111 protein-coding genes, 1 other RNA gene, 1 pseudogene and 2 riboswitches (2 of these 115 cut by a window edge) are annotated in these 111,554 nt (G+C 63.6%); of the genes and pseudogenes, 69 read left to right on the top strand and 44 right to left on the bottom strand.

From position 1 onward, the window contains the following. The 9 genes from tolQ to KI611_RS21355 form a co-directional block, all read left to right on the top strand. Positions 1-487 carry the 3' portion of a protein TolQ gene (gene tolQ / locus KI611_RS21395; RefSeq protein ID WP_226417669.1) on the top strand. It extends 191 nt beyond the left edge of the window, so only the last 487 of its 678 coding nucleotides appear in the window; its start codon lies off the left edge, out of view; the stop codon is at positions 485-487. A gap of 3 nt (positions 488-490) precedes the next feature. After that, entirely contained in the window at positions 491-892 is a 402-nt protein-coding gene (locus KI611_RS21390) for an ExbD/TolR family protein (protein WP_226417668.1), read from the top strand. 6 nt (positions 893-898) lie between these two features. Continuing rightward, positions 899-1,729: an energy transducer TonB gene (locus KI611_RS21385; RefSeq protein ID WP_226417667.1), complete on the top strand. Its 831-nt coding sequence runs from the start codon at positions 899-901 to the stop codon at positions 1,727-1,729. 31 nt (positions 1,730-1,760) lie between these two features. Beyond that, positions 1,761-3,035, top strand: a complete 1,275-nt coding sequence (tolB, locus tag KI611_RS21380) for a Tol-Pal system beta propeller repeat protein TolB (RefSeq protein WP_226417666.1) — start codon at positions 1,761-1,763, stop codon at positions 3,033-3,035. A gap of 18 nt (positions 3,036-3,053) precedes the next feature. Further along, a complete protein-coding gene (gene pal / locus KI611_RS21375) occupies positions 3,054-3,596 on the top strand; it encodes a peptidoglycan-associated lipoprotein Pal (protein ID WP_226417665.1) in 543 nt (180 codons plus the stop codon). 2 nt (positions 3,597-3,598) lie between these two features. Further along, entirely contained in the window at positions 3,599-4,339 is a 741-nt protein-coding gene (gene ybgF / locus KI611_RS21370; RefSeq protein ID WP_226417664.1) for a tol-pal system protein YbgF, read from the top strand. Continuing rightward, positions 4,340-4,978, top strand: a complete 639-nt coding sequence (gene queE, locus KI611_RS21365; protein WP_226417663.1) for a 7-carboxy-7-deazaguanine synthase QueE — start codon at positions 4,340-4,342, stop codon at positions 4,976-4,978. A gap of 14 nt (positions 4,979-4,992) precedes the next feature. Further along, on the top strand, positions 4,993-5,355 hold the full coding sequence (locus KI611_RS21360; protein ID WP_226417662.1) for a PilZ domain-containing protein: 363 nt from the start codon (positions 4,993-4,995) through the stop codon (positions 5,353-5,355). A 225-nt stretch (positions 5,356-5,580) separates the two neighbouring features. Further along, positions 5,581-7,764 carry an EAL domain-containing protein gene (locus KI611_RS21355; RefSeq protein ID WP_226417661.1) on the top strand — a complete coding sequence of 728 codons (2,184 nt, stop codon included), beginning with the start codon at positions 5,581-5,583 and terminating at the stop codon, positions 7,762-7,764. Here the strand turns inward: KI611_RS21355 and KI611_RS21350 are convergent. Genes KI611_RS21350 through KI611_RS21330 form a run of 5 tightly spaced genes read right to left on the bottom strand, consistent with a single transcriptional unit; the run spans position 7,761 to position 12,267 of the window. Beyond that, positions 7,761-8,471 (bottom strand): ABC transporter ATP-binding protein, encoded by a 711-nt coding sequence (locus KI611_RS21350; RefSeq protein ID WP_226417660.1) that lies wholly within the window; start codon positions 8,469-8,471, stop codon positions 7,761-7,763. The two genes, KI611_RS21355 and KI611_RS21350, sit on opposite strands and share 4 nt — an antisense overlap. Continuing rightward, complete coding sequence (locus KI611_RS21345) at positions 8,468-9,223, bottom strand: ABC transporter ATP-binding protein (RefSeq protein ID WP_226417659.1); 756 nt, start codon at positions 9,221-9,223, stop codon at positions 8,468-8,470. The genes KI611_RS21350 and KI611_RS21345 overlap by 4 nt, the downstream gene beginning before the upstream one ends. Further along, on the bottom strand, positions 9,216-10,163 hold the full coding sequence (locus KI611_RS21340; protein ID WP_226417658.1) for a branched-chain amino acid ABC transporter permease: 948 nt from the start codon (positions 10,161-10,163) through the stop codon (positions 9,216-9,218). Before KI611_RS21340 ends, KI611_RS21345 begins: the two co-directional genes overlap by 8 nt. After that, a complete protein-coding gene (locus KI611_RS21335; protein WP_226417657.1) occupies positions 10,163-11,077 on the bottom strand; it encodes a branched-chain amino acid ABC transporter permease in 915 nt (304 codons plus the stop codon). The genes KI611_RS21340 and KI611_RS21335 overlap by 1 nt, the downstream gene beginning before the upstream one ends. Next, the gene (locus KI611_RS21330; protein WP_226417656.1) at positions 11,074-12,267 is read right to left on the bottom strand and encodes an ABC transporter substrate-binding protein; all 1,194 of its coding nucleotides are present in this window, start codon (positions 12,265-12,267) and stop codon (positions 11,074-11,076) included. Before KI611_RS21330 ends, KI611_RS21335 begins: the two co-directional genes overlap by 4 nt. Before the next feature lie 96 nt (positions 12,268-12,363). Between KI611_RS21330 and queC the strand changes: the two genes are divergently transcribed. Then, on the top strand, positions 12,364-13,047 hold the full coding sequence (queC, locus tag KI611_RS21325) for a 7-cyano-7-deazaguanine synthase QueC (protein WP_226417655.1): 684 nt from the start codon (positions 12,364-12,366) through the stop codon (positions 13,045-13,047). Between the two features lie 2 nt (positions 13,048-13,049). Then, positions 13,050-14,153, top strand: a complete 1,104-nt coding sequence (locus tag KI611_RS21320) for a YeeE/YedE family protein (RefSeq protein ID WP_226417654.1) — start codon at positions 13,050-13,052, stop codon at positions 14,151-14,153. Here KI611_RS21320 and KI611_RS21315 read toward each other — a convergent pair. Next, the gene (locus KI611_RS21315; protein WP_226417653.1) at positions 14,150-14,368 is read right to left on the bottom strand and encodes a hypothetical protein; all 219 of its coding nucleotides are present in this window, start codon (positions 14,366-14,368) and stop codon (positions 14,150-14,152) included. The genes KI611_RS21320 and KI611_RS21315 overlap by 4 nt on opposite strands. A gap of 139 nt (positions 14,369-14,507) precedes the next feature. Between KI611_RS21315 and KI611_RS21310 the strand changes: the two genes are divergently transcribed. Next, on the top strand, positions 14,508-16,007 hold the full coding sequence (locus tag KI611_RS21310) for a protein adenylyltransferase SelO (RefSeq protein WP_226417652.1): 1,500 nt from the start codon (positions 14,508-14,510) through the stop codon (positions 16,005-16,007). Here the strand turns inward: KI611_RS21310 and KI611_RS21305 are convergent. The 8 genes from KI611_RS21305 to KI611_RS21270 form a co-directional block, all read right to left on the bottom strand. Beyond that, a complete protein-coding gene (locus KI611_RS21305; protein WP_226417651.1) occupies positions 15,991-16,644 on the bottom strand; it encodes an esterase/lipase family protein in 654 nt (217 codons plus the stop codon). The two genes, KI611_RS21310 and KI611_RS21305, sit on opposite strands and share 17 nt — an antisense overlap. A 90-nt stretch (positions 16,645-16,734) precedes the next feature. Continuing rightward, the gene (locus KI611_RS21300; RefSeq protein ID WP_226417650.1) at positions 16,735-17,607 is read right to left on the bottom strand and encodes a Tim44 domain-containing protein; all 873 of its coding nucleotides are present in this window, start codon (positions 17,605-17,607) and stop codon (positions 16,735-16,737) included. Between the two features lie 106 nt (positions 17,608-17,713). Next, the gene (locus KI611_RS21295) at positions 17,714-18,994 is read right to left on the bottom strand and encodes a cobyrinate a,c-diamide synthase (RefSeq protein ID WP_226417649.1); all 1,281 of its coding nucleotides are present in this window, start codon (positions 18,992-18,994) and stop codon (positions 17,714-17,716) included. Between the two features lie 57 nt (positions 18,995-19,051). After that, positions 19,052-19,660 (bottom strand): cob(I)yrinic acid a,c-diamide adenosyltransferase, encoded by a 609-nt coding sequence (gene cobO / locus KI611_RS21290; protein WP_226417648.1) that lies wholly within the window; start codon positions 19,658-19,660, stop codon positions 19,052-19,054. Further along, positions 19,657-20,454: an ABC transporter substrate-binding protein gene (locus KI611_RS21285; protein WP_226417647.1), complete on the bottom strand. Its 798-nt coding sequence runs from the start codon at positions 20,452-20,454 to the stop codon at positions 19,657-19,659. The genes cobO and KI611_RS21285 overlap by 4 nt, the downstream gene beginning before the upstream one ends. A 25-nt stretch (positions 20,455-20,479) precedes the next feature. Further along, positions 20,480-21,256: an ABC transporter ATP-binding protein gene (locus KI611_RS21280; RefSeq protein WP_226417646.1), complete on the bottom strand. Its 777-nt coding sequence runs from the start codon at positions 21,254-21,256 to the stop codon at positions 20,480-20,482. Continuing rightward, the gene (locus KI611_RS21275) at positions 21,253-22,230 is read right to left on the bottom strand and encodes a FecCD family ABC transporter permease (RefSeq protein ID WP_226417645.1); all 978 of its coding nucleotides are present in this window, start codon (positions 22,228-22,230) and stop codon (positions 21,253-21,255) included. Before KI611_RS21275 ends, KI611_RS21280 begins: the two co-directional genes overlap by 4 nt. Positions 22,231-22,236: 6 nt before the next feature. Continuing rightward, positions 22,237-24,063 (bottom strand): TonB-dependent receptor domain-containing protein, encoded by a 1,827-nt coding sequence (locus KI611_RS21270; RefSeq protein WP_226417644.1) that lies wholly within the window; start codon positions 24,061-24,063, stop codon positions 22,237-22,239. 105 nt (positions 24,064-24,168) lie between these two features. Further along, positions 24,169-24,376, bottom strand: a riboswitch (cobalamin riboswitch). Positions 24,377-24,491: 115 nt separating this feature from the next. On the opposite strand from KI611_RS21270, the gene KI611_RS21265 reads away from it, so the two are divergent. The 5 genes from KI611_RS21265 to KI611_RS21245 all read left to right on the top strand — a co-directional run bounded on the left by KI611_RS21265 (position 24,492) and on the right by KI611_RS21245 (position 26,614). After that, entirely contained in the window at positions 24,492-24,689 is a 198-nt protein-coding gene (locus KI611_RS21265; protein WP_226417643.1) for a hypothetical protein, read from the top strand. A 1-nt stretch (position 24,690) separates the two neighbouring features. Continuing rightward, positions 24,691-25,026 carry a cell division protein ZapA gene (locus tag KI611_RS21260; protein WP_226417642.1) on the top strand — a complete coding sequence of 112 codons (336 nt, stop codon included), beginning with the start codon at positions 24,691-24,693 and terminating at the stop codon, positions 25,024-25,026. Positions 25,027-25,060: 34 nt separating this feature from the next. Further along, positions 25,061-25,241: non-coding RNA, 6S RNA (ssrS, locus tag KI611_RS21255), on the top strand. 69 nt (positions 25,242-25,310) lie between these two features. Next, positions 25,311-25,805, top strand: coding sequence for an EVE domain-containing protein (locus tag KI611_RS21250; RefSeq protein ID WP_264180082.1), 495 nt, complete (start codon positions 25,311-25,313; stop codon positions 25,803-25,805). A 2-nt stretch (positions 25,806-25,807) separates the two neighbouring features. Further along, positions 25,808-26,614: a sulfite exporter TauE/SafE family protein gene (locus KI611_RS21245; RefSeq protein ID WP_226417640.1), complete on the top strand. Its 807-nt coding sequence runs from the start codon at positions 25,808-25,810 to the stop codon at positions 26,612-26,614. Here KI611_RS21245 and KI611_RS21240 read toward each other — a convergent pair whose 3' ends face one another. Beyond that, the gene (locus tag KI611_RS21240; protein WP_226417639.1) at positions 26,615-27,391 is read right to left on the bottom strand and encodes an enoyl-CoA hydratase/isomerase family protein; all 777 of its coding nucleotides are present in this window, start codon (positions 27,389-27,391) and stop codon (positions 26,615-26,617) included. It abuts the gene before it with no gap. Positions 27,392-27,518: 127 nt separating this feature from the next. On the opposite strand from KI611_RS21240, the gene KI611_RS21235 reads away from it, so the two are divergent. Genes KI611_RS21235 through KI611_RS21220 form a run of 4 tightly spaced genes read left to right on the top strand, consistent with a single transcriptional unit; the run spans position 27,519 to position 31,424 of the window. Further along, on the top strand, positions 27,519-27,839 hold the full coding sequence (locus KI611_RS21235) for a DUF485 domain-containing protein (protein WP_226417638.1): 321 nt from the start codon (positions 27,519-27,521) through the stop codon (positions 27,837-27,839). Continuing rightward, a complete protein-coding gene (locus KI611_RS21230) occupies positions 27,839-29,512 on the top strand; it encodes a cation acetate symporter (protein ID WP_226417637.1) in 1,674 nt (557 codons plus the stop codon). The genes KI611_RS21235 and KI611_RS21230 overlap by 1 nt, the downstream gene beginning before the upstream one ends. Positions 29,513-29,542: 30 nt before the next feature. Next, positions 29,543-30,166 (top strand): PAS domain-containing protein, encoded by a 624-nt coding sequence (locus KI611_RS21225; RefSeq protein ID WP_226417636.1) that lies wholly within the window; start codon positions 29,543-29,545, stop codon positions 30,164-30,166. Continuing rightward, positions 30,141-31,424: a methyl-accepting chemotaxis protein gene (locus KI611_RS21220; RefSeq protein WP_226417635.1), complete on the top strand. Its 1,284-nt coding sequence runs from the start codon at positions 30,141-30,143 to the stop codon at positions 31,422-31,424. Before KI611_RS21225 ends, KI611_RS21220 begins: the two co-directional genes overlap by 26 nt. 25 nt (positions 31,425-31,449) lie before the next feature. Here the strand turns inward: KI611_RS21220 and KI611_RS21215 are convergent, their stop codons facing one another. Next, positions 31,450-32,118: a GntR family transcriptional regulator gene (locus KI611_RS21215; protein WP_226417634.1), complete on the bottom strand. Its 669-nt coding sequence runs from the start codon at positions 32,116-32,118 to the stop codon at positions 31,450-31,452. A gap of 165 nt (positions 32,119-32,283) precedes the next feature. Here KI611_RS21215 and scpA point away from each other — a divergent pair, with 165 nt between their 5' ends. The 4 genes from scpA to accC (KI611_RS21195) are packed head-to-tail and all read left to right on the top strand — an operon-like array spanning position 32,284 to position 39,052. Beyond that, complete coding sequence (gene scpA, locus KI611_RS21210; protein ID WP_226417633.1) at positions 32,284-34,434, top strand: methylmalonyl-CoA mutase; 2,151 nt, start codon at positions 32,284-32,286, stop codon at positions 34,432-34,434. Between the two features lie 7 nt (positions 34,435-34,441). Continuing rightward, positions 34,442-35,452 carry a methylmalonyl Co-A mutase-associated GTPase MeaB gene (gene meaB, locus KI611_RS21205; protein ID WP_226417632.1) on the top strand — a complete coding sequence of 337 codons (1,011 nt, stop codon included), beginning with the start codon at positions 34,442-34,444 and terminating at the stop codon, positions 35,450-35,452. 39 nt (positions 35,453-35,491) lie between these two features. Beyond that, a complete protein-coding gene (locus KI611_RS21200; protein WP_226417631.1) occupies positions 35,492-37,027 on the top strand; it encodes an acyl-CoA carboxylase subunit beta in 1,536 nt (511 codons plus the stop codon). Positions 37,028-37,048: 21 nt separating this feature from the next. Continuing rightward, entirely contained in the window at positions 37,049-39,052 is a 2,004-nt protein-coding gene (gene accC / locus KI611_RS21195; protein WP_226417630.1) for an acetyl-CoA carboxylase biotin carboxylase subunit, read from the top strand. A gap of 93 nt (positions 39,053-39,145) precedes the next feature. Here accC (KI611_RS21195) and KI611_RS21190 read toward each other — a convergent pair whose 3' ends face one another. Further along, complete coding sequence (locus tag KI611_RS21190; RefSeq protein WP_226417629.1) at positions 39,146-40,681, bottom strand: hypothetical protein; 1,536 nt, start codon at positions 40,679-40,681, stop codon at positions 39,146-39,148. A 29-nt stretch (positions 40,682-40,710) separates the two neighbouring features. On the opposite strand from KI611_RS21190, the gene KI611_RS21185 reads away from it, so the two are divergent. Next, positions 40,711-40,974, top strand: coding sequence for a hypothetical protein (locus KI611_RS21185; protein ID WP_226417628.1), 264 nt, complete (start codon positions 40,711-40,713; stop codon positions 40,972-40,974). On the opposite strand, the gene KI611_RS21180 is transcribed toward KI611_RS21185, so the two are convergent. The 12 genes from KI611_RS21180 to KI611_RS21125 form a co-directional block, all read right to left on the bottom strand. Next, entirely contained in the window at positions 40,975-41,907 is a 933-nt protein-coding gene (locus KI611_RS21180) for an exopolyphosphatase (RefSeq protein ID WP_226417627.1), read from the bottom strand. A gap of 81 nt (positions 41,908-41,988) precedes the next feature. After that, positions 41,989-42,465: a ferredoxin-type protein NapF gene (gene napF, locus KI611_RS21175; protein WP_226417626.1), complete on the bottom strand. Its 477-nt coding sequence runs from the start codon at positions 42,463-42,465 to the stop codon at positions 41,989-41,991. 10 nt (positions 42,466-42,475) lie between these two features. Next, complete coding sequence (gene ccmI / locus KI611_RS21170) at positions 42,476-43,318, bottom strand: c-type cytochrome biogenesis protein CcmI (protein ID WP_226417625.1); 843 nt, start codon at positions 43,316-43,318, stop codon at positions 42,476-42,478. After that, positions 43,315-43,788: a cytochrome c-type biogenesis protein gene (locus KI611_RS21165; protein ID WP_226417624.1), complete on the bottom strand. Its 474-nt coding sequence runs from the start codon at positions 43,786-43,788 to the stop codon at positions 43,315-43,317. Before KI611_RS21165 ends, ccmI begins: the two co-directional genes overlap by 4 nt. Continuing rightward, positions 43,785-44,369 (bottom strand): DsbE family thiol:disulfide interchange protein, encoded by a 585-nt coding sequence (locus KI611_RS21160; protein ID WP_226417623.1) that lies wholly within the window; start codon positions 44,367-44,369, stop codon positions 43,785-43,787. Before KI611_RS21160 ends, KI611_RS21165 begins: the two co-directional genes overlap by 4 nt. Continuing rightward, positions 44,366-46,360 (bottom strand): heme lyase CcmF/NrfE family subunit, encoded by a 1,995-nt coding sequence (locus KI611_RS21155; protein ID WP_226417622.1) that lies wholly within the window; start codon positions 46,358-46,360, stop codon positions 44,366-44,368. Before KI611_RS21155 ends, KI611_RS21160 begins: the two co-directional genes overlap by 4 nt. Before the next feature lie 2 nt (positions 46,361-46,362). After that, positions 46,363-46,848, bottom strand: coding sequence for a cytochrome c maturation protein CcmE (gene ccmE / locus KI611_RS21150; protein WP_226417621.1), 486 nt, complete (start codon positions 46,846-46,848; stop codon positions 46,363-46,365). Next, positions 46,845-47,045 carry a heme exporter protein CcmD gene (gene ccmD / locus KI611_RS21145; RefSeq protein WP_226417620.1) on the bottom strand — a complete coding sequence of 67 codons (201 nt, stop codon included), beginning with the start codon at positions 47,043-47,045 and terminating at the stop codon, positions 46,845-46,847. Before ccmD ends, ccmE begins: the two co-directional genes overlap by 4 nt. Continuing rightward, positions 47,045-47,791, bottom strand: a complete 747-nt coding sequence (gene ccmC / locus KI611_RS21140; protein WP_226417619.1) for a heme ABC transporter permease CcmC — start codon at positions 47,789-47,791, stop codon at positions 47,045-47,047. The genes ccmD and ccmC overlap by 1 nt, the downstream gene beginning before the upstream one ends. Continuing rightward, entirely contained in the window at positions 47,788-48,456 is a 669-nt protein-coding gene (gene ccmB / locus KI611_RS21135; RefSeq protein ID WP_226417618.1) for a heme exporter protein CcmB, read from the bottom strand. The genes ccmC and ccmB overlap by 4 nt, the downstream gene beginning before the upstream one ends. Beyond that, positions 48,456-49,070 carry a cytochrome c biogenesis heme-transporting ATPase CcmA gene (gene ccmA / locus KI611_RS21130; RefSeq protein WP_226417617.1) on the bottom strand — a complete coding sequence of 205 codons (615 nt, stop codon included), beginning with the start codon at positions 49,068-49,070 and terminating at the stop codon, positions 48,456-48,458. Before ccmA ends, ccmB begins: the two co-directional genes overlap by 1 nt. Positions 49,071-49,200: 130 nt before the next feature. Beyond that, complete coding sequence (locus KI611_RS21125) at positions 49,201-50,202, bottom strand: cytochrome-c peroxidase (RefSeq protein WP_226417616.1); 1,002 nt, start codon at positions 50,200-50,202, stop codon at positions 49,201-49,203. A 169-nt stretch (positions 50,203-50,371) separates the two neighbouring features. On the opposite strand from KI611_RS21125, the gene KI611_RS21120 reads away from it, so the two are divergent. Next, positions 50,372-51,277 (top strand): hydrogen peroxide-inducible genes activator, encoded by a 906-nt coding sequence (locus KI611_RS21120; protein ID WP_226417615.1) that lies wholly within the window; start codon positions 50,372-50,374, stop codon positions 51,275-51,277. Here KI611_RS21120 and KI611_RS21115 read toward each other — a convergent pair. Next, the gene (locus KI611_RS21115; RefSeq protein WP_226417614.1) at positions 51,259-56,271 is read right to left on the bottom strand and encodes an EAL domain-containing protein; all 5,013 of its coding nucleotides are present in this window, start codon (positions 56,269-56,271) and stop codon (positions 51,259-51,261) included. The genes KI611_RS21120 and KI611_RS21115 overlap by 19 nt on opposite strands. Before the next feature lie 257 nt (positions 56,272-56,528). Here KI611_RS21115 and KI611_RS21110 point away from each other — a divergent pair, with 257 nt between their 5' ends. From KI611_RS21110 to hypE, 18 genes are all read left to right on the top strand, one after another. Then, positions 56,529-57,620: a hydrogenase small subunit gene (locus KI611_RS21110; protein WP_319002316.1), complete on the top strand. Its 1,092-nt coding sequence runs from the start codon at positions 56,529-56,531 to the stop codon at positions 57,618-57,620. Between the two features lies 1 nt (position 57,621). Beyond that, the gene (locus tag KI611_RS21105) at positions 57,622-59,412 is read left to right on the top strand and encodes a nickel-dependent hydrogenase large subunit (protein ID WP_226417612.1); all 1,791 of its coding nucleotides are present in this window, start codon (positions 57,622-57,624) and stop codon (positions 59,410-59,412) included. Between the two features lie 12 nt (positions 59,413-59,424). Next, the gene (gene cybH, locus KI611_RS21100; RefSeq protein ID WP_226417611.1) at positions 59,425-60,129 is read left to right on the top strand and encodes a Ni/Fe-hydrogenase, b-type cytochrome subunit; all 705 of its coding nucleotides are present in this window, start codon (positions 59,425-59,427) and stop codon (positions 60,127-60,129) included. A gap of 68 nt (positions 60,130-60,197) precedes the next feature. After that, entirely contained in the window at positions 60,198-60,812 is a 615-nt protein-coding gene (locus KI611_RS21095; protein WP_226417610.1) for a HyaD/HybD family hydrogenase maturation endopeptidase, read from the top strand. Beyond that, positions 60,812-61,114 (top strand): HypC/HybG/HupF family hydrogenase formation chaperone, encoded by a 303-nt coding sequence (locus KI611_RS21090; RefSeq protein WP_226417609.1) that lies wholly within the window; start codon positions 60,812-60,814, stop codon positions 61,112-61,114. Before KI611_RS21095 ends, KI611_RS21090 begins: the two co-directional genes overlap by 1 nt. Beyond that, positions 61,111-61,578: a hypothetical protein gene (locus KI611_RS21085; RefSeq protein ID WP_226417608.1), complete on the top strand. Its 468-nt coding sequence runs from the start codon at positions 61,111-61,113 to the stop codon at positions 61,576-61,578. Before KI611_RS21090 ends, KI611_RS21085 begins: the two co-directional genes overlap by 4 nt. Further along, complete coding sequence (locus tag KI611_RS21080) at positions 61,575-62,435, top strand: hydrogenase expression/formation protein (RefSeq protein ID WP_226417607.1); 861 nt, start codon at positions 61,575-61,577, stop codon at positions 62,433-62,435. The genes KI611_RS21085 and KI611_RS21080 overlap by 4 nt, the downstream gene beginning before the upstream one ends. Positions 62,436-62,444: 9 nt before the next feature. Next, a complete protein-coding gene (locus tag KI611_RS21075) occupies positions 62,445-62,645 on the top strand; it encodes a rubredoxin (RefSeq protein WP_226417606.1) in 201 nt (66 codons plus the stop codon). Next, positions 62,642-63,109 (top strand): [NiFe]-hydrogenase assembly chaperone HybE, encoded by a 468-nt coding sequence (gene hybE / locus KI611_RS21070; protein WP_226417605.1) that lies wholly within the window; start codon positions 62,642-62,644, stop codon positions 63,107-63,109. The genes KI611_RS21075 and hybE (KI611_RS21070) overlap by 4 nt, the downstream gene beginning before the upstream one ends. Further along, entirely contained in the window at positions 63,106-64,014 is a 909-nt protein-coding gene (locus KI611_RS21065) for a hypothetical protein (protein WP_226417604.1), read from the top strand. Before hybE (KI611_RS21070) ends, KI611_RS21065 begins: the two co-directional genes overlap by 4 nt. Further along, positions 64,007-64,348, top strand: a complete 342-nt coding sequence (gene hypA, locus KI611_RS21060; RefSeq protein WP_226417603.1) for a hydrogenase maturation nickel metallochaperone HypA — start codon at positions 64,007-64,009, stop codon at positions 64,346-64,348. Before KI611_RS21065 ends, hypA begins: the two co-directional genes overlap by 8 nt. A gap of 20 nt (positions 64,349-64,368) precedes the next feature. Beyond that, complete coding sequence (gene hypB, locus KI611_RS21055; RefSeq protein WP_226417602.1) at positions 64,369-65,361, top strand: hydrogenase nickel incorporation protein HypB; 993 nt, start codon at positions 64,369-64,371, stop codon at positions 65,359-65,361. Beyond that, a complete protein-coding gene (hypF, locus tag KI611_RS21050) occupies positions 65,358-67,691 on the top strand; it encodes a carbamoyltransferase HypF (RefSeq protein WP_226417601.1) in 2,334 nt (777 codons plus the stop codon). The genes hypB and hypF overlap by 4 nt, the downstream gene beginning before the upstream one ends. Positions 67,692-67,761: 70 nt before the next feature. Further along, positions 67,762-68,010: a hypothetical protein gene (locus KI611_RS21045; protein ID WP_226417600.1), complete on the top strand. Its 249-nt coding sequence runs from the start codon at positions 67,762-67,764 to the stop codon at positions 68,008-68,010. After that, positions 68,007-68,537, top strand: coding sequence for a [NiFe]-hydrogenase assembly chaperone HybE (hybE, locus tag KI611_RS21040; protein ID WP_226417599.1), 531 nt, complete (start codon positions 68,007-68,009; stop codon positions 68,535-68,537). Before KI611_RS21045 ends, hybE (KI611_RS21040) begins: the two co-directional genes overlap by 4 nt. Positions 68,538-68,568: 31 nt before the next feature. Continuing rightward, on the top strand, positions 68,569-68,808 hold the full coding sequence (locus KI611_RS21035) for a HypC/HybG/HupF family hydrogenase formation chaperone (protein ID WP_226417598.1): 240 nt from the start codon (positions 68,569-68,571) through the stop codon (positions 68,806-68,808). Further along, the gene (hypD, locus tag KI611_RS21030; protein WP_226417597.1) at positions 68,808-69,932 is read left to right on the top strand and encodes a hydrogenase formation protein HypD; all 1,125 of its coding nucleotides are present in this window, start codon (positions 68,808-68,810) and stop codon (positions 69,930-69,932) included. The genes KI611_RS21035 and hypD overlap by 1 nt, the downstream gene beginning before the upstream one ends. Continuing rightward, a complete protein-coding gene (gene hypE / locus KI611_RS21025; protein ID WP_319002315.1) occupies positions 69,925-71,004 on the top strand; it encodes a hydrogenase expression/formation protein HypE in 1,080 nt (359 codons plus the stop codon). The genes hypD and hypE overlap by 8 nt, the downstream gene beginning before the upstream one ends. A gap of 5 nt (positions 71,005-71,009) precedes the next feature. Here the strand turns inward: hypE and KI611_RS21020 are convergent, their stop codons facing one another. Next, positions 71,010-71,219 carry a hypothetical protein gene (locus tag KI611_RS21020; RefSeq protein ID WP_226417596.1) on the bottom strand — a complete coding sequence of 70 codons (210 nt, stop codon included), beginning with the start codon at positions 71,217-71,219 and terminating at the stop codon, positions 71,010-71,012. Positions 71,220-71,417: 198 nt separating this feature from the next. Here KI611_RS21020 and KI611_RS21015 point away from each other — a divergent pair, with 198 nt between their 5' ends. From KI611_RS21015 to KI611_RS20995, 5 genes are all read left to right on the top strand, one after another. Next, positions 71,418-73,079, top strand: a complete 1,662-nt coding sequence (locus tag KI611_RS21015) for a hydrogenase maturation protein (protein WP_226417595.1) — start codon at positions 71,418-71,420, stop codon at positions 73,077-73,079. Further along, positions 73,076-74,554 (top strand): sigma-54-dependent transcriptional regulator, encoded by a 1,479-nt coding sequence (locus tag KI611_RS21010; RefSeq protein WP_226417594.1) that lies wholly within the window; start codon positions 73,076-73,078, stop codon positions 74,552-74,554. The genes KI611_RS21015 and KI611_RS21010 overlap by 4 nt, the downstream gene beginning before the upstream one ends. Next, the gene (locus tag KI611_RS21005; protein WP_226417593.1) at positions 74,551-75,546 is read left to right on the top strand and encodes a HupU protein; all 996 of its coding nucleotides are present in this window, start codon (positions 74,551-74,553) and stop codon (positions 75,544-75,546) included. The genes KI611_RS21010 and KI611_RS21005 overlap by 4 nt, the downstream gene beginning before the upstream one ends. Then, a complete protein-coding gene (locus tag KI611_RS21000; protein WP_226417592.1) occupies positions 75,543-76,979 on the top strand; it encodes a nickel-dependent hydrogenase large subunit in 1,437 nt (478 codons plus the stop codon). Before KI611_RS21005 ends, KI611_RS21000 begins: the two co-directional genes overlap by 4 nt. A gap of 133 nt (positions 76,980-77,112) precedes the next feature. Beyond that, positions 77,113-77,364, top strand: a complete 252-nt coding sequence (locus KI611_RS20995) for a hypothetical protein (RefSeq protein ID WP_226417591.1) — start codon at positions 77,113-77,115, stop codon at positions 77,362-77,364. A 37-nt stretch (positions 77,365-77,401) separates the two neighbouring features. Here KI611_RS20995 and KI611_RS20990 read toward each other — a convergent pair whose 3' ends face one another. From KI611_RS20990 to ccoG, 3 genes are all read right to left on the bottom strand, one after another. Then, positions 77,402-78,610, bottom strand: a complete 1,209-nt coding sequence (locus KI611_RS20990; protein ID WP_226417590.1) for an MFS transporter — start codon at positions 78,608-78,610, stop codon at positions 77,402-77,404. A gap of 72 nt (positions 78,611-78,682) precedes the next feature. Continuing rightward, positions 78,683-79,648: an AAA family ATPase gene (locus KI611_RS20985; RefSeq protein WP_226417589.1), complete on the bottom strand. Its 966-nt coding sequence runs from the start codon at positions 79,646-79,648 to the stop codon at positions 78,683-78,685. Between the two features lie 142 nt (positions 79,649-79,790). Continuing rightward, entirely contained in the window at positions 79,791-81,197 is a 1,407-nt protein-coding gene (gene ccoG, locus KI611_RS20980; RefSeq protein ID WP_226417588.1) for a cytochrome c oxidase accessory protein CcoG, read from the bottom strand. Positions 81,198-81,298: 101 nt separating this feature from the next. Between ccoG and KI611_RS20975 the strand changes: the two genes are divergently transcribed. The 6 genes from KI611_RS20975 to KI611_RS20950 all read left to right on the top strand — a co-directional run bounded on the left by KI611_RS20975 (position 81,299) and on the right by KI611_RS20950 (position 89,021). Then, on the top strand, positions 81,299-81,751 hold the full coding sequence (locus KI611_RS20975) for an RrF2 family transcriptional regulator (RefSeq protein WP_226417587.1): 453 nt from the start codon (positions 81,299-81,301) through the stop codon (positions 81,749-81,751). A 70-nt stretch (positions 81,752-81,821) separates the two neighbouring features. Beyond that, entirely contained in the window at positions 81,822-82,286 is a 465-nt protein-coding gene (gene nikR / locus KI611_RS20970) for a nickel-responsive transcriptional regulator NikR (protein ID WP_226417586.1), read from the top strand. Next, complete coding sequence (locus tag KI611_RS20965) at positions 82,261-83,598, top strand: sensor histidine kinase (protein WP_226417585.1); 1,338 nt, start codon at positions 82,261-82,263, stop codon at positions 83,596-83,598. Before nikR ends, KI611_RS20965 begins: the two co-directional genes overlap by 26 nt. Positions 83,599-83,714: 116 nt before the next feature. After that, complete coding sequence (locus tag KI611_RS20960; protein ID WP_226417584.1) at positions 83,715-84,524, top strand: nickel transporter; 810 nt, start codon at positions 83,715-83,717, stop codon at positions 84,522-84,524. Between the two features lie 118 nt (positions 84,525-84,642). Continuing rightward, positions 84,643-86,640: a TonB-dependent receptor gene (locus KI611_RS20955; protein ID WP_226417583.1), complete on the top strand. Its 1,998-nt coding sequence runs from the start codon at positions 84,643-84,645 to the stop codon at positions 86,638-86,640. A gap of 104 nt (positions 86,641-86,744) precedes the next feature. After that, entirely contained in the window at positions 86,745-89,021 is a 2,277-nt protein-coding gene (locus KI611_RS20950; protein ID WP_226417582.1) for an NADP-dependent malic enzyme, read from the top strand. A 96-nt stretch (positions 89,022-89,117) separates the two neighbouring features. Here KI611_RS20950 and mpl read toward each other — a convergent pair whose 3' ends face one another. Further along, positions 89,118-90,464: a UDP-N-acetylmuramate:L-alanyl-gamma-D-glutamyl-meso-diaminopimelate ligase gene (mpl, locus tag KI611_RS20945; RefSeq protein WP_226417581.1), complete on the bottom strand. Its 1,347-nt coding sequence runs from the start codon at positions 90,462-90,464 to the stop codon at positions 89,118-89,120. A 50-nt stretch (positions 90,465-90,514) separates the two neighbouring features. On the opposite strand from mpl, the gene KI611_RS20940 reads away from it, so the two are divergent. From KI611_RS20940 to KI611_RS20895, 10 genes and pseudogenes are all read left to right on the top strand, one after another. Next, on the top strand, positions 90,515-91,105 hold the full coding sequence (locus tag KI611_RS20940) for a nucleotidyltransferase domain-containing protein (protein ID WP_226417580.1): 591 nt from the start codon (positions 90,515-90,517) through the stop codon (positions 91,103-91,105). A 39-nt stretch (positions 91,106-91,144) separates the two neighbouring features. Further along, entirely contained in the window at positions 91,145-91,624 is a 480-nt protein-coding gene (gene aroQ / locus KI611_RS20935; protein ID WP_226417579.1) for a type II 3-dehydroquinate dehydratase, read from the top strand. Positions 91,625-91,680: 56 nt separating this feature from the next. Continuing rightward, on the top strand, positions 91,681-92,133 hold the full coding sequence (gene accB / locus KI611_RS20930) for an acetyl-CoA carboxylase biotin carboxyl carrier protein (protein WP_226417578.1): 453 nt from the start codon (positions 91,681-91,683) through the stop codon (positions 92,131-92,133). 7 nt (positions 92,134-92,140) lie between these two features. Then, positions 92,141-93,499 carry an acetyl-CoA carboxylase biotin carboxylase subunit gene (accC, locus tag KI611_RS20925; protein WP_226417577.1) on the top strand — a complete coding sequence of 453 codons (1,359 nt, stop codon included), beginning with the start codon at positions 92,141-92,143 and terminating at the stop codon, positions 93,497-93,499. Between the two features lie 3 nt (positions 93,500-93,502). After that, on the top strand, positions 93,503-94,393 hold the full coding sequence (gene prmA, locus KI611_RS20920; RefSeq protein ID WP_226417576.1) for a 50S ribosomal protein L11 methyltransferase: 891 nt from the start codon (positions 93,503-93,505) through the stop codon (positions 94,391-94,393). After that, positions 94,393-95,460, top strand: coding sequence for a DUF3426 domain-containing protein (locus KI611_RS20915; RefSeq protein ID WP_226417575.1), 1,068 nt, complete (start codon positions 94,393-94,395; stop codon positions 95,458-95,460). The genes prmA and KI611_RS20915 overlap by 1 nt, the downstream gene beginning before the upstream one ends. 7 nt (positions 95,461-95,467) lie before the next feature. Next, positions 95,468-96,403, top strand: coding sequence for a carbohydrate kinase family protein (locus KI611_RS20910; protein WP_226417574.1), 936 nt, complete (start codon positions 95,468-95,470; stop codon positions 96,401-96,403). A gap of 10 nt (positions 96,404-96,413) precedes the next feature. Beyond that, a complete protein-coding gene (locus KI611_RS20905; protein WP_226417573.1) occupies positions 96,414-96,863 on the top strand; it encodes a glycine zipper 2TM domain-containing protein in 450 nt (149 codons plus the stop codon). A gap of 80 nt (positions 96,864-96,943) precedes the next feature. Continuing rightward, positions 96,944-97,705: a GNAT family N-acetyltransferase gene (locus KI611_RS20900; RefSeq protein ID WP_226417572.1), complete on the top strand. Its 762-nt coding sequence runs from the start codon at positions 96,944-96,946 to the stop codon at positions 97,703-97,705. Further along, a pseudogene (locus KI611_RS20895) lies at positions 97,606-98,226 on the top strand (lysophospholipid acyltransferase family protein); the annotation flags it as partial. The gene KI611_RS20900 and the pseudogene KI611_RS20895, both read left to right, overlap by 100 nt. A 190-nt stretch (positions 98,227-98,416) precedes the next feature. On the opposite strand, the gene KI611_RS20890 reads toward KI611_RS20895, so the two are convergent. Genes KI611_RS20890 through KI611_RS20875 form a run of 4 tightly spaced genes read right to left on the bottom strand, consistent with a single transcriptional unit; the run spans position 98,417 to position 102,888 of the window. Then, positions 98,417-99,247, bottom strand: coding sequence for a symmetrical bis(5'-nucleosyl)-tetraphosphatase (locus KI611_RS20890; RefSeq protein ID WP_226417571.1), 831 nt, complete (start codon positions 99,245-99,247; stop codon positions 98,417-98,419). Further along, the gene (gene glmS, locus KI611_RS20885) at positions 99,247-101,070 is read right to left on the bottom strand and encodes a glutamine--fructose-6-phosphate transaminase (isomerizing) (RefSeq protein WP_226417570.1); all 1,824 of its coding nucleotides are present in this window, start codon (positions 101,068-101,070) and stop codon (positions 99,247-99,249) included. The genes KI611_RS20890 and glmS overlap by 1 nt, the downstream gene beginning before the upstream one ends. Before the next feature lie 9 nt (positions 101,071-101,079). Continuing rightward, the gene (locus KI611_RS20880) at positions 101,080-102,087 is read right to left on the bottom strand and encodes an NAD-dependent epimerase (RefSeq protein ID WP_226417569.1); all 1,008 of its coding nucleotides are present in this window, start codon (positions 102,085-102,087) and stop codon (positions 101,080-101,082) included. Between the two features lie 30 nt (positions 102,088-102,117). Further along, entirely contained in the window at positions 102,118-102,888 is a 771-nt protein-coding gene (locus KI611_RS20875) for a glycosyltransferase family 2 protein (RefSeq protein ID WP_226417568.1), read from the bottom strand. 55 nt (positions 102,889-102,943) lie between these two features. Between KI611_RS20875 and waaC the strand changes: the two genes are divergently transcribed. Beyond that, positions 102,944-103,882 (top strand): lipopolysaccharide heptosyltransferase I, encoded by a 939-nt coding sequence (waaC, locus tag KI611_RS20870; RefSeq protein ID WP_264180081.1) that lies wholly within the window; start codon positions 102,944-102,946, stop codon positions 103,880-103,882. Then, a complete protein-coding gene (waaA, locus tag KI611_RS20865) occupies positions 103,882-105,141 on the top strand; it encodes a lipid IV(A) 3-deoxy-D-manno-octulosonic acid transferase (RefSeq protein WP_226417567.1) in 1,260 nt (419 codons plus the stop codon). The genes waaC and waaA overlap by 1 nt, the downstream gene beginning before the upstream one ends. Here waaA and KI611_RS20860 read toward each other — a convergent pair. Genes KI611_RS20860 through KI611_RS20840 form a run of 5 tightly spaced genes read right to left on the bottom strand, consistent with a single transcriptional unit; the run spans position 105,107 to position 109,560 of the window. Beyond that, a complete protein-coding gene (locus KI611_RS20860; RefSeq protein ID WP_226417566.1) occupies positions 105,107-106,435 on the bottom strand; it encodes a TolC family outer membrane protein in 1,329 nt (442 codons plus the stop codon). The genes waaA and KI611_RS20860 overlap by 35 nt on opposite strands. A 7-nt stretch (positions 106,436-106,442) precedes the next feature. Beyond that, positions 106,443-106,766: a rhodanese-like domain-containing protein gene (locus KI611_RS20855; RefSeq protein WP_226419959.1), complete on the bottom strand. Its 324-nt coding sequence runs from the start codon at positions 106,764-106,766 to the stop codon at positions 106,443-106,445. After that, positions 106,766-107,419: a protein-L-isoaspartate O-methyltransferase family protein gene (locus tag KI611_RS20850; RefSeq protein WP_226417565.1), complete on the bottom strand. Its 654-nt coding sequence runs from the start codon at positions 107,417-107,419 to the stop codon at positions 106,766-106,768. The genes KI611_RS20855 and KI611_RS20850 overlap by 1 nt, the downstream gene beginning before the upstream one ends. 60 nt (positions 107,420-107,479) lie before the next feature. Continuing rightward, on the bottom strand, positions 107,480-108,112 hold the full coding sequence (locus KI611_RS20845; protein WP_226417564.1) for a TetR/AcrR family transcriptional regulator: 633 nt from the start codon (positions 108,110-108,112) through the stop codon (positions 107,480-107,482). A gap of 53 nt (positions 108,113-108,165) precedes the next feature. Next, on the bottom strand, positions 108,166-109,560 hold the full coding sequence (locus KI611_RS20840; protein ID WP_226417563.1) for a surface-adhesin E family protein: 1,395 nt from the start codon (positions 109,558-109,560) through the stop codon (positions 108,166-108,168). A 122-nt stretch (positions 109,561-109,682) separates the two neighbouring features. Beyond that, positions 109,683-109,779, top strand: a riboswitch (TPP riboswitch). A gap of 40 nt (positions 109,780-109,819) precedes the next feature. On the opposite strand from KI611_RS20840, the gene thiC reads away from it, so the two are divergent. Further along, on the top strand, positions 109,820-111,554 hold the 5' portion of the coding sequence (thiC, locus tag KI611_RS20835; protein ID WP_226417562.1) for a phosphomethylpyrimidine synthase ThiC. The gene runs 182 nt beyond the window's last position; only the first 1,735 of its 1,917 coding nucleotides appear in the window; the start codon lies at positions 109,820-109,822; the stop codon falls past the right edge of the window.

The raw sequence follows: 111,554 nt of genomic DNA, 5'->3' as shown, positions 1-111,554 counted from the left end.
TCTGAACAATCTGTTCAACAGCGCGGTCAATGACCGGCACCATGCCGGTTCGATGGAACGCATCTTCGAGTCGGGCTTCCGCGAATTCACCAAGCTCAAGGGCCAGAAGAATCTCGACCCGAAAGATGTGGTCGATGGCTCGCGCCGCGCCATGCGCGCCACCTATCAGCGCGAACTCGATGCGCTGGAAGCCCACCTCGCCTTTCTTGCTTCGGTCGGTTCCGTTTCGCCCTACATCGGCCTGTTCGGCACGGTCTGGGGCATCATGCACGCCTTCCGCGGCCTCTCCAACGTCGGCCAGGCAACCCTGGCGTCGGTCGCCCCCGGTATCGCCGAAGCGCTGGTGGCCACCGCCATCGGCCTGTTTGCCGCCATTCCCGCCGTGCTCGCCTACAACCGCTTCGCCCACGACATCGATCGACTGGCGACGCGCTACGAGTCGTTCATGGAAGAGTTCTCCAATATCCTGCAACGGCAGATGCGTTAAGCCATGCGCCAGCGTCGCCTGAAAAACGAAATCAACGTCGTCCCGTATATCGACGTGATGCTCGTACTGCTCGTCATCTTCATGGTGGCCACGCCGATGATGACGACCGGTTCGGTGGACTTGCCAAGTTCCAGCACGGCACCGCAGAAGCCGGACAAATACGTCAAGGTGCAGATCAAGGACGATGGCGCCCTGTCGGTTTTCGATGTCGACGGCAAGGAAAAGCAGGTCAAGGGCATCAAGGAGCTGAAAGCCGAACTGGCGATCCTCAAGGAGGCTGACGAAAAGGTGGCGATTCTCGTCGCCGGTGCCAAGGAAACCCAGTACAAGAACGTCATCGAGGTACTGGACGAGGCCAAGCGGGCCGGGTTTCAGAAGGTTGGCCTGGAAACCGGCAGCAAATAGCACTCAATGATCGACGAGATACGCGAAGAGCCGGGCAAAAAATACGCGTTGGCGTTCACCTTGCTGGTGCACGTCGGCCTGATTGCTGCGCTTTTCCTTGGCGTGCAGTGGAAGCGCAGTGCGCCGGAGGTGATGGAAGTCGAGCTGTGGTCGAGCCGGCCGATGCCGGCCCAGTTCGTGCCGCCGCCACCGCCGCCCGAGCCGGAGGTGAAGTCGGAGCCGAAACCGTTGCCCAAGGTCGAGCCGAAGGTCGAACCGCCGCCGCCCAAGAAACCGGATATCGTGGTCAAGGAAGAAAAGAAGCCGCCCAAGCCGGAACCCAAGAAACCGGAACCGCCGAAGCCCGAGCCACCAAAACCGGAACCGAAGAAACCGGAAGTCAAGCCGGAGCCGAAGAAGCCCGAGGCCAAACCGGAAGTGAAGAAACCGGACCCGCCGAAGTTCGATTTCGACAAGGAACTGGCCCGCGAGACGTCCAACCTGAAAGCCCGTCCGAGCACCCAGCATATGGCCAACGCTGCGGCGGCCGAGGCCGAGCAACGCGCCTCCTCGAACAAGCGCGGACTGGCCGATTACTCGGCCAAGATTCGCGGCAAGATTCGCGGCAATATTGCGCTGCCGCCGAGCATCCAGGGCAACCCGGAAGCGATTTTCGAAGTCGATCAGTTACCGTCCGGCGAAGTGCTGGCCGTCAAACTCAAGCGTTCGAGCGGCAATCCGGCACTGGACGGGGCCATCGAGCGCGCCATCCGCAAATCTTCGCCATTGCCCAAGCCGGACGATCCGTCCTTGTTCCAGCGCACGCTGGAAATAAAATACAAGCCCAATGAAGAGTAAAATCGCGCGAAACTTATTGAAAATGAACAACATGCATCGTATATCCCGTCGTGTTTTTCTGACCTTGGCCCTGCTGACCACAGGACTTGCCCAGGCCCAGCTTTCCATCGAAATTACCGGTGCCGGCGCCAACCGCATTCCGGTAGCGATTGCCGATTTTGTCGGCGATGGTGCCGCCTCGCGGATCGTCACCGCGACCGTCCGTTCCGACCTTGAGCGCAGCGGCCTGTTCAAGCTGGTCGATACGACCGGCGCCGCGCTCGACGAGAATTCGCCGGTCAATCACGCCGACTGGAAGAGCAAGGGAGCCGACGCGCTGGCCGCCGGCAGCATCGGGCGCAGCCCGGATGGCCGGATGGAAGCCCGCTTCCGTCTATACGACACGCAGAAAGCCGTATCGCTGGGCGGCGCCGCCTATGTCACCGGCAACGAGCAGCTACGCGCCGCCGGCCACCGGATCGCCGATTTCATCTACGAAAAGCTGACCGGCGAGAAAGGCGTGTTTTCGACCCGCATCGCCTACGTCGTCAAGACCCGTGGCCGTTTCCTGCTTCAGGTCGCCGATGCCGACGGCCAAGGGGCGGCGACCGCGCTGAGCTCGATCGAACCGATTATTTCGCCGACCTGGTCGCCGGATGGCAGCAAGCTGGCCTATGTTTCCTTCGAGAAGAAGAAGCCGATCATTTATGTTCATTCGTTGGCTACCGGGCAGCGTTACATCGTCGCCAACCAGAAAGGCTCGAATTCGGCCCCGGCCTGGGCGCCGGATGGCCGCAAGCTGGCCGTCGTCCTGTCGAAGGACGGCAATTCGCAGATCTATTCGGTCAATGCCGATGGCAGCGGCGCTCCGCAGCGCCTGACCCAGTCGGCCGGCATCGATACCGAACCGCGTTACTCGGCGGATGGTGCCAGCATCTATTTCACCTCCGACCGCGGCGGCAGCCCGCAGATTTACCGGATGGGGGCCGGCGGTGGCGATGCCCAGCGCGTCAGCTTCGAAGGCAATTACAACGTCTCGCCGCGGCCCTCGGCCGATGGCAAGACGCTGGCCTTCATCACCCGCCGCGAAGGCCGTTTTCAGCTCGCCGCCATGGATCTGGCCAACCGCCAGGTGCAGGTGCTGACCGACTCCAATAAAGACGAATCGCCCAGTTTTGCACCCAACAGCCGCATGATCCTGATCGCCACAGAAACCGGCGGGCGCGGCGTACTATCGGCTGTTTCCAGCGATGGCAGGATCAAACAACGCCTTTCGGTCGCCGCAGGTGATGTACGCGAACCGGCCTGGGGTCCATTCATCAAGTAATCCTCATACGAGAACACCATGAAAAAACTACTTATCCCCGCTCTGATCTCTGCCTTTATCCTCGGTTGCAGCTCGACCCCGATTCCTGACGAAGGCGGTGCCCCGGTTGAATCGCGCAGTGGTTCCGGTACCGGTGTCGCCTCGGTTGTCGCCGATGGCCTCGATGCCAGCGGCCTGCCGCGTGAATTGACCGATCCGAAGAGCAAGCTCTCCCAGCGCAGCATCTACTTCGATCTCGACAAGTACGACGTCAAGGACGAATACAAGGATCTGGTCGCGGCCCACGCCAAGTACCTGGTCACCAACAAGGGCTTCAAGGTGCTGCTCCAGGGCAATACCGACGAGCGCGGCAGCCGCGAATACAACCTGTCGCTCGGCCAGAAGCGCGCCGATGCGGTGAAGCGTTCGCTGGTCCTGCTCGGCGCCCGTGAAGACCAGGTCGAGTCGGTCAGCCTCGGCGAGGAAAAGCCGAAGAATCCGGGCAGCGACGAAAGCGCCTGGGCTGAAAACCGTCGTGCCGACATCCTGTACAAGGCTGCCGACGGCCGCGGCGAGTTCTAACGATGCAGCCGGTTCGAATCGCCCTTTTGCTTGCCGCGCTGGGTTCCGTATCGGCCCAGGCCGGCGTTTTTGACGACACCGAAGCACGTCGTCAGGTCACCGATCTGAGCATCAAGACGGAGGCGCGATTCGACCAGCAGGCCCGTGGCCAGCTCGAACTGTCCGGACAGATCCAGCGCCAGGCGGAGGAAATTGCCCGCCTGCGCGGCCAGGTCGAGACGCTCAATTACGAGCTGGAAACAGCCAAGAAGCGCCAGCAGGATTTTTACCTTGATCTCGACACCCGGCTACGCAAGCTGGAACCGCAGACCGGCGGCAACGCCGGGGCCGATCCGGCCGGCGCGGCGAATACCAAGCCGACCGGCGACCCGGCCCGCGAAGGCCAGGAATACGAGGCGGCGCTGAATCAATTCAAGGCTGCAAAATACAAGGAGGCCGGTGCCGCCTTCGCGACCTTTGTCCAGAAATATCCGGACAGTTCGCTGGCCCCCAACGCCCAATACTGGCTGGGTAACGCCTGGTACGCCCAGCGCAACTGCACCAAGGCGATCGAGGCGCAGAGCGTGGTCACCACCAAGTACGCCGACAGCGCCAAGGCGCCGGATGCCTGGCTGGCCATCGCCACCTGCCAGCAGGAACTCGGCAACCCGACTGGCACCAAGCGTTCGCTGGAAACCGTGATCGCCAAGTATCCCAACACCCCAGCCGCTGAATCGGCGCAGCAACGCCTGAAGAAGAAGTAAGTGCCGCTGCGCATCACCGAAATTTTCTACTCCCTGCAAGGGGAGGCTACGCGGGTCGGCCTGCCGACCGTTTTCGTCCGCCTGACCGGTTGTCCGCTCCGCTGCGTGTGGTGCGATACGACGTACAGTTTCACCGGCGGCGAGCCGGCGAGCATCGAATCGGTGCTCGCCGAAGTCGCCAAATATCCGGTTCGCCAGGTTTGCGTGACCGGCGGCGAACCGCTTTCCCAGAAGGACTGCCTGCCGCTGCTCAGCGCCTTGTCCGATGCCGGTTACGATGTTTCGCTGGAAACCTCGGGGGCGCTCGACATTGCGCCGGTCGATCCGCGCGTTTCGCGCATCATGGATCTCAAGGCGCCGGATTCCGGCGAGTCGGCGAAGAATCGTTGGGAAAATCTCGCCGTCTTGCAGCCGCGCGACGAGATCAAAATCGTCATTGCCTCGCGGGCCGATTACGAATGGGCGCGTCAGGTTCTGCGCGAGCACCGCCTCGACCAATTGTGCCCGGTGCTGCTGTCGCCGGCGCAAGGACTCGTCGAGGCGCGAGCGCTGGCCGAGTGGATTCTTGAAGACGGCCTGAATGTGCGCTTTCAGATGCAGTTGCACAAACTGCTTTGGGGTAACATCAAAGGCAAATAAGGACGGAGACAAAAATGACCCAGAACCGCCGCCAGTTTTCACGTGTTCATTTCCATAGTGATGCGCATCTCTTTCTTGCCGGCAGCGAGAGCCCGGTGGAACTGGTCGACCTGTCGTTGAAAGGAGCCTTGATTCGGCCGGCCGGCGGATTCTTCGCCACCCTCGGCAGCAAAGGCACCCTGAAGATCGGGCTCGACGAAACCGGCGCCAGCATCAGCATGGAAGTGACCATCGTTCATCACCAGGGCGATCTTTACGGACTGGCCTGCCGGGAAATCGATCTCGACAGCGTGACCCACCTGCGTCGGCTGGTTGCCCTCAATCTGGGTGACGAAGCCTTGCTCGAACGCGAGCTCTCGCTGCTTACCAGACTCTGACCGGACGCCGGCCGGTCGCAATTGCGTCCTAAGGCCGGAGATCCTTGCCTGCCGGGCTTTTCGGTTGCAAGGAGTATTCCTGATATGTCATAGTCGCTGCGTCGCCGATTGCCCAGGGGGGAAGCAGGCGATACAGGAGGGGGGCTGACTCATGCAGAATATTTACCGGATTTCAATGGTAGTGCGCGTTGAGCGGGCAAACTGGCTGACCGGCCGGGCTTGGCAATGACCAACGATCGCTTGTTCTTGCCGCAAGGCTGCCCGGCGGATATCGTCATTGCGCCGGATATTCGACTGCCCGAAATTTGTATCGTGCAGCATGCCATTCTTGAAAACGCCGCGCATGCCATCATCGCGACCGATGTGGCCGGGACCATCGTCTATTTCAACAGCGCCGCCCAGAAGATGCTTGGCTACAGTTGGGATGAGGTGGTCGGCAAAAGCAGCCCGGCCCTGTTCCACCTACCGGAAGAGGTCGTCGCCCGGGCCGAGATGCTGTCGTCCGAACTGAATCGTGCAATAGCCGGCGAATTCGAAGTGTTCACTGCCCGACTTGAAGACAGCGAGTCGGACGAAAGCGATTGGACCTATGTCCGGAAGGACGGCTCGCAATTTCCGGTCAATTTGGCGATCACCGCGTTACGCGATTCGAGCGGCAGCGTCCAAGGCTATCTCGGCATCGCCTCCGATATCAGCGAGCGCCGACACCTCGAGCAGGAATTACGCATCGCCGCGACAGCTTTCGAGTCGCAGGCGGCGATCATGGTGACCGATGCCCGGCGCCGCATCCTGCGGGTCAACCCGGCCTTCACCAAGCTGACCGGCTACGCGCCGGAAGAGGCGATTGGCCGACTGCCCAGCCTGCTCAAATCCGGTCGTCAGGATGCGAGCTTTTACCTGGAGATGTGGCGTTCGCTGGAGCAGACGCGGCACTGGCAGGGCGAAATCTGGAATCGTCGCAAAGGTGGCGAGGTCTACCCGGAATGGCTGACGATCAGCGCCGTTTACGATGATCAGGGCAAGCTGACCAATTACGTCAGCACGTTTTCCGACATCAGCAACCTCAAGGTGGCGGAATCCGAAATCCACCATCTGGCGTTCTATGACCCGCTGACCGCGTTGCCTAATCGGCGGCTCTTGCTCAATCGTCTCGACAAGGCGCGGCAGACCGGCAAGCGTAACAGTCAATATGGTGCCTTGCTGATCATCGATCTGGACCATTTCAAGACGCTCAACGACACGCTCGGCCACGAGTTCGGCGATCGTCTGTTGGTCGAAGTCGCCCAGCGCCTGAAAGCCTGCATTCGCGAAGGCGACACCGCGGCACGCCAGGGCGGTGACGAGTTCGTCGTGATGCTCGAGGAACTCGGCAGCGATCCGGGAGCGGCAGGCGTGCAGGCCGAAACGGTAGCCGAGAAAATACGCAGCGAACTGTGCCGCCCCTACATCCTGCAGGACGATACCGAATATTTCCGCTCGGCAAGCATCGGGATCAGCCTGTTCCGCGCCCAGGACAAGAGCCTGGACGTGCTGATGAAGCAGGCCGACATCGCCTTGTACAAGGCCAAGGATGCCGGACGCAACGCCATCCGCTTTTTTGACGACGCGATGCAGACGGCGCTCGACCAGCGCGCCGGGCTGGAGGGTGGCTTGCGCAATGCGCTGGCCCGCGGCGAGTTCCTGCTCTATGTCCAGCCGCAGGTCGATTCGGCCCGTCGGCTGATTGGCGGCGAAGCCCTGCTCCGCTGGCAACCGCCCGGGCAGGCGATGGTCGCGCCGAACGATTTCATCCCGCTGGCCGAGGAAACCGGGCTGATCGTGCCGATCGGCCTGTGGGTGCTCGATACGGCTTGCGCCGCGTTGCGGCGCTGGGCGGCCGACGAGCCAACCCGCGAGTTGTTCATGGCGGTCAATGTCAGTGCCCGCCAGTTCCGCCAGGCCGATTTCGTTGACCAGGTCAGCGCCGCGCTGGCCCGCCATCAGGCCAGGCCGCAGCTACTCAAGCTGGAGCTGACGGAAAGCCTGCTGCTCGACAATGTCGAGGAGGTGGTGGTCAAGATGCAGGCGCTGCGCCAGCTCGGGGTCCGTTTTTCGCTCGACGACTTCGGTACCGGCTACGCCTCGCTGGCCTATCTGAAACGCTTTCCCTTCGAGCAACTCAAGGTCGATCGTTCCTTCATCCGCGATATCACCAGCGATCCCGACGACGCGGCGATTGTCCGGGCCATCATCGCCATGGGCAACGCCTTGCGCCTGAACGTCGTGGCCGAGGGGGTCGAGGAGGACGGGCAGCATGGCTTCCTGGTCGAGCATGGCTGCCGCTTCTTCCAGGGCTACCTGTTCGGTCGGCCGATGCCTTTTGCCGAATTCGAGCAGCGGCTCGACAAACTGGCCGGACCGGCCGACTAGATGCCGAGATAGCGATGCCAGATGCCGTGATCGGCATCGAGCTCGGCTGAGGCGCCCTGCCAGACGACCTGGCCACGCTCGATGATGGTGTGTTGGTCGGCTAGGGCGATCAGCTTTTCGACGTATTTGTCGATCACCAATATGCTTTGCCCGGTCGCCCGCAGGCGAGCCAGGCAGGTCCAGATTTCTTCCCGGATCAGTGGCGCGAGGCCTTCGCTGGCCTCGTCGAGAATCATCAAGCGCGGGTTGGTGACCAGCGCCCGGCCGATCGCCAGCATCTGCTGCTCGCCGCCGGAAAGCTGGTTGCCGAGATTTTTCGCCCGCTCCCGCAGGCGCGGGAACAGCTCATAGACCCGGGCCGGCGTCCATGGCTCGGCAAGGCCCCGGCGGTTGGCGCAGAAGGCCACCAGATGTTCATCGACCGTCAGGTTAGGAAAGCACTGCCGGCCTTCCGGGACCAGCGCGATGCCGGCGCGGCCGATCCGGTCGGGGCGCCAGCCGACTATCGACTCGCCGGCAAAGCGGATGCGGCCCGCCGTGATCGGCTGCAGGCCGCAGATGGCACGCAAGGTGGTGGTCTTGCCCATGCCGTTGCGGCCGAGCAGGGTCGCCGCGGCGCCTTCCGGCAGCGTCAGGTCGAGGCCGAACAGCACCTGGCTCGGGCCATAGGCGACTTCCAGTCCGCTGACTTCGAGCAAGGCGCTCACAGATGATCTCCCAGATAGGCGCGGCGGACTTCCGGGTCGGTGCGTACCGCTTCCGGCGTGCCGGTGCAGATCAGCCGGCCGTTGACCAGGACAGAAATGCGATCGGCCAGCCGGAATACCGCGTCCATGTCGTGCTCGACGAGCAGGATGGTGACGTGGCGGGCGAGCTGTTCGATCAGGTCGACCATGCGCGCCGATTCTTCCGGGCCGGTGCCGGCCATCGGCTCGTCGAGCAGCAGCAGCTTCGGCTGGGTCGCCAGCGCCATCGCCAACTCCAAGGCCCGTTGCTCGCCATGAGCGAGGTTGCCGGCCAGGCTGGCGCAGCGTTCGTCGAGGCCGACCTGGGCGAGAAAGGCGTGGGCCTCGTCGAACAGGCGGCGGTCGTCGCCGACCGCCTTCCAGAAACGGAAGCTGCTGCCGGCATCCGCCCTGCCCTGAACGGCCAGTGCCACGTTGTCGAGCGCCGAGAGTCCGAGGAAGACGTTGCTGATCTGGTAGGAACGGGCCATGCCGGCGGCGACGCGCTGGTGCATGGCGAGTTTCGTGACATCGCGGCCGGCGAAATGAACGCTGCCCGAATCGGGCTGCAGGGCGCCGGAGACATGGTGAATGAAGGTGGTCTTGCCGGCGCCGTTGGGGCCGATCAGCGCATGCACCTCGCCGGCGTCGACGCTGAAATTGACCGCCTGCAGCGCGTCCACCGCGGCAAAGCGGCGCGACAAGCGGCGAACGTCGAGCAGTGGCTCAGCCATGACGTTTTCCGAACAGCGCAGCGACGCCGCGCGGCGCAAACAGCACGATGCCGAGCAGCAGCACGCCCAGGCCGATATGCCAGTGCACGGTCAGGCCGGACAGTCCCTCCTCGAGACTCAACAGCACCACTGCGCCGACCACGCCGCCGTACAGGTAGCCGACGCCGCCGATGATGACCATGACCAGCAGCGTGCCGGATTGCATCCACTGCAGCAGGTTGGGGCTGGCCAGGCCGGTCAGGTTGGCGAGCAGCGCCCCGGCCAGTCCGGCCAGTGCCCCGCCGAGGGCAAAGCAGATCAGGCGATAGCGGAATACCGGGTAGCCGAGCGCTTCCATTCGCGTCTCGTTTTCCCGGATGGCCTGGATCACCCGGCCGAAGCGCGCCTCGGCCAGCCGCCCGAGAAAAGCGATGACCAGCGCCAGGCAAGCCAGCGCGGCGTAATACAAGGCGCTGTCGCTGCCCAGGCTGAGCCCGCCGAGCGTCATCCGGCCGGCCAGCGGCAAGCCGTCGTCGCCGCCCCAGCTGCGTGCCGAGATGAACAGGTAATAGGCCATCTGGGCGAAGGCCAGCGTGATCATGATGAAGTAGACGCCGCGTGTGCGCAGGCTAAGGGCGCCGATGCTCAGCGCCAGCAGGCCGGCGGCGGCCATCGCCAGCGGCAAGGCGAGCAAGGCGTCGGTGATGCCGTTGCTCATGCAGATCGCCGCGGCGTAAGCGCCGGCTCCGAAAAAGGCGGCGTGGCCGAGCGAGAACATGCCGCCGAAACCGAGCACCAGGTTCAGGCTGGTCGCCGCCAGCGCGAAGATCAGCACCCGGCTGGCGAAGCCGATGTAGAACTCCTGGCCGCCGGCGGTGAGTGCCGTGGGCAGGGCGAACAAGGCGATCAGCAGCGCGATGGCGAGCGGCTTCTGGTAGGTGGCGGGACGGTAGAAGGCCATCAGGCGCGCGCCGGAAACAAGCCTTGCGGCTTGAAGAACAGGATGCCGGCCATCAGCAGGTAGATCAGGATCGAGGCCAGGGTCGGCCCGAGCGTCGCTGCGGCATCGGCCGGCAAGGCGGCGCGCAGCAGGGTCGGCAAGAGCGCCCGGCCGAGCGTGTCGACGGTGCCGACGATCAGGCTGCCGACCAGCGCGCCGCGGATCGAGCCGATGCCGCCGATGATGATGACGACGAAGGCGAGGATCAGCACGCTTTCGCCCATGCCGACCTGCACCGCGAGCAGTGGCCCGAGCAGGCCGCCGGCCAGCGCGCAGAGGGCGGCGCCAAAGACGAAGACGGCGGTGAACAGGTTCCGGACGTTGATGCCGAGGGCTTCGGTCATTTCCCGATTCGAAGCGCCGGCGCGGACCCACATGCCGACCCGGCTTTTCGCCACCAGCAGGTAAAGCAGGCCGGCGACGGCCAGACCGAAGGCAATGATGACCAGCCGGTAGGCCGGGTAGAAGAAGCCGGCGATTTCCACCGGGCCGGCCAGTGCGTCCGGCGGGTTGAGCATCACCGGCTGGGCGCCCCAGAGCATGCGCACCGCCTCGTTGGCGATCAGGATCAGGGCGAAAGTGGCAAGCACCTGCGACAGGTGGTCGCGCTTGTACAACTGGCGGAACAGCGTCAGTTCGAGCAAAAGGCCGAGCACGGCTGCCCCGGCGACGCCGGCGCCGAGGCCGATCCAGAACGAATCGGCGGCCTGGGCGGCAGCCGCAACGAAGTAAGCCCCGACCATGTAGAGCGAGCCATGCGCCAGGTTGATGCAGTCCATGATGCCGAAGACGAGCGTCAGCCCGGCGGCGAGGAGGAAAAGCATCAGGCCGAATTGCAGGCCGTTGAGGGCCTGCTCGAGAACCAGCTGGGTCACTTCATCTTGCACTGCGCCACGTAGGCGTCAGCATGATTGGTGAAGATGGTTCCCATGGTCTTGTTGGTCACCCGGCCGGTCGCATCCTTGCTGATGGCGCGCAGGTAGTAGTTCTGCACCGGGTAGTGGTTGGTGTTGAACTTGAAATCGCCGCGTACCGACTTGAAGCGCTTGGCTTCCAGGGCCTTTTGCAGCGCCGCCTTGTCGTCGACCTTGCCCTTCACGTCGCGTACCGCTGCATCCATCATCAGCGCGGCGTCGTAACCTTGCGAGGCGTAGAGCGACGGCAGGCGACCGAATTCCTTCTGGAAGTCGGCGACGAAACGCTTGTTTTCGGCGTTGTCCATGTCGTGCGCCCAGTGCGACGAGTTGAACATGCCCATCATCGGGGCGCCGACCGCCTTGATGATGTCCTCGTCGGCCGAGAAGCCGGGGGCGAACAGTTGGGTGTCGCGCGACAGGCCGGCGGCGACGAACTGCTTGACGAAGTTGATGCCCATGCCGCCCGGCAGGAAGAAGAACAGCGCGTCCGGCTTGGTGGCGCGGATCTGCGCCAGTTCGGCGGCGTAGTCGAGCTGGCCGAGCTTGGTGTAGATCTCGTCGACCACTTTGCCCTTGCCCCCGGCGGGGGCTTCCTTCGGGGCGTAGTAGCGCTTGAAGCCGGCGACCGCATCCTTGCCGCCCGGGTAGTTCGGGGTGACGATCACGACATTCTTGAAGCCCTTGTCATGGACGGTCTTGCCGACGGCTTCGTGGAGGTTGTCGTTCTGCCAGGCGACGTTGAAGAAGAAGGGATTGCACTGCTCGCCGGCGTATTGCGAAGGGCCGGCGTTGGCCGAGATGTAGAAGGTCTTGTTCTCGAAAACTGTCGGGCCGACCGCCAGCATCAGGTTGGAGAAGACGATGCCGGTCATGAAGTCGACCTTGTCCTTCTTCAGGAATTTGTCGGCCGTCTGCTTGGCGACGTCGGGATTCTGCTGGTCGTCAGCGATCAGTACCTCGGCCGGCAGGCCACCCAGTTTGCCGTTCAGGTGTTTCATCGCCAGATTGAAACCGTCGCGGATGTCGACGCCGAGTCCGGCCCCCGGGCCGGACAGTGTGGACAGCAGACCGACCTTGATCTGCTCGGCGGCATGAGCGGAGCTGGCGAGCAGCAGCGCTGCGGCAAGGGTAGTCAGGCGAAGCGACATCGAAATCTCCGGAACGGTCGAAAGCGGCAAATTGTAGCCTAGGAACAAGCAGATACCGGCTCAAAACCAGGCGATTTTCGGGTATATTCGCGCCCCATGATGAAGCCAGCCGTCGTTCTCCTTTCCGGTGGACTCGATTCCGCCACTTGCCTCGCCATTGCCCGCAGCCAGGGCTTTGCCTCCTATTGCCTGTCGTTCAACTACGGTCAGCGCCACTGCGCCGAACTGCGGGCGGCCGAACGGGTGGCACAGGCGCTTGGGGCCACCGAGCACCGCATCCTCAATCTCGGGCTCGCCCAGTTCGGCGGTTCGGCGCTCACCGACAGCACCATCGCCGTCCCGGTCGATGGCGTCCAGCCAGGCATTCCCGTCACCTACGTGCCGGCCCGCAACACCATCATGCTGTCGCTGGCGATGGCCTGGGCCGAGGTGCTGGGCAGCCGCGACATTTTCGTCGGGGTCAATGCGGTCGACTATTCCGGTTACCCGGATTGCCGGCCGGAATTCATCGCCGCCTTCGAGAAGATGGCCAATCTGGCTACCCGTGCCGGCGTCGAAGGCGAGGGCGGCAGACTGTCGATTCACGCGCCGTTGATCGATCTTTCCAAGGCCGACATTATCCGTACCGGCGCCGCGTTGGGCGTCGATTACGGCCTGACCGTCTCGTGCTATCAGGCCGATGAACTCGGCCGGGCCTGCGGCGTCTGCGATTCGTGCCGCCTGCGCGCCGAGGGCTTCGCCGCCGCCGGTCTGCCCGATCCAACCACTTACCGCCGCTGATCATGGACTCTGACGTTTCCCCGAATACCGTACTCTGGCTGAGTTTCGCGGTGTCCTTCATGTTTGGCGCGATCGCCCAGAAGACCCATTTCTGCACCATGGGCGCCGTTTCCGACATCGTCAATATGCGCGACTGGGGCCGGATGCGGATGTGGCTGCTGGCCATCGGCGTGGCGATTCTCGGTTCGGCCGCACTGCATGCCGCCGGCCTGATCGACCTCGGCAAGTCGATCTACCGGACCCCCAACTTTACCTGGCTGTCCTACATCGTCGGCGGGCTGACCTTCGGCATCGGCATGGTCCTCGCCTCCGGTTGCGGCTCGAAGACGCTGATCCGGATCGGCACCGGCAACCTCAAGTCGGTGGTCGTCTTTCTCGTCCTCGGCCTGGTCGCCTACATGACCATGCGCGGGTTTCTCGGCTACTTCCGGGTCAATGTGCTGGAAAAAGTGGCGCTCACGCTGCCGGCCGGGCAGGATCTACCGGCGCTGCTGACAGCGGCCGGCATGGCGCCGCAAACGGCCTTTCTGCTGGCCGTCATCGCCATCGGCGGCGGGCTGACGGCCTTCTCCCTGCTGAAACGCGATTTCTGGACCGTCGACAACCTGCTCGGCGGATTGGGCGTCGGGCTGGCCGTCGTCGCCGCCTGGTACGTCAGCGGCCATCTCGGCTATGTCGCCGAACATCCGGAAACGCTGGAGGAAGCCTTCCTGGCGACCAACAGCGGGCGGATGGAGTCGCTGACTTTCGTCGCCCCGCAGGCCTATGCGCTGGAACTGCTGATGCTGTGGTCGGATACCAGCCGCAAGCTGACCATCGGCATCGCCTCGGTGCTCGGCGTCATCGCCGGCTCGGGCTGCTGGGCGCTGATCACCCGCAGTTTCCGCTGGGAAGGCTTCGCCAGTGTCGAAGACACCGCCAGCCACCTGATCGGTGCGGCGCTGATGGGTTTCGGTGGCGTGATCGCCATGGGCTGCACGGTTGGGCAGGGCATTTCCGGCTTTTCGACGCTGGCCGTCGGGTCGATCATCACTTTCCTGGCCATCGTCGCCGGTGCGGCGGCGATGCTGAAGTTCCAGTACTGGCGCCTGATGCGCGAGGCTTAAGCGGCCTCATCGTCGCGCAGTTTCTCGATGACCAGCGGAAAGGCGCCGGAGCCGAGCAGGGCGATGGCGGAAACGATGAAGGCCAGACCGGCCATCGGGTCGTCGAGGATCGGGTGAAGGCTGGCGCCAAAGCCGGCGAGGCTGATCGCGCCGGGAATGGCACAGAGCACACCGAGTGTGCTCAGGACGATAAAAGACAACGGGTAGCGGCGCATGGCGCGAGCTTACGCCAGTCGGGGCCGATCCGCGAACCATCGGCAAGTTTTGTGTTCTGAACAAGGGATCGGCCGGCATGCCACTTGCTGTATGCCATCAGCGCCCGACTTTTTCGACAGAAACCAGACAAAACCGCCGATGAACGCCCCGGAATCCCTGCCCCTTGAATTTCCCGTCTTCGACAACAGCTTCGCCGCGCTGCCCGAGACCTTCTACACCCGCCTCGCGCCGCAGCCCCTGCCGGCCCCCTACGTCGTGGCCAGCAGCGCCGAAGTGGCCGGGCTGATCGGCCTGCCGGCCGGTTTGCTGGAAACCCAGGAGTTCGCCGAGATATTTGCCGGCAATCAGCCGCTGCCCGGGGCCGACCCGCTGGCGGCCGTCTATTCCGGCCACCAGTTCGGTGTCTGGGCCGGCCAGTTGGGCGATGGCCGGGCGCATCTGCTCGGCGGTCTGCGCAATCCGCAGGGCCACTGGGAAATCCAGCTCAAGGGCGCCGGCCGTACCCCCTACTCGCGCGGTGCCGACGGGCGCGCCGTGTTGCGCTCCTCGATCCGCGAGTTTCTCTGTTCCGAGGCGATGGCCGGTCTGGGCATCCCGACGACGCGGGCGCTCTGCGTCATCGGTGCCGATCAGCCGGTGCGCCGCGAGGAAATCGAGACGGCTGCGGTGGTCACCCGCGTCGCGCCCGGTTTCGTGCGCTTCGGCTCCTTCGAGCACTGGGCTTCGCGCGACCGCCATAGCGAACTGCAGCAACTGGCCGACTACGTCATCGACACCTTCCGCCCGGAATGCCGGGCTGCCGCCAACCCCTACGATGCCCTGCTGCGCGACGTCTCGCGGCGGACCGGCGAACTGATGGCGCAGTGGATGGCGGTCGGCTTCATGCACGGCGTGATGAACACCGACAACATGTCCATCCTCGGCCTGACCCTGGATTACGGCCCGTTCGGCTTCATGGAGGCATTCGACGCCGGCCATATCTGCAATCACTCCGACCATCAGGGGCGTTACACCTACCGCAACCAGCCGCACGTCGCACAATGGAACCTGTATTGCCTGGCCGATGCCTTCCTGCCACTGATCAAGCGCCCGAAACAGGCGCGCGACGCGATCGACGAAACCTATGGCGATGCCTTCGGCGCAAGCTTCGAGCGCCTGATGCGCAGCAAGCTCGGCCTGCATTCCGGGCTGGCCGACGACGAGGACTTCGTCGGCGAAACCTTCGGCCTGCTGCAACAGCATCGGCCGGACTTCACGCTGTTCTTCCGTGCGTTGGCCAAACTGCCGGCCGTGCTCGACCGGGAGAATGCGGCAAAAACCGATGCCCCGTTGCGCGATCTGTTTGTCGACCGCGCCGCCTGCGATGCCTGGTTGGCCACCTGGCGGGCCAGGCTGGCCCAGACGCCGTGGCCGGATGGCGAGCGGCAGGCAGCGATGCGCGCCGCCAACCCGAAATACGTGCTGCGCAACTGGCTGGCCGAAAAGGCCATTCGCCAGGCCAAGGACAAGGATTTCTCAGAAGTTCGGCGCCTCCTCGCCTGCCTGCGCAAGCCGTATGACGAGCAGCCCGAATTCGAAGACTACGCCGCCCTGCCGCCGGACTGGGCGAGCGGCCTGGAAGTCAGCTGTTCGAGTTGATTCCGGCAAGTCTTGCCAGGATCGCCCGGGCGACCAGCGGGCTGGCCGGCAACAGGGTGTGAACGACCGGCAGGCGGACTTCGTCGACTATCCATGCGGCGCTGATTTCCGCCACGGCGACGACTCCGTCATTGGCTTCGCCGGCGAAAGGCCCACGCGTTGCCGCAATGCCGCGCACCCCGAAGATACCGGTGGTCGGTGCGGAAATCGCCGGCACATGCTGCATCCGTTGTTCCGAAGCCAGCAATTGGCCGCAATCGCGGGTCAGTAGCCGGTAGAGCGGCTGGTCGTGCAGCAATTTCGCCAGCCGGGAGGCGCCAATCGGCGAGCCCAGCAGGAATACCCGGTGCGGTTGCCGGGTGCCGGCTGGCAGGGTGCCGAGGGCAGCACGAATCAGCACGCCGCCCAGCGAGTGGCCGATCAAAACATAGTCGCCCTGCCCGGCCAGGTGGGAAATGCGGGCGGCGAGTCGCCCGGCGATGGCCGGGAAGCTCTCGAAACTGGTCGCGTAGCCAAACGTGCCGGTCTGCATACCGGCCCGCCGCAAATGCCAGAGCATCGGCCAGCCGGAAAGCGGCGAACGTCCCATGCCGTGGACGAAAAGCGCGTGTAAGGCGGCGGGAGTCTCGATGGGCATTGCCAGTGCTCCGCTTGGCGCCGGTGAACGACGATCGTAAAAAAGGCCGGCGGGATTGCTCCCCCGGCCTTTTGCTTTTGGCAGTACGTCTTACTGGACTTGCTGGATACCGGCCAGTGTCCAGCCGCGGCTGCCGTCGCGCGGCTTGGTCATGTTCCAGATTTCGTCGAACGGGCCGGTCGGCGCGTTCTTCTCTTCGCGGATCAGGCCGTGGAAACGGATGCTGACGATATAGCGGCTGGCCTCTTCGGCGACATCGAGGACTTCGGCGTTCAACTGCACGACGTCGGTTTCCTGCGCTGCAGCACCGCGTTCGGCCATGCCCATCTTGATTTCGGCGAACATTTCCGGCGTGGTGAATTCGCGGATGTCGTCGAGATTGCCGGCATCGTTGGCAGCTTGCAGGCGGATGAAGTTGACCTTGGCGTTACGGACAAAGCCATCGACATCGAAGTCGGCCGGGATGGAGCCAGTCGTCGCTGCACTTTCGTTGGCTGCCGCGGCGGCGTAGGTCGAACCGCCGGCCGGGGTGAATTCCGGCTTGGGCGGCTGGGCGCCACCGTAGCCGGCACCGGCGTACTGCATGCCACCCGGCTGACTGGCCGCGGCCTTCTTGCGCATCACGAAGCCGATCACCATGACCACCGCCATGATCAGCAGGCCGATCATCATCATGTTGGCCAGGCCTTCACCGAAGCCGAAATGCGAGGCCAGAGCGGCCAGACCAAGACCGGCGGCGAGGCCGGCCAGCGGGCCCATCCACGAACGCTTGGGTTGCGCGGTCGGCGCGGCGGCCGGCGTGGCCGGTGCGGCTTGGGTCGGTTGCTTGGTTGCCGACGGGGCGACCGACTGGCGTTGCATGCCGGTCGAACCGCCGCCACCCAGGCGCTTGGCTTCGGCGTCGCCGATGCTCAGCGTAAAGCCGAGGATCAGGGCGGCGGCCATCAGAGCGAAATTCTTCATCGTTGTCTCCATGTGGAAAAGTTACAGCCGCTAGTCTAACCGCGTCTTGGACCCGGAAAAACTACAATAAGCCGCACTTAGTGTTCGTGAAAAATGGAGTATCGAGCTAACGGAATAGGGCGGCGACGGCGGCCGGATTGGACGGGAAATAGAAATGCACGTAGGAGGCGGTCAGCCGTTGCTGCCGGAAGATCGCTTCGCCGTCCCGGCCGTCGGCGGTTTTCGCCCGGACCAGCGGCAGCAGCGGGGTTTCGCTTTGCGAGTAATGGAAAGTGTGACCGGCCAGCCGGCCTTCCGGCAGTTCGGCAAATTGCGTGCCGAGGGCGGCCAGGCGCTGCTGCATCACCGCCCGGCCCGGCAGCAGCCCGGCAAACCGATGGCTGGCGCCGGTCTTGTCGGTGACTTCGGCGAACAGGCTCATCATGCCGCCGCATTCGGCGAGCAGCGGTTTGCCGGCTGCGACATGGGCGTGCAAGGCCGACCACAGATCGTCACGGGCGGACAGCGTTGCGCCATGCAGCTCCGGATAGCCGCCGGGCAGCCAGATGGCGTCGCAGTCAGGCAGCGGATCGCCAGCGAGCGGCGAGAAGAAGCGTAGTTCGGCGCCGAGGCTGCTCAGCGTTTCCAGGTTGGCCGGGTAGATGAAACCGTAGGCGGCATCGCGGGCGATGGCGATGCGCCGGCCGGCCAGGAGCGGCGCAATGGTCGGTGGCGGGGTGTCGGCAAAGGCGATCGGGGCGGGCAGATCGACCGTCGCGGTGGCGGCCAGCGCGTCGGCCAGGCGGTCGAGACGTCCTTCCAGATCGTCGATTTCGGCCGCCTGCAGCAGGCCGAGGTGGCGTTCGGGCAGCGCTGCCTCGGGGTTGCGCGGCAGGGCGCCGAACCAGCCCATGCCGGCCGGCCGGCTATCGCGCAGCAATTCGGTATGGTGGGCGCTGCCGACCCGGTTGGCCAGCACCCCGGCAAAGGGCAGGCCGGGGCGATAGGTGGCCAGGCCGTGGGCCACCGCGCCAAAGGTCTGGGCCATCGCCCCGGCATCGATCATCGCCATCACCGGAATGTTGAAACGGCAGGCAATATCGGCGGCCGACGGCGTGCCGTCGAACAGCCCCATGACGCCTTCGACGAGGATCAGGTCGGAGTCCCTGGCGGCCCGGCTCAGTCGCCAGCTCGCATCGCCCTCACCGCACATCCCGAGATCGAGGTTCTGGCACGGCCGACCGCTGGCCACCGCGTGAATCTGCGGGTCGAGAAAATCGGGACCGCATTTGAAGACGGTGACGCGCCGGCCCTGGCGGGCGTGCAGCCGGGCCAGCGCGGCGGTGACGGTGGTTTTGCCTTGGCCGGACGAGGCGGCGGCGATCAACAGGGCGGGACAGGCGGTCATTTGATTTGTTTCCTTGGTGGCGGCGCAGGGCGCTCCGGCGTTTTCAGCGGAGCTTGCTCAGAACTCGAGGCCGGGCATGGCCTTGATGCCGCTCTGGAAGGCGTGCTTTTCCATGCCGATGTCGCTCACGGTGTCGGCCGCATCACGCAGCGCCTGCGGCGCCGCGCGGCCGGTGATGATGACGTGCTGCATCGGCGGCCGGGCAAGCAGCTTGGCGAGCACGGCATCGAGTTCGAGCCAGCCGTACTTGAAGGCGTAGGTCATTTCGTCGAGGACGACGAGGCCGATCTGCGGGTTGGCCAGATGCTCGCAGGCGACGCTCCAGGCGTGCTGCGCCGCTTTGGCGTCGCGTTCCTTGTCCTGGGTCTCCCAGGTGAAACCTTCGCCGCCGACATGCCAGCTGACCCCGGCCTGCTGGCGGAAAAAGGCTTCCTCGCCGGTATCGGAGCGGCCTTTGACGAACTGCACGACGCCGACCTTGAGGCCGTGGCCGAGGGTCCGGGCGACTACGCCGAAGGCGGCGCTCGACTTGCCCTTGCCGTTGCCGGTGTTGATTACCAGCACGCCGCGCTCTTCCTGGGCATCGGCGATCTTGCCGTCGACCACTTCCTTTTTGCGTTGCATGCGGGCGGTGTGGCGGGATTCCTGATCCAGGGTTTCGGTCATGGCTTGAGCGCTTCCTTGAGTTCGTCCAGGCCTTCGAGCAGGCGTGGGCCGGGGTAGAAAAAATTGTCACCGGAGAGCATGACCAGCGGCACGGGCAAGGCACCGAGGGCGGCATTGCACTGGCTGGCCGAGGTGGCGATGAAGTTGATCACGAGATCCGGGCGGCTGCCGGCGACCAGGGCCGGGATGCCGTCGTTGCCTGGCCCGTCGTCGAGATGGTGGATGCCGTCGACCGGATCGGCGAGGGTCAGGCCGGCCTGTTCGGCAAGGTCGCCGAGCACGGTGTTGCGGCTGTAGGAATAAGGTTTCTCGGCGCAGGCCGAAAGCAGCAGCACGCGCCGGCCGTGGCCGGGAAAATCGGCCAGGCGCTGGCGCAGCTCGCGACTAAACTGCCGGACGCGGGCCGCACCATCAGGCGCCTCGCTCGCTTCGGCCAGGTCGCTCAGCATCCGTTCGGTTTCGGCCAGCGAGCGCGAGCCGCCGACGCGGAGCGCCTGGGTACCAGCCGGCGTGACCTGTTGCAGAACCTCGGCCTTGGTCAGCGTCGAGGTTACCAGCAGATCGGGATGCAGGGCGGCGATGGCCGCCGCGTCCGGGTCGGCCACTCCGCCGGTGCGCGGCAGATCTTTCTTGTCGTAGCGCGAAACGCCGACGATGCATTCGCCACGGCCAAGCCAGTCGAGGGCAATGCTCAGGTAAGGCGATTGACTGACGATGCGCGGACAACCGGCCTGGGCGCTCAGCGCAGCGATGCCGAGCAGGGTAAAGCAGAGAATACGGATCAGCGGAAGCATGAAAGTCCTTGCAATGGCGGCGCGGTCAGCGGGGAATGAAGCCGATCAGGCCATCGATTTCGACGGCCTGCAGCGGGTGCTGGTAGAGCGCCGAGAGGTGTTCGGCGGTCAGCATCTCGCGGACCGGGCCGAGTTCGTGGCGGCCATCGCCGTGGATCAGCAAGGCGCGGTCGCAGTAGCGCCAGGCCAGGGCCGGTTCGTGCAGCACCATGATGACGCCGGCCCCGCAGTCGCGGGCCGCCGCGGCGAACAACTCGAGCACGGCGATCTGGTGATTGAGGTCGAGATGAGCGAGCGGCTCGTCGAGCAGGTAGAGCGGGGCCGCCTGGGTGAGCAGCGTGGCGACGGCCAGACGTTGCCGTTCGCCGCCGGACAGGGTCTGCACCTCGCGTTTTTCCAGTTCGGCCAAGCCGACGGCGCGCAAGGCGGCGCGGGCGATTTCGGCGTCGCGCTCGCTTTCCCATTCCCAGCGCCCGAGATGCGGGTGGCGGCCGGTCAGTACAGTTTCCAGCACCGTCGACGCAAAGGCATCGCTATGCCGCTGTTCCAGCCAACCACGGCGGCGGGCCGCCTCGCGCGGGCCGAGTTCGGCGTAGGTCTGGCCGCCGAGCAGGACCTCGCCGGTATCGGCGGCGCGCAGGCCGGCGAGCACGGAGAGCAGCGTCGACTTGCCGGCCCCGTTGCGGCCGAGAATGGCCAGCCGCTCGCCCGGCTGCAGCGAGAAATTCAGGTCGAGACAGACCTGTTGCTGGGCGATGCTCAGGTTCAGCGTCCGGGCTTCGATCAACGGGGCGGCGTTCATCGCGGATGCCTCGACAGCAGGAACAGGAAGACCGGGACGCCGATCAGCGCGGTCAGCACGCCGACCGGCAGTTGCTGCGGGGCGATCAGGGTTCGGGCCAGCGTATCGGCCAGGACCAGCAGCGAACCGCCGGCCAGTACCGAGGCCGGCAGCAGCAGGCGCTGGTCGTTGCCGGTGGCGAGTCGCACCAGATGCGGCACGACCAGACCGACGAAGCCGATCGAGCCGGCCGTTGTCACCGAGGCGGCGGTGGCCAATGAGGCGAGCAGATAAATGGCAAAGCGCAAGCGGCCCACCGCAACGCCCAGCGCCTGGGCCTGCATCATGCCGCGCGCCAGCAGGTTGAGTTCGCGGGCGAAGGGCATGCACAGCGCCAGGGCGACCAGCAGGGCCAGCAAGGCCGGCCACCACTGGCCGGTTTGGCCAAGGTCGCCCATCAGCCAGAACAGCATGCCGCGCAACTTGTGTTCCGGGGCGATCGCCAGCATCAGGGCAACCAGCGCCCCGCAGCCGGCGGCGACGATGACGCCGGTGAGCAGCAGGCGGGTCTGCGTCCAGCTACCGTCGCCGTGCGCCAGGCCGAAAACAATGACCATGGCGCCGAGGGCGCCGAGAAATGCCAGGCCATCGATGCCGAGTACCGGCAGGCCGAGCAGGATGGCGAACATCGCCCCCACCCCGGCACCGCCGGAAATGCCCAGCACGTAAGGGTCGGCCAGCGGGTTGCGCAGGAGCACCTGCATCAGCGCCCCGGCCAGGGCCAGCAAGCCGCCGCAGGCGAAGCCGGCGAGTGCCCGCGGCAGGCGCAGTTCGCGCACGATGTCGGTGCCCGGTACGTCCTGCCCGAGCAGCGCCGCCAGGACGTCGATCGGGGGGATTTGCAAGCTGCCAACCATCAACGCCAGCCCGATGCTCAGCACGGCGAGCAGGCCGAGGCTGGTCAGGATCAGGAGGGCGCGACGGCTGGACGGCATGGATGCTTACTTGGGACTGTAGCGGACACCGACAAAGACATTGGTTCCCGGCGTGGCAAAGTCGCGGACCAGTTCGTAATCCTTGTCAAAAATATTGTTGGCGCGGGCGAATATCGTCCAGTCGGCAGCAACGCGGTAACTCGCCGAGAGGTTAACCACGGCATAGCCGGCGAGTTCCTGGGTGTTGCCGGCGTCGTTGTAGCGCCGTCCGCTGCCGAGAATTTCGCCGCCGATATTGAAGGCGCCAAAGTCCTTGCTCAAGCCCAGTTTCGCAATCTGGCGGGCCCGATAGCGCAACACTTTCTGCTGATCGGTATCTTCCGGATCCTGCAGGTCTAGGCTGGCGGAAAGTTTGTAGCTGTCCAACTGAGCGCTATAGGCCAGCGTCCAGCCGCTTAGCGTCGCCCGGGCGACATTGCTCGGCATCCACAGGCCGCTCGAATTCGGCGCCCACTCGATCAGGTTGCGTACGTCGTTGTGGTAGTAAGTCACCGAGGCGTGTTGCGAGGTCGTTTCATAGTGAATCGAGCCTTCACGGTTTTCCGAGGTTTCCGGTTTCAGGTCGGGATTGCCCGAGCCCGGCCAGTACATGTCGTTGAAGGTCGGCGCCTTGAAGCCGGTGCCGTAGGAAAGATTGCCGCGCCAGTTGGAAGAGAACTGGTAGCCATAGGCCAGCATCCCGGTGGTCTTGATGCCGAACTGGGAATTGTCGTCTTTTCTGACGTTGAGTTGCAGGCGGTGATCGGACAAATTCCCGGTCCAGCCAGCCAGGTAGGAGTTGACGCTACGTTCCTTCAACACATAGTTCACATTGCCGGAAACACTCTGCTCGACTCTTTCGGCAGCGAGCAAGGCGGTGCCGATCGGCAGTTTCAGGTCATTCTGCCATTGATACTGGATCTGCTCGGAGCGGATGTCGGAACCACGGACACCGTTGGTGAATTGCTGGCCATCGTCGGCGCTTTTGCCGATTTTGATCGTGCTGGTCCACGCTTCGGTCAGCTGGTTGCGGGTGTAGGCATTGGCCCCGTAGATGGTTTCGTTCTGCTTGTAATCCTTGGCCTTGGGGCTGGAGTCATAGCGATTCCAGCCATCGGAGAAAAGATAGCTGACGCCAAGCTCATGGCCTTTTTGCGGCGTGTAGGAAAGGCTGCCTGAACTGCTGGTCGTCTGAAACCCATCCTTGTCCGGGTTGTAGTACGAGTTTGCCGGATTGCGGACCGAGGTGTACGAGTCGCCGCGCTTGTCAGCCAGTTGGAAACTGTAGCGCCAGCCGCTGGCGCCGCCAGAAAATCCTGCGGCCAGCGCCGAGGTGTTCCAGGTGCCGTAGCCGGCTTCGGCGAACGCCTGGAAGGGGCCATCGCCGCGCTTGGTGAAAATCTGGATCACGCCGCCAATGGCGTCCGAGCCGTATAACGAGGAGCAGGAGCCGCGGATGATTTCGATGCGGTCTACCTGCTCCAGCGGGATGAAGCCCCAGGCCGGCGAACCGAGCGTCGCCGAGCCGAGACGCATGCCGTCTACCAGGACCAGGGCGTGGGAGTTGTTGCTGCCGCGAATGAAGACGCTGGAATCGGTGCCCATCCCGCCCTTCTGGTTGATTTCGATGCCGGGTTGGCGGGCCAGCAATTCGTTGATCGTTGCCGTCGGGCCGGCACTGCGGATTTCTTCCGATTCGATCACCGTGACATCGGACAGGATTTCGCTGGCGCGCTGGGCCTGACGGGTTGCGGTGACGACGATGGTATCGAGTGCCGCCAGTTGCTGGGCCTCGGCCGGTGCAACAAAGATGAGCGGCAGCAGCGCTGCCAGCGGCTTCAAACGTGGATTCATGAGTCTTCCTTTCCCGGCGGGCGTCCCCGCATGCCGGAACAGCATTGAGAAGGAAGCGCAGGGAGAACGGCGGATCGCGAGAGCCGGCGCCACACCCCCGTGGCACTTCCGTGATTTGTCTCAGGCCGGTATCCGGGCTCACAAGTCTTGACGCGTCGCCTTCCCAGGTCTTCACCCAGTGGCATTTTGACGCGCCCGCACTTGCTTACCGTTGCGGGGGCAGCAGCGGATTAGTCTCCTTGGAGACGCACCGCTTTCCCGTTTAACTGCGCTTGGAGAAACCTCGCACAGCACCTGACACGCCGCGCATTCTACATGGGCAGGGCTGGCACCGCACCAGAAAAATGTCTTTGACTTCCGATAAACCACTTTGAGAATAAAGGCTTAGTCCTTGACCACGCGGCATTTTTCCAACTATAGTGCGGTCCATGAATAGCGAACTCGAAGCGCTGGAAGCCAAGATTGAACAGGTCGTCGCCCTGGTTCACCAGTTGCGCGCCGAGAATGAGGTGCTGAAGAATCAGATCGCCGCAGCCGAAGTCGAGAGGTTGCATCTGCGGCAGACCATGACGCTGGCCCGCGAGCGTCTGGAAGGCCTCGTGGACAAGCTGCCAGAGGATGCCTGAGATGAGCACCGAGCCGAATTTCCTTGACGTCAAGATCATGGGCCGCGAATACCGCGTCGCCTGTACGCCCGAAGAGCGCGATGCGCTGCTGCTGGCGGTCGATCTGGTCGACAACAAGATGCGCGAAATCGCCCAGCGCACCAAGAGCACCATCGCCGAGCGCGTCGCCGTGATGGCGGCGCTCAACATCGCTCACGAGTACCTTTCCGGCGCCTCCACAGGGGCGGAAAATACTCTTGGCGAAGCGGTTGATACTTCCGACGCAAAGCGTAGAATCGGTGACATGGGAGCACGAATCGATACCGTGCTTGCGCCCCAGCAGCAACTGGATCTGTAGTCATTTGCTGCTGACCCCGGCGCCGCCCGCCGAGCGTCCCCTGCGGTGTTTGTTAAGGCCATATATTCCTTGAACCAATGCTAATTGGCATCGGTTGCGAACCATCGAAACCGCTGTTGTGCGCACTCTTCGTCGGGTGTGCCTGAAGCGGAAGGAACGTAGCCACTCTGGACCCAGGTTCAGGATGCCGGCCTGACGGCACTCGCGGGGGCCTATCTCCAACGGGTGGCAGATTCTCTGCCACCCGTTTCTATTTCCGAAACAGTGACATGCAATACTGGTTGATGAAATCCGAGCCCGATGAGGTTTCAATCGACGACCTCGCCGCCGCGCCCGCCCAGACCTTGCCGTGGTTTGGCGTGCGTAATTACCAGGCGCGCAATTTCATGCGCGATGCGATGCAGGTCGGCGATCTCGCCTTCTTTTATCACTCCGGCTGTGCCGAGCCGGGCATCGCCGGCATTTGCGAAGTGTGTTCGGCAGCTTATCCGGACGCCACGCAGTTCGAGTCGACCATCACAACGGGGGCTGGTCGCAGGGATAATCCGTATTTCGATGCAAAAGCAACGCCGGATAATCCACGCTGGCTGCTACGCGACGTGCGTTTCATCGCCAGGACGCGTTTCGTTTCGCTTGGCGAGTTGCGGCGTCATCCGGAGCTTGCCGGCATGCGCCTTCTGGCGCGCGGCAATCGTTTGTCGATCATGCCGGTGGCAGAAGCGGAATGGGATTTCATCGTCGAGCATCTGCTCATGCTTAACCAACTGAAAAGGTCTTGAGAATGGCTGTTGAATGGCTGATTGCCTATTTGTTGCTGGGGGCCTTGGTCGGGGTTTTTGCCGGTTTGCTGGGGGTTGGTGGGGGCGGCATCATGGTCCCTCTGCTGACCGCGATGTTTGCTGCCCAGGGCGTGGGTAGCGAGCATCTGGTCCATCTGGCGCTCGGCACATCGATGGCGGCCATTGTCCTGACCTCGATTTCCAGCCTGCGTGCGCATCATGCGCACGGCGCGGTGCGCTGGGACATCGTCAAGGCGATTGCGCCAGGCGTCCTGCTCGGCACCTTCGCCGGCACTTTCGTTGCCTCGCAAGTGCCGACGCGCCCGCTGGCGATATTCTTTGCCTGCTTCATGGCCTACGTCTCGCTGCAGATGATCCTCAACGTCAAGCCGAAACCGTCGCGCAATCTGCCCGGCCCCGTTGGCATGGCCGGAGTGGGCGGGGGCATTGGCATCATCTCGGCCTTGGTGGCGATCGGCGGCGGTTCGCTCTCGGTACCCTTCATGACCTGGTGCAACGTCAAAATGCAGAACGCCATCGGCACTTCGGCCGCGATCGGCTTGCCGATCGCGCTGGCCGGAGCGCTGGGTTACCTGATCAACGGCTGGGGGAGCGCCGGTCTGCCGGACGGGTCGTTCGGCTATGTTTACCTGCCGGCTTTTGTGCTGATCAGCAGCGTTTCCTTTTTCACGGCGCCGCTCGGCGCCCGTCTGGCGCATCGCTTGCCGGTCGCGACGCTGAAGAGGATCTTTGCCGGAGTGTTGATCCTGCTCTCGGCAAAGATGCTGCACACGGTCTTTGCCGGCTGATCAGCAGCCCTTGAAAACGGGCTTGCGCTTGGCCAGAAAGGCCGCGAGGCCTTCCTTGTAGTCCTCGGTGTCGAGGAAGGCGAAAGACGCGGCTTTTTCCTCGTCGTTGAGCGGCCGGCCGCTTTGCAGCCGGCGTATCCACTGTTTGTGCCAGCTGGCGACGAGCGGTGCGCCGGCGCAGATCCGGCGGGCGGTGGCGTAAGCCTCGTCGACGCACTGGGCATCTGGCACGACGCGGCTGACCAGTCTTTTTTCGTAGGCTTCAGTGGCGGTCAGGATGCGCCCTTCGAGCAGGATTTCCTTGATGACTGCTGGGCCGGCCAGCTTGAGCAGGCCTTCCATTTCGCCGGGGTACATCGAGAAGCCGAGTTTGTTGATTGGCGCGCCGAAGCGGGCGCTTTCGCCGCTGATGCGCAGGTCGCAGACGCCGGCGATTTCGAGGCCGCCACCGATACAGGCACCTTGAATCAAGGCGACGGTCGGGTGCGGGCAATCGGCAATCGCATTCAGCGCGGCGGCGACTTGCCCGTGATAGTGCAATGCCTGGTCGAGCGTTGTGCGTCCGGTTACGAATTCTTCCAGATCGCCGCCGGCTGCGAAGGCTTCATGGCCGGCGCCGCGCATGACGACGCAGCGAATGCTGCGGTCGCCGGTGATTTTCGCCATGTTTTCGGCCAATTGCTGCCACATGCCGAGGTCGATGGCGTTGAGTTTTCCCGGGTTGTCGAGAGTAAGGGTGGCGATTTCGCCATTGATGTCGAGGTCGACAGTACTCATGGGCTGTTTCCGTTTTTTGGTTGAAGAATTATAGGCTTGAGTCCGGCAAATCGATTTTGGTCAGTCCTATATAAGATAGAATAATGCGCGCCGATATTCGGCAATTATTAATAGGGGAGAATAAGCCATGAGCAGCGCGATGTATGAGCGGATGCGGGCCAATCCGAAGTTCCAGGATCTTGTCACCAGACGGGGACGTTTTGCCTGGACCTTGGCCTTTGTTGTTTTGACCATGTTCTACGGTTTCGTGATGGTGGTCGCCTTCAATCCGGCGGCCTTGGGGCAGCCGGTGAGCGAAGGTTCGATGTTGACTGTGGGGGTCGCCGTCGAATTTTTCATGTTCGTTTTCTTCTGGCTGCTGACGGCAGTTTATGTCCGGCGTGCCAATACGGAATTCGACGCACTGACCCAGGAAATCGTCAAAGAAGCCTGGAAGGAGAACAAATAATGCGTCGCCTGACTCAACTCAGCACGGCTCTCGGCCTCTTCGCCGTCGCCGCCATGGCATATGCCGGCGGCCCGCTCGAAGGCGTTACCGAAAAACAGGCGACCAACTGGCACGCCATCATCATGTTCTGCATCTTCGTCGCGATGACGATGGGCATTACCTATTGGGCGGCCAGCCGCACCAAGTCGACCGCCGACTTCTACACGGCCGGTGGCGGCATTACCGGCTTCCAGAACGGCATGGCGATTGCCGGCGACTATATGTCCGCCGCCACGCTGCTCGGTCTGACCGCGATGGTGTACACCCAGGGTTACGACGGCTACATCTACATGCTGGCTTTCTTCGCCGGCTGGCCGGTCATCCTGTTCCTGATGGCCGAACGCCTGCGCAATCTCGGCAAGTTCACCTTTTCCGACATTACCGCCTATCGCCTCGATCAAGGCAAGGTGCGCACCATGGCGGCGATTTCCTCGCTGACCGTGGTCTGCTTCTATCTGATCGCCCAGATGGTCGGCGCCGGTCAGTTGATCAAGCTGCTGTTCGGTCTTGACTACAACGTCGCGATCTTCGCGGTCGGTATCCTGATGATGGTCTATGTCACCTTTGGCGGCATGGTTGCCACCACCTGGGTGCAGATCATCAAGGCTGGCATGCTGCTGGTTGGCGGTACGTTGGTGATGGTCCTGGCCTTCATGCAGTTCGATTTCTCGTTCCAGAATCTGCTGGAAAAAGCGACGGCCGTCCATAAGCTCGGGCCCAAGCTGATGTATCCGGGCAGCCTGCTGGCCGATCCGATCACCGCCATCTCGCTCGGCCTCGGTCTGATGTTCGGTACCGCCGGTCTGCCGCACATCCTGATGCGCTTCTTCACCGTGACCGATGCCAAGGAAGCCCGCAAGTCGGTGCTCTACGCTTCCGGTTTCGTTGCATACTTCTTCAACGTGATCTTCATCATGGGTCTCGCCGGCATCCTGATCGTCGGTCAGAATCCGGAGTTCTTCGAAGGCGGCGCGATTGGCGGCAAGCTGATCGGCGGCGGCAACATGGTCGCCATGCATCTGGCCAAGGCGGTCGGCGGCAACATGCTGCTCGGCTTCCTGGCTGCCGTTGCCTTCGCCACCATCCTGGCCGTCGTTTCCGGTCTGGCTCTGGCCGGCGCTTCGGCGATCTCGCATGACATTTATGCCCGTGTGATCATGAAGGGTCAGGCATCCGAGGCGACGGAAATTCGTGTCTCGCGGATTGCCACGATCTGCCTCGGCTTTGTCGCCATCGTGCTCGGCATCCTGTTCGAAAAGCAGAACATCGCCTTCATGGTCGGCCTGGCCTTCGGTGTGGCGGCGGCCGCCAACTTCCCGGTGCTCATCCTGTCGATGTACTGGAAGGGGCTGACGACTCGTGGCGCGTTGTTCGGCGGCTACGGCGGCCTGCTTTCGGCGGTCATGTTCGTGGTCCTGTCGAAGTCGGTGTGGGTCGATGTGCTGCACAATGCGGCACCGCTCTTCCCCTACACCCAGCCGGCCCTGTTCGCGATGCCGATTGCCTTCCTGCTCGCCTACATCTTCTCGAAGACCGACAGCAGCGTTCGCGCCGGTAAGGAAATCGAGGCCTTCGAAGATCAGTATGTGCGTGCCCAGACTGGCTTCGGTGCTTCGGGAGCCAGCAACCACTAAGTTCTTCCGGAACCGTAAAAACCCGGCGACATGCGTCGTCGGGTTTTTTTGTCCGCAATTAATGGCGCTTCCAGCAGCGGTGGTGTAGATTCGCCCCCTTCGCTGCCCAGCCAGCGTCGTCCTCAAGGGGGTATGGTGAAACGAGGAATCGAGCCGACATCGGTCGAGCGCAAAATGCGGGAGGATGATTTCATCGTCTCGAAAACCAACGCCAAAGGCATCATTACTTACGGAAATCCGATTTTCATCGAATTTTCGGGGTATACCGAAGAAGAGCTACTTGGCTCACAGCACAATATCATTCGTCATCCGGACATGCCGCGAGCGGCATTCAAACTGGCCTGGGACACGATTGCATCGGGCAAGGAATTTTTCGGCTATGTAAAGAACATGGCCAAGGATGGCAGTTTCTACTGGGTCTTTACCCATATCACCCCGGATTTCGACTCGCGCCGCAATATTCTCGGCTATTCCTCGGTGCGTCGTTGTCCGCGGCCGGGCGCCATAGCGAAAATCGAGCCGGTCTATCGCCAGATGCTCGCGGCCGAACGCGCAGCCGGATCGCGCGAGGCAATTGCCGCCGGCACGGCGGTTTTGCTCGATTTGCTGCAACAGACAGGAATGAGTTATGAAGAACTCGTCTTTTCCCTTTAAACGCCTGCTGCTCGGCTTGCTGATCGGTCTCGGGCTGGCGGCCGGCTATTTTGCGGCGTGGGCGCCGGTCGTCTTTCTCGTGCCGGCGCTCGTTCTCGTTTTCCGCTTGGATGGTGCCGCTCAGACTCCGCTCACCGAACTGGATGGCCTGCTGCAACAGATCGGACAGGGCAAACTGACCGGCAGAATGCCGCATTCGCTCGGCGCGCCCATGCTGGAGAGCATTCGCGTCAACCTGAACTCGGTGCTTGACCAGACGGAAACGGCATTTCGGGAAATTCTCGGGGCGATGAGCGCGTCCTCTGAAAACCGCAACTGGCGGCGTCTGCAAACCACCGGCCTGCACGGCACCTTCAGCGATGTGCTCGACCAGATGCAGGTCTTGCTCGACCGCTTGGGGGCGGCCCAGGAGTCGATAGCCCGCGAGGCCTTGTTGTCGAGAATTTTTCTGCGCTCCGAACGCGGCCTCTCGATGGCCATCAATCACGTCAGTGCGGCGCTTGGCGAGGTCGATGAGAACGCCCAGCAAGCAAAATCCCTGGCCAGCGACTTCGCCAGTTCGGCCAGCGACATGGCCGAAGCTTCCGGCCGGATGGCGCTGGCTCTTGGACTGGCGCAGGAGTCCGCCGGTAACGGCGTACAGGCACTGGACGACCTGAACAGCAAGGCCAATGTAATCAGCCAGCTGACCGGCCATATCGATGCCATCGCCAAACAGACCAATCTGCTCGCCCTCAATGCGGCGATCGAGGCGGCGCGGGCCGGCGAGGCGGGACGCGGCTTCGCGGTGGTCGCCGATGAAGTGCGCAAGCTCGCCGACCAGTCGTTGCGGGCATCGGAAGAAATTGCCGCAGCCATCCGCGCCATATCCGGTTCGATGCAATGGGCCACGCAACAGATCGGCACCCTGAGTGATTCCGTCTCGGATGCCCGTACCACCGCCGATGCCTTCGGCGAAAAGCTTACCCGCTCAGCCGGTTCGGCCGATCAGGTTGGCGAGCTGACCACGGCGATTGGAGCCGGTGCCCAGTCGATGGGCGAATCGATGCGCCTGGTTGCCCTTGCTCAGAAGGCGCGGGCCGACGTGACGGCGATCCTGCATGGCGAGGAACTCGACGTCAATGCCCTGCCCGAGATCGAGCGCGAGGCCATTGCCGTCGTTCAGACCCGGAAATGGGTGACCGGCAGTGCCGATCGCGAAGCGCTGATTGGCATCTATGATCGGCTGTTCTCAAGTATCGAGAGTGAAATGCACTAAAACTGCCGCGGCAGTTGCGTCGCCGTCAGGGATTCTTGGCGGCGGCGCTTTCGTGCATCCGGGCCAGCGCATCGCGCCCGGACAGCAAGTGATCGTGCATGGTCTTTTCGGCCTTTTCCGTATCGCCCGCTTCAAACGCCGCCATGATCGTGCGATGCTCTTCGAGCGATTGCTGCAGACGACCTTCGAGCGACAGCGAGTGCAGCCGGGATAGTTTCAATACCTTGCGCAAATCCTGGATGACTGAAAGCAACCAGCGATTGTTGGCCAGTTCCTGGATGCGCCGGTGAAACTCCTGATTGGCCTCGAAAAAGGCATCGATCCGGCCTTCCTTCGCGGCCAGTTCGAGCTTTTCGTGAATGGCCCGCAGTTCGCGCGTATGCGCCGGTTTGGCGCGGCGCACCGCGTCGACCACGCAACGCCCTTCGAGCAAGGCCATCAACGGAAAAATGTCGTCCATGTCCTGGCGCGAAATCTCGGTGACGTAACAACCGCGCCGTGGACGCAGTTCAACCAGCCCTTCCGAAACCAGAACCTTGAGTGCTTCGCGGAGTGGCGTGCGCGAAATGCCGTACTCCTCGGCGAGTTTCTGCTCGTCGATCCAGGTGCCCGGCGTCAGTTCATGGGCGTAAATGCGTTGACGCAAGCGTTCGGCCACTTCCTGATAAAGCGCGGTTGGTGCAATACGGGTCATGTTTTCGGTGTGGTGTGATTGAGCAAGTCAATACGTGGCTGACTTGCGTCCATAATTATGGATAAAGTATTATGCTGGGCTTGGTATGTCAAGCTGGGCCCGGAAGCGTAGAATTTTGGATTCTGCAGCATCGGCCTGAAAAATCGAATCGGCGAAAGGTGTCTCATGTCTGAAAAATTCTTTGATTCCAATAACCTGGATGCCTGGACCAAGGCAGCCGCGAAACACTCTCCGGGTGGCGAAGTCAGGAATCTGGACTGGAATACGCCGGAAGGTCTGGCGGTCAAGGCGTTGTACACCAAAGCCGACGTCGAGTCGCTGGAATTCGCCGACACCCTGCCCGGCTTCGCACCTTATCTGCGTGGCCCGCAGCCGACGATGTACGCCGTCAAGCCGTGGACCATCCGCCAGTACGCCGGCTTCTCCACCGCCGAGGCCTCCAATGCCTTCTACCGCAAGGCACTGGCCGCCGGCGGTCAGGGCGTCTCGGTGGCTTTCGATCTGGCGACGCACCGCGGCTACGACTCCGACAATGCCCGCGTCACCGGCGACGTCGGCAAGGCCGGCGTCGCGATCGACTCGGTCGAAGACATGAAGATCCTCTTCGACAGCATTCCGCTCGACAAAGTCTCGGTGTCGATGACGATGAACGGCGCCGTGCTGCCGATTCTCGCCGGCTACATCGTTGCCGCCGAAGAACAGGGCGTGGCGCAGGACCAGTTATCCGGCACCATCCAGAACGACATCCTCAAAGAATTCATGGTGCGGAACACCTACATCTATCCGCCCAAGCCGTCGATGAAGATCATCGCCGACATTTTCGGCTACACGGCGCAGCACATGCCGAAATTCAACTCGATCTCGATTTCCGGCTATCACATCCAGGAAGCCGGCGCCAACCAGGCCATCGAGCTCGCCTTCACGCTGGCCGACGGCATGGAATACGTGCGCACCGGCGTCGCGTCCGGCATGGACGTCGATACGTTTGCCGGCCGCCTGTCCTTCTTCTGGGCGGTGGGCATGAATTTCTACCTGGAAATCGCCAAGATGCGTGCTGCCCGTTTGCTGTGGCACCGCATCATGACCAAGTTCAATGCCAAGAGCCCGAAGTCGATGATGCTGCGCACGCACAGCCAGACTTCTGGCTGGTCGCTGACCGAGCAGGACCCGTACAACAACGTCGTCCGCACCACCATCGAAGCGATGGCGGCGGTCTTCGGTGGCACCCAGTCGCTGCACACCAACGCGCTCGACGAAGCGATCGCGCTGCCGACCGAGTTCTCGTCGCGCATCGCCCGCAACACGCAGCTGATCATCCAGGAAGAAACCCACATCACCAATGTCGTCGATCCGTGGGCTGGTTCCTACATGATGGAGAAGCTGACCCAGGACATGGCCGACAAGGCCTGGGGCATCATCGAGGAAATCGAGGCGATGGGCGGCATGACCAAGGCCGTCGAATCCGGCTGGGCCAAGATGCAGGTCGAAACCTGCGCGGCCGACAAGCAGGCGCGCATCGACTCCGGCAAGGACGTCATCGTCGGCGTCAACAAGTACAAGCTGGCCAAGGAAGACGCGATCGACATTCTCGATATCGACAACCATGCCGTGCGTGACGCGCAGGTCGCCCGCCTGAAGAACATCCGCGCCAGCCGCGATAGCGCTGCCGTCAATGCGGCTCTCGAAGCCTTGACAGCGGCCGCTGAGTCCGGTCAGGGCAACCTGCTCGACCTGACCGTCAAGGCGATGCGTCTGCGCGCCACGGTCGGTGAAGTGTCCGACGCCCTGGAAAAGGTCTTCGGCCGTTTCCGCGCCAACAACCAGACCATTTCGGGAGTGTACGGAGGTGTCGTGGAAGGTCAGGAAAGCTGGGAAAGCATCAAGGCCGATATCGCCAAGTTCGCCGAAGAAGAAGGCCGCCGGCCGCGCATCATGATCGCCAAGCTCGGTCAGGACGGTCATGACCGGGGCGCTAAGGTGGTGGCCACCGCTTTCGCCGACCTCGGCTTCGACATCGACATGGGACCGCTGTTCCAGACGCCGGACGAGGCGGCCCGCCAGGCCATTGAAAACGACGTCCATGCGATCGGTGTCTCGTCGCTGGCCGCCGGCCACAAGACGCTGCTGCCGGAGCTGGTCAAGTCGCTGCAGGCGCAAGGCGCCGACGACATCATCGTGTTCGCTGGCGGGGTCATTCCGGCCCAGGATTACGACTATCTCTACCAGGCTGGCGCCAAGGCCATCTTCGGGCCGGGCACCCGGATCGAGGATTCCGCCATTCGCGTGCTGGAAGAAATTCGCAAGGCCCGCGGCTGATCACTGGATGAATTTGCGCGATAGCCACGTGCCGACTCATTCTCTTTCGTCGGCCGACCAGACGCTGATCGATGGCGTGCTGGCCGGTCAGCGGCGGGCGCTCGCCAAGGCCATCACGCTGATCGAATCGACCCGTGCCGATCATCAGCAACGGGCCCAGCAGGTGCTGAACGCCTTGCTGCCGAAAACCGGCGGTGCCATTCGGGTCGGCATTTCCGGGGTGCCGGGAGCCGGTAAATCGACTTTCATCGAGGCGCTCGGCGTCTGGCTGATCGAGCAGGGCAAGAAGCTGGCTGTGCTCGCCGTCGACCCCTCGTCGTCGGTGTCCGGTGGCTCCATCCTCGGCGACAAGACGCGCATGGAGCAGTTGTGCCAGCGCGAGGAAGCCTTCATCCGGCCTAGTCCGTCGGCCGGTTCGCTGGGCGGCGTGGCCGAGAAGACGCGCGAAGCGATGTTGTTGTGCGAGGCGGCCGGCTTCGACGTGATCATCGTCGAAACGGTCGGGGTCGGTCAGTCGGAAACGACGGTGGCCGGCATGGTCGATATCTTCTGTCTGCTGCAGTTGCCGAATGCCGGCGACGATTTGCAGGCGATCAAGAAGGGCATCGTCGAGATCGCCGATCTGGTGGTCATCAACAAGGCCGATATCGACCCGCGCGCCAGCGCAGTGGTCCGCGCCCAATGGAAGAACGCGCTGCACATGCTGCGCCCGGCCTCAAAGAACTGGTCGCCACCGGTCCTGACCGCCAGTGCCTTGCACAAGGAAGGCATCGTCGAGTTCTGGGAAGCGATCGAGAAATACCGCACGGCGCTGACGCCGACCGGCGAATTCGCCGCCAAGCGCCAGCATCAATCCTTGAGCTGGATGTGGCAACTGATCGATTCCGGTTTGCGCCAGCATTTCCGGCATCACCCGCGCGTCCGGGAAAATCTGCCGGCGCTGACTTTATCCGTCGAACAGGGCAATACGACTCCGGCTGCCGCCGCGTATGCGCTGCTCGATTATCTGAAACACTGATTTCTTTGAATTACCCGCACCATTTAGGGAGATTCCTCTATGCATGACATCATTCGACAGCTGGAAGAAAAGCGTGAATTGGCCCGCCTCGGCGGTGGCCAGAAGCGCATCAACAGCCAGCACAAGAAGGGCAAGCTGACCGCCCGCGAACGTATCGAGCTACTGCTCGATCCGGAATCCTTCGAAGAGTGGGATTTGTTCAAGGAGCACCGCTGTACCGATTTCGGTATGGATCAGGCTGAAAAGATCCCCGGCGACGGCGTGGTCGTCGGCTACGGTACGGTCAACGGCCGTCTGGTCTTCGTTTTCTCGCAGGACTTCACTGTATTCGGCGGTTCGCTGTCGGAAACCCACGCCGAGAAGATCTGCAAGGTGATGGACCATGCAATGAAGGTCGGCGCCCCGGTGATCGGCCTCAATGACTCGGGCGGCGCCCGCATCCAGGAAGGCGTTGCCTCCCTCGGCGGCTATGCCGACGTGTTCCAGCGCAATGTGATGGCCTCCGGCGTCGTGCCGCAGATCTCGATGATCATGGGCCCCTGTGCCGGTGGCGCGGTGTACTCGCCGTCGATGACCGATTTCATCTTCATGGTGAAAGATTCGTCCTACATGTTCGTGACCGGTCCGGAAGTCGTCAAGACCGTGACCCACGAAGACGTTACCGCCGAAGAACTGGGTGGTGCCGTGACCCACACCAGCAAATCCGGTGTCGCCGACCTGGCCTTCGAGAACGACGTCGAAGCGCTCGGCATGCTGCGCCGCTTCATGAATTTCCTGCCGGCCAACAACCGCGAAAAGCCGCCGGTCACGCCGACCAACGATCCGGTCGACCGCTTCGACTATTCGCTCGACACGCTGGTGCCGGACAATACGAACAAGCCGTACGACATGAAGGAACTGCTCGTCAAAGTGGTCGACGACAATGACTTCTTCGAATTGCAGGCTGATTACGCCAAGAACATCATCATCGGCTTCGGCCGCATCGACGGCCATCCGGTCGGCATCGTCGCCAACCAGCCGCTGGTGCTGGCCGGCTGTCTGGACATCAAGTCCTCGATCAAGGCCGCCCGTTTCGTCCGTTTCTGCGACGCCTTCAACATTCCGGTCGTCACCTTTGTCGATGTGCCGGGCTTCATGCCGGGCACCCAGCAGGAATACGGCGGCATCATCAAGCACGGCGCCAAGCTGCTTTACGCCTATGCCGAATGTACCGTGCCGAAGGTTACCGTGATCACCCGCAAAGCCTACGGCGGCGCTTACGACGTGATGTCGTCCAAGCACCTGCGCGGCGACGTCAACCTCGCCTGGCCGTCGGCTGAAATCGCCGTGATGGGGCCGAAGGGTGCCGTCGAGATCATCTTCCGCGAAGAGAAGAGCAATCCGGAGAAGCTGGCCGAGCGCGAAGCCGAGTACAAGGAAAAATTCGCCAACCCGTTTGTCGCCGGCGCCCGTGGCTTCATCGACGACGTCATCATGCCGCACGCTACCCGCAAGCGCATCGCTCGCTCGCTGGCCATGCTGCGCGACAAGAAACTCGACAATCCGTGGCGCAAGCACGGCAACATTCCTCTGTAAGCGTCAGGGAGAAACAGGAATATGTTCAAGAAAATTCTGATCGCCAACCGCGGTGAAATTGCCTGCCGCGTCATCAAGACCGCCCGCAAGATGGGCATTCTGACGGTTGCCGTCTATTCCGAAGCCGACAAGGATGCGTTGCACGTCGACCTGGCCGACGAAGCCGTCTGTATCGGCCCGGCCGCCTCGAAAGAATCGTATCTGGTCATGGACAAGATCATCGCCGCCTGCAAGCAGACCGGCGCCGAGGCTGTCCACCCGGGTTACGGCTTCCTGTCCGAGAACGCCACGTTCTCGCGCCGCCTGGAAGAAGAAGGCATCAAGTTCATCGGCCCGAAGCACTATTCAGTGGCCAAGATGGGCGACAAGATCGAGTCCAAGAAGCTGGCCATCGCCGCTCAGGTCAACACCATCCCGGGTTACAACGATGCCATCGCCGGTCCGGACGAAGCCGTCAAGATCGCCCAGGGCATCGGTTACCCGGTGATGATCAAGGCTTCCGCCGGCGGCGGCGGCAAGGGTCTGCGCGTTGCCTTCAACGATGCCGAAGCCCACGAAGGCTTCTCGTCCTGCGTCAATGAAGCCCGCAATTCCTTCGGTGACGACCGCGTCTTCATCGAAAAGTACGTGCTCGAGCCGCGTCACATCGAAATCCAGGTGCTCGGCGACAGCCACGGCAACTACGTGTACCTGAATGAGCGTGACTGCTCGATCCAGCGTCGTCACCAGAAGGTCATCGAAGAGGCGCCGAGCCCCTTCGTCGATCCCGAAATGCGCAAGGCGATGGGCGAACAGGCTGTCGCCCTGGCCCGTGCCGTGAATTACGAATCGGCCGGGACGGTCGAGTTCGTCGTTTCCGGTGCGACCAAGGAGTTCTACTTCCTGGAAATGAACACCCGTCTGCAGGTGGAACACCCGGTCACCGAACTGATCACCGGCCTCGACCTGGTCGAACAGATGATCCGTGTCGCCTACGGTGAAAAGCTGCCGCTCAGCCAGGCCGATGTCACCATCAACGGGTGGGCCATGGAATGCCGGATCAATGCCGAAGACCCGTTCCGCGGCTTCCTGCCCTCCACCGGTCGTCTGGTCAAGTTCCAGCCGCCGAAGGAAATCGATGGCCAGGTGCGTGTCGATACCGGGGTTTACGACGGTGGCGAAATCTCGATGTTCTACGACTCGATGATTGCCAAGCTGATCGTGCACGGCGCGACCCGCGAGCAGGCGATTTCCCGCATGCGCGATGCGCTGAACGGCTTCGTGATCCGCGGCATCTCATCGAACATCCCGTTCCAGGCCGCGCTGATGCAGCACCCGCGCTTCCAGTCCGGCAACTTCAATACCGGTTTCATCGCCGACGAATACCCGAAGGGCTTCGATGCCTCGATGGTGCCGCACGACGATCCGGCGCTGCTGGTTTCGGTCGCTGCCTACGTGTACCGTGCCTTCACCGACCGCTCCGCTTCGATCACCGGCCAGCTGCAGGGTCATGAGCGCATCGTCGGCGACAAGTGGATGGTCATCCGCCTGAACAAGGACGGCAACGAGCATCACCCGGTGACGGCGCGCATCATTCCCGGCGGCTATCACATCGAGTACAAGGGCGAGAACTACGAGATCCTGTCCGACTGGAAGCTCGGCGAATCGCTGTTCAACGGCACCTGCAACGGCGAGGAATTCACGCTGCAGGTCGAGCGGCACAAGATCAAGTACAGCCTGTTCCACTGGGGCACCCGCGCCGACTTCATGGTGATGAGCGCCCGGGCCGCCGAACTGCTGGCGCTGATGCCGGAAAAGATGCCGCCTGATCTGTCGAAGTTCCTGCTTTCCCCGATGCCGGGCCTGCTCCGCGAAGTTGCGGTAACGGTCGGTCAGGACGTGAAGGCCGGCGAAAAGCTGGCCGTCATCGAAGCCATGAAGATGGAAAACATCCTCAAGGCCGACCAGGACTGCAAGGTCAAGAAGATCTCCGCGGCGGCCGGCGAAAGCCTGTCGGTGGATCAGATCATCATCGAGTTTGAATGATCGCAAGCGACCGTTTCTGACGGTCGCTTGCACCCCGCAGCACAGCGCGGGGTGAGGCATGCAAGGCCCGTCTCCGGACGGGCCTTTTTTCTGTCAGGCCAACCGGCAGCCGTACCGAACGTAATCGACGCCGCGCTCCAAGACATCGGTCGGCACCAGGTGTTCCAGCGAAGCGCCGTCAAGCGCCAGGCCGACATCGAGACGGGCGCCGGCGTTGGCCGGCAGGATCAGCGACACGGCATCGGCGCTACGCAGCAGGAAGGCGGGGATGCGCGGTGCGCGCTGGGCGTGGCTGGCCGGCCGTTTCAAGCTGCAGGCCTCGACTTTTTCCTCATACCAGTGCAGGCCGCCGGTCAGTGCCTCGGCGGCTGTCGTCTGCAGGCCGAAGAGTACGCCGAGACGGGGCTTGCCCTGGCTGGTCGAGGCGATCAGGCAGGGGGCCAGGCGGCGTGTGACCTGCAGATCCGGTGGCCGAACCGCCATGCCATCGACCATCGTCCAGACTTCGCCCGGCACGTTGAGTTTCTTCACCGCGGTCGGCATCTGCGAGACGCGATCGAAGCCGAACATTGCCAGTCGGTCGTGGGCCAGGGCGGTGCTGCTGGCCTCCAGATTGCCTACGGGATTGAGGAAGTCACCGGCAAAAATGGCATAGGCATTTTCGGCGCCAAAGGCGATCTCGATTTCACCGATCTCGGTTGATGCGGCCCGTTGCGGCGACTTCAGGCTGGCAGCGAGTTCAGTGAGCAGGCGGATGCTGGCTGCTGGCGAGAGTTCGCGGCCGAGCTTCAGCGATTCCGGTGACTGACCGGCCTGGAGCGCCTCAAGGCGGTGGCGAATCTTGCGCGCCACCGGGCGGACATCAAGCCAGCGCGGGATGCCTTCTGGCAATTGGCCGCCAAAGAGTGGCAGCAGATCGATCGTCTGGCTCTTCGGCGTGTCGTCGGGGGTCGCCTGAAAAGTGCACAATTCCCGCCAGCGACTGAGCGCCCGGTTGGCGACGACGAGCTGCGGCGAGGTCAGGCGATACGGATCGATCAACCGGAGCAGGAAGGCCCAGGCCAGATGGCCGGCGATATTGGCTTCGCCGAGATGGCGAAAGTCCGGGTCGGCCAGCGGCTGGCGCAACACCCCGTTGCTTTCCGCCTGGGCAAGAACGCCAAAGAGCAGGCGGTCGAGCAATTCGGGGCATTGCCGGGCGGCCTGGAAGTGGCAGTATTCGGCCATCCGGAAGGCGCAGGCGGCGCGGTTCAGCGGCAGGCCTTTCTCGGCCGGCGGAAATTGCGGGGCGAGACGCAAGTAGGCGACGCCCAGCCGGGTCCATAAGCCATGTGCGTGCTCGAAGCAGCGTTGGTCATCTTCCGGCATCGGCAAGGCTTTGCGGAAATAGCGCGCTTCCAGGTTCTCCTGGGCCGGCACCGCTGCCGCGCGCAGCAGGTTGAGCAGTTCGAGGGCCTCGGCGGGGGGCAGGGCCGAGCCGTCGATCGCCTCGATCTGCAGGCGCAGGGCGGCCACCATGTGCAGTGCCTGGGCTTGCGGTTGGGCGGCAAGCCAGGCGCGGGCCGAAGCGCCGTCGTGAAAGGCGAGGGTGATGTTCCGGCGCGGTTCGGGCAGAGCTAGCCAGTGCATGTGGGCTCCTTTCGGCGTATCCTGAAGCCATGAGTGGATTTGAACATTATGAACGCGAACTGGCCGATCTCGATCACGAGATTCGTCGCTACGCGGCCATTTGCCGGGTCGACCTGGGCAATCGCCATGAAATCGATGCCTGTCTGCGCGACCATCACGATACCTGGGCGGCGGACAAGGCGCGCTCCAGCCTGCAGGGCTTGCTGGTCTTGCGCATCAAGCTGGAGGCGGAGATGCTCGAACTGGGCTTTTCACCGCCGCCGCTCATTCCGCCTGCCCCGCCCGAAGTCTGATCAACCGTCGGCGTTGATCCGCGCGATCAGCGCGCTCAGCGTGGCTTCCGCCTGGTCGTTGGCGACCTGGCAGGTACCGGCCGCCTGGTGGCCGCCGCCGCCGTATTGCAGCATCAATTCGCCGACGTTGGTCTTGCTCCCCCGGTCGAGAATCGATTTGCCGGTGGCCAGCACGGTGTTCTGCTTCTGGACGCCCCACAGGACATGGACGGAAATATTGGTCTGCGGGAACAGCGCGTAGATCATGAAGCGATTGGTCGCCCAGATCGTTTCCTCATGGCGCAGGTCGAGGACCACCAGATTCTTGTACACCGTGCTGCAGCGCAGGATCTGATCCTTGGCTTTTTCCGACTGTTCGAAATACAGCTCGACCCGCTCCTTGACGTCCGGTAGCGCCAGGATCTCGTCGATGCCGTGATTGCGGCAGTATTTGATCAGATCCATCATCAGCGTGTAGTTGCTGATCCGGAACTCGCGGAAGCGGCCCAGCCCGGTGCGGGCATCCATCAGATAATTGAGCAGAACCCAGCCGGTCGGCTTGAGGATTTCATCGCGGCTGAATTGCGCCGAGTCGCTTTTGTCGACCGCCGCCATCATGTCGTCGGCGACCGCCGGGAAGGCCTTTTTGCCACCGTAGTAGTTATAGACGACCCGCGCCGCCGACGGGGCATCCGCTTCGATGATGTGATTCTTGCGCTCGCCGCTATTGCGAATGGTTTCCGACAGGTGATGGTCGAAAGCCAGATGGGCGTTGGCAACATAGGGCAGATTGGTGGTGATGTCGCGCGCCGTGATGTCGATCTTGCCATCCTGCATGTCTTTCGGATGGACAAACTTGATGTCGTCGATCAGGTCCAGTTCATTGAGCAGCACGGCACAAACCAGGCCGTCGAAATCGCTGCGGGTGACGAGGCGGAATTTTTGTTGGGTCATCTTCTGTGGTCTCCGGTGAGCGGGGGAATCAGGGCAATTTAAGCACAACACGCATACCGATGTTGTGAAAGGAACCGTGATTTAACGGATGGCGATGGCCTGGCTCGGGCAAGGTGCCAGACAGGCACCGCAGCCGGTGCATTGCTCGGTCGCGATCTCCGGCAGCGGGCTGCCGCCGAGGCGGGGCGTGAAACGGATCGCCCGGACGTCGCAGAAATCGCCGCAGACCCGGCATTCGACACCCCGGCGGGCCAGGCAAAGGTCGCTGATGAGCGCCTTGATGGTCCATGGCACCCGGCTGTCGTCGCGGAGCAGCGCCTGCGGTCGGCAGACCTTGACGCATTCGCCGCAGAAGGTGCATTCGGCGCGGCTGAAATCGACCGTCGGGTAGCCGCCGTCGCCGGCGATCAGAATCGCCTGCGGGCAGGCCGGCAGGCAGTCGTTGCAGCGCGTGCAGCGGTCGATGAAAGCCGCCTCGGCGAGCGCCCAGGGGGGCCGGATTTCGGCCTTGGGGCGTGGCCGGCCACGGAGGAAACCGCGGCGGCTGACGTCGACCATCGAATCCGCCCTATTTCGCCTGTTTCATCTTGTCGATGCCGCTGCGCAGCATCTGGTCGATCTCAGAGCCCGGTTCGACCTGCGGCAGCAGGGCTTCCCAGTAGGCGATGCCTTGCTTGCTGTCGCCCGCTTCCATGGCGGCGGCACCGGCCAGGAAGAGCGCGTGGCCATTGTTCGGGTCGAGTTTCAGGGCCCGGTTGACCAGTTGTTGCGGTTTGCCGGTCAGGCCTTTGCCGGCTGCCATGGCGAGTGTTTCGGCATAGCTGGCGAGCAGTTCCGGGTCGTCGTTGATGGCCTTCTCGGCCTTGCCGTAAGCCGCCGCAGCTTCTTCGTAGCGGCCCATGGTCTTGTACGAACGGGCCAGCATCAGCCAGCCCTGCATGTCGTCCGGATTGGCCTGCATGCGCTCGGCCAGCTTGGCCACCATGGCGTTGATTTTTTCCGGCGTCATCTGGGCCGGGCTGGCGGTCTGCGCCGGGTCGAGGGCTTTCGGGTTACCGAGAATGCCGTAGGCGAGCAGAGCCAGGATCGGCATCAGCAGCAACACGGCGATGGCGGTTTTGCGGCTCGGCCCCTGGACGGCGAGCGGCGTGGCGGCGTTGCCTTCGCTCGGCACCTCTTCGACCAGCCGCCGCTGCAATTCGCTCCGTGCCTGATCGAAATCGGCAGCGGCCAGCGTGCCGTCGGATTTTTCGCGGTCGAGGTCGGCCAACTGGTCGCGGAAGATGGCGAGGTTGGCTTCCTGGCGGTCGATTTTCTTGTTGTTCGGGCGCAGGCCCAGCCAGAGCGGCGGCAACACGAAAGCGGCGACGACCACGATGAGCAGGGTGGCGTAGATGGCGAACTGGGTCATTTGGTATCGGGTTCCTTGAGCAGCGCTTCGGCGCGGCTGGCTTCATCGGCGGACAGCGGACGTTCATCGGCCAGACGGCCGGCTCGCCGGCGCAGGTAGCGCTGCAGCATGAAGAGGCCGAACAGCATCAGGGCCAGCGGGCCGCCCCAGAGGAGCAGCGTGATGCCCTTGAGCGGCGGCCGGTAGAGGACGAAGTCGCCGTAGCGGACGACCATGAAGTCGATGATCTCGGTATTGCTCTTGCCTTCCTTGATCATGCCGCGAATCTCGCGGCGCAGATCCTGGGCCAGCTCGGCATTGGAGTCGGCGATGGTCTGGTTCTGGCAGACCAGGCAGCGCAGCTCGGCGGACATTTCCTGCAGGCGTTTTTCGGCCACCGGATCGGCGGCCAGGGCCGCTTCCGTGGCGCTCGAGGCGATGGCGGCGGTCGAGCCGAACAGCAGGGCAAAAATCAGGGCGCGGACGATCATTTATTCAGCTCTGCCAGCAAGGGCATGATTTTTTTACCCAGCACATCCGGCGTGATCGGGCCGGTATGCTTCATGCGGATGACCCCGGCCTTGTCGATGACGTAGGTTTCCGGCACGCCATAGACGCCGTAATCGATGCCGACGCGGCCATCGAGATCCATCGCGGTCAGCGTGTACGGGTCGCCGTGTTCGGCCAGCCACTTGTTGGCCCGCTGGTCGGCGAGCTTCTTTTCGTCGTCGGCCGGCATCTTGCTCATGTCGAACGCGCCGTCGCCGCGCACTTCCTTGTAGTTCAGCCCGATCAGCGGCACGGCTTTCTGCTTCGAGAATTCGACCAGTACCGGATGCTCGGCCCGGCAGGAGACGCACCACGAAGCCCAGACATTGATCAGCCAGACCTTGCCGCGCAGGTCCTGCGGGCTGAAGGTCTTGTCCGGTGTGCCGAGAACCTTCAGTGTGAAGGCCGGTGCCGGCTTGCCGACGAGCGGCGAAGGCACGTCGCGCGGATTCAGGCCGAGGCCGACGGCGAGCAGGGCGACGAGGGCGGCGAAGGCACCCAGGATCCAGTAATAACGATTCATGCGGGTTGAGTTCCAGCCGGAGTTTTGACCGCCGAGGCGGCGCGGGATTTGACGCGATAGCGCCGGTCGAGCATGGCCAGCAGGCCGCCCAGCGCCATCAGGATGCAACCGGCCCAGATCCAGTCGACGAAGGGCTTGTAATAGACGCGCACGGCCCATTCGCCTTCCGGCTTGTCGCGCTCGATCGGTTCGCCGAGCGAGACATAAACGTCGCGCAGGAAACCGGCGTCGATCGCCGCCTCGGTCATCGGCATGGCCGACGAATGATAGTTGCGCTTCTCCGGGTTCATCTTGCGCTGCACCTTGCCGTTGATGGCCAGATCGAAATCGCCCTGGGCGGCCACGTAGTTCGGTCCCTCGACGGTCTTGACGCCATTGAAGGTGAAACTGTAACCGGCGACCTCGACGGTATCGCCCTGCGCCATCTTGATGTCCTTTTCCTGCTCGAAGCTCATCACCATGGTGACGCCGACGACGAAGACGGCGATGCCGATATGGGCTAGATGCATGCCGAAGAAGCTGCGCGGCTGTTTCAGGGCAGCCCGCAGGAAGGACTGGCCGGCCCGGGTACGCTGCACCCGTTCGACGAAATTGAGCACGGCGCCGAGGGTGATCCAGGTGGCGAGCAGGATGCCGAGGCCGGTCAGCGCCGACCAGTGGCCGTAGAGCAGCGGCACGGCAATGGCGACGAGCAGCGCGGCGAGCATGGCCCAGCGCAAGGTGCGCAAAATCTCGCGGATCGATGCCGCTTTCCAGCGGGCGAAGGGGGCGACGGCCATCAGGAACAGGATCGGCGTCATCACCGGGACGAAGACGGCGTTGAAGTACGGCGGCCCGACCGAAATCTTGCCGACGCCGAGCGCATCGATGAGCAGCGGGTAGAGCGTGCCGAGCAGCACGGTGGCGCAGGCGACGACCAGCAGCACGTTGTTGGTGAGCAGCAGGGATTCCCGCGAGACCAGCCCGAAACGCCCGCCCAGCCCGACTTTCGGGGCGCGCCAGGCGAACAGTGCGAGCGAGGAGCCGATGACGGCAACCAGGAAGACGAGGATGAAGATGCCGCGCGTCGGATCGGTGGCGAAGGCGTGCACCGAGGTCAGCACGCCGGAACGGACCAGGAAGGTGCCGAGCAGGGACAGCGAGAAGGCGGAAATGGCCAGCAGCACCGTCCAGTTCTTGAAGCTGCCGCGCTTTTCGGTAACCGCCAGGCTGTGGATCAACGCCGTGCCGACCAGCCAGGGCATGAACGAGGCGTTTTCGACCGGATCCCAGAACCACCAGCCGCCCCAGCCGAGTTCGTAATAGGCCCACCATGAGCCCATGGCGATGCCCAGCGTCAGGAAAATCCAGGCGGCCGTCGTCCATGGCCGCGACCAGCGCGCCCAGGCGGCGTCAAGCTGTCCGGAGAGCAGCGCGGCGATGGCGAAGGCGAAGGCCACCGAGAAGCCGACGTAGCCCATGTAGAGCAGCGGCGGATGGATGATCAGCCCAGGATCCTGAAGCAGCGGGTTGAGGTCGCGCCCTTCGGCGGCGCCAGGCAGCAGGCGGTCGAAGGGGTTGGAAGTGAACAGGATGAAGAGCAGGAAGCCGAAGGCGACCAGGCCGAGCGTGCCGAGCACACGGGCAATCATCGCTTCCGGCAGGTCGCCGGAAAAGACGCGGACGGCGAAGGCCCACCAGGAGAGCATCAGCATCCACAGCAGCAGCGAGCCTTCATGGCCGCCCCAGACAGCGGCCATCCGGTATTCGACCGGGAGCAGCGAATTGGAGTGCTGGGCGACGTAAACCACCGAGAAGTCGTTGGCGACGAAGGCCTGGACCAGGCAGGCGAAGGAGAAGGTGATGAGCAGCGCCATCGCGGTCGCCGCCGGACGGGCGACGGCGATCCAGGCGCCGCGGTTCTGGTGGGCGCCGATCAGCGGCAGCGTACCGAGCAGCAGCGCGACCAGCGTGGCGAGAATGAGGGCGAAATGGCCGATTTCCGGGATCATGCTCAGTAGCTCGCTTTCGGCTGGTCGCCAGAGGTAGAGGGGGAAACATGCTTGCCGGCAGCGCGGGCCTGGGCATCGTCGACCGCTTTGGCGGCTTCCGGCGGCATGTAGTTTTCATCGTGCTTGGCCAGCACTTCGGTCGCCGTAAACGTGCCGGCGGCAGTCAGCTTGCCTTGGGCCACGGCGCCCTTGCCTTCCTTGAAGAGGTCGGGAAGGATGCCCTTGTAATCGACCACGATGTCCTTTTCGGTATCGGTAATGACGAAGCGCAGCGTCACGCCGTCCGCCTGGCGCTGGATGCTGCCTTCCTTGACTAGGCCGCCGATGCGGAACAGCTTGTTCTGGGGCGCCTTGCCGGCCGCCACTTCGGTCGGCGTGATGTAGAGGGCGATGTTGCTGTTCAGGGCATTGAGGACCAGCGCCGCGATGATGCCGATGACGGCGAGGGCGCCGCCGATCAGGGCGAGTTTCTTGTGACGCGATTTCATTGTGCGGTGTTCCTGTTTTCAGCGCGGTTTTCAGCGCGCAGTTGGCGCTGCAAGCGTGCGATGGTGGTCCTTCGATTGCGGACGACGACAATCGGTTCAATCGCCATGATCAAGGCGGTGGCGCCGAACGAGCCCCAGACGTAAAAACCGTAGCCGCCCATGGCGATGAAGTCGGCAAAACTGTTCCAGTGGATCATCACTTTTCACCTCCGGTCAGCACGGCCTTGACCCAGTCGGTATGGCGCTCGCGTTCGAGCATGATGGTGCGGGCGCGCATCAGCGCGACGGCGATCGAATACATCCAGAAGCACATGGCCATCAGCAGCATGCCCCAGAGCATCGTTTCGGCCATCGACGACTTGGTCAGGTTGACGCTCGAGCCCTGGTGCAGCGTGTTCCACCACTTCACCGAGAAATAGATGATCGGCACATTGACCACGCCGACCAGCAGCAGCAGGCCGCCGGCCTTGTCGGCCCGGCGGGCGTCGTCGATCGCGGCGGTCAGGGCCATGTAGCCGATATAGAGGAAGAGCAGGATCAGTTCGGAGGTCAGCCGGGCATCCCAGACCCACCAGGCGCCCCACATCGGCTTGCCCCACAGGGCGCCGGTCCATAGCGAGAGGAAGGCCATCAGCGCACCGGTCGGCGCCAGCGCCTGGGCCATCATGCCTGACAGCCGGGTGTTGAAGGCTAGGCCGATGGCGGCCCAGCCGGCCATCACCAGATAGATGAACATCGACATCCAGGAGGCCGGGACGTGGATGAAGATGATCCGGTAGCCCTCGCCCTGCTGGAAGTCGGTCGGCGCGACGAGCATGCCGAGATACAGGCCGGCCAGTCCGAAGACCACCGCAACAGCGAAAAAGTAGGGAATCAGCGCGCCGGCCAGCGGGTAAAAGGTCGCCGGCGAGGCGAAGCGGTAGAGATTGAAGCGGTCTTTCATTCGAGGGCAATCTTCAAGGCAGCGGCCGATGCCCAGGGGGCGAAGCCAACAGAAGCAAAAGTAATGGCGGCGAGCAGGGAAAGGTGACCTTCCCCCCCGAGACCGGTCACCGTCGCATCCACTGCGCCAGCGCCGAATATTAGCACCGGTATGTAGAGCGGCAGCACGAGCAGCGAAAGCAGCACGCCGCCGCCGCGCAGGCCCAGCGTCAGCGCCGCGCCGATGGCGCCGATGCCGGACAGCGCCGGGGTGCCGAGCAGGATGGCGCCGGTCAGCACGAGCAGCGCATCGGCCGAGAGATCGAACTGGATGCCGAGCACCGGGGCGATCAGCGCCAGCGGCAGGCCGGAGACCAGCCAGTGAGCGATCACTTTGCCGGTAACCACCAGACCAAGCGGGTGTGGGGCGAGCGCCAGCTGTTCCAGCGTGCCGTCGCGATGATCATCGGCAAACAGCCGGGGCAGCGACAGCATGGTCGCCAGCAGCGCGGCGACCCACAGCACGCCGGGGGCCAGCTTGCGCAACAGGTCGGGTTCCGGGCCGATGCCGAGCGGAAACAGGCTGACCACGATGACGAAGAAGAACAGCGCTGAGACGATATCGGCCTGTCGCCGCATGGCCAGCTTGAGATCGCGGCCGATCACCGCCATGACAATCTTCAACATCAGGAGAGCCGCAATTCGCGGACCTGGCCGGCCGGGATGGTGACCAGCTGGTGGGTGGTCATCACCGCCATGCCGCCGCGCTGGAGGTGGCCGGAAATGATGCCGGCCAGCCAGTCGACGGCCGCCACATCGAGGGCAACGAAAGGTTCATCGAGGATCCATAGCGGGCGTTTTTCAGTGACCAGCCGGGCCAGCGCGACGCGCCGCTTCTGGCCTTGCGACAGATATTTGCAGGCCAGATCTTCGCGCCCGGCCAGGCCGACCTGCTCCAGCGCATCGATCGCTTCGTCCTCGCTGAGCGTTTCCTCGGCCAGACGGGCGGCGGCCAGCAGGTTTTCGAGCGGCGTCAATTCTTCCTTGATGGCGTTCAGATGACCGAGATAGCACAGCTCGGCCCGATATTCTTCCGACAGTTTGCGGATGTCTTGGCCCTGCCAGCGGATTTCGCCGTTTTCCGGCGGCAACAGGCCGATCAGCATGCGCAACAGGCTGGTCTTGCCGGAGCCGTTCTTGCCCTGCAGATACAGCAGTTCCCCCGCTTCCAGCCGAAAGCCGAGGCCTGCGAACAGGCGGCGCTCGCCGCGCACGCATTCCAGATTGTCAGCTTCAAGCATCAGGGGAAAACCGAAATAAATCAGTGGCAAATTATGAACGCGCAAGTGTACCGGCAGATTGACGGGAATCAAACAAACGCAGCCAATAAAAACGGGGGCCGCAGCCCCCGTTCCAGCGCGCTCGGGCGGCTTATTTGGCGAACGGCGTCGGGCGCGGCGTCGTGTCGGAAGACGGCGGCAGGATCGGCAGCGTGAAGCTCGGCTGGTCGCCGGTCAGGGTTTTCAGGAAGGCGACGACCTTGGCGTTTTCATCCTTGGTGAATTTCTTGCCGAGTTGCAGGCGCCCCATGGTGTCGACCGCTTCCGCCAACGTATTGGCGGCGCCGTCGTGGAAGTACGGATAGGTCATTTCGACGTTGCGCAGCGTCGGCACCTTGAAGTTGAAGCGGTCGGCATCCTTGCCGGTCACATCGGCCCGCCCGCCGGCCGTTGCCTTGGTCTTGTACGGCTCGACGACGCCCATCTTCTGGAAGGAATTGCCGCCGACGGCTTCGCCGTTGTGACAGGCGACGCAGCCGCTGTCCTTGAACAGTGCGTAGCCGGCCAGTTCGTCCTTGGTCAGCGCATCCTTCTTGCCGAGCAGCCACTGGTCGAAGCGGGAGTTCGGGGTCACCAGCGTCTTTTCGAACTCGGCGATGGCCAGCGTCACCTGGTCGATGTCGATCTTGGCCTTGCCGAAGACCTGTTTGAAGTCGCGCACGTAGGCCGGAATCGATTCGAGAACCCCGATGGCCAGCGTGTGCGTGAAGCCCATTTCGCCCGGATTGGCGATCGGACCGCCGGCCTGCGCCTTGAGGTCGGCGGCGCGACCGTCCCAGAACTGGGCGAGGTTCAGGCTGGAGTTCAGTACCGTCGGGGCGTTGATCGGCCCCTGCTGCCACTTGTCGCCGATCGAGGTCGGGATGTTGTCGGTGCCACCCATCGATAGGTTGTGGCAGGAGTTACAGGAGATGAAGCCCGACTTCGACAGACGCGGGTCGAAATAGAGCTTCTTGCCCAGTTCGACCATGCCCAGATTGATGTTGGCGGCCGGCTTGATCGGCTGGATCGGTTCGTCGGCAGCCTGGGCGGCGGTGTGAATGGCAAAGCTGGAAATCAGGGCAATGGCGGTCGCTAGAACGGTACGTTGCATGGTTTTGGTCCCCTCGGTTAAAAAGCTCGGTTGCCGCATTTTCCCCGTGTCGACCATGCTAAGATTGATCCAAGTCAATGAATATTATCGGTTTTTAATATGGCACCTATAGGATTTCCCTATAGTGCCTAGGGATATTAGATCCCCCGATGTCGAGCGGAGTCCCGGTATGACCCTAACTGAATTGCGTTACATCGTTGCCCTGGCGCAGGAGGGAAACTTCAGCCGGGCGGCCGAACGATGTTCCGTCAGTCAGCCCACCTTGAGTGTGGCCATCGCCCGCCTCGAGGATGAGTTGAGCGTGCAGTTGTTCGAGCGCGGCAAGGGCTTCGTCAGTCCCAGCCAGGTCGGGGTGAAAGTCGTCGAGCAGGCGCAACGGGCCTTGCAGGAAGCCGAAAAAGTGCGCCAGATCGCGATGTGCGGCCGCGATCAGCTGGCGGGGCCGTTGCGCCTCGGGGTCATTCACACCATCGGCCCTTACCTGTTGCCGCAGTTGATCCAGTCGCTGAACCGGGTGGCGCCGGGCATGCCGCTGGCCATCGAGGAAACGATGACGGCAAGCCTGGCCGAGATGCTGCGCGACAACGCGGTCGATGTGGCGATCATCGCGCTGCCTTTCGACATTCCCGGCGTCTTGACCCGGCCGCTCTACGACGAGGCGTTCAAGGTCGTCGTGCCGCGCGGCCATGCCTGGGAGGGCAAGGCGTGCATCAGTCCGGAGGAAGTCGAGGGCACCGAGGTGCTGCTGCTGAAAGCCGGCAACTGTTTTCGCGATCAGGTGCTCGATGCCTGTCCGCAGGTGAGCAGCCCGGAAACCGATGTCCGGCTCGGCCATTCGATCGGCACGATACGCTGCATGGTGGCCTCCGGGCTCGGCGTGTCGGTGTTGCCGGAAGGGGCGCTCGGGCAACCGTACAGCAGCGAACTGATCAGCATCATTCCGTTCCGTCCGCCCGAGCCGTCGCGCCGGGTCGCCCTCGCCTGGCGGGCCGGCTTCGTCCGGCCGAAGGCGATCGACGCGCTGCTGGCCGCCGTGCGCGCCCTCAATGCGCCGGCTTACCGCCTGCTGGTCTGAGCCGAGATCAGCAATTCGGCCTGGATCGAATGCAGGCATTCGCTCAGGCTGAGGCTGGCCGCCTCCAGTTCCTGCCTTAACTGCCCGCTGTCCGCCGGGTGGTCGCCGCGGCGGGCCTTGAGCAGCTGATTGCCGATTTCGTGGATGCGGACGTGGATCTGTTCCAGGGCGATGAAACCGTCGATTCCGGCATACACCTGGCTGCCCGTGCTGTGGTACCAGCGGCCGAAGCGGCAACTGTCGTGGTCGCTGTTCGGGGCCGGGGTGGTGCCGCTCGGGTCGTCGAGGCAGGCAAAGAGATTTTTCTTCCAGCGGCCGTGTTCGACCTCGGCGATCAGCATCGGCAGATCCTCGCGCGACCAGCGGAAGGCGGTGGCCGAACTCCACAGCTCGTCCGGGCGGAACCTGCTCACCCAGGCCGGCAACTGGGCGGCCGGCATTGGCCGGGCGATGCCGTAGCCCTGGGCCAGGTCGCAGCCGAGCAGCAACAGCACCAGGCCGTGTTCGACGGTTTCCACCCCTTCGGCGATCACCTTGCGCTGGAAGGCGTGCGTCAGGCCGATGACGCCTTCGACGATGGCCAGGTCGTCCGGATCGTCGAGCATGTTGCGGGTGAAGGATTGGTCGATCTTCAGCACGTCGGCCGGCAGCCGGCGGAAATAGGTCAGCGACGAGTAACCGGTACCGAAATCGTCGAGCGCGAAGCTGACGCCGAGTTTTCGGCACTCGGCGAAAATGTCGGCGGCCAGCGCGATGTCTTCGAGCGCCGCGGTTTCGAGAATTTCGAGTTCGAGCAAGGCCGGTGAAACGCTCGGGCAGGCCGCCAGCAACTCGGCCAGACGCTGGGTAAAGCCCGGGTGTTGCAGGTGGTTGCCGGCAATGTTGATGCTGACCGTCAGGTTGATCCCCTGGCTGCTCCATTGTTCGAGCTGGTGCAGCGCTTCCCGGATCACCCAGTCGCCGAGTTCGATGGACAGTTCGCTGCCCTCGATGGCGGGCAGGAACTCGGCCGGCAGCAACAGGCCGAGTTCCGGGTGTTGCCAGCGGATCAGCGCTTCGCTGCCGATCACCGTGCCGACCCGCATATTGACCTTGGGCTGGTAGTGCAGCATGAATTCGCCATCGTTCAGCCCCTGGCGGATGCGGCTGATCTCGTCGCGGCGGGCCCGGGCACGGCGGTCGTTTTCCGGGTCGAAGAGATGGAAGCGGTTGCGCCCCGCCTGCTTGGCGGCATACATCGCCTGGTCGGCATGGCGCAGCAGCGTGTCGGAGTCGGAGCCGTCCTGCGGGAAAAGGGTGACGCCGATACTGGCTGAAATCTGGATCGTGTGGCCACCGATCTGGAACGGGTGGGTCAGCGTCGAGATGACGCGGGCGATGGCGTGATCGCACTCATGGACACTGTCGAGTTCGGAGAAGAGCAGCACGAATTCGTCGCCGCCCAGCCGCGACACGGTATCGCCGCCGCGGATGCAGGTTTTCAGGCGCTGCGCCACTTCGACCAGCAGGCGGTCGCCGGTCGAATGGCCATAGAGGTCGTTGACCGGCTTGAAGCCATCGAGATCGAGGTAGCCGACGGCCAGCACCTTGTTGTTGCGCTTGGCCTGCGCCATCGCCAGTTGCATCCGGTCGCCGAGCAGCATGCGGTTGGGCAACTGGGTCAGCGCGTCGAAATGGGCCAGATGCTCGAGGCGTTCCTGATGCTGCTTGAGTAGCGTGATGTCGGAAAAGATGCCGACGAAGTGGGAGATGTCGCCGTGGCGGTTGCGCACCGTCGAGATGGTCAGCAATTCGACGAAAATCTCGCCCGATTTCTTGCGGTTCCAGACTTCGCCGCGCCAGTAGCCGGCGTCGCGGATGGTCAGCCACATCTGCCGGTAGAAATTGTCTTCGTGATGGCCGGATTTGAGCAGGTCGGCCGTCTGGCCGACGGCCTCGGCCCGGGTGTAGCCGGTCAGTTCGCTGAAGGTGGTGTTCACCTCGACGATGCGGCCCTGCGGATCGGTGATCATGATCCCCTCGTGGGCGTTGTCGAAGACGCTGGCTGCCAGTTTCTGGCGCTCCTCGGCGATCAGCCGCTCGCTGATGTCCTGGGCGACACCGAAGATGGCCGGTTGCCCGTTCCAGCGGCCGCTGACGGTGCGGGTCTCGACCATCACCGTGTCGCCGTTGCTGCGCAGGATCGGCAGGGCATACGAGGAACGCGTGCCGGCGACGATCTCGGCGACCGCCTGGCCGGCCATGGCCCGGCAATCTTCCGGGTGCACCGCGGTAATCGGCCGCCCCTTGAGGGTTTCCGGGCCGTAGCCGAGTTTTCCGGTAACCGCCTGGTTGTAATGAACGATCTTGCCGTCGTGGTCGATGACGAACAGGAAATCGGTCAGCGCATCGAACAGGCCACTGAGGTTCTGCTGGTGGCGCAGCGCTTCTTCCTGGGCGGCGAGGCGAAGCAGCGTCTGACCGAAGCTGGTGGCGAGGGCTTCGAGCGATTGCAAGGTGGTCGACGAAATCTGCGTGCTCAGGTGCCCGGCGAGATTCAGACAGGCCAGTACCTGATCGCCGACCATGATCGGCAGCACGGCCAGGCAATGCAGGCCCTCCGATTGCATCTGCTGCGCGTCGAACAGGGCATTTTCCCGGCAGTGTCGGCTGACCGAACTGCATCGGCAGATCAACTGGCCGGCCGCGATGATTGCTGCCTGCTGGCTGTCCGGTTCGTAGTCGGTGGTCTGGCCAATCAATTCCGGAGAAAAACCGCTCTCGGCCATCAGCCGATAGCCGCCATCCGGGCGCCGCCAGTAAATGCCGCCGACGTCGAATTCGTGGAAGCGCAAGGCGGCCTGCAGAATGATCTCGAACACCTGTTCGCGTGCCAGGCCGCTGGCCAGCGCCTGGGCCAGGTCATGCTCGATTTCCCGGCGCAGCGCGACGTTCTTGCGCTCGCCGATATCCTGGATCGAGGCGATCAGCACCGCGCGGCCGAAATAGCTGCCGCGCTGCAGGCGAACTTCGATGGGAAAAGTCCGGCCGTCGGCGCTCTGGCTCCAATATTCGAAAATTTGCGGCTGGCCGGCAAAGGCTTCGGCCAGGTAGCCCTCGATGATCGTGTGGTCGTTCAGGCCCGCTGCGCTGAAGTCGCGGTAATGGCGGCCGATCAGCATGGCGCGCGGGTGGCCGGACATTTGTTCGGCAATCTTGTTGGCGTCGAGGAAGCTGCGGTCTTCGCCGATGACGACGAGGGCATCGCTGGCGCTGTCGAAAATGCCGCGGAAAGTCTCCAGGCTGCTGGCCAGCATCGTCGTGCCGCGCTGATGGGCGATGACCAGGCCGCTCAGTTGGCTGGCCTGGGTGAGCAGCGCGAGGTCTTCGTCGCGTGGCCGGGCCGGAGCCTGGTGATAGACGGCAAAGGTGCCGAGCAGCTGGCCTTCCGGGCCGATCACCGGTTCCACCCAGCTGGCCACGAAGCCGCTCCGCCGGGCCAGGTCCTGGTAGTTTGTCCACCCCGTCTGGGCAAAAATATCCTCGACCACGACCCGTTCCCGCCGTGCCGCAGCGGTGCCGCACGGGCCGGCGCCCTCGGCGATCGGTGTGCCGTCGATGGCGCTGATAAAGGCCTCCGGCAGGCGCGGCGCGGCACCGCAGGTCAGCTGTTTTTCCGCCGTGTCGGCGAGCAGGATGGCGCAGCGCCAGTCCGGCATTTCAGCCTCGATCGACAGGGCGATCAGCTCCAGGATGCCGCCCAGCGGTTCGCCGCGGATCTGCCCGGCCAAGGCGGCATTGCGCAGCAGCATCGCTTCCTCGGAGCGCTTTTTACCGGAAATGTCATGGGCGAAGCCGACCGTGCCGAGCAGTCGGCCATCGTCGCTGACCACCGGCGCCTTGTAGGTTTCGTGCCAAACCGGTCGCTGATGCACGAGCAGCGTCTCGTGAATGATCTTGGCGCACCGGCCGGTCATCACTTCGCTGTCGTCGGCCTGGTAGCGGGCGGCCAGTTCCGGGGGCGAGAAGTGCAGGTCGGTCTTGCCGATCAGGTCCTCGTTCGAGGCTTGGTCGAGCGCCTCGGCCAGATAGCGATTGACGGCGAGAAAGCGCGATTCGGTGTCCTTGAGCCAGACCGGAAACGGGAAATTGTCGAGCAGGGCGCGCTGGTAGCGCTCGTTGCGCGCCGTGCGCAACAGCGCCGAGTCGCGCGACTCGGTCAGCGATAGGCGTTCGGCCAGGGCATCGTCGACCAGATCGATTTCCAGCGGGCGCATCAGCGTGTGTTCGGAGAGCAGGCCGACGGCATGGCCGGCCGCGTTGACCACGACCAGATGGCGAATGCCGCATTCGTTCATTTTTGCCGCGGCTTCGGCCAGCGAATGATGCTCGCCGATGGTGATGGCCGGTTGGGTCATTACCTCGGAAAGTGGCGGATTGTCTTCGGCTTTCAAAAACAGCCGGACGACATCGCGCTCGGTCAGGATGCCGACCGGCCGCCGGCCGTCGACGACCACGGCGCAGCTGGCCCGGGAGGCTTCCATGGCGCCCAATGCCGCATCGAGCGAGGCGTCGGGCGGCAGGCGCGGGAACAGGCGGTCCATCAACGCGTCGACATCGTTCAGATGGCGGAAGAAGTCCGGCCCGAGGTGGCGGCGGAATTCAGATTCGCTGGCGACGCCGACCGGCAGTCCGTTTTCGTCGGTGACGACGATGTGGCGTATGCCGAGGCGGGCGCCGGTGCGGTAGGCCTCGCGAAAATCCGTGGCGGCCGGGACGCAATGGACCGGCGAGGTCATCACCGCGCTGGCCGGGATCTGCATCGCCCGATGCTCGCGCATCGCGTGCAGCAGGTCGCCTTCGGTCAGAATGCCGACGGCCTGCCCATGATCGACGACGATCACCGAGGAAATACGTTTGTCGATCATCAGTGCCGCAGCTTCGCCCAGGGTTGCCGCCGGGGATACGCAACCGCTGTGGCAGCTGATCAGGTCAATGATTCTGGACGTAGTCATTCGTTGATTCTAGGGTGAGCGGCAGGAGCCGGTTGGCGTGGCGTGAGGGCCGGTGGAACGATGAATGGCGGTGTAATCTTGATTTCCACTCTGCAATTTTGCTAATCACTTTGCGGTCCCGGCCAAACCGCGCGGGGGCATCGGCCAGCCGCGGCGAATGTATTGATTCATATCGATAAAAGCAAGAATTACAGTGAGTGGCACGCGCCTTGCGTTGATTGTATCCGGCAATACGACACAACAACGGGAGATTGCACGTGACCGAGACATTCTATGAAGTGCTGCGCCGGCAGGGTATCACCCGGCGCAGTTTCCTGAAATTCTGCAGCCTGACTGCCACTTCGCTCGGCCTGGGCAGCGCTGCCGCACCGCGCATTGCCCATGCGCTGGAAACCAAGGCGCGTACGCCGGTGATCTGGCTGCACGGTCTGGAATGCACCTGTTGCTCGGAGTCCTTCATCCGTTCGGCGCACCCGCTGACCAAGGATGTCGTGCTCTCGATGCTCTCCCTCGATTACGACGACACGCTGATGGCGGCGGCCGGCCACCAGGCCGAGGCGATCATCGAAGAGGTCAAGAAAAAGTACAAGGGCAACTACATCGTCGCCGTCGAAGGCAATCCGCCGCTCAACGAGGACGGCATGTTCTGCATCCACGGCGGCCGTCCCTTCGTCGAAGTGCTGAAGGAAACCTGCGCCGATGCCAAGGCGATCATCAGCTGGGGCGCCTGCGCCTCCTACGGCTGCGTCCAGGCCGCCAAGCCGAATCCGACGCGGGCGACGCCGGTGCACAAGGTGATTACCGGCAAGCCGATCATCAACGTGCCGGGCTGTCCGCCGATCGCCGAGGTGATGACCGGCGTCGTCACCTACATGCTGACTTTCGACCGCATTCCCGAACTCGACCGCCAGGGCCGGCCGAAGATGTTCTACGGCCAGCGCATCCACGACAAGTGCTACCGCCGCGGCCACTTCGACGCCGGCCAGTTCGTCGAGAGCTGGGACGACGAGGCGGCGCGCAAGGGCTACTGCCTGTACAAGATGGGCTGCAAGGGCCCGACCACCTACAACGCCTGTTCCTCGATGCGCTGGAACGGCGGCGTCTCCTGGCCGGTCCAGTCGGGCCACGGCTGTATCGGCTGTTCCGAGGAAGGTTTCTGGGACAAGGGCAGCTTCTACGATCGGGTGACCGACATCAAACAGTTCGGCGTCGAAGCCAATGCCGACACCATCGGCAAGGCGGCGGCCGGCACGGTCGGCGCGGCAATTGCCGCGCATGCCGCGGTGACCGCACTGGCCCGCGCCCGCCAGAAGGCCGGCGAGACTGAAGAACACAAGGGAGAAAAATAAGATGAGCGCCTACGAAACCCAGGGCTTCAAGCTCGACAATTCCGGCAAGCGCGTCGTCGTCGACCCGGTCTGCCGCATCGAGGGCCACCTGCGGGTCGAGGTCAATCTCGACAGCAACAACGTGATCCGCAACGCGGTGTCCACCGGCACCATGTGGCGCGGCCTGGAAGTCATCCTGAAGGGCCGCGACCCGCGCGACGCCTGGGCTTTCACCGAGCGCATCTGCGGCGTCTGTACCGGCACCCATGCCTTGACCTCGGTGCGCGCCGTCGAGGATGCGCTGAACATCAAGATTCCGGAAAACGCCAACAGCATCCGCAACATCATGCAGCTCAACCTGCAGGTGCATGACCATCTGGTGCACTTCTACCATCTGCATGCGCTCGACTGGGTCGATGTCGTGTCGGCGCTGAAAGCCGATCCGAAGGCGACCTCGGCGCTGGCCCAGAGCATTTCCAGCTGGCCGCTCTCCTCGCCGGGTTATTTCCGCGACATCCAGAACCGCCTGAAGAAGTTCGTCGAATCCGGCCAGCTCGGCCCGTTCATGAACGGCTACTGGGGCAGCCCGGCTTACAAGCTGCCGCCGGAAGCGAACCTGATGGCGGTCGCCCATTACCTCGAAGCGCTCGATTTCCAGAAGGAAATCGTCAAGGTGCACACCATCTTCGGTGGCAAGAACCCGCACCCGAACTGGCTGGTCGGCGGCGTGCCGTGCGCCATCAACCTCGAAGGCACGGGGGCGGTGGGCGCCATCAACATGGAGCGGCTGAACCTGGTCAAGAGCATCATCGACCGCTCCATCGAATTCACCGAGCAGGTCTACATTCCCGACCTGATCGCCATCGCCAAGTTCTACAAGGGCTGGCTCTACGGTGGCGGCCTGTCGTCGAAGAACGTGATGTCCTACGGCGACATTCCGGACAAGGCCAACGACTACTCGGCCGGCAACCTGATGCTGCCGCGCGGCGCCATCATCAACGGTGACCTGACCAAGGTGCATGAGATCGACCTGCGCGACCCGGAGCAGATCCAGGAATTCGTCGCCCACTCCTGGTACAAGTACCCGGACGAAACCAAGGGTCTGCACCCGTTCGACGGCGTCACCGAACCGAGTTTCGTGCTCGGCCCGAACACCAAGGGCACCAAGACCAACATCAAGGAACTCGACGAAGGCGGCAAGTATTCGTGGATCAAGGCCCCGCGCTGGCGCGGCCATGCCATGGAAGTCGGCCCGCTGGCCCGCTACATCATCGGCTACGCCCAGAACAATCCGGAGTTCAAGGAGCCGGTCGATGCCCTGCTCAAGGAACTCGACGTCCCGGTCACCGCGCTGTTCTCGACGCTCGGTCGGACCGCGGCGCGCGGCCTGGAATGCCAGTGGGCCGGCCGCAAGATGTCCTACTTCTTCGACAAGCTGATGGCCAACCTGAAGGCCGGCGATTTGAACACCGCGAACATCGAAAAGTGGGAGCCTTCGACCTGGCCGAAGGAAGCGATGGGTGCCGGTTTCACCGAAGCGCCGCGCGGCGCGCTCGGCCACTGGATCAAGATCAAGGACACCAAGATCGACAATTACCAGTGCGTCGTGCCGACCACCTGGAACGGCGGGCCGCGCGACGACAAGGGCCAGATCGGCGCTTTCGAGGCGGCGCTGATGGACACCCCGGTGGCCAAGGCCGACGAACCGCTGGAAATCCTGCGCACGCTGCATTCCTTCGATCCCTGCCTGGCCTGCTCGACGCACGTGATGAGCCCGGACGGCCAGGAAATGACGTCGGTCAAAGTCCGTTAAGGAGGACTGATCATGCTTTCGCAACAGGACATGCTCGAAGCCGAGCGGCACGGCAAACAGGTTCGTTCGATCTACGTTTACGAAGCGCCGGTCCGCCTGTGGCACTGGATCAATGCACTGGCCATGGTGGTCCTGGCGGTGACCGGCTATTTCATCGGCAAGCCCTTGCCGACGATGCCTGGCGAAGCGTCGGACAATTTTCTGCTCGGCTACATCCGCTTCGCCCATTTCACCGCCGCCTACATCTTCGCCGTCGGCCTGCTCGGGCGCCTGTACTGGGCCTTCGTCGGCAACCACCACGCCAAGCAGATCTTCAAGCTGCCGATCAGCAACAAGGCATGGTGGAGCGAGGTCTTCTTCGAGCTGCGCTGGTACCTGTTCCTCGAAAAGACCCCGAAGAAATACGTCGGCCACAACCCGATGGCGCAGCTGATGATGTTCTTCTTCTTTACCGTGCTGGCCGTCGGCATGTTGTGCACCGGCTTCGCGCTGTACAGCGAAGGCTCCGGCCTCGGCTCCTGGAGCGATACGCTGTTCGGCTGGGTCATCCCGACCCTCGGCGGTTCGATGCAGGTGCATAACCTGCACCGGCTGGGCATGTGGATCATGATGACTTTCGCCCTGGTGCATGTCTACGCGGCGATCCGCGAAGACATCATGAGCCGGCAGTCGCTGATTTCGACCATGATTTCCGGCTGGCGGATGTTCAAGGATTGAAGGTTCACCTTGCGTTGGCCCCATGCCGCGGTCGACGCTGTATGGGGCGTTTTTTTCAGAGGTTTTCAATGAATACCAAACGCATTCTGGTGCTCGGCATCGGCAACATCCTGTGGGCTGACGAAGGTTTCGGTGTGCGCTGTGCCGAAGCCCTGAACGCCGGCTGGCAATTCCCGCCGCAGGTGACGCTGATGGACGGCGGCACGCAGGGCCTCTACCTCTTGCCCTACGTCCAGGAGGCCGACTGCCTGCTGGTTTTCGATGCGGTCGACTACGGCGACCCGCCGGGAACGCTGCGCGAAGTGGTTGGCGATCTGGTGCCGCGCTTCATGGGCGCCAAGAAAATGAGCCTGCACCAGACCGGTTTCCAGGAAGTGCTGATGGCCGCCGAGCTGACCGGCAAGCTGCCGGCCGAATTGGTGTTGATCGGCGTCCAGCCGGAAGAGCTGGAAGATTTCGGCGGCAGCCTGCGCGATGTGGTCAAGGCCCAGATGGCTCCGGCCATCGATCTCGCGCTGAGCTGGCTGGCCCGCTGGGGAAGCGTGCCGGAAGCCCGCGCTGTGGGCGGCGAGCCGATCAACGACAATGCCCTGGCCATGGACCGCTACGAAGGTGGCCGGCCGCCGGCCGACCAGGCCTGCCGGCTGGGCGATGCGCGCTTCCTGAATCAGGAGTGCGTCTGATGTGTCTCGGCATACCGGCCCAGGTGCTCGAGTGCGGCGAGTACTACGCGCGCTGCCGCAGTCGCAACGGCGAGTTGCTGGTCGATCTGAGCCTGGTCGGCCAGCAAGCGATCGGCACCTGGCTGATGACCTTTCTCGATGCGGCGCGCGAGGTCATTTCGGCCGAGCGGGCCGTCGCGATCAATGCCGCGCTGGCGGCCCTTGATGCGGCGCAGTCCGGAGCCACCGATTTCACCGCCTTCTTCGCGGACCTCGACCGCGAACCCCAACTTCCCGATTTCCTGCGGACGGAACCATCATGAGCCTACAACTACTCCCCGGCGCGACCTCGCTCGATCGTCTTGAAACGGCGATCGGCCGGCTGCAGCAAAAGCACGATTTCCAGCGCGTTGGCAACAATGAGGCTACCAGTCCGGAGTTTCCCGCCGAACTGACTGCCCTGCTGCTCACCGAAGACCCGCAGCGCAATCTCGAGGTGCTCGATGCCTGCGTGATCCTGCCGGAGGTATTGAAGCCGCTCGGCCAGGATATCGAACGCTGGGTGGCCGGGCCGGATGAGGCGCCACCGTTGATGCGGAAATTCGGCGTGGCGCGCGCTCCGGCGGTGGTTTTCCTGCGGGCCGGGGCGTTCGTCGGGGTGCTCAACGGCATCCGCGACTGGGGCGACTATCAGCTGGAGATTGCCGGTCTGCTGTCCGGCCCGGCCCAGCCGAAGCCGATCGGCATCCCGGTGCGCGCCGCCGGCCAGTCGGGAGCCTGCGCATGAACCCGAGCACGCTGCGCCCCTTCCCGATTTCCGTCGTCGCCATGGGCCCCGGCTCGCAAGGCGACGATGCCCCCGATTACCTGCCGATGCCGCGCATGGAAACCTTCGCGGCGCCCCGCCTGCCCGACGATGCCTCGCCGGAGAGCATTGCCGCGGCGTGCGCCTTGCTGCATCTGTTCATTACCCGGGCTGAGACGGTCGGCTTTGCGACGCTCAGCGATTTCGATCTGCTCGACCTGTCGCCGGGCGTCCGCGAAGTGATCAACCAGTCGCTCGGTTTCGGCGAGGTCAGCGCCTTTACCACGGGCCCGGAGCACTGGCGTGTCCAGGAAAGCGCTTTTGCCGGCCTGTGGCGGGTGCTGAAAGTCGCCGACGATGGCCTGTTCGTCGTCGACCGCCTGGAAACCAGCCCCATTCCGGCCGTGCTCACCGACACCATGCGCCAGCTCGCCGCTGCCGAACTGCAGGCTCCGGCCTACCCGCCGGGCACCATGAACGCCCCGGCGCTGATCGAGGAAATCCGCCTGCAATCGGCCGCCTGGCAGCCCGGCGAGGCGGCCCACATCATCAATCTGACGCTGCTCCCGGTCAGCGATGCCGACCTCGATACGCTGTACGACTGGCTCGGCCACCGCGAGGTATCGATCCTGTCGCGCGGTTACGGCAACTGCCGGATCACCAGCACGCGGCTGAAAAACGTCTGGTGGGTGCAGTACTTCAACAGCATGGATACGCTGATCCTGAATTCCATCGAGGTGGTCGGCATGCCGGAAGTGGCGCTCGCTTCGGCCGAGGACTTCGCCGATTCCGTCGACCGCCTGCGCGAATACCTCGACATGATGGCCGAGCCGATATAGGCTCGGCATATGCGTTTCGAAGGTTCCTTTCTCGCGGTAAAACCCGACGACCGGCTGGAGTGCGGCATCTGCTGGTGGGTTTACGATCCGGCGCTGGGTGACGACGTGCGCGGCATTCCGCCCGGGACGTCTTTTGCCGAGCTGCCGGAGGATTGGTGCTGCCCGGGTTGCGATGCGCCCCGGCACAAATTCATGGTGCTCGGCGCATGAGACTCTGGGCGACCGACCCGTCAGCCGAACTGGAGACGGTCTTCGCCGAAATCGCCCGGACCCGGATGGCCGATGTGCCGATCTGCAACGCCGCGCTGCAGGTCGAGGCGGTCGGCTTCCGCCGCCTGCCGTCGGGCGGCTGGGTGGGCGTGATGATCACGCCATGGACGATCAACCTGCTGTGCCTGCCCGGCCAGGTCGAGGGCTGGCCGATGCTGGCGACCGGCAGCAAGTACGACTGGCATTTTCCTTCCGGCGATTATGAATTTACCGTCGCCGAGGAATACCGCCTGGGCAGCTATCACCTGTGCTCGATGTTTTCTCCCGCCCTCGAATTCGCCAGCCACGAGCAGGCACGGCTGACCGCGCTGGCCATGGCGCAGGCGCTGTTTGCCGAAACGCTGGCGCCGGTGGCCGATTCGGCCCAGCCGACGCGGCGCGCCTTCCTCGGGTTGCGCGGATGAACTCGGCCGGCCTGCTGACCGTTCGGGCGAGCTGGCAAGGCGGCGCGCTGGAGGATATCGGCGTCGAGCTCAAGCGGCCGTCGGTCACCAAGCTGTTCATCGGCCAGATCCCGGATGCGGTGGTCAAGGCCATTCCCTACCTGTATACCCTGTGCGCCCACGCCCAGCGGGCCGTGGCCCAGGCGGCGCTGGCGGCGGCCAGCGGCGAAATCCGGCGGCCGGTGGACAATGCCGAGCTGTGGATCGAAATGCTGCACGAAGATTTCTGGCGGCTGCTCCTCGACTGGCCGCAGGCGCTCGCTCTGCCCCCGGCTCACGAGGCTTTCGCCGTCTGGCGGTCGGCCCGCCAGGGCAACGCCTGCCTGGCCGAAACGCAGAAGCTGCTGGCGAACAGCCTGCGCCCGTTGGCCGAACAATGCCTGGCCGCGCTACCGGAAGACGATGTGCCGGAAGCGCCGGCAAAGCCGGAGCCTTTTCCGCTGGCTCTCGACCAATGGTTGGCCTACTGGCTGGGCAACAGCGATCATCGGCCGGCCATGCCGCGTCCCCTGTCGGTGCGGACTGCCTTGCTGCAGCGTCTGGCCCAGACCGAGCGGGCGGCCGAGGCGCTGGCTGCCGGGGCGGCCTATCCGGTCGCCGCGCTCGGCGCGGGCGGCTGGGGCGTGGCGCAAACCATCACGGCGCGCGGTGTGCTGACGCATGCCGTGCATGTCGTCGAGGGCCGGGTCGAGAACTATTGCGTCCTGGCGCCGACCGACGCCTTGTTCGCCGATGCCGGGGCGCTCGCCAGGCTGCTCGCCGGGCGCCGCTTCGCCCTGCTCGACGAGGCGCGACGGGGGCTGGAGCAGGCCATCCTGGCCCTCGATCCCTGCCTGCCCTATGCGATGGATTTGCAGCATGCATGAAATGTCACTGGCCGAAGGCGTCCTGCAATTGGTCGAGGAAACGGCGCAACGCGAACAGGCCAGGCGGGTCAAACTGGTGGTGCTGGAAATCGGCCGGTTGTCGTCGGTCGAACCCGAGGCGCTGAAATTCTGCTTCGAGGCGGTGACGCATGGCAGCATTGCGCAGGGCGCCGCGCTGGAGATCGTCAATGTGCCCGGTGTCGGCTGGTGCATGCCGTGCGGCGAGTCGGTGCCGATGGAAGAGAGTTACGGGGCCTGCCCGAAATGCGGCAGCTACCAGGTGCAGCCGACCGGCGGTACGGAAATGCGGGTCAAGGAAATAGAAATCGAGTAGGTCGAACAGGAGACGAGGCGATGTGTACGGTTTGCGGCTGCGGTGCGGGGGAAGTGAAAATCGACAGTGACGGGCATCAGCACAGCCATGTGCACGAGGACGGGACGGTGCATAGCCATGCCCACGAGCACGGACACGAGCATGCTCACCCGCACAGCCATGGCCATCTGCCCGATGGCGAACATGCCCACGCCCATGATGCCCATCACCACGAACACGCGGTCGGCGGCGATCTCGATTTCGGCGCCGGCCCGGCGGGCGCCCATGTCCCAGGCCTGAGCCAGTCGCGGATGGTGCAGATCGAGCAGGACATCTTGAGCAAGAACAACGGTTATGCCGAGGCCAATCGCCAGCGCTTCGACGAGCGCGGCATCTTCGCGCTGAATCTGGTGTCCAGCCCCGGCTCCGGCAAGACGACGCTGCTCGTCAAGACCATCGAATTGTTGCAGGGCAAGGTGGCGATCACCGTCGTCGAAGGCGACCAGCAAACATCGAACGACGCCGAGCGCATCCGCGCCACCGGCGTTGCCGCCTTGCAGATCAATACCGGCAAGGGCTGCCACCTCGACGGCCACATGATCGGCCACGCGCTCGACAGCCTGCAGCCGGCCGACGAATCGCTGTTCCTCATCGAGAACGTCGGAAATCTGGTCTGCCCGGCCGCTTTCGACCTCGGCGAGCATCATAAGGTGGCCATCCTGTCGGTTACCGAAGGCGAGGACAAGCCGCTCAAGTACCCCGACATGTTCCGCGCCGCCGACGTGATGTTGCTCAACAAGTGCGACCTGTTGCCTTACCTCGAATTCGACGCTGATCTGGCCGAAACCAATGCCCGGCGGGTCAATCCGCACCTGACCATCTTCCGCGTTTCGGCGACCAGCGGCGATGGTCTCGCCGCCTGGGTATCGTGGATCGAAGCCGGGCTGGAAGCCCAGCGCGCCAAGCATGGCCAGACGGTGGACGCACTGAAGCGGCGAGTGGCCGAACTGGAGCGGCAGTTGGCCGCCCGGTGAGCGGCCGGCTGATCCGCGTTCGCGGGCTGGTCCAGGGCGTCGGCTTTCGGCCTTACGTCTGGCGGCTGGCCAACGAACTCGGCCTTACCGGCTGGGTAAGGAACGACGGCGCCGGCGTGACGTTGCTCGTCGCCGGCCCGGCCGTCGCCGAATTCCTTGAGCGGCTGCCCAGGGAGGCGCCGCGTCTGGCGCGCATCGACGCCATTGAAATCGGCGAAATGACTGCTGAAGACGGGCTGTCCGGCGACGACCCCGCCGCCGGCTTCGTTATCCGCGATAGCGTGGGCGGCGACATTGCCACCGCGATCGGCCCGGATGCGGCGATCTGCCCCGACTGCATCGGCGAGATCTGCGATCCGGACAATCGGCGCTGGCGTTATGCCTTCACCACCTGCACGCACTGCGGCCCGCGCTATACGGTCAGCCGGAAAATTCCCTATGACCGGGTGCATACCAGCCTTGCCGACTTTCCGCTCTGCCCGGCCTGTGCCGCGGAATACGCTGCATTTCCCCTGGAAGGCTCGTCCCCGACCGCTCCCGACCGCCGTTTCCATGCCGAAACCACCTGCTGCCCGGACTGCGGTCCGCAACTTCGCCTGCTCGATGCCACCGGCCAGCCGCTGCCCGGCGATCCGCTAGGCGAAACGCTGCGTCTGCTGCGCGCCGGCAAGATCGTCGCGCTCAAGGGGCTGGGCGGCTTCCAGCTCGCCTGCGATGCGCGCAACGCCGATGCCGTGGCCGAGTTGCGGCTGCGCAAACAACGCGAAGAAAAGCCGCTGGCGGTAATGGCGCTGAATGGCGCATCGCTCGCCGCGTATGCCCGGATTGGCGCCGCCGAAGCCGAATTGCTGCACAGTGCCGCGGCGCCCATCGTGCTCTGTCCGAAAGCGGCAGCCGAGCTGCCAGGCATTGCCCCCGGCCTCGCCTGGCTTGGCGTGATGTTGCCGGCGACGCCGCTGCATCTGCTGCTCTGGCATGAAGCGGCCGGTCGCCCGGCCGGCACGGCCTGGCTCGCCGCTGCCAGCGACCTGCTGCTGGTGATGACCAGCGCCAATCCGCATGGCGAACCGCTGGTCGTCGGCAACGACGAGGCGCAGACCCGGCTGGCCGGCCTGGCCGATGCCTTTCTGCAGCATGACCGGGAGATCGTCGTGCGCTGCGACGATTCGGTCGTCCGGGCCGGACCGGCCTTTATCCGCCGGGCCCGCGGCTACGTGCCGGTGCCGATTGGGCTGGCCAAGGGCGGGCCGACCGTGCTGGCGCTTGGCGGCTACCTGAAAAACACCGTTTGTTTGCTGAAAGGCAAGGAAGCTTTTCTGTCGCAGCATATCGGCAGCCTCGACAACGCAGCGGCGATCGGTTTTCTCGAGGAAACCGTCGAGCATCTGCTCGGCATCCTCGATGTTCGGCCCGAGCTGATCGTGCATGACCTGCATCCGGACTTCCCATCCACCCATCTGGCCTTGAGCATGGCCGCCGCACGGGGCATTCCGGCGCTGGCGGTCGGCCATCATCAGGCGCATATCGCGGCGATCGCCGCCGAGCACGGGATCGCCGAGCCGCTGATCGGTCTGGCCATCGACGGCACCGGTCTCGGGCCGGATGGTGGGCTGTGGGGCGGCGAGTTGCTGCGCCTTGATGGCGCGCACTGCGAGCGACTCGGCCATTTGTCGCCAATCCGCCTGCCGGGCGGCGACCGGGCGGCTCGCGAGCCTTGGCGGATGGCCGTTTCGGCGCTGCACGGCGGGGGCCTGGGTTACCGCGTCGGCGGCTGGCTGAAACAGCATTACCCGCAGCACGAAGCCGGCCCCTTGCTCACCATGCTGGCCCGCAACCTGCGCTGCCCGCCGACCACCAGCCTCGGCCGCTGGTTCGACGCAGCGGCCGGCCTGCTCGGCCTGCGCGCCGAAATGGCTTACGAAGGACAGGCGGCGATGGAGCTGGAAGGGTTGGCCGCCGCGTATGGGCCGGTGGCGCCGGCGCCCGGCGGCTACGCGATGCGCGACGGCATACTCGATTTCTCGCCGCTGATCCTGCTGTTGCTCAATAGCCGCGAACCGGCCGAAGGGGCGGCGTTGTTCCACGCCACTGTGGCGGCCGGGCTGGCGGCATGGCTGATCGCCGCGGCGGAGCGTGCCGGGATGGCGACAGTCGCGGTCGGCGGCGGTTGCGCGATGAATGTCGTATTGATGTCGGCACTCCGCCAACAGCTCGAGGCCGCCGGCCTGACTTTGTGCGAAGCCCGCCAGGCGCCGGCCAACGATGGTGGGCTGGCCCTCGGCCAGGCCTGGGTCGGGCGGCAGCAGATGCGCGACATGGCAAGTAGCTGATCGCTTTTTCGCAGCAAGTGGCAAGCGATCAGCCACTCCGCCACCGATTCGCCTGCTGCAGCGTGCATAAGTGCTTGGAAACAAGCTGACTTGTTTTCTGGCGTGCTTATTGCTGACGGATTACACGGGTTTCGCCTGCTGCCCCTTGGTTTGGTACCAGGCGGTTTATCGATCGGTCAAACAATGCGGAGGTGTGCCGGTGCGTGTTTCGCTCGCCAAGGCAGGTGGTCGTTCGCTGACCGGTTCGCGCTTAGTGGCGGCGTCGCCAGATGGCAGCTATGATGCAGCACGCCATTTTCAGGATCTGGACGCCAGTTGATCGATCGTATCCACCCGCCAGCCCAGCCCTCTTCCGCCAGCCAGCCGGACGAGCCGCGCCTGGAGAATCCCGCCGAATTTCTGACGGCGCATTTTCAGCATCTATCGCCGCCGTCCGATCGCGAATTACCTGTGGCCAATGCGGCGCTGCAGGTCGAGGCCATCGGCTTCGCGCGCTGTCGGGGTGACTGGCTCGGGGTCGTCGTGACGCCCTGGTTTATCCGGCTGTTCCTGCTCAATGGCGGCGGCCGCCTGTGGGGCGACATTCCGGCCGGCCAACGACGCTATCTCGAGCTGCCCGGCGGTGTCCTGCAATTCACCGCCGACGACGATCCGGCGCTCGGGCCTTGCCAGTATTCCCCGTTGATCGATCCGATCAGCGCGGTGCCGGACATGGCGACGGCGCGCCGGATCGCGCGGGATGCCATGGCTACCTTTTCCGGGGTAGTGGTTGCCGCGCCGCCGGTCGAGCCGGCACCGGCCGTGTCGCGCCGCGGTTTCCTGCGCCGTCTGGCCGGGCGGCGTTAGATGAGGGCGAATTTTCACTCAAGGAGTCAGCATGTGTCTGGCAATTCCCGCGCAAGTCGTTGAACTGCGCGAAGGCGACAACGCCGTGGTCGATCTGGCCGGGGTGCGCAAGGAAATTTCCTTGTCGCTGGTCGATAACGTCGCAGTCGGCGATTACGTGATCGTCCATGTCGGCTACGCGCTGAACAAGCTCGATCCGGAGGAGGCGGCGAAAACCCTGGCCTTGTTCGCCGAACTCGGTCAGTTCGGCGACGATCCGACCGTGCATTGATGAAATACATCGACGAATTCCGCGATGGCGAGGTGGCCAGCGGGCTGGCTGCAGCGATCCGTCGCGAAGCCCGGCCGGAGCGTCGCTACCATTTCATGGAGTTCTGCGGCGGCCACACCCATGCCATCTCGCGCTACGGCGTCTCCGATCTACTGCCGGACAATGTCCGGATGATCCACGGCCCGGGCTGCCCGGTCTGCGTGCTGCCGATCGGCCGCGTCGACCAGGCGATCCGCCTGGCCCTCGAGGAAGGCGTGCTGCTGTGCACCTACGGCGACTGTCTGCGCGTGCCGGCTTCCGACGGCCTGTCGCTGATGAAGGCGAAGGCCAAGGGCGGCGATATCCGAATGGTCTATTCCACTGCCGATGCCGTCGCTCTGGCCGAGAAAAATCCGGACAAACAGGTGGTCTTCTTCGCCATCGGCTTCGAGACGACGACGCCGCCGACCGCCGTGGCGATCAAGCAGGCCGCCGCCTTGGGCCTCAAAAATTTCTCGGTGCTCTGTTGTCACGTGCTGACCCCGTCGGCCATTTCGAGCATCCTCGAATCGCCGGAAGTGCGCCAGTGGGGCACCGTGCCGCTCGACGGCTTCGTCGGCCCGGCACATGTGTCGACGATCATCGGCAGCCGGCCCTACGAATTCTTCGCCGAGGAGTATAGGAAGCCGGTGGTCATCGCCGGTTTCGAGCCGCTCGACGTGATGCAGGCCATCCGCATGCTGATCCGCCAGGTCAACGAAGGGCGGGCCGAGGTCGAGAACGAGTTTTCGCGGGCCGTCGATCGCGACGGCAACAAGAAGGCGCAGAACCTGGTGGCCGAGGTTTTCGAGTTGCGCAAGCATTTCGAGTGGCGCGGCCTGAACGTGTTGCCGTACTCGGCACTGCGCATACGCAGCCAGTTCGCCGAATTTGACGCCGAAAAGCGCTTTCCGCTCGACTACCGGCCGGTCCCCGATCACCAGGCCTGCGAATGTGGGGCCATCCTGCGCGGCGTCAAGCGGCCGCAGGACTGCAAGCTGTTCGGTTCGGTCTGCACGCCGGAAAATCCGATCGGTTCGTGCATGGTGTCTTCCGAAGGGGCCTGTGCCGCCCACTACACTTATGGACGTTACAAGGATGTCTGACGACGCGTTGAAAACCGGGGCGACCGCGATCCGCAAGGGCTATGTCCGGCCGCTCGATATCAAGCATGGCCGGGTCGATATGGCGCATGGTTCGGGGGGGCGGGCCATGGCCCAACTGATCGAGGAACTGTTCGCCCGCTATCTCGACAACGAATATCTTGCCCAGGGCGACGATGGCGCGTTGCTGCCGGCACCCGGTGCCGGCCGGCTGGTCATGGCGACCGACAGCCACGTCGTCTCGCCGCTGTTCTTTCCCGGTGGCGACATCGGCTGTCTGTCGGTGCATGGCACGATCAACGATGTGGCGATGATGGGGGCGACGCCATTGTGGCTATCGGCCGCTTTCATCCTCGAAGAAGGCTTCAAGCTCGCCGATCTAGCACGCATTGTGCGGAGCATGGCGGAGGCGGCGAAGGCTGCCGGGGTGCCGGTCGTGACCGGCGACACCAAGGTGGTCGAACGCGGCAAGGGCGACGGGGTCTTCATCACCACTACCGGCGTCGGCCTCGTCCCGCCTGGTCGGGAATTGTCCGGCCGGCAGGCGCGACCGGGCGATGCGATCCTGGTGTCCGGCACGTTGGGCGATCACGGCATGGCGATCATGGCCGAGCGCGAAAGCCTGGGCTTCGAGTCGCCGATCGTTTCCGACACGGCGGCGCTGCACGGGCTGATTGCCGCGATGCGCGACAGCGGCGCCGATATCCATGTGTTGCGCGACCCGACGCGCGGCGGACTGGCGACGACGCTGAATGAAATCGCCAAACAGTCAGGGGTCGGCATGATGCTGCAGGAGAAGGCCTTGCCGATCAATCCGGCTGTAGCGGCGGCTTGCGAGTTCCTGGGTCTCGACCCGCTGTATGTCGCCAACGAAGGCAAACTGGTGGCGATCTGCGCCGAACGGGATGCCGGGAAGCTACTGGCCGCGATGCGCGCCCATCCGCTGGGTGCGGCCGCGGCGATAGTCGGCCGCGTGCATGAGGATGGCCATCATTTCGTTCAGATGACCACCGGCTTTGGCGGCAAACGGATCGTGGACTGGTTGTCCGGCGAGCAGTTGCCGCGGATTTGCTGAGACGCTCAGTGGCGACGCAAGGCGATGACCAGGCTCTGCACCTTGCCCAGTTCGGCGAGGACCAGGCTGCGGGCATCGTCCATGTCGTCCGCGTTGCGGACGTGGAAAATGTCGCGGCTGCCATCAAGGTAACGGACGGCGGCGGTGTACTCCGGGCGCGCAGCCCGGACCGAACGGGCGCGACGAGGTGCGGCTGCTTTGCGTTGACTTTGCATACTGTTCCCTTTGCATCGAATGTGTGACGTGGTTTTCTTGTTTCGGCGCATCCTAGCGAAAGGCAAGCATTTGAAAAATATCGCGAAAGTTATAGAGGCGCGTAAATTTTCAGGAAATCGCCTGAAAAGCCGCGCCACAGGCAGAGTCATCTCTTTTGAACTAATTGTAAAAAATTGAACTTTATGCGGATCTTGTTGTTGGCGCACAGTTTCAACAGCCTGACTCAGCGGCTTTATTGCGAGCTTACCGAGCGCGGTCATCAGGTCAGCATCGAGTTCGATATCTCCGATAGCGTGAGCGAGGAAGCGGTTGCCCTGTTCCGGCCGGCGCTGATCATTGCGCCTTTCCTCAAACGGGCGATTCCCGCATCGATCTGGACGACCCATCGCTGCCTGGTCCTGCATCCGGGTATCGTCGGTGATCGTGGCCCGGCGGCCCTCGATTGGGCGATCCAGAGCGGCCGGCCGACCTGGGGGGTGACCGTGCTGCAGGCCGAGGCCGAGATGGATGCCGGGCCGGTCTGGGCGGCGGCGACTTTTCCGCTGCGCCTCGCCCGGAAGTCGTCGATCTATCGCAATGAAGTGACCGAGGCCGGTGTCCAGGCCTTGTTGCTGGCGGTCGACCGGGTTGCGCAGCCGGATTTCGTGCCGGAGCGTGTTCCCGGTCAGGCGCACGGCGTGATGAAGCAGGCGGCTCGGGCGATCGACTGGCTGCGCGACAGCAGTGCCAGCATTCTCGCCCGGCTGAACGCTGCCGACGGCCAGCCCGGCGTGGCCGATAGCCTGTTCGGCCAGCCGTGTCATCTGTTCGATGCCTGGCCGGAAGGCCAGCTGAAAGGCCAACCGGGCCGCCTGCTCGGGCGGCGGGAAACGGCCGTCCTGCGGGCCACGGCGGACGGCGCGCTGTGGCTCGGCCATGCCCGACGGGCTGGCGGCTTCAAGCTGCCGCTGACTGGTGCCTTTCCCGAGGCGCTGGCGTTGCCGGAATTGCCGCTGGCCGGCTGGTGGAAGTCGGTGACGCCGACCTGGCAGGATATTGCCTACGAAGAGGCCGGCGACGTCGGTTTCCTGTCTTTCGAGTTTTACAACGGGGCGATGAGCACGGCGCAATGCTGGCGCCTGAGCGAAGCCTTCCGCTGGGCGACGGCGCGGCCGACGCGGGTGATCGTGTTGCGCGGCGGCAGCGATTTCTGGTCGAACGGCATCCATCTGAACACCATCGAAGCGGCCGACAGTCCGGCCGACGAATCGTGGGCCAATATCAATGCCATCGATGATCTGGCCGAAGCCATCCTCTGTTGCGCGACGCAGCTGACGGTGGCGGCCATCGGCGGCAATGCCGGGGCCGGCGGCTGCTTCCTGGCCCGGGCGGCGGATTTTGTCTGGGTGCGCGACGGGGTGATGCTCAATCCGCATTACAAGAACATGGGCAACCTGTACGGCTCGGAATTCTGGAGCTATCTGCTGCCGCCGCGCGTCGGCCTGGCCGGGGCTGCGGCCATCCTGCGCCATCGTCTGCCGATGACGGCGGCGGAAGCGGTCCGCCTCGGCTTTTACGATGCCTGTCTGCCGGGGCCCGGCTTTGCCGTCGATGTCGCCCGGCGGGCCGCCGAACTGGCGGCAGCCGGCGATCTGCCCGAACGCCTGGTCGCCAAACAGCAGCGGCGGGCCGCCGATGAGGCGCTGAAACCGCTGGCTGCTTATCGGGCGGAAGAGTTGCAGGAAATGCGCCGTAACTTCTACGGTTTCGATCCGTCCTATCACGTCGCGCGTTATCATTTCGTCGCCCGCACGCCGCATTCCTGGACGCCGCGCCACCTCGCCCGCCACCGCGATCTCGACTGGAAAATTCCCGCATGAGCCAAGCCAGCCTGCGCCGCCTTCCCGCCATTCTTGTCGTCGATGACGAGGTACGCTCGCAGGAAGCCCTGCGCCGCACGCTGGAGGAGGATTTCGAGGTTTTCTGCGCGTCCGGCGCGGCGGACGGTCTGGAAGTCCTCGAACGCGAGCAGTTCACCGCCGCCATCCGCATCGTGCTCTGCGACCAGCGGATGCCTGGTACGACCGGTGTCGAATTCCTCAAGGAAGTCCGCCTGCGCTGGCCGGACGTCGTACGCATTATCTTGTCGGGTTACAGCGATGCCGAAGACATCATCTCCGGGGTCAACGAAGCCGGTATCTGGCAATACCTGTTGAAGCCCTGGCAGCCGGAACAGCTGCTGTTGACGCTGCAGCGCGCCGCCGAAGTGTGGCGTCTGCAGCAGGAAAACCAGCGGCTGACCCTCGATCTGCGCTGTGCCGAGCCGGTGCTCAAAAAACGCGTCGACAGCAAGCAGGAGAAGGTCAAAATCCGCTTCGGCCTGGGTGCGCTGATCCGCGCTCCGGGCAGCCCGCTCGATGCGGTCTGCGCGCTGGTCCGGCGCGTCGCCCCCTACGATCTGTCGGTGATGGTGACCGGTGAGTCGGGAACCGGCAAGGAAATGGTCGCCCGCGCCATCCATTACGAGAGCCGGCGCGCCGACCGGCCCTTCATCACCGAAAACTGCGGCGCCCTGCCCGACAGCCTGCTCGAATCCGAACTGTTCGGCTACAAGCGCGGCGCCTTTACCGGCGCCGTCGAAGATCGCGTCGGCCTCTTTCAGCAGGCCGACGGCGGCACCTTGTTCCTCGACGAAATCGGCGAGACCAGCCCGGCTTTCCAGGTCAAGCTGCTGCGCGTCCTGCAGGAAGGCGAATTCCGGCCGCTCGGTAGCAATCGCGCGGTCAATGTCGATGTCCGGGTGATTGCTGCGACCAATCGTGATCTCGAAGAAGATGTCCGGACCGGCCGCTTCCGCGAGGATCTCTATTACCGGCTGGCGACCATTTCGCTGCATGTCGCGCCGCTGCGCGAACGGCCGATGGATCTGCCGCTGCTCGCCCGGCATCTGCTGCAGACCAGTGCCCGGGCGCTCGACAAGGCGGCCGACGGCTTCAGCGAGGCAGCGCTCGCCGGGCTGAGCGCCTACCGCTGGCCGGGCAATGTCCGCGAATTGCAGAATGAAATCCTGCGCATGGTGGCATTGGCCGACAGTGTGCTGCTTGGTGCCGATCTGCTGTCGCCGCGCCTGCTCGGTGCACGTTCGAATGACGCGCTGGCGGCCGATGCAGCGCAGGTCGCCGACGGCTTGACCGGCGGTCTGCGCGAACGGATGGATCAGCTTGAACAGCGCGTCCTGAAGGAGGCCATGGGCCGTCATCGCGGCAACAAGTCGCGGGCGGCCCGTGAACTCGGCCTGTCGCGCGTCGGCCTGCGCAGCAAGCTGGTGCGCTACGGGCTGGAGCCGGCCGAATGAAAATCCTCTGGCTGCAAAGTGGCGGTTGCGGTGGCTGCACGCAGTCGATGCTGTGTGTCGAGCCGCGCCCGCTGTTCGACGAATTGCGCGATGCCGGCATCGAATTTCTCTGGCACCCGGCGCTGTCGCTGGAAAGCGGCGAAGAAGCGCAGCAGGTGCTCGAAGACTGTGCCGCCGGCCGGCTCGCCTTCGATGTGTTGTGTGTCGAAGGCGCCATGCTGCGCGGCCCGAATGGCAGCGGCAAGTTCCACCTGATGGCCGGCAACGGCCGGCCCCTGACCGAATGGGTCGAACGGCTGGCCGGCCAGGCCAGGTGGGTGTTCGCCATCGGTTCATGCACGGCGTATGGCGGCCTGTCGGCCAGTACGCCGGGCAATCCGCTGGAAGCCTGCGGTCTGCAGTACGACACCAACACGCTGGGCGGCCTGCTCGGGGCGAGCTTCCAGTCGCGCGGCGGGCTGCCGGTGGTCAATATCGCCGGCTGCCCGACTCATCCCGGCTGGATCGTCGACACCCTCGAAAAGCTGGCGCTGGAAGGCCTGAGCGTCGCCGATCTGGATGAATTTGGCCGGCCGCTGCTCTATGCCGACCAGCTCGTGCACCACGGTTGCGGGCGCAACGAGTTTTACGAGTTCAAGGCGAGCGCCGAAAAGCATTCCGATCTCGGTTGCCTGATGGAAAACCTCGGCTGCAAGGGCACCCAGGCACACGCCGACTGCAACCTGCGGCCGTGGAACGGCAACGGCTCCTGTGTGAAGGGGGGCTTCGCCTGCATCGCCTGTACCGAGCCGGGGTTCGAAGCGCCCGGCCATGCTTTTCAGCAGACGCCTAAGGTCGCCGGCATCCCGATCGGTTTGCCGACCGACATGCCGAAGGCCTGGTTCGTCGCCCTGGCGGCCCTCTCCAAGTCGGCGACCCCGAAACGGGTGCGCGACAACGCCGTGGTCGATCATCCGGTAGTCCGGCCGGCCGTCAAGAAGGCGCAGAAATGAAGCGGATCCAGCTCGGCCCGTTCAATCGCGTCGAAGGCGATCTTGAAGTCGGTCTCGATGTCGAGGCCGGGCAGGTCGTCGCGGCACAGGTCAATTCGCCGCTCTTTCGCGGCTTCGAGCAGATCCTGGTCGGCCGTCTGGCGGAGGACTCGCTGGCCATCGTGCCGCGCATCTGCGGCATCTGCTCGGTTGCCCAGTCGGCGGCGGCGGCCGCGGCGTTGGCCGATCTGGCCGGCGTCACCCCGCCAGCGAACGGTGTGCTGGTCCAGCGCTTGATCCTGGCCACCGAAAATCTGGCCGATCACCTGACCCATTTCTACCTGTTCTTCATGCCGGATTTCGCCCGTCCGGCCTATGCCGGGCGGCCCTGGTACGACCAAACGGCCGCTCGCTTCATGGCGGTCAAAGGCCAGGCCAGTGGCCCGGCGCTGCAGGCGCGTGCCCGTTTCTTTCATCTGATCGGCCTGCTTGCCGGGCGCTGGCCGCACACGCTGGCCATCCAGCCGGGGGGCAGCAGCAAGGCGATGACGGCGGCCGAGCGCACCCGCGTGCTGGCGGTGCTGCGCGAGTTTCGCGCCTTCCTCGAAGGGGCGCTGCTCGGCGACCGCCTCGAGAATTTTGCCGCGCTGGCCGACGGACAAGCCCTACAGGCCTGGGCCGCCGGGCGCAGTGCCGATTTCCCGCTGTTCCTGCGCGCCGCCACCGATCTGGCGCTGGAGCGGACCGGCCGGGCGACCGATCGTTTTCTTTCCTACGGCGCCTATGGCCTGTTTGCCAGCGGCCTCTGGCAACCGGATCGCGCCCCCGACGAGGGCATTCTCGACCAACTCGACCCGGCAAAAATCACCGAAGACACCCGCCACGCCTGGCTGGCCGAGAGTCCGCCATACCCGCCCGCCCGCGGCGAAACCGTCGTCAATGCCGAGAAGGCGGGCGCCTATACCTGGTGCAAGGCGCCGCGCTATGCCGGCCAGGTCGTCGAAACCGGCGCCCTGGCCCGCCAGCTGGTGGCCGGCAACCCACTCGCCCGCGATCTGGTCGCCAGCCACGGCGGCAGCGTCACGGTCCGCATCGTCGCCCGCATGATCGAACTGGCCACGGTACTGCCGGCGATGGAGCAATGGGTCCGCGCCATCGTCCCCGGCGAAGCATTCTGCCAGCCGGCGCCACTGCCGGAATCCGGCGAAGGCGTCGGACTGGTCGAAGCGGCACGCGGTGGCCTGGGCCACTGGTTGAGCGTCAAACGCGGCCGCATCGAGCGCTACCAGATCATCGCGCCGACTACCTGGAATTTCTCGCCGCGCGACCGCGCAGGCCAGCCCGGCCCGCTCGAACAGGCCCTGATCGGCCTGCCGGCCGGCGACGGCGCGCTGCCGACCGTGCAGCATGTTGTGCGCTCGTTCGATCCGTGCATGGTGTGCACCGTACATTGAGTGGCACAACCGTTTACGGCATCGAAAGCAGCTTCTGAATCGCGGACTTTCGACTATCTGCCGGTAAGTGTGGAATATGCCACGGCCTATTGTTTTGGCATCGCAGTAACCTCTGTTCATCGGAGGTGTAGCCATGACAATCAATGCAAGCGTAGTTCTCGAAAAGAATGAATTCGTTGCCGAATTGAGCGACGGTCGGCAGATTCGCCAATCCGGGGTGCGGGAGATTGCCAGTGCTCTGCATCGGGCTGGTGTGCTCGCCCAGAATGCCCAGTGCGAATGGCGCGCTGGGCATCGCATGCTGACGGCGGGCCAGCAGGTCGCGCTGAATGCGGAAATGCGTCGCCTCGAACATCTGCTTCCCGGCATACCGATGGCGGCATAGTCCGCTTGGCTATTGCCAAGAAGGTGCAATACCCGCGTTATGCGCCAGCCTTGGCCGGCCCTTTGCGCCAGAGCGGCGACAGGCCGAGCAGTCCGATGATCGGACCGGGCAGCAGCAGCCAGGCGATGTCGATGCCCCACTCGCTGATCCAGAGCGTGCCGAGGTGAATCGACAGCATGGTGATGGCGAAACCGATGGCGTTCTGGAAAGCCAGGGCGCTGCCGACGATTTCCGGCGGACAGGCGCGGGCCGAGAGGGCCGAGAAATGCGGTGAGTCGGCAACGACCGTGGCGCCCCACAACAGCAATAAGACGATTTTTGCCCATTCCGGCCAGCTCCCGGCAACCGGGTAGAGCGCGCAGCACAGCGCCGATAGGGCGAGCGCCATGGCGGCTACCCGGGCGCTGCCGATCCGTTGGCTGGCCCAGCCGCCAGCCAGGCAGCCGAGCGCCCCAATCGCGATGATGGCGAAGGCAAAGCCGGAAAGCGCCGAGCTGCCGGGGGTTGCTAGTCCGCTGAGGATGACGAGGGCCGGGGTCAGCGTCCAGAAGGCATACAACTCCCACTGGTGGCCGAAGTAGCCGAAAGCGGCGGCGCGGAATTCGCTGATCGAAAAACTGTAGAAGACTCGCCCGAGACGCAGCGGCGGAGCATCGTGGCGGCGCTTTAGATGCGGGCCGTCGCCGAGATGGAAAATCAGCGCCGCGGCCAGGACGGCCAGACCGGATGCAACAAGAATGGTCGTCTGCCATGCCCAGCCGGCGCCGGCCAGGCGTATGCCGTGCGGCAGTGCGGTGCCCAGGGTCAGCATGCCGACCAGTTGGGCGAGCGCGTTGCCGGCCCGCTCCGGCACCCAGCTGACGACCAGTTTCATGCCCAGCGGGTACACGCCGGCCAGGCAGAGGCCGACGGCAAAGCGTAGCGCCACGCCGCTCGCCATGCCGCTGGCGAACAGCGCGAAAGCGGCATTGGCCAGCGCCCCGCCGATGGCGCAGACGGCAAAGATGCGGCTGGCGGCATAGCGGTCAGCCAGGCCGGAAATGGCGAAGCTCAGCGTGCCGATGATGAAGCCGAGCTGCACCGCATTGGTCAGCGTGCCGAGATCGGCCGGTGTGATGCCCCATTGGCGACTCAGGTCGTCGGCCGCGCTGTTGGCGGAGAACCACAGCGAGGTGCCGAACAGCTGGGCGATGACGATGACGGGAACCGGATTGCGCATGGCGGCAAGGGGGAAAGCGGCCGCCAAGCATACCGCAGCCCGGCCGGTTGGCGAGCCCGGTGAGGCAAGCAAGCGGGGGCGCGTGCGGCCCCCGCCCGGTCAGAAGCCGATCTTCCGGCTGCGGCCCATGCGGGCCATTTCAAAATCACCGGCCACCAGGCTGTTGCGCCCTTCCAGCTTGGCCGTGCCGAAGGCGGCCATCAGGCGCTTGCGCATGTCGCGCGGCGGCAGCGAACCGAGCCGTTCGAGCACGGCCTCGTCGGCTTCCGGCGGGAAGCCCCAGTCGTGCTGGCTGACGATCTCGCGGTACAGGGCGGCGGCGATGCTGATGGCGGCATCGTGGTCCGGGCGCGGCACCTCGTAGACATTCATCCGGTTGAGGATCGGTTCGGGGATCGAACGCTCGTCGTTGGCCGTGGTCACCCACAGGATGTGCGAGGCGTCGATGTCGATATCGATGAATTCGTCTTTGAAGCTGCGCGCCGTGTCCTTTTCGAGCAGGTTGTACAGCGAGCCCATCGGGTCGTAGCGCGAATCGCCGCCAGCCTTGTCCACTTCGTCGAGCACCACGATGGGGTTGGCGAAGTCGCCATGCACCAAAGTGTGCGCCACCTTGCCCGGCTTGGCGTTGTTCCACTGTGCCGAAGCGCCGGAAAGAATCCAGCCGGCGGTCAGCGAACTCATCGAGATGAATTCGTGGCCAGTGCCGAGCTTGCCGGCCAGCTCGCGGGCGAAGTGGGTCTTGCCGATGCCCGGCTCGCCGAGCAGCAGGATCGGCGTGAAACTCATCGGCTCGTTGCCGGCCACCGACAGCGCGATGTACTTCTTCAGGTCGTCGATCACTTCAGTGAAGTTGGGGCAGCTGTCGTAGAGCTCGTCGATCATGTCGGCGCCGTTCGGGCGGACCAGGAAACGGCCGCCGCCGCGCTGGCGCATTTTCTCGTAGTAGCTGGCCAGGGCTTCGTTGCGGTTGCCAGCCGCGTCCTCCATGGCGCGCTCGATGTCGGCCACGTGGTAGATGGTGCGCTCTTCAGCGACCGAGAGTCGGATGTCGTTGCTTGCCATGATGACTTCCTCCTAGACCTGCATGAGTCGGTAAATGGATCTCGGATGCAGCGGTTTGAATCCGAAACCACGATTCAATCCAAGCATATCCCGTTCCAGATATTCGACCGGGCGCCTTGGCCAGCAATAGGCGACGGCGGTGTCAGGGCATCCAGAAAGAGGCTTTTTGTTCGACGCGGGTCGTTGGGTCGTTCGCGTCGGTGATGGCGAAGGTGATCGGGTGGGAGCCGCTGGGCGCCGCACCGGGATCGACTTCGACCGTCAGTGCAAGATCCTGCATCGCCGCGCCGGGAACGCTGACCGTGTCGGCGCCGTGCAGCCGGATGCCGGTGATTCCGGCAACTTCAATACGGTAGCGGCGGTCCTGTTCGCTGGCATTGGTCAGGTGCATCTGGAAGGTGTTTTCAATGGCGCCGTCGTCGCTTTCGCGATAAAGCACGGCGCGCTCCTTCTGGACGCCGACCTTGAGCGGCATCTTGGTGGCCAGCGACCAGGCGGTCAGGCCGCTCAGAATCAGGAAGGCGGCGAGGTAAAGCATGGTGCGCAGGCGGAAGGCGCGGCGGACAATCTGCGGCTGGGTGAAGTGATTTTCGACGGCGTTTTCCGTCGAATAGCGGATCAGGCCGCGCGGGTAGTGCATCTTGTCCATCACCTGGTCGCAGGCATCGATACAGGCGGCACAGCCGATGCATTCGAGCTGCAGGCCGTCGCGGATGTCGATGCCGGTCGGACAGACCTGGACGCAGATGCCGCAATCGATGCAGTCGCCGAGTCCGGCGGCGCGCGGGTCGGTCTTTTTCGGACGGCTGCCGCGCGCCTCGCCGCGTTCGGCGTCGTAGGCGATGATCAGCGTATCGCGGTCGAACATCACGAACTGGAACTGGGCGTAGGGACAGATGTACTTGCACATGTGCTCGCGCAGGAAGCCGGCCATGCCGTAGGTGGCCAGGCCGTAAAACAGCACCCAGAACAGTTCCCAGGCGCCGATCGTGGCGAGGCCGATGCTGCTGAGCAATTCGCGCATCGGCGTGAAATAGCCGACGAAAGTCAGTCCGGTCCACAGCGAAATGAGCAGCCAGATGGCGTGCTTTAGCGTTTTCTTGGCCAGCTTTTGTGGCGATGACGGGGCGGCATCGAGCTTGATGCGCCGCGGCCGATCACCCTCGATCCATTTTTCCACCCAGAGAAATATCTCGGTATAGACCGTCTGCGGGCAGGTATAGCCGCACCACAGGCGGCCGGCGACGGCGGTGAAGAGAAACAGCGCGAGGGCCGATAACAACAACAGGATGGCCAGGTAAATCGTGTCCTGCGGCCAGAGCACCAGATCGAAGATATAGAAGCGGCGCAGTTCGAGATCGAATAGCACGGCCTGCCGGCCGTTCCACGGCAACCAGCAGAGGCCGTAAAAAATCGCCTGGGTCAGCCAGACAAAAGCGATCCGCCAGTTCTGGAACAGGCCGCTGATCGAGCGCGGATAGACTTTGGCGTTGGGGTCGGTCACCGCTTTGATCTCGATGACTCGCCTGGCCGGGGATTGCTTTACCATGATCGCGCTGGGGTCTCTGTTGTGGTTTTAAACATGTATAATTTTTGAATCTTCATGGTAGCAATGAATCTTCACCCAATGCAATCCTGGAAATCCGTCTGATGCGCCTCAGTTCCTTTTCCGATTACAGCCTGCGCGTCCTGATGTACCTCGGCGTGCATGCCGGGCGTCTGGCGACCATTGCCGAGATCGCCGCTTCCTACGGCATTTCGGAAAACCATCTGATGAAAGTCGTGCATCAGCTGGGCCGGCTGAGCTACATCGAAACGGTACGCGGCAAGGGCGGCGGCATGCGCCTGGCGAAGCCGCCAGCCGACATTCGCCTGGGCGAGGTGATTCGCCAGACCGAGATCGACTGTGCCCTGGTCGAATGCTTCGGCACCGCTTCGACTTGCCAGATTCAGGCGGCTTGCCGCCTGCCGTCGATTCTCGACGAGGCGCTGGCGGCGATGTTCAAGGTCCTCGACAGCTACACGCTGGCCGATCTGCTGCACAGCCCGGGCCAATTGACCCAAGTCCTGTTCGCCCGCCCGGTGACCCAGCCCGTCGTGTAGCTGGCCGGCGGGTTGCGCGCCAGCGGGAATGGCGGCATTGTGGCAGGCGTTTACGCGCAGAGGCTGACTGATGGAACGCTTTACCATTTCCCTGGACGAATCGCTGGCCCGGCAGTTTGACCAACTGATCGCGGCGCGCGGCTACAGCAACCGCTCGGAAGCGGTGCGCGACCTGATCCGCGGCGCCATCGAGGGCGACCGCCAGCGCGATCCGCCGGCCGGCCATTGCGTCGCCAACCTCTCTTACGTCTACAACCATCACGAGCGCGAACTGGCCGAGCGGCTCACCGGCCTGCAGCACGCTCATCACGATCTGACGGTGGCGGCGCTGCACAGCCATCTCGATCACGACAATTGCCTCGAATCGGTGATCCTGAAAGGCACCACCGCCGACGTCCGGCAATTCGCCGAGGCCCTGATCGCCGAACGCGGCGTCCGCCACGGGCTGCTCAACGTGATCGCCCTCGAAGCCGAGACGCATCACGCCCACGACGAACACGGCGCTGCGCATGTCCACTACCGTCCCGCCCGCTGACAGTCCGCTCGCCGCGGTTTCCGAAGGCCTCGGCGAACAGGCCTGGATCGAGGTCATCCAGAAGATGGATGAGGTCTACAACGACCTGCTGCAGTACGAAGTGGCGCTTGAAGAAAAGAATGCCGCGCTCGAGGAGTCGCACCAGTTCATCGAGAGCGTGCTGGCTTCGATGTCGGACATCCTGATCGTCTGCGACCGCAACGGCAATATCGAGGAAGTGAATGCCTCGCTTTGCCACTTCGCCGGCAAGGATCAGGCGGCGCTCGAACATACGCCGGTCTTCAGTCTTTTCGCCGACGACAGCGAACGGGCCAGGGCGCGCGAGGTATTCGCCCGTTTCGGCCGGGAAGGCGTGCACGACTGCGAGTTTTTCTTGCGGGCCGGCGACGGCGCCACCGTGCCGGTGTCGATGAACTGCACGCCGCGCGTCTCGCAGACCGGCAAGCTGATGGGCATGGTCGTCACCGGCCGGCCGGTCGGCGAGTTGCGCCGCGCCTACCAGGCCTTGCGCCAGGCGCACGACGATCTGAAGCGCACGCAAGGCCAGTTGTTGCACGCCGAGAAAATGGTATCGCTCGGCCGTCTGGTGGCCGGCGTGGCGCATGAACTGAACAATCCGATCAGCTTCGTGCTGGGCAACGTGCTGTCGCTGAAGCGCTATGCCCAGCGCCTCGAAAGCTATCTCGGCGCCGTCCAGGCAGTCGATAACCCGCAGCTCAAGGCGCTACGCGCCGAATTGCGCATCGACCGGGTGCTCGCCGACATGCCGCTGTTGATCGACGGGATGATCGAAGGCGCCGAGCGGACCCGCGATATCGTCGATGCGCTGAAGCGCTTCTCGGCGGTGGACAAGATGACGCCGGAGCAGGTCAGCCTCAATGAAGTGGTCGAGCGCTCGGTGCGCTGGGTGGTGCAGAGCGCCTCGGCCCGCTTCGCAGTCAGCGTCGATTTGCCGCCCCGGCTGATCTGCTCGGGTTCTTCCGGGCAATTGCAGCAGGTGGTGATGAACCTCGTGCAAAACGCCTGCGACGCGACGATCAACCAGCCGGAGGCGCGCCTGAAGATCTCCGGTCTGGTCGAAAACGGCATGGCTTGCATCCGGTTCATCGACAACGGGCCGGGCATTTCCGAAGAACATCTCGGCCGCCTGTTCGAGCCTTTCTTCACCACCAAGCCGGTCGGCCAGGGTACCGGCTTGGGGCTGTCGATCAGCTATGGCATCGTCGAACGCCACGGCGGCAAGCTGGCCGCCGCCAATCTGCCGGAAGGTGGAGCGGAATTCATCCTTGCACTGCCGGTGGAAAGCAGCTGATCACTTGGCCGTGGCGACTGGCGGTCGCCGGACCGGCAAGTCAATACGAACAATGACTTATTGCGCTGGCACGTTACTTGTATGAAGATTGTTAAAACCTTCATACAAGGCTTGCCATGGAAACCCTGCCCTCCGACTGGCTGTCGCTGCTGATCCTGACCTTCGTGCTCGGCATGAAGCACGGTTTCGACGCCGACCATCTGGCGACCATCGATGGCCTGACCCGCTACAACGCCCGCAGCCGGCCGGGACTGGCGCGCTACTGCGGTACCTTGTTTTCGCTCGGCCACGGCGCCGTGGTCATGGCCATCGCCCTCGGCGTCTCGGCCATCGCCGGGCAGTGGACCGTGCCGGAATGGTTCGCCGTGCTTGGCTCGGTCATTTCCATCGCCTTCCTGGTCGCCCTCGGCAGCCTCAATCTGGCGGCCGTACTGCGTGCCGGGCCGGATGAAATGGTCCAGCCGCTCGGCCTCAAGGGGCGCCTGCTCGGCAAGCTCCGTCATGTCTCGCATCCGGCGCTGGTGGCGTTGGTCGGGGCGCTGTTCGCGCTGTCCTTCGACACCCTGTCGCAAGCCGCTTTTTTTGCGCTGACCGCCACCCAGTTCGGCGGCTGGCAGCACGCACTGCTGCTGGCGCTGCTGTTCATGCTTGGCATGTTGTTGACCGACGGCATCAACGGCTTGTGGATCGCCCGCCTGATCGCCCGGGCCGACCAAGTGGCGCTGGTCGCTTCGCGGGTCATGGGCCTGGTGGTTTCCGGCATCAGCCTGCTGGTCGCCGCTTTCGGTGCGGCCAAGTTGCTGTCGCCGGGCATCAATGCCTGGAGTGACGGCAAGGAACTGATTTTTGGCTTTGCACTGGTCGCCATCATCGCCGCCAGTTTCGTGGTGGCCGTGCGCCTGACGCGCCGGCCGGCGGTCGCTTGAATTAACGGTGATTGAGGGGGAATGGCCGGGCAACCGGCCTTTTTTAAAAATGAGAGTAAGACAAAAAATATTTTACTCATACCTTCTCGCCGCGGTCGGTGGCGCTTCAGCCCATACGGTGACCGAACTGTCGGCGGTCGAAGTCCGCGCCCAAGCGGAAAATCTTGAAGGTATCGCCGCGTCCGCCAGCGAGGGCGTGGTTTCCAGCCAGCGCCTGGCTGCGGTGCCGATGCTGCGTCCCGGCGAAGCGCTGGAAATGGTGCCCGGGCTGATCGTCACGCAGCACGCTGGTGACGGCAAAGCCAATCAGTATTTCCTGCGCGGCTTCAATCTCGACCACGGCACCGATTTCGCCACTTATGTCGGCGGCGTACCGGTCAATATGCCGAGTCACGCCCATGGTCAGGGTTACACCGACCTCAATTTTCTGATTCCGGAATTGGTCGATCGCATCAGCTATCGCAAGGGGCCGTATTTTGCCGAAGAGGGCGATTTTTCGTCAGCCGGGACGGCGCATATCGACTATTTTCGCCGGCTCGATGCCGGTTTCGCGCAGCTGACGCTCGGCCAGAACGGCTATGCCCGCAGCCTGCTGGCCGGCTCGCCGGAGTTGGCCGGCGGCAATCTGCTCTACGCGCTCGAACTGTTCCATAACGATGGTCCGTGGCAGGTTGACGAGCACTATCGCAAGCTGAACGGCGTGCTGCGCTACAGTCAGGGCACGCGCCACGATGGCTGGTCGGTGACCGGCATGGCCTACCAGGGGCGGTGGACATCGACCGACCAGATCGCCGAACGAGCGATCGACAGCGGTCAGGTCGACCGTTTCGGTTCGCTCGATTCGACGACCGGCGGCAAGACCTTTCGCTACAGTCTGGCCGGCGAATGGGCGCAACGTGGCGCACACAGCCAGACCAAGGCCAATCTCTGGTGGTTGAAATCCGGCCTCGATCTGTGGTCCAACTTTCAGTATTGCCTGAACGATCAGGCGGCCACCGGCGCTTGCGCCAGCGGCGATCAGTTCAAACAGGCCGAGCGGCGGCAGGCGGTCGGGTTTTCAGCGGCGCAGGCGATTTTCGATCAGTGGGGGCGTTTCGCTGTCGAAAACAGCTTCGGCGTCCAGGGCCGGATGGATCGCCTCAGTCCGCTCGGCCTCTACGCGACGAGTCAGCGGGCTACCCTCAGTACCGTGCGCGAGGACCGGCTTAGCCAGCGCAGTCTCTCGCTGTGGGCGCAGAACGAGATCCGTTGGACACCGTGGTTCCGGACGACGCAGGGGCTGCGCGGCGATGCCTACGAGTTCACCGTCGATTCGGGAATGAGCGCCAATTCCGGCCGCGCCAGCGACCAGATGGTGACGCCGAAACTTGCCTTCGTTTTCGGGCCATGGCAGAAGACCGAGTTCTATCTGAACTACGGCCACGGCTTTCATTCCAATGATGGGCGCGGCACCACCATCACGGTCGATCCGCGCGACGGTACGACGCCGGTCGATCGGGTCAAGCCGCTGGTTCGCACCAAGGGCCGGGAAGTCGGTTTGCGCACGGAACTCGTCCCTGGCTGGCAATCGACCCTGGCGTTGTGGCAACTGGATGCCGCCTCGGAGCTGCTCTTTGTCGGCGATGCCGGTACCACCGAGGCCGCTCGCCCGTCGCGGCGCTATGGGGTCGAGTGGACCAACCTCTACGTGCCGGCTGACTGGCTGGCCGTGGACGCCGACCTCGCCTGGTCGCATGCCCGCTTCCGCGATGCCGATCCAGCCGGCGCCTACATTCCCGGCGCCGTCACGGCGACCGCCAACCTTGGCTTGACCATTGATCGCCGGGGTCCGTGGTTCTCCTCCCTGCGCCTGCGCTACTTCGGGCCGCGCCCATTGGTCGAGGATAACTCGGTGCGCGCCAAGGCCTCCGCGTTGACCAACTGGCGCATCGGCTACAAGTTCGACCAGCGAACGCAATTGGCGCTCGATGTTTACAACCTGTTCGACCGCAAGGTGAATGACATCGAATACTGGTACGACTCGCAACTGGCCAATGAGGCGGCTCCAACATTCGATCGTCACGTCCACCCGGCCGAGCCGCGCAGCTTCCGCCTGACCCTGACGCATCGCTTCTAGAAGGAGCGCCAGCCGACAGCTAGGTGTTTTCCACGTGGCATCGCCGGGCGCTTTGGAGTACCCTTTAGGGTTTTCCCTACTACTAGAAAACCCAAGGAGATTTCGTGGAAAAAGATTTGCGCGAAGCCGCACTTGAATATCATCGCTGGCCAACCCCCGGCAAGATTTCCGTTCGCCCGACCAAGGGCCTGACCAACCAGCGCGATCTCGCCCTGGCCTACTCGCCCGGCGTTGCCGCCGCCTGCGACCTGATCGTCGAAGATCCTTCGATGGCTGCCGAAATGACGTCGCGTGCCAATCTGGTCGGCGTCATCACCAACGGCACCGCCGTGCTCGGCCTCGGCAATATCGGCCCGCTCGCCGCCAAGCCGGTGATGGAAGGCAAGGCCTGCCTGTTCAAGAAATTCGCCGGCATCGACGTTTTCGACATCGAACTGGCCGAGAACGATCCGGACAAGCTGATCGACATGATCGCTGCCATGGAGCCGACGCTCGGTGGTATCAATCTCGAAGACATCAAGGCCCCGGAGTGCTTCTACATCGAAGAAAAGCTCAAGGCGCGGATGAACATCCCCGTCTTCCACGACGACCAGCACGGCACGGCGATCATTTCTGCTGCCGCCATGCTGAACGGCATGAAAGTGGTCGGCAAGAAAGCCGAAGAGATCAAGGTGGTCTGCTCCGGCGCCGGCGCCGCAGCCATTTCCTGTCTGAACCTGTGGTGCGAACTGGGCGTCAAGCGTGAGAACATCACCGTTTGCGACTCCAAGGGCGTCATCTACGTTGGCCGCGATGCCAACATGGAAGCGACCAAGGCCCGTTACGCCCGCGAAACGACCAACCGCACGCTGGGCGATGCGATGGTCGGCGCCGACGTTTTCCTCGGTTTGTCCGCCGGTGGCGTGCTCAAGCCGGAAATGGTCGCCAGCATGGCCGACAAGCCCATCGTTTTCGCGCTCGCCAACCCGACCCCGGAAATCATGCCGGAACTGGCCAAGGCCGTGCGGCCTGACGTCATCATCGCGACTGGCCGCTCCGACTACGTTAATCAGGTCAACAACGTGCTGTGTTTCCCCTTCATCTTCCGCGGTGCGCTCGATGTCGGCGCCACACGTATTACAGAAGAGATGAAGATGGCCTCGGTGCGTGCCATTGCCGAACTGGCCGAAGCCGAGGTGACCGATGAAGTGGCCATGGCCTTCCCGGACCAGGTCATTACCTTCGGCCCGGAATACCTGATTCCCAAGCCTTTCGATCCGCGCCTGATCGTCAAGATCGCCCCGGCGGTTGCCCAGGCGGCGATCGACTCGGGCGTCGCCACCCGGCCGATCACCGATTGGGCGGCCTATCGCGCCAAGCTGTCCGAGTTCGTTTATCACACCGGCGTCGGCATGCGCGCCATCTTCCAGGCCGCCCGCCGGGCCCAGGGCAAGCGCATCATCTACGCCGAGGGCGAAGACGAGCGCGTGCTGCGTGCCGCCCAGGTGGTGATCGAGGAAAATTTTGCCCGCCCGATCCTGATCGGTCGCCCGGCCGTCATCGAGCATCGCCTGGCCAAGGCCAGCCTGCGCATCAAGCCGGGGGTCGATTTCGACATCGTCAATCCGGAGTCCGACGAGCGTTACCGCGAATGCTGGACGGCTTATCACAAGCTGATGGTCCGTCATGGCGTGACGCCAGCCATCGCCAAGGAAGCGCTGCGCCGCAAGCCGACGCTGATCGGCGCCATGCTGTTGAAACTGGGCTACGCCGATGGCCTGATCTGCGGCACGACCGGCCAGTTCAGCCACCACATGGGGGTCATCGATCAAATCATCGGCAAGCGCCAAGGCATCAATACGCTGGCGGCGATGAACTATCTGATGCTGCCGGGGCGTTCGCTGTTCATTTGCGATACCCATATCAACGAAAACCCGACGGCCGAGCAAATCGCCGAAATGACGGTAACCGCTGCCGAGCAGGTCAAGCGTTTCGGCGTACTTCCGAAGGCCGCCTTGCTGTCGCATTCCAACTTCGGCTCGGCGTCCTCGGAATCCTCAAGGAAAATGGCGCGCGCCGCAGTTCTGGTTTCGGCCATGACCAACGGCGAACTGGAAATCGATGGCGAAATGCACGGCGATTCGGCCTTGTCCGAGGAAGTCCGCCGCGCCGCCAACCCGGAGTCGTCGCTGAAGGGTGAAGCAAATCTGCTGATCATGCCCAACATCGATGCCGCCAATATCACCTACAACCTGCTGAAAATGACCGCCGGCGAAGGCGTGACGATCGGCCCCGTGCTGCTCGGCGTGGCCCGCCCCGTCCATGTGCTGACTTCGACGGCCACCGTCCGCCGTCTGGTCAACATGACGGCGCTGGCCGTGGTCGAGTCGATGGAGCGCTAAGCAGGCAGGCTCCTTCGTCAATACAAAAAAATGGCTGCCCCGGTAACGGTGGCAGCCATTTTTCATTTCAGGGCCGGCGACAGCTGACCGGTCGGATCAATTCTTCAGCGCAGCCAGCAACTTGCCGTGAATGCCGCCAAAGCCGCCGTTGCTCATCACCAGGATATGGTCGCCGGAACGGGCTGCTGCAACGATCTTGCGGACAAGTTCGCCTAAATCGTCTTCAACGACCGCCTTGTCACCCATCGGGGCCAGCGCCTCGCGGGCGTCCCAGCCGAGATTGGCCGCGTAGCAGAAGGCCGCATCGACTTCACGCAGGCTGTCCGGCAACTGGCTCTTCATGGTGCCCAGCTTCATGGTGTTCGAGCGCGGCTCGAGAACGGCGAGAATGCGTGCCGTACCAACCTTGCGGCGCAGTCCGGCGACGGTGGTGGCGATGGCTGTCGGATGATGGGCAAAATCGTCGTAAACCGTGATGCCGCCGACTTCGCCGCGCACTTCCATGCGTCGTTTGACATTGACGAAGCGGGACAGGGCTTCCAGGCCCTGGGCCAGCGGCACGCCGACATGGCGGGCGGCAAGCAGTGCGGCACAGGCATTGGCCCGGTTGTGGTCGCCGGAGAGTTGCCAGACGGTACGGGCGATTTCGCCCTGTGCTCCGTGCAGAATCAACTCGCCGCCGGCATCGTCACCGCTGACGCGATAGCCGACCGGATCGTTGAAGCGCTCGACCGGTGTCCAGCAGCCGCGCTGCAGCACACGTTCCAGGCTGGCTTCGTTGGCGTTCGAGACAATCAGCCCGGAGGCCGGCAGAGTACGCACGAGATGGTGAAACTGCGTCTCGATGGCGTCCAGATCGGCGAAGATATCGGCGTGATCGTATTCCAGGTTGTTCAGAACGACGGTGCGTGGCCGGTAATGCACGAACTTGGAGCGCTTGTCGCAGAAAGCCGTGTCGTATTCGTCGGCTTCGATGACGAAAAACGGGGTGCCGCCAAGCCGGGCGGACACGCCGAAATTGAGCGGCACGCCGCCGATCAGGAAGCCCGGCTGCAGGTTGGCGTCTTCCAGGATCCAGGCCAGCATGGCGCTGGTCGTCGTCTTGCCGTGCGTGCCGGCGACACCGAGGACCCAGCGGCCTTGCAGGACATTTTCGGCGAGCCATTGCGGGCCCGAAACATAGGGCAGTCCCTTGTCGAGAATCGCTTCAAGCAGCGGGTTGCCGCGCGAAATGGCGTTGCCGACTACGAAAACATCGGGTTGCAGGGCGAGTTGCTCAACCGCGAAGCCCTCGATCAAATCGACGCCGGCGCCGCGCAACTGGTCGCTCATCGGCGGGTAAACATTGGCATCGCAGCCGGTTACCTTGTGGCCGGAAGCTGCGGCCAGTTGGGCCACGCCGCCCATGAAGGTGCCGCAGATACCGAGAATATGAATGTGCATGAGACTTGGACCCGTTAGAATGGGGGTGATTTTACCTTGATCGCGCCCCTATGCCCCGTCATGACAGGGCTCGCCCGCTCAACGGCGCGCGAGCCGCCATCGCCAGTGCCGCTGCCCGACTGATGGCAGAGGATGGCATTACCGATTACCACCTGGCCAAGCGCAAGGCGGCCCGCCAGCTTGGTCTGACCGAGCATGTCGGTTTCCCCGACAACGCCGAGGTCGAGGCCGAGTTGCGCGCCTACCGCAGCCTGTATCAGGGCGAGGATCACGAGGAGCAGCTCCTGGCGCTGCGCCATACGGCGCTCGAACTGCTCGATCTACTGGCCGATTTCCGTCCGTATCTGACCGGTTCGGTGCTCGAAGGGACGGCCGGCGAACATTCGTCCATCGACATCCTGCTTTTTGCCGATAGTGCCAAGGAGGTCGAGATCTTCCTGCTCAATCGCGGCATCGATTTCGTGCATGCCGAGGCACGCCATGAACGTGTCGAAGCCGTACTGGTCATGGAGACCGATACCGCCAGCGCCAACCTGATCGTTTTGCCGCCGCAACAGGAAAGAGTCAGTTTGAAGTACCGTGACGGTCGTCCGCGCGAACGGGCGCGTGCCGATGCGCTGCGTGCCCTACTTTCGGAATAGACTAGACAACTTGTTGCCAATTACGGCAAACTTGCAGCCATGACGAAGCGAAAAACTGCTTCCAAGCCGGTAGACAAAGCGCGCATCCTGGTGGTGCACGGGCCGAATCTGAACCTGCTTGGCACCCGTGAACCCGAACACTACGGCCGGACGACCCTGTCGGATATCAACATGGCGCTGGCCCGCATGGCCGAAAACGTCGGTGTCGATCTCGAGGCTTTTCAGAGCAACCATGAAGGGGCGCTGATCGAGCGCATTCATGCCGCTCGGGAGCAGGGCGTGCGCGCCATCATCATCAACCCGGCTGCCTATACCCATACCAGTGTCGCCTTGCGTGATGCGCTGGCGGCGGTGGCGATTCCGTTCGTCGAAGTGCATCTGTCCAATGTGCACGCGCGGGAGCCGTTCCGGCAACATTCCTATTTCTCTGACCTGGCTGTCGGCGTCATCTGCGGGCTCGGTCATGAGGGCTACTTGCTGGCCCTCGAATACCTGCTCAACAAACTCAATATTGAATAGTCCGGCTTCGACCGGCTTTTTGTGCCCAACGGGCGCAATACACAAGGGAGTCATCCATGGATCTGCGTAAACTCAAGAAACTTATCGACCTCGTTCAGGAATCCGGCATTTCCGAGCTGGAAGTTACCGAAGGCGAAGAAAAAGTGCGCATCGCCAAACATTACGGCAATGTCGTTGCTGCGCCGCAGCAGTACTATGCCGCGCCGCCCGCTCCGCTGCCTGGCGCTCCGGTCGCCTCGGCGGTCAATCTCGACGACGAAGACGAGTTGCCGGAAGGCCATGTCGTCAAGTCGCCGATGGTCGGTACCTTCTACCGCTCGCCGTCGCCCGGTGCCGAGTCTTTCGTGCAGATCGGGCAGAGCGTCAAGCAGGGCGAAACCCTGTGCATTATCGAAGCGATGAAGTTGCTCAACGAGATCGAAGCCGATGCCTCCGGCGTGATCAAGGCCATCCTGCTCGACAATGGCGAGCCGGTGGAGTTCGGCGAACCGCTATTCGTGATCGGCTGATATGGCGATGTTCGAAAAGGTTCTGATCGCCAATCGCGGCGAGATTGCCCTGCGCGTCCAGCGCGCCTGTCGCGAACTGGGCATCAAGACGGTCGTGGTGTACTCCGAAGCCGACCGCGAGGCGAAATACGTCAAGCTGGCCGACGAGTCGGTGTGCATCGGTCCGGCTTCGTCCGCACTGAGCTACCTGAATGTTCCGGCCATCATTTCCGCAGCCGAAGTGACCGATTCCCAGGCGATCCATCCGGGTTACGGCTTTCTCTCCGAGAACGCCGATTTCGCCGAGCGTGTCGAAACCTCGGGATTCGTCTTCATCGGGCCGCGGGCTGAAACGATACGCCTGATGGGCGACAAGGTTTCCGCCAAGAATTCGATGAAGGAAGCCGGTGTGCCGTGCGTTCCCGGTTCCGATGGCGCCTTGCCGGAAGATCCCAAGGAAATCGTGCGCATCGCCCGGGCGGTCGGTTATCCGGTGATCATCAAGGCGGCCGGTGGCGGTGGCGGGCGCGGCATGCGCGTCGTGCACACCGAGGCGGCGCTGGTCAATGCCGTGGCGATGACCCGCCAGGAAGCCGGAACCTTCTTCGGCAACCCGGCGGTGTACATGGAAAAGTATCTGGAAAACCCGCGCCATGTGGAAATCCAGGTACTGGCCGACGAATACAAGAACGCCATCTACCTCGGCGAGCGCGACTGTTCGATGCAGCGCCGCCACCAGAAGGTGATCGAAGAGGCGCCGGCGCCGCACATTCCGGCCCGCCTGATCAATCGGATCGGCGAACGCTGTGCCGAAGCCTGTCGCAAGATCGGCTATCGCGGTGCTGGTACCTTCGAATTCCTTTACGAGAACGGTGAGTTCTATTTCATCGAAATGAACACCCGCGTTCAGGTCGAGCATCCGGTCACCGAGATGATCACCGGCGTCGATATCGTCCAGGAGCAGATTCGCGTTGCGGCCGGCGAAAAGCTGCGCTATCGCCAGAAGGATATCGTGGTTCGCGGGCACTCCATCGAATGCCGCATTAACGCCGAAGATCCCTTCACGTTCGTGCCATCTCCCGGCAAAATCGCTTTTTACCATCCGCCGGGCGGCCCCGGCATCCGGGTCGATTCGCACATCTATCAGGGCTACACCGTGCCGTCGCATTACGATTCGATGGTTGCCAAGGTGATTGCCTATGGCGATACCCGCGAACAGGCTATCCGCCGCATGCGTATAGCGCTGTCCGAGATGAGCATCCAGGGCATCAAGACCAACATCCCGCTGCATCAGGAACTGATGCAGGACGCCCGTTTCGTCGAGGGCGGGACCAGCATTCATTACCTTGAACAAAAACTCGCCGACAAGGGCGAAGTGAAGCAGTAAGCGATGGCTTGGCAAAACGTCAGTTTCATGACCGATGCGTCGCACGCCGAGCCGTTGTGCGATGCCCTGCTGGAAGCCGGCGCCCTGTCGGCCTCGATCGAGGATGCCGATGCCGGCACGCCGGACGAGCAGGCGCAGTTCGGTGAGCCGGGTTCGGTCAATTCGCCGGGCTGGATGCGTTCCCGCATCGTCGCGCTGCTCGAGCCGGATGCGGATGCAGCCGCCTTGCTGGCTGCAGCCGCTGCAGCGATTGGCCTGAATGAAGTGCCGAGCTTTGGCATCGAGGATGTGGCCGAGCAGAACTGGGTGCAACTGACCCAGTCGCAGTTCGATCCGATCCGCGTTTCCGAACGTCTATGGATCGTGCCGTCCTGGCATGAGTCGCCCGACCCGGCGGCGGTCAATCTGATTCTCGATCCCGGCATGGCCTTTGGCACGGGTTCGCATCCGACCACCCGACTCTGTCTGGAGTGGCTCGAACGTAATGTCCTGCCCGCTTGCAGCGTGCTTGATTACGGTTGCGGCTCGGGCATTCTCGCCATTGCCGCCGCCCGTCTCGGTGCCGGCCGGGTCGCCGGGGTCGATATCGATCCACTGGCCGTTGAAGCTGCCCGCGCCAATGCCGAGCGTAACGGTGTGACGGCTTTGTTTGCCGATTCGGCGGAACCGGTTGCCGGCGAGTATGATGTTGTCGTGGCCAATATCCTCTCCAATCCGCTCCGTGTTCTGGCGCCAGCCATCGTCGGCCATGTCCGATCCGGCGGTCGTCTCGCCTTGTCGGGCATCCTCAAGGAGCAGGCCGAGGAAATCATCGCCATCTACGCGCGCTGGTTGCCTTTGCAAGTGGCCGATACGCGTGAGGACTGGGTATGCCTGGCGGGGCGCAAGCCCTGATGCGGACGCGCTGTCCGGCCTGTGCCACGATTTTCCGTGTCACGTCCGAGCAGTTGCGCCTGAAGGCTGGCAAGGTTCGTTGCGGACATTGCCAATCGGTCTTCAACGCTTTCGACGAGTTTCTGCCGGACACCGACGTGCCGCCGGTTGCCCAGCCGGCAAGCGAGCTTGCACCGGTTTTTGCGCCTCCGCCGGAAGCGCAGCCGGAACCTGACCCTGACCCTGACCCCGAAACAGAACCTGAACCGCCGGCGATTGCCGCAGCGGTCGACGAAGCCTTGGTCGCGCCGGACAGCGACGAACCGCTAGTTGAGGCGCTGGTCGCTGAGCCATCAGAGCCCTTGCCCGAGGCGCTTGTCGAGCCCGAGCAGCCGGCCGCAGTTGAAGCACTCGAGGTGATCGATCCGCCGTCCCCTGAACCGGTCGTCGAAGAGGTTTCAGCCTTGGCCGAGCCGGGTAGCGAAACCGCGGAAGAATCGACGCTGGCGGCGCGTGAGGCAGGCCTGGTTGCAGCCCGCGAGCTGAGCGATGCGCCAGCCTACAACCGCTGGGCGGCCGGTGCGCTGGCCAGCGATGCGCCGGGCGGTTTCGCCGGCGAGCCGGCGCGGCATGCCGTCTGGCCTTTCGTGCTGGTTGCTGGCCTGTTGCTGCTGGTGCTGGCCGGGCAACTGTTCTATCACTTCCGGACCGGGCTCGTGCAATGGCTACCCGCTGCGGCGGCGCTTTACGAGCTGGCCGGGGTGGACATTCCGCTGGCGCAAAATGCCAATCTGGTGGCCATCGAAACCTCCGACCTGCAATCCGACAATGCGCGCGGCCTGTTCGTCCTGAATGCGACACTGCACAATCGGGCAGATTTCGCCCAAGCCTGGCCGGCCCTCGAACTGACCCTGACCGACACCAGCGACACTGTGGTGTCGCGCCGGGTGATGAGCGCTGCCGAATATCTGCCGCCCGGCATCAGTGCCGAGCGTTTCCCGGCGAATGGCGAAGTCGCCGTCCGCCTGTGGATCGAAGCCAGAAATATCGGTGCCGCCGGGTACCGCCTTTACATTTTCTATCCCTGAATATCCTATGACGACACTTATTTGCGGCTCGCTGGCTTTCGACAACATCATGGTCTTCCCGGACCGCTTCAAGAACCATATCCTGCCCGAGCAGATTCATATCCTGAACGTCGCTTTCCTGGTTCCGGAGATGCGCCGCGAGTACGGCGGCTGCGCCGGCAACATCGCCTACAACCTGATGCTGCTCGGTGGCGAACCGTTGATCATGGCGACGGTTGGCGACGATGCCGCACCCTACCTCGATCGTCTCGACCAGCTCGGTCTGCCGCGCACCCACGTGCGCCACGTACCGGGCGGTTTCACGGCCCAGGCCTTCATCACCACCGATCTCGACGACAACCAGATCACCGCCTTCCACCCGGGGGCGATGAGCTTTTCGCATCTGAATAAGGTCGAGCATGCGGCCTCGGCCAAGCTTGGCATCGTTGCGCCGGATGGTCGTGAAGGCATGATGCAGCACGCCCGCGATTTCGCTGCTGCCGGTGTCCCTTTCATTTTCGATCCCGGTCAGGGCCTGCCGATGTTCAACGGCGACGAACTGCTCGATTTCATGCGTCTCGCCGATTACGCCTGTTTCAACGATTACGAGGCCAAGCTGCTGTGCGACCGTACCGGGCGCAGCCTGGAGCAACTCGGGCGCGAGGTGAAGGCGCTGATCGTGACACGCGGTGGCGATGGATCGGAAATTCATTCTGACGGTCAACGTTTCGATATCCCCTGCGTCGAGGCCGATCAGGTGATCGATCCGACCGGTTGCGGCGATGCCTACCGTTCCGGCCTGCTCTATGGCATTGCCAACGGCTTCGATTGGCAAAAGACCGGCCGTCTGGCAGCGCTGATGGGGGCGATCAAGATCGCCCACCGGGGCGGACAGAACCATCAGCCTAGTCGCGAGGAAATCGCCGCCCGCTATCAACGCGCTTTTGGCGTAGCTCTCTGGTAAAGGCAAGACTATGAAGACGCTCTCTTTGCTGTTGCTCTCGGTAATCTTGCTGGCCGGCTGTGCCAGCAGCAAATCCGGCGATGTCTATAGTCGCGATCAGGCGCGGCGCGAGCAGACGGTGCGCCAGGGCGTCGTCGAGTCGGTACGGGCGGTGCAGATGGAAGGCACCAAGTCGCCGGTCGGTACGGTCGCCGGTGCGGCGGTCGGCGGTATTGCCGGCAGCACGCTGGGCCATGGCAAGGGTTCGGCGGTGACCGCGGTAATCGGGGCTGTCGCCGGTGGCCTGGCCGGAGCGGTGATCGAGGAAGGAGTGACCCGCCGACAGGCCATGGAGATCACCGTGCAGCTTGATGGCGGACGACTGATAGTCATTGTCCAGGAAGGCGACCCGCAGGAATTCCGGCCCGGCGATCGGGTCCGCGTTCTCTCTTCCGGTGGCGAGTCGCGCGTCACCCGCTGAAACGCTGCCGTAAAGAGCGTGCAATAGCCGTGTAATGCCGATCTTTCATGCTGTTCTCCACTACCTGAGTGGAGAGCAGCATGGAAAAGCTACAGAGCGGCGCCGAACAACGCCGCGCCAATCGTCCCAAGCTGGCGGTCAGTTTTGCCCGGACCCAGAGCGATATTCTTGAAGCGCAGCGCTTGCGCTACCGGGTGTTTGCCGGCGAGATGGGGGCCAATTTGCCCAGCCGCACGCCGGGCGTCGATCACGACATCTATGACCCCTATTGCGACCATCTGGTCGTGCGCGATGTACAGACCAGCGAAGTGGTCGGAACCTACCGCATTCTGCCGCCGGAAAAAGCCCGGCAGATCGGCTATTACTCGGAAAACGAGTTCGATCTGACCCGTCTGCAGCACCTGCGGCAACGTCTGGTCGAAATCGGCCGTTCCTGTGTGCACCCCGATTACCGTACCGGCGCGACGATTACCCTGCTCTGGTCCGGCCTTGCCCAGTACATGAGCGAAGGTGGCTACGACTACCTGATGGGCTGTGCCTCGATCAGCATGGCGGACGGTGGGCACGTTGCAGCCAGTCTGTATAATCGTCTGGCTGCCGAGCATCTTGGGCCGCAGGAGTACCGTGTCTTTCCCCGTTGCCCGTTGCCCCTGGCGGCGCTGCAGCAGGACCGGCCGGCCGAAACGCCGCCGCTGATCAAGGGTTATCTGCGCGCCGGCGCCTGGATTTGTGGCGAACCGGCGTGGGATCCCGATTTCAACACGGCCGACCTGCCGATACTGATGCCGATGGCGAAAGTTTCCGATCGTTACGCCAAACACTACCTGGGACAAGCAGACTGAACCAAACCAATTTTCCGATCCGCGCCTTCCGGATTTTTCGCCTGGCCCTGCTGGTTTTTAGCGGGGCTTTGTTCGTCCTTTGCGTTTTTCCGCTGTGCAGCGAGGCGGCCCGCCTGCGCCTCAAAGCCAGCTGGGCAATTGCATTGCTCGATGCGCTGGGCGTCGAGGTCGAGGCCGACCTGACCCATGCGGCGCCCGGCGCGCTGCTGGTTGCCAACCATATTTCGTGGATCGACATTTACGTCATCAATGCCGTGCTGCCGGCCGCCTTCGTCTCGAAAGAGGAAGTGCGCCATTGGCCGTTGATCGGCTGGCTGGCGGCCAAGAACGACACCATTTTCCTGCGCCGCGGCAGTCGGGGGCATGCCCGGATCATCAACCAGCAAATTGCCGAATTGCTCGACAAGGGCCGCCACGTGGCGGTTTTTCCCGAGGGAACGACGACGGATGGAACCCATCTGCTGCATTTTCATGCCGCGCTGATCCAGCCGGCGCTGGCGGCCGGGCGGCCGGTCTTGCCGATTGGCATTTCCTATTGGGAACTGGATGGCACGCGCAGTCTGGCGCCGCGCTACGACGGCACGATTACGCTGGGCCAATGCACGCGGGCCATTCTCGGTCGCCGGCGCCTGATTGCCCGGCTGGTGACGACGCCGTTGCGTGGCGTCAATGGCGAGGATCGTCGGCAGGTTGCCGTTGCAGCCCGCGAGGCTATCGCTTTAGCGGCAGCGCTTCCCCACGCGCACAATCCACCTGAAAAACCTGCCGGTCTTCCAGTCGCACCGCCGTCAGATGACCACCCCACAGACAGCCGGAATCGAGTGCCAGCAGATTTGGCGTGACTTTCAGGCCGAGGGCCGACCAGTGACCGGTGACCAGTACCGCATCGGCGCTTCGCCGGTCGGCTAGCTCGAACCACGGCAGGTGGCCAGCCGGTGCATTGCTCAGTTTGCCTTTGGCCTTGAATTCCATGACGCCATCCGGCGTGCAGAAGCGCATTCGGGTCATCGCATTGACGATCACCCGAAGGCGCGGCCAGCCGGTCAGATCATCCGACCAGCCGGCCGGTTCGCTGCCCCACAGGTTCATCACGAATTCGCGGTAATCCGGGCCTTGCAGAACGGCCTCCACTTCGCGGGCCAGTTCGCGGGCCCGGGCGGCCGTCCATTGCGGTAGCAGGCCGGCGTGTACCAGGCAGAATTCGCCTTCGGTATGGCACAAGGGTTGATGGCGCAGCCAGTCGAGCAGTTCGGCGGCATCCGGCGCATCGAGGATGGACTGGATGGTGTCGTCCTTGCCGCGAAACTTGGCGCCGCCCTCGGCGACCATCAGCAGGTAGAGGTCGTGATTGCCGAGCACGGTCAGGGCAGAGTCGCCAAACGATTTGATCAGGCGCAGCGTTTCCAGCGATTTCGGGCCGCGGTTGACCAGGTCGCCGACCAGCCACAGGCGATCGACGGCCGGATCGAAGGCGCAGCGCTCGAGCAAGCGGCACAGCGAGTCGTAACAGCCCTGAATGTCGCCGATCGCGTAGGTCGCCATTATTCGACGGTGACGCTCTTGGCCAGATTGCGCGGCTTGTCCACGTCCGTACCCTTGACCAGCGCGGCGTGATAGGACAGCAGTTGCAGCGGGATGACGTGCAGAATCGGCGACAGTTCGCCGTAATGTTCGGGCAGGCGGAGGATATGGACGCCTTCCGACTCGGCGATTTCCGAATCGGCGTCGGCGAAGACATAGAGTTCGCCGCCGCGGGCCTGGACTTCCCGCAGGTTCGATTTCAGCTTGTCGAGCAACTGGTCGTTCGGGGCGACGGAAATCACCGGCATGTTGGCATCGACCAGCGCCAGCGGGCCATGCTTGAGCTCGCCGGCCGGATAGGCCTCGGCGTGGATGTAGGAGATTTCCTTGAGCTTCAGGGCGCCTTCCATGGCGATCGGGAAGTGCCGGCCACGGCCGAGGAAGAGGGCGTGATGCTTGTCGGCAAAGCGCTGGGCCCAGACCTTGATCTCGCTTTCCAGTTCGAGCACTTTGTTCACCGCGACCGGCAGGTGGCGCAACTGGTCGATATAGGCGCTTTCCTGCTCGGCGCTCAGGCGCTGCTTGACCTTGGCCATGACCAGCGTCAGCACGAACAGCGCAGCAAGCTGGGTGGTGAAGGCCTTGGTCGAGGCGACGCCGATTTCCGGGCCGGCGCGGGTGATGAAGCGCAGCGTGCATTCGCGGACGATGGCCGATTCCGGCACGTTGCAGATGGCCAGCGTCTTGCCCTGGCCAAGCGACTTGGCGTGGCGCAAGGCGGCCAGCGTGTCGGCGGTTTCGCCGGACTGGGAAATGGCGACGATCAGTTGGCGGGGATTGGGCACCGAGGTGCGATAACGGTACTCGCTGGCGATCTCGACAGTACACGGCACGCCGGCAATCGCTTCGAGCCAGTAGCGGGCGGTGTAGCCGGAGTGGCTGCTGGTGCCGCAGGCGAGAATCAGGATCGAGTCGACATCGTCGAGCATCGTGGCGGCTTCTGCCCCGAAAATGCCGGGCTGGATGGTCTTGCTGCCGCCGACGATTTCCAGCGTGTTGGCCAGTGCTTCCGGCTGCTCGAAGATTTCCTTCTGCATGTAGTGCTGGTAATTGCCGAGTTCGACCGCGGCGGCGGAGAGCTGGGAGACATGCACCGGACGGTCGACCGGCGTGCCGTCGAGACGGGTGATCCTGACCGATGCTGCGGTCAACTCGGCAATGTCGCCGTTTTCCAGGTAGACCATGTTGCGGGTGACCTGAAGCAGGGCCGAAGCGTCGGAAGCGGCGTAGTTGCCGGTCTCGGACACACCGAGCAGGAGCGGCGAACCTTCGCGGGCAACGACGACCTTGCCGGGCTGCCGGTGGTCGATGACCGCGATGGCATAGGCGCCGACCAGGCGGCGGCAGGCGATCCGCACTGCGGCGAACAGGTCGGGCTCGCTTTTCAGCGTGGCATCGATCAGGTGGGCGATGCTTTCGGTGTCGGTATCGGAGGTGAAGACATAACCCTGGGCGACCAGTTCGCGACGCAGGCTTTCGTAGTTTTCGATGATGCCGTTATGGACGACGGCGATCGAATTGGAAATATGCGGGTGGGCATTGCGCTCGCACGGCACGCCGTGCGTCGCCCAGCGCGTGTGGGCGATGCCGGTGACGGCACTGGTGCTGGCCGAGGCGGCTTCGAGTTCGGCGACCCGTCCGACCGAACGGACGCGTTCGATATGATCGCCCTGGATGACGGCCAGTCCGGCCGAGTCATAGCCCCGGTATTCGAGCTTCTTCAGGCCCTCGACCAGAACGGGAACGATGTTGCTGCCGGCTGCTGCCGCGACGATGCCGCACATAGTTGATCCTTAAACCTTGTAGTAATCGCGATACCAGGCGATGAAGCGGCTGACGCCTTCCTGGACGGTGGTGCCCGGGACGAAACCGACCCAGTCGTTGAGCAGATCGGTGTTGGCGAAGGTCGCCGGGACATCGCCGTCCTGCAGCGGCAACAGGCGCTTCTCGGCTTTCTGGCCGAGGGCATTCTCGATGGCGCCGATGAAATCGAGCAGTTGTACCGGATTGTTGTTGCCAATGTTGAACACGCGGTACGGCACGTTGCTGCTTGCCGGGTCGGCGGAAATCGCCTCGTAGGCTGGGTTGGCGGCGGCGGTCTTGTCGAGGACGCGGATCACGCCTTCGACGATGTCATCGACGTAGGTGAAGTCGCGTTTCATGTTGCCGTGGTTGAAGACGTCGATCGGCCGGCCTTCGAGGATGGCCTTGGTGAACAGGAACAGCGCCATGTCCGGCCGGCCCCACGGGCCATAGACGGTGAAGAAGCGCAGGCCGGTGGTCGGCAGCCCGTAGAGGTGGCTGTAGGTGTGGGCCATCAGCTCGTTGGCCTTCTTGGTCGCGGCGTACAGGCTGACCGGGTGATCGACGCTGTCATGCTCGGAGAACGGCATCTTGGTGTTGCCGCCGTAGACGCTCGAGCTGGAGGCGTAGACCAGATGCTGCACCTTGTGGTGGCGGCAGCCTTCGAGAATGTTGATGAAGCCGACCAGATTGCTGTCCACGTAGGCGTGCGGGTTCTGGATCGAATAGCGGACGCCGGCCTGGGCGGCGAGGTGGATCACCTTGTCGAACTTCTCGGCGGCGAACAGCGCTTCCATGCCGGCCCGGTCGCCGACATCCAGCTTGACGAAGCGAAAATTGGCGTGACCGGTCAGGCGGGCCAGCCGGTTTTCCTTCAGGCTGACTTCGTAATAATCGTTCAGGTTGTCGAGGCCGACCACTTCGTCGCCACGCGCCAGCAGGCGCAGAGAGGCAGTCATGCCGATAAATCCGGCGGCGCCGGTCACGAGAATTTTCACTGGTCGACCCTTTGATTGAGTATCTTGATTTTACCGCAGCGCAGCATCGGAATTCTGGCGCTCCAGCATTTTGGAATATTTGATGAAGCTGTTGAAACAGCCGATGGTGATGTGGATCAGTCCGGGCAGGCCGTCGCGAAAACCCTGGCGGATCAGATAGAACTTGATGAAGCGGATCAGCGGGCTGACGACGATGCGCCCAAAGCTCGCCCGCTTGCCAGAGGCCAGCGCCATCTCGGCGGCCAGCGTCGTGTAGCGGTTCTGCTTGGTCAGGTAGCTGGCCAGCGATTCGGCCGAGTCGTGCAGCAGGTCGCCGGCCAACTCGCCGATCGGGCAATCGGTCTCGACTTTTTCGTGCACTGCATCATTCGACCAGCGGGCCTGGCGGCGGTCGAACAGCCGCAAACTCCAGTCCGGGTAGCCCTCGCCGTGCTTCAGATAGCGGCCGAGAAAGCGGTTGCAGCGGGGGGAACGGAAGGCGCCGGTGGCCGGGGCTTGCAGGGTTTGTTCGATGCTCGCCTGCAAGTCGGGCGTGACCCGTTCGTCGGCATCCAGGCAGAGCACCCAGTCGTGTTGCGCAGCCTCGACGGCAAACTGTTTTTGCCGCCCGAAACCCAGCCATTCCTGCTGAATGACCCGGGCGCCATGCTGCACGGCCAGCGCCTGGGTGCCATCCGTACTGCCGGAATCGACGACCACGATCTCGTCGGCGAAGCGCGCGCTGTGCAGGCATGCCGCCAGCTGCGAGGCCGCATTCAGCGTAATGATGGCAACAGAAAGCGGCTGGCGCGAGATGGGCATCTATAATTGCAGCTTCGAAAAGCCGTCATTTTATCTGCCGATGCGCATCCTGATTGTGAAAACTTCCTCACTCGGCGACGTTATCCACAATTTGCCCGTGGTTAGCGACATCAAGCGGCATTTTCCCGATGCTGCAGTGGACTGGTGCGTCGAAGAAAGTTTCGCGGCCATCCCGCGCCTGCATCCCGGCGTCGACCAAATCATCCCGGTCGCCATCCGGCGCTGGCGCAAGAAGCTGTTGAGCGGCGTGACCTGGCGCGAGATTTCGGCTTTCGGCCGGCTTATCCAGCGCGAGCGCTACGATCTGGTGATCGATACGCAAGGCCTGATCAAGAGCGCCTTCATCGCCCGTCGGGCGCGCGGCCCCTTGGCCGGCTATGCCGCCGATTCGGCGCGCGAACCGCTGGCGGCCAGCCTCTACTGCCGGCACTTCAGCATTTCCCGCGACCTGCACGCCGTGGTGCGCAATCGCCAGCTGGCCGGTGCGGCGCTCGGCTACGCCGTCGAAGGCGGCCCGGATTACGGCATTGCGGTGGCGCCGTCAGGTGCCGACTGGCTGCCGCCCGCGCCTTACGTCGTCTTCCTGACCGCCAGCAGTCGCGACGACAAGCTGTGGCCGGACGAACACTGGCTGGAACTCGGCCGGGCCTTGCACGCCCGCGGCATCCACGCGGTGCTGCCGGCCGGCACGCAACCCGAGCGCGAGCGGGCGGCCCGGTTGGCGGCCGGCATTCCCGGTGCCGTCGCCGCGCCGCCGCTGTCTATCCCGGATCTGGCCGCCGTGCTGGCCGGAGCACGCGCCGCGATCGGCGTCGATACCGGCCTGACCCACCTTGCCGTCGCGCTGGATATCCCGACCGTGGCGCTGTATACCGCGACCGATCCCGGCCTGACCGGCGTGCTCGGCACCGGCTTTTGCCGCAACCTCGGCGGCAAGGCGCAGATTCCGGACGTCGCCGCCGTGCTCGCCGAACTGCAGCCGGTGCTCGCCTGATGGCCCGCCTGCTCTATTCCCTGTTCCTCTACCTGATCACGCCGCTGATCTGGCTGCGCCTGCTCTGGCGCGGGCGCAAGCAAGCGGAATACTTGCAGCATCTTGGCGAGCGTTACGGGTTTTATCGCCAGCCGGTGCCGGAAAAACTGATCTGGGTGCATGCCGTTTCGGTTGGCGAAACGCGCGCCGCCCAACCGTTGATCGAAGGCCTGCAAGCCTGCTGGCCGGGGCATCGCATCCTGCTCACCGGGATGACGCCGACCGGCCGCGAGGCGGGTCGGCAGGTTTATGGCGAGAGGGTGATCTGGGCCTATCTGCCCTATGACTACCCGGGCGCCGTGGCACGGTTTTTCCGACACTTCTCGCCCGCCTTTGGCATTCTGATGGAAACCGAAATCTGGCCCAACCTGCTGGCCGCTGCCCAAGCCCGTCAAGTCCCGGTGATGCTGGCCAACGCCCGCTTGTCGGCCCGTTCGGCGCGCGGCTACGGCAAGCTCGCGGCGCTGGTCCGGCCGGCATTTGCCGCGTTGAGCGGGGTGGCCGCGCAGACGACTGGCGATGCCGAGCGGATAGCTGCGCTCGGCGCCCGCCAGCTGGCGGTCTGCGGCAATCTGAAATTCGATGTCACGCCTGCCGCCGACAACATCGCGCTTGGCCAGCGCTGGCGCGCCGTCATCGGGCAGCGCCCGGTGTGGCTGGCGGCCAGCACCCGCGAGGGCGAGGAGCCGCTGATACTCGAAGCCTGGCGCGCCGTTCGGGTGCCGGAGGCATTGTTGGTGCTGGTGCCGCGTCATCCGCAACGTTTTGCCGAAGTGGATGGCTTGCTCGGCCAGCAGGGTTTGCGGGTTGTCCGGCGGAGCACCGGCCTGCCGCAGCCTGATACGCAGGTCTGGCTGGGCGACAGCATGGGCGAAATGGCCGCCTATTTCACGCTGGCCGATCTCGCCTTCATCGGTGGCAGCCTGTTGCCGCTTGGCGGGCAGAATCTGATCGAGGCGGCGGCCTGTGCTTGCCCGGTGCTGGTCGGGCCGCATACCTTCAACTTCCTGCAGGCCACCGAGGATGCCATCGCGGCCGGCGCGGCGCGGCGCGTCGACAGTCCGGCGGCGCTTGGCGCAGCGGTTGATCAGCTATTGCGGGAGGCGCTGGAGTTGGCGGCGATGCGTCAGGCCGCCAGCCGTTTCGCCCAGTCGCACCAGGGGGCGACCAAGCGCATGCTGGAATTTATTGCGCAGTGCCTGGATCAAGCAGCGCGTTGATCTGGGCGACATCGTCGTCACCCAGCGAACCGACGGCCGCCTTCAGCCGTAGCTGCGAAAGCAGGGTATCGAGCGTGGCCTTGGCCAGATCGCGGCGCGTTACATAAACTTGGTTTTCGGCATTCAGCACGTCGATATTGATGCGCACGCCCACTTCGTAGCCGAGCTTGTTCGATTCGAGAGCCGACTGCGATGAAACCAGCGCTGCCTTCAGTGCCCGGACCTGAGCCAGGCCATTGGCGACGCCGAGGTAATACTGCCGGGCGGCAAGCGCCGCGCCGCGCCGAGCCGTTTCCAGATTGGATTGAGCCGCACTGCGGTTGGCCGCCGCTTCACGTTGGCGGGAAACCACTTGGCCGCCGAGATAGAGCGGGATGTTCAGTTGCAGACCGACATTTTTGTAGTCGGTGTCGAGCATGCCCAGCGTGGTCGAGGCATATGACTTCGAGTAGCCTTGGTTGGCCACCAGATCGACGGTTGGATAGTGCCCGGCCCGTTGCTTGTCCACTTCGCGGGCGGCAATGTCGGCGGCAGCCTGTTGAATCTGTACGGTGATGCTGTCTTTTTCAGCTGCCGCAACCCATTGGTTCATGTCATTCGGTTGTGGCGGGGTGAGTTCGGCATCTTTGCGCGGCGCCGCGAGCCCGCCGGCTTCCCGGCCAATGATGGCCTGCAGCGCATGCTGCTTGATTTCGAAATCGCTTTCCGCGGCGATTTCCTGGGCGATGGCCAGATCGTAGCGGGCCTGTGCTTCATGGCTGTCGGTGATGGTTGCGGTGCCGACCTCGAAATTCTTTTTCGCTGATTCGAGCTGCTGGGCGATGGCGGTCTTGTTGGCGCGCACGGCCCTCAGGTTCTCGATCGTATAAGTGACATCGAAATAGGCCTGGGCGACCCGCAGGATCAAATCCTGTCTGGCCTGGGCGAAGTTGGCCTCGGCCTGGGCGACCTGAATTTTCGACTGGTCGTAGGTGACCCAGTTCTGCCAGCGGAACAGCGGCTGGGAAAGCGTCAGCTGATAGCCATTGGAGTTGAAATTCGGTTTCGCGAAGGTGGCGCCGTTATGGGCTGCGATCTCGTTCTGGTTCCACACCGTGTTGCCCGACAGCGTCAGGCTGGGCAACAGGCCGGCCCGGCCCTGCGGCATCTTTTCCCGGCCGGCATCGAGTGTCGCCCGGGCCGCGGCGAAAGTCGGGTCGTTATCCTGCGCCGCCCGGTAGACCTGCATCAGGTCGGCGGCATGAAGCGGCGAGGCGAGCAGGGGGGAGAGCAACATCCAGGCGAGCTTTTTCATGTCTTTCTCAGTAACGACACATGGTTGGGTCAACTTCCGTCGCCCAGGCCTCGACACCGCCCGCCAGATTATGGACGGCGCCAAAACCCCGGTTCTCGAGGAACATTGCAACCTGAAAACTGCGGGCGCCGTGATGGCAGATGACGACGATTTCCTGCTCGGGATCCAGCTCGGCGCAACGGACGGGCACGAGATGCATCGGGATGTGCCGGGCGCCTTCCAGATGGCAGATCTCGAATTCCCAGGGTTCGCGTACATCGAGCAGCACCGGGCTGGGCCGACTCTCGTCGGCCAGCCACGCGGCAACCTGTGAGGCGCGAACCTGATCAATCACAACGAGAAGCTTTCCTTGGCGGCGACGCCGTCGAGCGGCGGAATCACCGTTTCAAACAGATTGACGGTGTTGTATACGCCTTCGGCGGTGCAGGTGATCAATTGCGCTTCCATCACCGGAGCGTCGCCAACCACTACCGTCAGGCGGCCACCGACGCGCAACTGCTTGAGCAGTGCGTCGGGCAGGACCGGAACCGAGCCGGAGACGACGATGGCATCGTAGGGGCCGCCTTGCGCCCAGCCATTGACGCCGTTGCCGGTTTCGACGGTGACGTTGGTGACGCCGCTGCGCGCCAGATTCTGCTTGGCGAATTCAGCCAGTTCGGGACGCGCTTCGACGCTGACCACGTGCTCGGCGCGAGCGGCCAGCAGGGCGGCCATGTAGCCGCTGCCGGTGCCGATCTCGAGCACCTTGTCGGTTTTCTTGATGGCCAGTTCCTGCAACATCTTGGCTTCGATCTTCGGGGCCAGCATGACCTGGCCGCTGCCCAGCGGAATTTCCAGATCGGCGAAGGCCAGACTGCGATAGGCGGGCGGAGCGAAATCCTCGCGCTTGACGACGAAAAGCAGATCGAGAACCTGCTGATCCAGAACTTCCCAAGGCCGGATCTGCTGTTCAATCATGTTGAAGCGCGCTTGCTCGATATTCATGTGGGTCTCCGCAGGCTTAATATTAGCATGGGCTAATATATTGATTCTGACAAAATAAAATTATACCTGACTCGCACGCAAGCCTTGGCGCAGCAGGTCCATGTGAATTCGCAGGTAAAGCCCGGCGTCGGCCTCGCCACTCTGGCAGTTGGCCATCGAAAAGCGCCAGATGAGCAGCATCAGGATCGGGGCGATGATGACATCGATGGTGGTTTCGACATCCATTCGCCGGAATTCACCCGCAGCCATGCCGCGTTCGAGGGTGTTGCCAACCAGTGTGCGGGCGCGTCGAATAACGTTCTCGTAATAAAACTGCGCCACCTCGGGGAAGTTGCGGGCCTCGGCCACCATCAGTTTGGGAATGCCAGCGAAATCGGTCTGGCCGATGGCTGCCCACCAATTGTCGAGCAGCTTTTCCAGCAACAGGAAGGTCGATCCGGTATGGCGGGCGGCAATTGCCTCGTTTTCGGCCACGACGGGCACGATTCCGTCCTGGATGACCGCCTTGAACAAGGCTTCCTTGCCGTCGAAATAGAGATAGAGCGTGCCTTTGGAAACGCCGGCGCGGGCCGCGATGTCTTCGAGGCGCGTGGCAGCAAAGCCTTTTTCGACAAACAGCGACAAGGCGGCCGCGCTCAGTTCCGAGGGGCGGGCATCTTTGCGGCGTTTGCGGGGGGCGGGGCTGTAAGGCATGGGTAACTTAATGACCGATCGGTCATTAAGTTACCACCGCGATTTGTCGGCGGTCAACGACCTTCCTTGATCAGGCGGCCTGCCGCCGGCTGGATCGGTCGGGCATTGTTCCTGTACAGCCGGGAGAAGATGCTGATCTGCTCCTCCGATACCTGAACCGGCTGCTTCATGACCAGCCACAGCACGCCCTCGGTGCACGGCGGCGTCGTCAGCGAACCCATGTAGGTGTAATAGCTGCGGGCGCCGGGCAAGATCGTCGCCGGATCGATCAGTGCCGTCGGCGGCGAGACTTCGAGATGCCGCTCGAGCGGCAGGTTGTTCCACAGCGTCTGGATGAACGGATTTTCCGGGCCGCGTTCGAGTAGCACGGCAACGACAGCCAGCTGACCGTCATCGGCCTTGTGCACCAGATGGACGACCATCTCGAAACGCTGGCCATTGACCTTTTCTTCGGAGGGGCGATGGAAATGGAACTGCACCAGTTCGTAGGTCTTGCCGGTCAGGGAAATCGAATTGTCGCCGACGGCGACCTGAACAGTGTGGCCGTTATCGACGATGCGGAAAGTCGACGGCCGGTACTTGAAGACAATCGGCTCGACATCGACCTTGATCCCATCCCGGATGTCGATCGGCGACTGACGCTGGCCGATCGCGCAGGCGGTGTTTTTCGGGTCGAGTTTGGACCAGTTTTCCGGCCCCCCTGTCCCCTCGTAATCCCAGTGGATGCCGGCGTGTTGGCGGGCTGGCTCGGCTTCGGCCAGCTCCAGCATGTAGCCGCCGGATTTTGCCCCGCGCCGGGGCTTGGTGGCCGCCGCGCTTGGCACGGCAATGTGCGGGGCGGTCGCTTTTTCGGCCGCCGGCATCTGTGCTTTCGCGGACTCCGCGGTTGCCTTCAAGTTGGGTTTGATCGACGGTACGGCCGGCTGCTCGGTATCGTTGGCCTTCATCGGGCGCGATTTTTCCGTCTTGGACATTTCCTTCTTGAGCAGTGCCTCGTTGGCCTCCTTCAACTGGCCGGCTGCCTCGTTGGCCTTCTGTGCCAGTTCCGCCTGACCTTCCTTGGGCGGCCGGCAGACTTCGCGCAGGACCTTGTCGTCGAGCGTGCCGCTCCGCACCGGCACTTGGCCGCCCTTCAGTTCTTCTTCGCGGACCGTTTCGTTTTCGTTTTTCTTGTAGATCCGCTTGATCGTGTTGGCATTGCGCGATCCGCAGTCATAGCGGGTGATCGCCTCGATGATCCGATAGCCGCCACCGGAGCGGATGTCGATCAGTTCCTTCTCGAGAACGATCCGCCCCTGGGCCTGGACGATGTTGCCTTCGCGCTTGATGCTGGTGCGGTCGAGTTCGATACGCTTGCCCGGCTCGGACGATATGGTCTGCCAGGTTGGTGCCGCCGCAACGCTCAATGGCAGGGTGGCCAGGAGAGCGGCAATTCTCAATAAGCGCATGTGATGCCCCATTTATTTTCTTTAAATTCCATGTCTTGGAATCTATATTTCGACTCATTTCGAGAAATCTTGAGCGCCGAATCGCATTTCTTGCATTTTGCCTGTGTTTCCAGTAACTTGCAGCCTCTCGTTAGGGGTGCCGGATGAACGATCCGACTGAGAAATACCCTTCGAACCTGACCGGGTCATGCCGTCGTAGGGAAACGAACTTTGTTGCTCCTTGCCCGTCTTACCCGCTGCATCCACGCAAGGAAGAACAATGAACGCCACCGCACCGTTTCTCGCCGCCACTGCCCACGTCGACGAGGCCGCAGTCCAGCCGCTGCCCAATTCCCGCAAGGTTTATATCGAAGGTTCGCGTCCGGACATCCGGGTGCCGATGCGCGAGATTTCCCAGGACGACACGTCAACCGAATTCGGCGGCGAAAAGAACCCGCCGATTTACGTCTACGACTGTTCCGGCCCCTATTCCGACCCGACGGTCAGAATCGATATCCGTTCCGGCCTGCCGGCCTTGCGTGCGCAATGGATTGCCGAGCGCGGCGATACCGAAGCGCTGGCTGACCTGAGTTCCGAATTCGGGCGCAAACGGGCGGCCGATCCGGTGCTCGACGAACTGCGCTTCCCCGGTCTGCAGCGCAAACCGCTGCGTGCCAAGGCGGGCGCCAACGTCTCGCAGATGCACTACGCCCGGAAGGGCATCATCACACCGGAGATGGAATACGTCGCCATCCGCGAAAACAACAACCGCCGGGCCTACATCGAGGGCCTGAAGGCCTCCGGCCCGATGGGTAACAAGCTGGCCGACATCCTCGGTCGCCAGCACAAGGGCCAGAATTTCGGCGCCAGCATTCCGGAAGAGATCACTCCAGAGTTCGTCCGCAGCGAAATCGCCCGCGGCCGCGCCATCATCCCGAACAACATCAACCACCCGGAAAGCGAGCCGATGATCATCGGCCGCAACTTCCTGACCAAGATCAACGCCAATATCGGCAACTCGGCGCTCGGCTCCAGCATCCAGGAAGAAGTCGAGAAGATGACCTGGTCGATCCGCTGGGGCGGCGACACGGTGATGGACCTGTCCACCGGCAAGAACATCCACGAAACCCGCGAGTGGATCATCCGCAACTCGCCGGTGCCGATCGGTACCGTGCCGATCTACCAGGCGCTGGAAAAGGTCAACGGCAAGGCCGAAGACCTGACCTGGGAAATCTTCCGCGACACGCTGATCGAACAGGCCGAACAGGGCGTCGACTACTTCACCATCCACGCCGGCGTGCTGCTGCGTTACGTGCCGATGACCGCCAATCGTCTGACCGGCATCGTCAGCCGCGGCGGCTCGATCATGGCCAAGTGGTGTCTGGCGCACCACAAGGAAAGCTTCCTCTATACGCACTTCGAGGATATCTGCGAAATCATGAAGGCCTACGACGTCGCCTTCAGCCTCGGCGACGGCCTGCGTCCCGGCTCGATCTACGATGCCAACGACGAAGCCCAGCTCGGTGAACTGAAGACGCTGGGTGAGTTGACACAGATCGCCTGGAAGCACGACGTCCAGGTGATGATCGAAGGCCCCGGCCATGTGCCGATGCACATGATCAAGGAGAACATGGACCTGCAACTGGAGTACTGCCAGGAAGCCCCGTTCTACACCCTTGGACCCTTGACCACCGACATCGCGCCGGGCTACGACCACATCACCAGCGGTATTGGCGCGGCGATGATCGGCTGGTACGGCACCGCCATGCTCTGCTATGTGACGCCCAAGGAACACCTTGGCTTGCCCGACAAAGACGACGTCAAGGTCGGCATCATCACCTACAAGCTCGCCGCCCACGCCGCCGACCTGGCCAAGGGCCACCCCGGTGCACAGATCCGCGACAACGCGCTGTCCAAGGCGCGCTTCGAATTCCGCTGGGACGACCAGTTCAACCTCGGCCTCGATCCGGACAAGGCGCGCGAATTCCACGACGAAACCCTGCCCAAGGAATCGG

Source organism: Dechloromonas denitrificans (assembly GCF_020510685.1).
Classification (GTDB): Bacteria; Pseudomonadota; Gammaproteobacteria; order Burkholderiales; family Rhodocyclaceae; genus Azonexus; species Azonexus denitrificans_A.
Note: the sequence above shows the minus strand (reverse complement) of the source record. Positions and strands in the feature narration are given on the sequence as shown.

Bases quoted from the DNA above. Each gene is read 5' to 3' on its own strand.
- KI611_RS21105 (WP_226417612.1), top strand. From the start codon at position 57,622: ATGAGCGCCTACGAAACCCAGGGCTTCAAGCTCGACAATTCCGGCAAG.
- pal (WP_226417665.1), top strand. From the start codon at position 3,054: ATGAAAAAACTACTTATCCCCGCTCTGATCTCTGCCTTTATCCTCGGT.
- ybgF (WP_226417664.1), top strand. From the start codon at position 3,599: ATGCAGCCGGTTCGAATCGCCCTTTTGCTTGCCGCGCTGGGTTCCGTA.
- KI611_RS21265 (WP_226417643.1), top strand. From the start codon at position 24,492: ATGAATAGCGAACTCGAAGCGCTGGAAGCCAAGATTGAACAGGTCGTC.
- glmS (WP_226417570.1), bottom strand. From the start codon at position 101,070: ATGTGCGGCATCGTCGCGGCAGCAGCCGGCAGCAACATCGTTCCCGTT.
- KI611_RS21005 (WP_226417593.1), top strand. From the start codon at position 74,551: ATGAAAATCCTCTGGCTGCAAAGTGGCGGTTGCGGTGGCTGCACGCAG.
- KI611_RS20875 (WP_226417568.1), bottom strand. From the start codon at position 102,888: ATGCCCATCTCGCGCCAGCCGCTTTCTGTTGCCATCATTACGCTGAAT.
- KI611_RS21340 (WP_226417658.1), bottom strand. From the start codon at position 10,163: ATGGCCTTCTACCGTCCCGCCACCTACCAGAAGCCGCTCGCCATCGCG.
- ccmE (WP_226417621.1), bottom strand. From the start codon at position 46,848: ATGAAATCGCGTCACAAGAAACTCGCCCTGATCGGCGGCGCCCTCGCC.
- KI611_RS21360 (WP_226417662.1), top strand. From the start codon at position 4,993: ATGACCCAGAACCGCCGCCAGTTTTCACGTGTTCATTTCCATAGTGAT.
- KI611_RS21260 (WP_226417642.1), top strand. From the start codon at position 24,691: ATGAGCACCGAGCCGAATTTCCTTGACGTCAAGATCATGGGCCGCGAA.
- KI611_RS21270 (WP_226417644.1), bottom strand. From the start codon at position 24,063: ATGAATCCACGTTTGAAGCCGCTGGCAGCGCTGCTGCCGCTCATCTTT.
- KI611_RS21250 (WP_264180082.1), top strand. From the start codon at position 25,311: ATGAAATCCGAGCCCGATGAGGTTTCAATCGACGACCTCGCCGCCGCG.
- KI611_RS21080 (WP_226417607.1), top strand. From the start codon at position 61,575: ATGAACCCGAGCACGCTGCGCCCCTTCCCGATTTCCGTCGTCGCCATG.
- ccoG (WP_226417588.1), bottom strand. From the start codon at position 81,197: ATGGTAAAGCAATCCCCGGCCAGGCGAGTCATCGAGATCAAAGCGGTG.
- KI611_RS21125 (WP_226417616.1), bottom strand. From the start codon at position 50,202: ATGCAACGTACCGTTCTAGCGACCGCCATTGCCCTGATTTCCAGCTTT.
- KI611_RS21230 (WP_226417637.1), top strand. From the start codon at position 27,839: ATGCGTCGCCTGACTCAACTCAGCACGGCTCTCGGCCTCTTCGCCGTC.
- KI611_RS21220 (WP_226417635.1), top strand. From the start codon at position 30,141: ATGAAGAACTCGTCTTTTCCCTTTAAACGCCTGCTGCTCGGCTTGCTG.
- cybH (WP_226417611.1), top strand. From the start codon at position 59,425: ATGCTTTCGCAACAGGACATGCTCGAAGCCGAGCGGCACGGCAAACAG.
- accC (WP_226417630.1), top strand. From the start codon at position 37,049: ATGTTCAAGAAAATTCTGATCGCCAACCGCGGTGAAATTGCCTGCCGC.
- KI611_RS21315 (WP_226417653.1), bottom strand. From the start codon at position 14,368: ATGCGCCGCTACCCGTTGTCTTTTATCGTCCTGAGCACACTCGGTGTG.
- ccmD (WP_226417620.1), bottom strand. From the start codon at position 47,045: ATGATCCACTGGAACAGTTTTGCCGACTTCATCGCCATGGGCGGCTAC.
- hybE (WP_226417605.1), top strand. From the start codon at position 62,642: ATGAGACTCTGGGCGACCGACCCGTCAGCCGAACTGGAGACGGTCTTC.
- KI611_RS20845 (WP_226417564.1), bottom strand. From the start codon at position 108,112: ATGCCTTACAGCCCCGCCCCCCGCAAACGCCGCAAAGATGCCCGCCCC.
- KI611_RS21310 (WP_226417652.1), top strand. From the start codon at position 14,508: ATGAACGCCCCGGAATCCCTGCCCCTTGAATTTCCCGTCTTCGACAAC.
- tolB (WP_226417666.1), top strand. From the start codon at position 1,761: ATGCATCGTATATCCCGTCGTGTTTTTCTGACCTTGGCCCTGCTGACC.
- napF (WP_226417626.1), bottom strand. From the start codon at position 42,465: ATGGTCGACGTCAGCCGCCGCGGTTTCCTCCGTGGCCGGCCACGCCCC.
- hypE (WP_319002315.1), top strand. From the start codon at position 69,925: ATGTCTGACGACGCGTTGAAAACCGGGGCGACCGCGATCCGCAAGGGC.
- KI611_RS20985 (WP_226417589.1), bottom strand. From the start codon at position 79,648: ATGGCAAGCAACGACATCCGACTCTCGGTCGCTGAAGAGCGCACCATC.
- KI611_RS20960 (WP_226417584.1), top strand. From the start codon at position 83,715: ATGGAAACCCTGCCCTCCGACTGGCTGTCGCTGCTGATCCTGACCTTC.
- cobO (WP_226417648.1), bottom strand. From the start codon at position 19,660: ATGACCGAAACCCTGGATCAGGAATCCCGCCACACCGCCCGCATGCAA.
- mpl (WP_226417581.1), bottom strand. From the start codon at position 90,464: ATGCACATTCATATTCTCGGTATCTGCGGCACCTTCATGGGCGGCGTG.
- meaB (WP_226417632.1), top strand. From the start codon at position 34,442: ATGAATTTGCGCGATAGCCACGTGCCGACTCATTCTCTTTCGTCGGCC.
- KI611_RS21115 (WP_226417614.1), bottom strand. From the start codon at position 56,271: ATGACTACGTCCAGAATCATTGACCTGATCAGCTGCCACAGCGGTTGC.
- KI611_RS21215 (WP_226417634.1), bottom strand. From the start codon at position 32,118: ATGACCCGTATTGCACCAACCGCGCTTTATCAGGAAGTGGCCGAACGC.
- KI611_RS20915 (WP_226417575.1), top strand. From the start codon at position 94,393: ATGCGGACGCGCTGTCCGGCCTGTGCCACGATTTTCCGTGTCACGTCC.
- KI611_RS20840 (WP_226417563.1), bottom strand. From the start codon at position 109,560: ATGCGCTTATTGAGAATTGCCGCTCTCCTGGCCACCCTGCCATTGAGC.
- hypD (WP_226417597.1), top strand. From the start codon at position 68,808: ATGAAATACATCGACGAATTCCGCGATGGCGAGGTGGCCAGCGGGCTG.
- ccmA (WP_226417617.1), bottom strand. From the start codon at position 49,070: ATGCTTGAAGCTGACAATCTGGAATGCGTGCGCGGCGAGCGCCGCCTG.
- KI611_RS21160 (WP_226417623.1), bottom strand. From the start codon at position 44,369: ATGAATCGTTATTACTGGATCCTGGGTGCCTTCGCCGCCCTCGTCGCC.
- KI611_RS20965 (WP_226417585.1), top strand. From the start codon at position 82,261: ATGTCCACTACCGTCCCGCCCGCTGACAGTCCGCTCGCCGCGGTTTCC.
- hypB (WP_226417602.1), top strand. From the start codon at position 64,369: ATGTGTACGGTTTGCGGCTGCGGTGCGGGGGAAGTGAAAATCGACAGT.
- KI611_RS21020 (WP_226417596.1), bottom strand. From the start codon at position 71,219: ATGCAAAGTCAACGCAAAGCAGCCGCACCTCGTCGCGCCCGTTCGGTC.
- KI611_RS21320 (WP_226417654.1), top strand. From the start codon at position 13,050: ATGGACTCTGACGTTTCCCCGAATACCGTACTCTGGCTGAGTTTCGCG.
- KI611_RS20900 (WP_226417572.1), top strand. From the start codon at position 96,944: ATGGAAAAGCTACAGAGCGGCGCCGAACAACGCCGCGCCAATCGTCCC.
- accB (WP_226417578.1), top strand. From the start codon at position 91,681: ATGGATCTGCGTAAACTCAAGAAACTTATCGACCTCGTTCAGGAATCC.
- KI611_RS21155 (WP_226417622.1), bottom strand. From the start codon at position 46,360: ATGATCCCGGAAATCGGCCATTTCGCCCTCATTCTCGCCACGCTGGTC.
- KI611_RS21200 (WP_226417631.1), top strand. From the start codon at position 35,492: ATGCATGACATCATTCGACAGCTGGAAGAAAAGCGTGAATTGGCCCGC.
- KI611_RS20910 (WP_226417574.1), top strand. From the start codon at position 95,468: ATGACGACACTTATTTGCGGCTCGCTGGCTTTCGACAACATCATGGTC.
- KI611_RS21245 (WP_226417640.1), top strand. From the start codon at position 25,808: ATGGCTGTTGAATGGCTGATTGCCTATTTGTTGCTGGGGGCCTTGGTC.
- KI611_RS21075 (WP_226417606.1), top strand. From the start codon at position 62,445: ATGCGTTTCGAAGGTTCCTTTCTCGCGGTAAAACCCGACGACCGGCTG.
- KI611_RS20975 (WP_226417587.1), top strand. From the start codon at position 81,299: ATGCGCCTCAGTTCCTTTTCCGATTACAGCCTGCGCGTCCTGATGTAC.
- KI611_RS21010 (WP_226417594.1), top strand. From the start codon at position 73,076: ATGAGCCAAGCCAGCCTGCGCCGCCTTCCCGCCATTCTTGTCGTCGAT.
- KI611_RS21275 (WP_226417645.1), bottom strand. From the start codon at position 22,230: ATGCCGTCCAGCCGTCGCGCCCTCCTGATCCTGACCAGCCTCGGCCTG.
- KI611_RS21305 (WP_226417651.1), bottom strand. From the start codon at position 16,644: ATGCCCATCGAGACTCCCGCCGCCTTACACGCGCTTTTCGTCCACGGC.
- KI611_RS21095 (WP_226417610.1), top strand. From the start codon at position 60,198: ATGAATACCAAACGCATTCTGGTGCTCGGCATCGGCAACATCCTGTGG.
- KI611_RS21300 (WP_226417650.1), bottom strand. From the start codon at position 17,607: ATGAAGAATTTCGCTCTGATGGCCGCCGCCCTGATCCTCGGCTTTACG.
- KI611_RS21295 (WP_226417649.1), bottom strand. From the start codon at position 18,994: ATGACCGCCTGTCCCGCCCTGTTGATCGCCGCCGCCTCGTCCGGCCAA.
- nikR (WP_226417586.1), top strand. From the start codon at position 81,822: ATGGAACGCTTTACCATTTCCCTGGACGAATCGCTGGCCCGGCAGTTT.
- KI611_RS21330 (WP_226417656.1), bottom strand. From the start codon at position 12,267: ATGTCGCTTCGCCTGACTACCCTTGCCGCAGCGCTGCTGCTCGCCAGC.
- queC (WP_226417655.1), top strand. From the start codon at position 12,364: ATGATGAAGCCAGCCGTCGTTCTCCTTTCCGGTGGACTCGATTCCGCC.
- KI611_RS21190 (WP_226417629.1), bottom strand. From the start codon at position 40,681: ATGCACTGGCTAGCTCTGCCCGAACCGCGCCGGAACATCACCCTCGCC.
- KI611_RS21235 (WP_226417638.1), top strand. From the start codon at position 27,519: ATGAGCAGCGCGATGTATGAGCGGATGCGGGCCAATCCGAAGTTCCAG.
- hypA (WP_226417603.1), top strand. From the start codon at position 64,007: ATGCATGAAATGTCACTGGCCGAAGGCGTCCTGCAATTGGTCGAGGAA.
- ccmB (WP_226417618.1), bottom strand. From the start codon at position 48,456: ATGTTGAAGATTGTCATGGCGGTGATCGGCCGCGATCTCAAGCTGGCC.
- KI611_RS21355 (WP_226417661.1), top strand. From the start codon at position 5,581: ATGACCAACGATCGCTTGTTCTTGCCGCAAGGCTGCCCGGCGGATATC.
- KI611_RS21390 (WP_226417668.1), top strand. From the start codon at position 491: ATGCGCCAGCGTCGCCTGAAAAACGAAATCAACGTCGTCCCGTATATC.
- KI611_RS21385 (WP_226417667.1), top strand. From the start codon at position 899: ATGATCGACGAGATACGCGAAGAGCCGGGCAAAAAATACGCGTTGGCG.
- KI611_RS21065 (WP_226417604.1), top strand. From the start codon at position 63,106: ATGAACTCGGCCGGCCTGCTGACCGTTCGGGCGAGCTGGCAAGGCGGC.
- KI611_RS20890 (WP_226417571.1), bottom strand. From the start codon at position 99,247: ATGGCGACCTACGCGATCGGCGACATTCAGGGCTGTTACGACTCGCTG.
- ccmC (WP_226417619.1), bottom strand. From the start codon at position 47,791: ATGAAAGACCGCTTCAATCTCTACCGCTTCGCCTCGCCGGCGACCTTT.
- KI611_RS20905 (WP_226417573.1), top strand. From the start codon at position 96,414: ATGAAGACGCTCTCTTTGCTGTTGCTCTCGGTAATCTTGCTGGCCGGC.
- KI611_RS21085 (WP_226417608.1), top strand. From the start codon at position 61,111: ATGAGCCTACAACTACTCCCCGGCGCGACCTCGCTCGATCGTCTTGAA.
- KI611_RS21285 (WP_226417647.1), bottom strand. From the start codon at position 20,454: ATGCTTCCGCTGATCCGTATTCTCTGCTTTACCCTGCTCGGCATCGCT.
- KI611_RS21000 (WP_226417592.1), top strand. From the start codon at position 75,543: ATGAAGCGGATCCAGCTCGGCCCGTTCAATCGCGTCGAAGGCGATCTT.
- waaA (WP_226417567.1), top strand. From the start codon at position 103,882: ATGGCCCGCCTGCTCTATTCCCTGTTCCTCTACCTGATCACGCCGCTG.
- KI611_RS20940 (WP_226417580.1), top strand. From the start codon at position 90,515: ATGCCCCGTCATGACAGGGCTCGCCCGCTCAACGGCGCGCGAGCCGCC.
- KI611_RS21165 (WP_226417624.1), bottom strand. From the start codon at position 43,788: ATGATCGTCCGCGCCCTGATTTTTGCCCTGCTGTTCGGCTCGACCGCC.
- KI611_RS21225 (WP_226417636.1), top strand. From the start codon at position 29,543: ATGCGTCGTCGGGTTTTTTTGTCCGCAATTAATGGCGCTTCCAGCAGC.
- aroQ (WP_226417579.1), top strand. From the start codon at position 91,145: ATGACGAAGCGAAAAACTGCTTCCAAGCCGGTAGACAAAGCGCGCATC.
- KI611_RS21120 (WP_226417615.1), top strand. From the start codon at position 50,372: ATGACCCTAACTGAATTGCGTTACATCGTTGCCCTGGCGCAGGAGGGA.
- KI611_RS20995 (WP_226417591.1), top strand. From the start codon at position 77,113: ATGACAATCAATGCAAGCGTAGTTCTCGAAAAGAATGAATTCGTTGCC.
- scpA (WP_226417633.1), top strand. From the start codon at position 32,284: ATGTCTGAAAAATTCTTTGATTCCAATAACCTGGATGCCTGGACCAAG.
- KI611_RS21240 (WP_226417639.1), bottom strand. From the start codon at position 27,391: ATGAGTACTGTCGACCTCGACATCAATGGCGAAATCGCCACCCTTACT.
- prmA (WP_226417576.1), top strand. From the start codon at position 93,503: ATGGCTTGGCAAAACGTCAGTTTCATGACCGATGCGTCGCACGCCGAG.
- KI611_RS20850 (WP_226417565.1), bottom strand. From the start codon at position 107,419: ATGAATATCGAGCAAGCGCGCTTCAACATGATTGAACAGCAGATCCGG.
- KI611_RS20860 (WP_226417566.1), bottom strand. From the start codon at position 106,435: ATGAAAAAGCTCGCCTGGATGTTGCTCTCCCCCCTGCTCGCCTCGCCG.
- accC (WP_226417577.1), top strand. From the start codon at position 92,141: ATGTTCGAAAAGGTTCTGATCGCCAATCGCGGCGAGATTGCCCTGCGC.
- ccmI (WP_226417625.1), bottom strand. From the start codon at position 43,318: ATGACCCAGTTCGCCATCTACGCCACCCTGCTCATCGTGGTCGTCGCC.
- KI611_RS21280 (WP_226417646.1), bottom strand. From the start codon at position 21,256: ATGAACGCCGCCCCGTTGATCGAAGCCCGGACGCTGAACCTGAGCATC.
- KI611_RS21185 (WP_226417628.1), top strand. From the start codon at position 40,711: ATGAGTGGATTTGAACATTATGAACGCGAACTGGCCGATCTCGATCAC.
- KI611_RS21180 (WP_226417627.1), bottom strand. From the start codon at position 41,907: ATGACCCAACAAAAATTCCGCCTCGTCACCCGCAGCGATTTCGACGGC.
- KI611_RS21345 (WP_226417659.1), bottom strand. From the start codon at position 9,223: ATGGCTGAGCCACTGCTCGACGTTCGCCGCTTGTCGCGCCGCTTTGCC.
- KI611_RS21090 (WP_226417609.1), top strand. From the start codon at position 60,812: ATGTGTCTCGGCATACCGGCCCAGGTGCTCGAGTGCGGCGAGTACTAC.
- KI611_RS21035 (WP_226417598.1), top strand. From the start codon at position 68,569: ATGTGTCTGGCAATTCCCGCGCAAGTCGTTGAACTGCGCGAAGGCGAC.